Below are 112,598 nucleotides of genomic sequence, written 5' to 3' on the forward strand. Positions count from 1 at the left end.
CGCGCAGCAGCACGAAGGGCTTGCCATCGCCGGTCATCTGCACATCCCCCGGCAGGATCACTTCGGACAGGATATTGAGCTGGCCGTCAGCGGCAAAGCCTTCGCCGTCCGAGACCATTTCCACCCCCATCCGGTTGGCACGGCTGCCGCGCTGGAAAGCCGTGGCCGCAAACCGGACACGGACCGCCTCGGGAAACAGGCTGCTTTGGAAACTTTCGACAATACGCAATTCACCGCCCTGAAAACGGTTCTCGGCGGCCAGCACCAGACCTGTTTCATTATTCCGGTCTGAACCGGCAGGCAGCAGGTCTCCGGCTTCGGCCGCCCGCCCCAGCCCCGCCATCAGATGCACAGCGCGGGAGCCAAGCAGCGGCTCCGTGGCAATGCCGCCGCCTAGATGCAGGTATCCATAGACGCCGCGGCGGGCGGCACCGATTGACAGGCGCTGGCCCGCCTCCATCCGGTGCGACGCATTCCAGGCCAGCGGTTCACCCTCCAGCACTGCCGCCATCGGCGCGCCGGTCAGGGCAATGCGCAGGGGGCCGGTTGCTTCGAACTCGCCGCCCATGCCCCCCATTTCCAAGGCTGCCAATCCGGAATCCTGGTGCAGCAGCGCAGCCCCTTCGGCCAATGCCAGCCGGTCCGCAGCACCGCCTTGGGACACCCCCTGCCCCAGCAAACCGGGCCGCCCCATATCCTGGACAGAAGCCGCCGGTCCGATCCGCAGTATCTTGAGACCGCTCATGCTGCGATCTCCGAGACGATGGCGCCGCCAAGCAGCGGGTCATCCTTGCAGTGTTTCAGGAAGTCCGGTTTGGAGACCGGCTCAAACTGCATCTCATCACCCGGGCGCAGAACAAAAGGCTGCGCTGCCCCCGGCTGGAACAGGGTCAGCCCGGTTTGGCCGACATGGCGCCAGCCGGTCGGCGCCGGATTGGAAAACAAGACGAACTGGCTGATCGCCTGCACCAGTGCGCCGCGCGGCACCATCGGTGTCAGCTCCGTCTGCCGCGGCAGGTTCCATTCCGGCCCCAAAGACCCAAGGTAGGGCTGGCCGGGAGCAAAGCCGATGGTCAGCACCCGCACCTGTACGGCACCCAGGCTATCGATGGCCTGTGTCTCGCTCATACCCGCGGCATCGGCTGCTTCTCCCAGCTGGGGCGCCAGATCAGTGCCATAAACTGTCGGCACCCGCCAGAACCGGCGCCCGGGCGGCAGCGGCGCCTGCAGCCAGTTTTGGGCCGTCAGAAGGGTCTGCAAAGCCGCCTCCAGCGCCTCATGCCGCAGATCAGCAGGGTCGAAACGAACAAAGACCGAAGCCAAAGAGGCCATGGTCTCTACAACTCCTTTCAGCGGCAGCGCTTCCACCGCACTGCCAAAAGCCAGCGCGGCGCGGTTCGAGGCTTCGCTAAGGCTGCTGTCAAAGCTTACCAGCATGCCGTTCTGCCCGGCCCGCCGGACCAGCGGATAGGCTGGCGCCTCCTGGCTGTTCATGTTTTCACCCCGTCATTTTTGCGCGCAAGCGTTGCGGTGCAGACGGAGAGTGTCAACATGTCAATTCATAGACAACCTTGCCGCTGCCACAGGCAAGAACCGCAAGCCGGCTTCAGAAATCATCCCACCCTTGCGCCGCAGGCAGCGTCTCTGCATCAAAACCGCCGGCGCCGTTTGCCGCCGGGGATGCTGCCGGGGATGTTGCCGCCGGGCGCTGAAAAGCCACCACATCCGCAACCGGGGCGGGGGCCGGGTTGCCTGCGGACCTGAACTTGGACACTTCACGGGTCAGCTGGCTGGCGTCTGCGGACAGCAACTGGCTGGCGGCCGAGGTTTCCTCAACCATCGCCGCATTCTGCTGGGTCACCTGATCCAGCTGTGAAACACCAAGGTTGATCTCGCTCAGCGACGTTGCCTGTTCCTTGGCGCCAGTGGCAATCCCGCTGATGTGGGTGGAAATATGACCCACACTGTCAATGATCTGCTTAAGCTCAATTCCGGTTCTGCCAACCAGGTCCACACCGCTGGCCACCTGCTGTTTGCTTTGACCGATAAGCTGCTTGATCTCGCCGGCCGCACCAGCGGACCGTTGCGCCAGCGCCCGCACTTCTGAGGCAACAACCGCAAAGCCGCGGCCTGCCTCCCCCGCCCGGGCGGCCTCGACCCCGGCATTCAGCGCCAGCAAGTTGGTCTGAAAGGCAATATCGTCGATCATCCCGATGATTTTGGCGATTTCCTCAGAGGAGCTCTCAATCTGAGACATCGCCGCCACAGCGTCCGAGACAACCTGACCGCTGCGTTCCGCGGCAGTCTGGGCTTCGCTGACGATGCCCTCCACCTTCTCTGCGCCCTCCGCCGAGGAATGCACCGTGCCGGTCAGCTCCTCGATGGCCGCTGCGGTTTCCTCCAGCGTTGCAGCCTGGCTCTCGGTACGCTGAGACAGGTCGCTGGCGGATTTGGATATCTCATCCGCTGTGCGTCCGACAGCTTCGGATACTTGCGTCACCGCGCCCATCGCTGTGCCAAGCTGCTCCGCCGAGCGGTTGAACGCCTCGCCCAGCGCGGCAATGTCCGCCTGATCGGACAGTTTGACCCGGAAGCCCAGATCCCCCTGGCTCATCGCGTCCAGCCCCTTGGCGATTTCCTGCAGCCCAAGACGGCGCACCGTTACATCAGTGGCCACTTTGACCACCCTTTCCACTGTGCCATCCGCGTTTTCAACCGGAGCATAGGTCGCCTGGATCCAAATGGTGGCGCCGTCCTTGGTCACCCGCGGGAACTGATCCGTGAACACACGGCCAGCGGCCAGGTCTTTCCAGAATGATTTATATTCCGCACCCGCGGCTATTTCAGGCGCCACAAACATCGAATGATGCCGGCCCGCGATTTCTTCCAGCCGGTATCCCAATGCAGCAAGAAAATTGCCGTTTGCGGTCAGAATTGTGCCGTCCGGTTTAAATTGAATTGTCGCCTGGGTGCGATCGACCATACCGGCAATAATCCTGGCACCGCTGTCCTGCTCTGCGGGCCTGGACGCTTTGAATTTGAAAAACAATGAATTTCTCCGCGCGTTCCTGATTCTCGATGGCTCGCGCCGAAAGTACAGTGAAACCAACAGAAAATTCTTAACGTCCCTGGATACATGCGCTTAGGTGTTCAGCCCCGGCATCTGGCGGATCGGATCCTTTTTGAACCTGTTTGGATCTGAAGTGTAAATCTTGCAGACGCACCTATATGGCGTGCGTGCTGAGTGTTTTGAGACGGCAGCATATCCAGGGCTCGGAGCAATTCTGCGAACCCACTTGCATTCCGCACCTTGAGCGTTTGATTGAGGACATCGTTTGAACCGAAGGACCGATTGCTGTGACGCGCCTTTCATGGCGCGTCGCTCAGCAACACGGGTGGCTATGGACCTCTCCCGCTTTAATACCGCCCCAAGTGCTCGTTTATCCAATCCGGTCTCTTTCAGTTCTTCGGTTAGACCTACGCCAGTCTTCAACGTCCTGTTCTCTCATAGCGGCCTCCAATTTTGGCGAGTGGCTGATGCATGATCCTAGATGCACCGCAACGGGCCGACGGAACCACCGCCGGCCCGACAAGTCACGCGGCCAGCGATTGCGTAACCTTGATCAGCTTTTCCTCGTCGATGTCGTACATGTAACCGTAGATATTGGCGTGTTTGGGGGTTCCGACGGAGCCTCGCATCAGCTGGACGTCATGTTCGACCGAGTCTGTGTAGTCACTGATACAGATGCTCTCCGCGTGGTACAGCGCAATGCCTTTGCGCATGTCTGTGACGCCGCAGGCAAGATACACCCGGACACCGGTTCCTGGGCCGATCATGCCGCCTCCACTGCGTGGATCAGCCTGGTCAGCACCCCCGCGTCCAGATCACTGGGAAGCCGGAGGCACCGCCCGTTGGCCAGGCGCAGCTCGACTGGAACGAAAAGGCTGGCAACGGGTTCCTCGGTAATCCCCTCGTTTTTGCGGGGGCATGGTCGTAGAATTTACGCGGCCATCTTCAGTTTCTGTGCAGGTGTCATCCCGCCGTTGCCCATGTTGGGGCGTTCATGGTTGTAGGACCAGAGCCACTCGGTGGCAATCTGCTGGACCTCCTCGATACTTTCGAAAATGTCCAAGTCCAGCCATTCGTGCCTGATCGTCCGGTTGTCGCGCTCGACATAGGCGTTCTGCTAAGGCTTTCCGGGCTGGATATATGCCAAGGCAATGCCCCGGTTCCCGGCCCAGCGCCGCTCGCCGTTGCCCTCGGACCAATGGCGGACAATAGCTTGCTCTCACTGATGAGACTGGCGTCCATGCCGCCATACATCGCCCGCCACTTTTACAGCGTGGCGCCGGTTCGGCGGGGAATTGATCCACTGGATCAATTCCGTTTCCGCCTCACTCCCGTGCTCACGGCACAGCTCGGCGGCAGGCACACCGCCCTCCATTTGGCGCAGCACACCCAAGATCCGGGCTTCTGTGAATCATGTCTTCTTCATCGGAAGCTCCTCGTTCACCCTGCCGAGAAAATTCTACTTCCGCCCCCCCTTAAGATCGGGGGGGGATTTCCCAGGCACCGGAACTGGCGCTTGCCGAAATTTCAGAAATGGCATGGTTGAGCCGGGCGCAGCGGGTGTGTCCGCTGCGGGCCGGGTCAGAAGAATGCTGGAATGCTTGGCTTAGGACTTCGGTAACGGGGACGTCCCAGTCAAGCGGTTTAGGTAGGCAAATTGATCCGCCAAAGCGGTCTCACCGGCCTATTGTAGCCCGTCCTGCTTTCTGCCGCGGCTTTCGGTTGAGGTCTTTCGGGTACCAGCTCCGGATCGGTATGAGCTGGTGCTTTCTTAGATCCGAAAAACTGGCGGAAGCCGCCCTGGGTGCACGTCGCCAGGTGCCATCCAAGAGTGATCGGGCGCAACAGAGCGTGCCCTGCACGGCTCCTTACCTGGAGCAGGCGCATTCAATCAACTCGTGCGATCCTCTTCCCTTGAGCTCGACCATGCCTTTTGACTTGCCATCGAAAGCATCTTGCAAGTTTCGCCATACGGCCTCGCTCACAAGTACCGTTCCCGGATCGGCATGATCGACAATGCGGGCGGCGATGTTCACCGTATCTCCCCAGATATCGAAGGCGTAATTCTTCTGGCCGATAACTCCGCCGACCAGCGGCCCCATATGAATGCCGATTCGGATCTCCCAGCCAGAGGGGTGTTCCGCGACGGCGTCAATCATCTCCAGGCCCGTTCGAACGCTGGCCTTTGCAGGACTTTCGACATGGTGCAATAGCCCGGCAGTTGCCATGAAGGCATCCCCGATTGTCTTAATCTTTTCCAGCCCGTTCCGGGTCGCGATGTCCTCGAAGGCGCAGACCAGATCCTGAAGATGGGATACCACGGTTTCCGCCGAGTTGTTGTTGCAATAGGTCGTGAAACCCACGATGTCGCAGAACAGAACCGCCACGTCTTCGAACTGGCGCGGTCTAACGGAGTTTGTGGATTTCAGTTCGTGCACCGCGGCGGCTGGCAGGGTCGCATGCAGCAGATCGTCGGCGCGCTTTTTTTCAACCTCGATTTGCTTCATATAGCCCGCCTCCTGATCCCTGAGGCGTTTCTTTTCAAGGCTGGCATGAATGCGCGCACGCAGGATCGCGGTGTTGAACGGTTTCGGGAGATAGTCTTCGGCACCTGCTTCGATACAACGCACGACGCTTTCAATTTGATCGACTGCGGAAATCATTATGACTGGTATCGAGCGCAGGCGCATGTCGGATTTCATACGCTCCAGCGTTTCGTACCCGTTGAGAACCGGCATCATGATGTCGAGCAGCACGAGGTCGTAAGGTTGCCTGCCGAGCAGATCGAGCGCCTCCTGGCCGTTCTCTGCCACATCGACATTCTCATGGCCCTCGCGTTTCAACCGCCGCAGGAGCGTATAGCGGTTGTCTTCGTTGTCATCGACAACGAGAAGGGCTGGCCCGTCCGAGGTCAAGAGGCCTGCCTCGCCTGCAGCAGGGAGTCGATCTTGCCGAGCAGGCGCGGCATATCGACGGGCTTGGTGTCGAAATCGTCACACCCGGCATCATGTGCTTTTGCGCGATCCTCGGCCATAGCATGCGCGGTCAGCGCGATGATCGGGATTTCCGACGTGGCAGAATTCGATTTGATCCGGCGGATCGCTTCCCAGCCATCAAGTACAGGCAAGCCCAAGTCCATGATGATCAGACCCGGCTTTTCCGATTGTGACATGTCCACGCCCTGTTTGCCATCGGGTGCCACGACAACTTCGTATCCTTTCCGGGCCAGCCGTTTGGTCAGCATGTAGACATTGTCTTCGTTGTCTTCGACATAAAGGATTTTCACCATTCCCACTTCAACTCCTTACCTGCGGTCAATGCTCCTCACCCGGCCCCGGTTGCCGGCCATGCTCTGCAAGAGCTTCGATCCGGCTGCAAAGCGCCTTCATATCGACCGGCTTCGAAAAGAAATCCGAACATCCGGCCTCGATTGCGCGCCTGCAATCCTCGGGCATCGCATAGGACGACACAGCGATCACCGGAATATTGCGGGTCGCTGCAGATGCCTTCAGCCGGCGGGTGGCTTCCCAACCATCGACAATGGGAAGATCGAGATCCATCAGAATGACCGACGGGTTGCTCGTGCCCGCCACCGCCAGACCGGCCGCGCCGTCGCGGGCGATCAGGATCTCGAAACCTCGTTTGCCCAGCCGGCGTGTGAACAGGAAAATGTTGTCTTCGTTGTCTTCAATGTAAAGCACCCGGATCATCCCACGGCCTCCTGCGAAGGTTGGGGGGTGTTCTCTGCAATGATCTCGCGGATCGTGGCCAGGAGCTCGCTCCGCCCAGTATCTGTCTTCTGCACGATCTGCGTGACGCCGCCATTTAGCCGCCGATGATCTTCCGGCGTTAAGTTCGCCGCCGTAAGAACGACGATCGTGACCCTGCCGTATTCGTGGCGCTGGCGAAGCGCTTCAAGAAACTGGAAGCCATCCATCTCCGGCATCAGCAGGTCAAGCATTATCAGGTCGGGCTGACATCCATCCAGACGCTCGATCCCGACATTGCCGTTCTCCGCCTCTGTGACGTCCCAACCACTCTTGGAGAAGATGCCTCGCAACACATCGCGCACATCGGGATCATCCTCGACCACCAGGACCTCTGGCGTCCGGTCCTGCGGATGGTATTTTGAAAGCAATGCCTTCATCTTCTCCCGGTCAATCGGCTTCGTCATGTATTCCGATGCGCCCAGAGCAAAACCGCGATCGGGCTCCTCGGTCATGGTTGCCATGATGACGGGAATTGCGGCGGTCTCCGTGTCTGACTTGATTTCCTTGAGAAACTCCCAGCCATCCAACTCCGGCATCACGACATCGAGTGTGATTGCAGAAGGCTTCATTCTGCGCGCAAGCTCTAGTCCTTCCCTGCCATCGACGGCGGTCACGACATCGTAGCCCTGTTTCGCCAACATGACGCGCATCAGTTCACGGGATGCCCTGTCATCATCGACCACCAGGATTCGGGGGTTATCACGCCGAGCCGAATTGATCGGGAGCGCCGGCGGGCGTTCTGGTAGGGGCGAAGCGTCGTCTTCACCAGAACTGGCAATCACAATGCGCGGCAGGCGAAAGGTGAACGTCGCACCCTCGCCAAGCGCGCTTTGCACTTCGATGTCGCCGCCCATCATCCGCGCCAGACGCCTGCTGATTGCCAGGCCCAGGCCCGTGCCGCCGAAGCGGCGTGTGGTCGAGCTGTCGGCTTGGCTGAATTCTTCAAACAACCGGTCAATCTGTTCTGCACTCAGCCCGATGCCCGTATCTGTAATCGCAATCGAAACCGCCGATCCGAGATCGTCCGGCACTTCCCGGGCCACCAGCACGACCTGCCCCTTTTCAGTAAACTTGCAGGCATTGCTCAGCAGATTGAGAATGATCTGACGCATCCGTGTCTGGTCGGCCGAGATCGCCCCGAGATCATCCGGGCAATCAACGGTCAGCTCATTGCCGTTCTTTTCTGCCATCGGACGCACAGTTGTTGTGGCATCGTGGATCAGGCTCGGCAAGTCGAAGCTCTCGATATGCATCTCGAACTTGCCAGCCTCAATCTTCGATAGGTCTAAAATTTCGTTTATCAGGTTCAGCAGGTGCTTTCCGGCGCGCGAGATACGTTCCAGCGGCTCAATGAAATCTTCCTGTCCGAATTCCTCGGCATCCTCCATAAGCATTTCGGTAATGCCGATCACCGCATTGAGCGGAGTCCGCAACTCGTGGCTCATATTGGCAAGGAACTGGCTTTTCGCGCGGTTCGCTTCTTCGGCTTCCTGTTCGCGTTCTTTGAGTTCGGTTATGTCGGTGTAGACGGCAACGGTGCTGTCGTCGTCGGTTTTCCGCTCGCTGACGCGAATCCAGCGGCCGTCCGCACGCTCCTGGAGATGCGTGTCACCCGGGTTCCTGTGCTGCGCGATGCGCTCCGCGATCCAGTCCTCCGGTGCGTCGAGCGCATCCTTGATAAGACCTTTTTCAGCTGCGCTATGGATGATTTCATCGAACGAGGCACCAGCGACCACGATGTCTTCGATTCCGTGATAGAGGAGCTCACGATACCGGCGGTTGCAAACGATCAGGCGATCATCAGGGCCGTACAAAGAAAACCCGTCGGAGATGCTTTCGATGGCGTGAGAAAGCTGCATTTGGGCTCGTTTTGCTGCAAGGGTCGCTTCGGCCAGTTCGCGGGTCCGCTCCTCGACACGCTGTTCCAATTCGTCGCGAGCCTTGCGGAGCGCCGCCTCGTCCGCCTGCTGGCGTTTCTGCATTTCGTTGAATGCCGCGACGACGACGCCGATCTCGTCACGGCTGATCCAGTCCACCGGAACGCGCTCCCCCCCGCCGCGCGCACTGTTGATCGAACTCAAGAGCCGTTCGAGCGGGATACCGATCGTGCGCCGGTTCGCAATCAGGGTGCTGAAAATGATGGCTCCGAGAAGAAGCGCTCCCAAGATTCCGGCTGTCGTCAGCCTTTGCCGGGCAGCGGCGAGAATCTGGGCGTCGGTCAGCGCGATGGCCAGGCGCCCAATGACCTCTCTACTATCGTCATACACATAGACGATTTCCTTTTCCGCAAAGAACTGCTCCTGTTCGAGACCTTCTACCTTTCCGGTCCAAGCAACCAATATGTCCTGATCATCATAGACCGCTGCACCCGAGATATCCGGATCAATGGCAAGGGCTTTAAGGATAAGCTTGATTTGCTCGTCGGCAACGTTCCACATCGATTCCGCAACCACGGCACTTTGGATCGCGACCAGTTTTTCAAGCTTGTCATTGAGCCGGTCTTCGGCTTCGCGCTGCGCATTGAATTCAAAAAGCCCAAAAACAAAAATGGTCGAAATAAGAACCAGCGGTGTCACTACCGCCAGGAATTTTGCTCGAAGCGACCTAAAATAAAATTTCCTCGGCTTTTGATCCATCAAAGACACTCTGTACGCAGCAAGCTAGGTTTGCTTTGGTCCGTCAACACGCACCCTCGAGAACCATCTCGACATAACGGGGATTTACGTGCCGGGCGAAATCGTCGACTACATTGCGAATTTTGCCTTGTTCCCGCAGGAATTCGGCGGTGAAGCTTAGCGCCTGGGCGACCCTTCCCTCGGTGCCGCCACCAAGCCAGCGCGCTGAAGCTTGTTCCCTGAGCGTCGGAAAATCGTAGAGGTCCAGAACCACGGGCACGTTTTCAGGATCACCTCCAGCCAAGCTGACGATCGCGGCGACCTGATCCGATCCCGAAGTCCAGGCCGAAGGATTGGCATTGTAATCTGCATCCGCAGCCGCAACGGTCTTGATCAAATTACACATGAAGTTTGGGTTCTGGGCAGCGAATGTCCTTTCGACGACCATAGCATCGAACGTGGCCTTCCCCCAGCTCGACAGAACGCCAGAGGTAATCAGCACTTTCCCGGACTTCTTGATTTCGCTCAATGCCGGATCCCAGACAAAGGCGGCGTCGATCTCGCCAAGTTGCCACGCCTCCGTAATCTCCTGCGGCTGCATGTTACGAATGACGACATCCTTCTGCGCAATGCCGAATTGCTCGAGAGCAAAGAGAAAGTGGAAATGTGTGGTCGAGGCGAAGGGCACACCGATAGTTTTGCCCGCCAGATCCCGCGGCGCGATTATGCCGGCTCCGTCCCGAACAACCAGCGCCTCGGCCGCGGCTATATCTTCCAGAATCCAGACCACCTCTATGTCCAAGCCCCGGCTTATACCGGCGGCGATCGGACTCGACCCGGATTGCGCGATCTGAACCTTGCCCAAGATCATCGAATTGATGACCTTTGCGCCGGATTCGAACTTGCGCCAAGTCACGGGCTGGCCAACAGCCTGCTCGATTTCGCCGCTCACGATCGCCGTCTTCCAAGGATTGTACATCAGCTGGTAGCCGATCGTGACATCGTCCAGCGCACTCGCCCCGCGCCCGCTGAACAGGACGGAGCAAAAAAGGGCCAATATCACCCACCGGACGGCTTTCATGTCACGCCCGCAAAGTCACTGTCCCGGTGCGGAGCGTCCGTCGTCATTGCGAAAACGCTGTCGCGAAGTAATTCTCTGCGATCTCGTCAGCATTGACCTGGGCAAGTCCCGCATTGAATTTTTCAAGCATCGCACGGCCGTCCCCATCGTCGCGGAAACACAAATACAGCGTCTTGTCTTCCAGTGGGGTGGCGTTGAATTGCAGGTCTTTCCGGTTTGAATTCAGGCTTGGCTCCGTCGCTTTCAGGTATTCCAGCACGAACTTGTCTATGACAGCGGCATCAATGCGCTTGCGCACCAGTTTTTTCAGGTTCGTGAGATCATCGTTTGACGGGACAGCCAGAATCCAGCCTGTTCCCACTTTCTGGTCGAATTCGTCGGTATTCGCGTAGCCGAGGACCGTTCCGATCTTCAGCTGCTGTTCGCCGATAGAATCTAGGGTGTCCCACGAAATCGGCGCACCCGCATGTTCGGCAAATCCCAAAGGGCCATTGCCAATCGGATCGGACGCGATGAAACCTTTCTGGTGGCGGCAATGATACCCAGGAAAGTAAGCAATGACCCCATCCTTGCCGTCCTTTGCCATGTCGATCGCGCGTTTCCATGGGCGATAGGCGACGTCTGTATTGAACCCTGCCTTTTCAAAAGCCACGCGCACAACTTCTGTCGTCGCTCCGCCGCTGGGCAGATCGCTGCCTGTGTAAGGCGGCCAATCCAGTGTCGAGATGCGGGCGATCTGATCCTGTGCCAGAACTGGCGGCGCGCATGAGAGGGCGAAGAGCACCGCCACCGCGCGAATTATCCGAGGCATTGCAATCAACATAAAAAATCCCCCCCAAATCATTGCGGCAATTGCAGACCCAATGACGCACCCATTACCTTACGTCATTACAGCCCATATCGCTGCTTGATAGCAAGGTATTTTGGTGTCGTCTTGAACTCGGTCAGGGCTTCCGAAAACCGATTTGAAAGTGCCTCGTGCCCTGGTTTCCGACTGAAAAAAAGATACCCGGGTGTTTCGGCGAGGCTTGGTAAGAGCGGCCGAACCTGGTCTTCGATGCCCAAGCGTCTGGCATCGGCAAGAAATGGTAGGGTCGTATCCAGAACCGTTTCGACCCGCCCAAGCGTCAGGAGTTTGATCATGCTTTCTCGTCCTGTGGCTTCGACGCGCGTCATGCCGGCCCTTTCAAGGCCATCGTCGATGCCTCCGTAGCTATAACCTTTGACAAGCGCGAAGGTTTTTCCGGTGAGCGCCTCGGGGTCGGAAATAGTCAGGCCGGAATCCATGCGCACGAAAAGCGTTGCATCATAATTCAGCAACGGCTCGTCCGGATAATAGCTGAAGTCCTCACGCTCGTCGGTTTTTGTGCCGCAAAGGCCGGCGTCTACTCGCTGGGTCTTGACGAATTTGAGCACGCGGGTCCACGGCATCCGGACGAATTCCACTTCCGCACCCATGTGCCTGATCGCGCCGGCGGCGATTTCGACGCACGGCCCTTTGGGTTGCCCATCGATCCAGACGTAGTAGGGTGTGTAGTCCTTGTCCTCCACTGCCACGAAAATCGTCTCGGCAAAGGCAAGTACAGGAAAAGCTATTCCTACGGCCACGATTGTCGCGGCAATTCTAAGCCTGCGCATCCTTTCCTCCACTCCGTTTCGGTAGTCCGGCTGCCAGGTTGCGCCGTCGGCAATTGGCGCCTATCCGGCGACAGCACCACTCCCCAAACCCGCATCGAACCCGTCTGAGCAAGAGTCCGCCGTCATCCCCACGCGGCCGAACGCTACCCGTGCGAAAGGCGTCCTCCGGATCGCTGTGCGGAATGCTACAACCGAATGGCACGCAGGTCGAGTAGTGCAGAATTGGTACGCGACCTTGGGATCATGGAGCGGCGGAACACTCGGGGCAATCGCCCATGCCGGCGCTTGATTTTTCATCACCCTCTGATCTGCCTGGAAAACATGCTGCAGGCGTACCGGTTCGCGGAGGAATACCGCAACGCGTTCAACGATGCCGCAGCGGGCGCATGCCATGACCGCCAGAAAGCCGAACACTCCCTCAAGAAGGTGTAAAGCCGGATCGCCAACATCCTGACCGCAATCGAGGACGGCAAGTACACGGCATCAATGAAGGACAAGATGTCTGATCTGGAGGGAGAGAAGGCCCGCCTGGAGGCGGTCATCGCGGACAATCCCGAGCCCCCAGCCCATGGACGAAGCCGCTCCGCGGCATTGGCGCGGGTGGCTGATGTTCAGCGATGATCTGACAGTGGTGCATTTGGGGAACGGCATTTCTGCCTGACGATTGAGCCCTTCTCAATCATCAGACAGGAGGCTCCCATGACAGAGGAGAGATCAACCCCGCTTCGAGAGCGGATGATCGAGGACATGCGCATCCGCGGGATGGGCGACAAGGCGCAGAAAGCGCATATCCGGGCGGTCAAGGATTTCGCCATTTTCCTCGGGCACCCGCCGGATACCGCCTCACCGGAGGAACTCCGCGCCTATCAACTGCACATGACGGATACAGGGGTCACGCCGGCGACTTTCAACGCCAGGATCGTGGCGCTCAGATTCTTCTTCGGCATGACCTGCGGGCGCGAGGAGATGAAGCGCTACATGCAGTTCCGCACCCAGCCCAGGAGGTTGCCTGTAGTCTTCAGCGTTGAAGAGGTATCGGACATCCTGATGGCGGCGCCGGGGCCCGGGCTCAAATACCGTGCCGCGCTCAGCATTTCCTACGGCGCGGGGCTGCGGGCCGCCGAGGTCTGTAACCTCAAGATCGGCGATATCGACAGCAACCGGATGCTGATCCATGTCGAACAGGGCAAAGGGCGGAAGGACCGGAAGGTGATGCTGTCACCCGGGCTTCTGAGCTTGCTGCGCGACTACTGGCGCGAGGCGCGGCCGGAGGGCTGGCTGTTCCCCGGCAAGCCGAAGATCAACCCGCTGTCGCCACGGCAGCTGAACCGCGCCTTCACGTCAGCGAAGAACATGGCCGGCATCAAAAAGGCCGCCACTCTGCATACCCTGCGGCACAGCTTTGCGACGCATCTGCTGGAGGCCAACACCGATGTCCGGGTCATCCAGGTGCTGCTCGGCCATGCCAAGCTGAGCACGACGGCCCAATACACCCATGTCGCCACCAAGACGATCCGTGACACGGTCAGCCCCTACGAGATGCTGGAGCAGTTGCAGGATCAGACAATCAAGCGAAGCCTGAAGTGACGGGGCACTGGGGTGTCCCGCCCGGGGCTGGAGATTGCTGATATATTCCGTGCCCATGGTGCCGCGTGGCGGCGGGCCAATGCAGGGCATGTCAGCCTGACCCAGCTCAAGGTGATGTCGGCAATCGAAGCCTGCCGGACCGAAGCGCTCGGCGGGCATGTGGCCGGGTGCGCCAAATGCGGCCATCGCCACATCGCCTACAATTCCTGCAAGAACCGGCACTGCCCGAAGTGCCAAGGGCCAGCGGCGCGCGACTGGATGGAAGCCCGCGCCGAGGACCTGCTGCCCGTGGAGTATTTCCACGTGGTCTTCACCCTGCCCGCAGAGATCGCCCGGATCGCCTCCTGGAACAAGCGGGCGGTCTACGGTCTGCTGTTCCGGGCGTCGGCACAAACGGTCATGACCATCGCAGCGGACTCCAAGCGCCTTGGTGCTCGGGTGGGCATGACCAGCGTGCTGCATACCTGGGGATCGGCGCTGACCCATCACCCCCACATCCATATGATCGTTCCCGGTGGCGGCCTGTCTCTGGACGGCGCGAGATGGATTGCCTGCAAGCCCGGGTTCTTCCTGCATGTGCGGGTCCTGTCGCGCTTGTTCCGGCGGCTGTTTCTGGAGGGGCTGATGGCGCTTCACCGCGCCGGGGAGCTGGCCTTCTTCGGCGACCTGGAACCGCTGGCGCAGGCCGATGCCTTCGCAGAGTGGCTGGCTCCTTTGCGCAAGTCCGAATGGGTGGTCTATGCCAAACCGCCCTTCGGAGGCCCGGAAGCCGTTCTCGCCTATCTCAGCCGGTACACCCACCGGGTGGCCATCTCGAACGCACGCCTCGTCAGCGCCGACGCAGGCACCGTGGCATTCCGTTGGAAGGACTACAGGATCAAGCGCGGCGACAGGCAGAAAGTCATGCGTTTGGCCACGCCCGAGTTCATCCGCCGCTTCCTGATCCACGTCCTGCCCGCTGGTTTCCACCGCATCCGGCACTACGGCTTGCTCGCCTCAGCGCAGCGCAAGGCCAACATCGCCCGGTGCCGTGCCCTGCTCGGGACAAGGTGCCCGGCTCAAGAACCGCCAGAAGCCGCCGAGGTTCTCCCGCTCACCCTGCGTGAGCCATGCCCGTGCTGTGGCGGAACAATGCATATCATCGAGATCTTCCGGCGCGGGCAAAAACCCCGGTCGCGCGCGCCACCGCGGAAGGAGGCGGCATGACGAAACGCCCGTCATTCCGGTATTGTGAACACCGGGCATCCGCAGCCGCCCGGCTGTCTCCATTTACGCCTGTACTCTCCTGCAAGCTCAGAACCACGCCGAAACGCCGCTTTCGTCGCAGCAATTGTCCGGAGGCCCCCGTTAAGAGCATCCCAACCGGCATCGGAATGCCTCCGGCTTGGCCGCTGGCTCCAACCGCAGACCCCGCCGTCTGCGCTCTTTCCCCATAGACAGCCCCAAGAGTCCCGCGGCTTCCACCTTGGGAGGTTTTCCAACGCGGGCCGATGTCGCGCCAAGCCGCACCCTCACACCGCGGCCCGCATCAGAAAACCTTCACCATAGCGGTCGCAGACAACTGGTGCCACACCGACGATGCTGCTGGTGCGAAATTTCATGGTCAATTTCCCGGAAGCGGACGCTCGGCAGGGCCGAGCTGCTTCACGGGATGCTGCGGGTTGCACCGGGGGCAGCGGAGCGCAGGAAGCCGCCGCTGCAAAGTTGCGAACCGACTTCGCCTTTCGGAACCTGACCGGCCCATGGACGAAGCCGCTCCGCGGCATTGGCGCGGGTGGCTGATGTTCAGCGATGATCTGACAGTGGTGCATTTGGGGAACGGCATTTCTGCCTGACGATTGAGCCCTTCTCAATCATCAGACAGGAGGCTCCCATGACAGAGGAGAGATCAACCCCGCTTCGAGAGCGGATGATCGAGGACATGCGCATCCGCGGGATGGGCGACAAGGCGCAGAAAGCGCATATCCGGGCGGTCAAGGATTTCGCCATTTTCCTCGGGCACCCGCCGGATACCGCCTCACCGGAGGAACTCCGCGCCTATCAACTGCACATGACGGATACAGGGGTCACGCCGGCGACTTTCAACGCCAGGATCGTGGCGCTCAGATTCTTCTTCGGCATGACCTGCGGGCGCGAGGAGATGAAGCGCTACATGCAGTTCCGCACCCAGCCCAGGAGGTTGCCTGTAGTCTTCAGCGTTGAAGAGGTATCGGACATCCTGATGGCGGCGCCGGGGCCCGGGCTCAAATACCGTGCCGCGCTCAGCATTTCCTACGGCGCGGGGCTGCGGGCCGCCGAGGTCTGTAACCTCAAGATCGGCGATATCGACAGCAACCGGATGCTGATCCATGTCGAACAGGGCAAAGGGCGGAAGGACCGGAAGGTGATGCTGTCACCCGGGCTTCTGAGCTTGCTGCGCGACTACTGGCGCGAGGCGCGGCCGGAGGGCTGGCTGTTCCCCGGCAAGCCGAAGATCAACCCGCTGTCGCCACGGCAGCTGAACCGCGCCTTCACGTCAGCGAAGAACATGGCCGGCATCAAAAAGGCCGCCACTCTGCATACCCTGCGGCACAGCTTTGCGACGCATCTGCTGGAGGCCAACACCGATGTCCGGGTCATCCAGGTGCTGCTCGGCCATGCCAAGCTGAGCACGACGGCCCAATACACCCATGTCGCCACCAAGACGATCCGTGACACGGTCAGCCCCTACGAGATGCTGGAGCAGTTGCAGGATCAGACAATCAAGCGAAGCCTGAAGTGACGGGGCACTGGGGTGTCCCGCCCGGGGCTGGAGATTGCTGATATATTCCGTGCCCATGGTGCCGCGTGGCGGCGGGCCAATGCAGGGCATGTCAGCCTGACCCAGCTCAAGGTGATGTCGGCAATCGAAGCCTGCCGGACCGAAGCGCTCGGCGGGCATGTGGCCGGGTGCGCCAAATGCGGCCATCGCCACATCGCCTACAATTCCTGCAAGAACCGGCACTGCCCGAAGTGCCAAGGGCCAGCGGCGCGCGACTGGATGGAAGCCCGCGCCGAGGACCTGCTGCCCGTGGAGTATTTCCACGTGGTCTTCACCCTGCCCGCAGAGATCGCCCGGATCGCCTCCTGGAACAAGCGGGCGGTCTACGGTCTGCTGTTCCGGGCGTCGGCACAAACGGTCATGACCATCGCAGCGGACTCCAAGCGCCTTGGTGCTCGGGTGGGCATGACCAGCGTGCTGCATACCTGGGGATCGGCGCTGACCCATCACCCCCACATCCATATGATCGTTCCCGGTGGCGGCCTGTCTCTGGACGGCGCGAGATGGATTGCCTGCAAGCCCGGGTTCTTCCTGCATGTGCGGGTCCTGTCGCGCTTGTTCCGGCGGCTGTTTCTGGAGGGGCTGATGGCGCTTCACCGCGCCGGGGAGCTGGCCTTCTTCGGCGACCTGGAACCGCTGGCGCAGGCCGATGCCTTCGCAGAGTGGCTGGCTCCTTTGCGCAAGTCCGAATGGGTGGTCTATGCCAAACCGCCCTTCGGAGGCCCGGAAGCCGTTCTCGCCTATCTCAGCCGGTACACCCACCGGGTGGCCATCTCGAACGCACGCCTCGTCAGCGCCGACGCAGGCACCGTGGCATTCCGTTGGAAGGACTACAGGATCAAGCGCGGCGACAGGCAGAAAGTCATGCGTTTGGCCACGCCCGAGTTCATCCGCCGCTTCCTGATCCACGTCCTGCCCGCTGGTTTCCACCGCATCCGGCACTACGGCTTGCTCGCCTCAGCGCAGCGCAAGGCCAACATCGCCCGGTGCCGTGCCCTGCTCGGGACAAGGTGCCCGGCTCAAGAACCGCCAGAAGCCGCCGAGGTTCTCCCGCTCACCCTGCGTGAGCCATGCCCGTGCTGTGGCGGAACAATGCATATCATCGAGATCTTCCGGCGCGGGCAAAAACCCCGGTCGCGCGCGCCACCGCGGAAGGAGGCGGCATGACGAAACGCCCGTCATTCCGGTATTGTGAACACCGGGCATCCGCAGCCGCCCGGCTGTCTCCATTTACGCCTGTACTCTCCTGCAAGCTCAGAACCACGCCGAAACGCCGCTTTCGTCGCAGCAATTGTCCGGAGGCCCCCGTTAAGAGCATCCCAACCGGCATCGGAATGCCTCCGGCTTGGCCGCTGGCTCCAACCGCAGACCCCGCCGTCTGCGCTCTTTCCCCATAGACAGCCCCAAGAGTCCCGCGGCTTCCACCTTGGGAGGTTTTCCAACGCGGGCCGATGTCGCGCCAAGCCGCACCCTCACACCGCGGCCCGCATCAGAAAACCTTCACCTTTCCGGACCTTCGCCCTAGCTTCACGTTGCTGCAGGCGCAGCCCGCTTTCCGGTCGTTCGCCGCGCGAGCAAAATCTGGAGATGATCAAACTCACGGTCGCGGGACAAAGCGTGATTTCGCTGCGATCTGCTTCAACGGCGGCTTTCGTTCAGGCTATCAAAGCGCGGCGAAATACGCACCAGACTCATGCCCACGCCCACAGCATGGGCTTATTAGGTTTCTGAGCCTGGTACATTAAGCATGACTTATGCACCATTCAGCGCTAACCCTAGACGGCGCTTAACCTCTTCTTTCGCGACAGCGAGAACAATGTCGAGCGTCCAGCTGCCAACTTCTCCGACACGCTTCTTTGTATGATCCCAGACAGATTGCTCTTTTATGGCATCAAGAAAGTCATGGCCCGCAATTGTCATCCCATGCACTGCGTAGTCACCGGCCAATGTGGGTTTTCCTGCAAGTTTGATATAGCCAGCATCAACTAACATATTGATATGATGAAAATTCTGAGCTTCAGTCCCAGAAAAGTCTCTTGGTGAGATGCTTTGCAACATGCTTATCCGGGCGGGCTCGTACTCCTCCACCGCAAGTAAAATTTCTCGCAATAGATCAAGATTGCGCTTCATGTTCGGATACCTTGGCTGGTTCAATCTTTGGTGGTTCAGGATACGGGCTTTGACCCCCAGTAAAATGTGTAATGGGCATAGCTCTCTGGCCCGACAATAATTGACCAAGCATTTCAGCATTCCTACGCTGCATATTTTGGTCGCTATCCCACCCCTGCGGCACGTAGCTCAAGCGTTCCAAGTCGCGTTTATCGAACGTAAATCCGACAGACGATCCAATCTCGGATAACAAATTCATGAATAAGTCGGAGCGCTGATCGAAAAACTTATCTTGCTCAGCAACAACGGGCATTGGGGCGCTGAGATGTTGAATATATGATTGAAATGCTCCTCGAACATCGGCGTCCTTGTAGAACTCGATTTCTACCAGATTGAGAGCGGCAACGTGAACAGGATCAAGGCGGACGCCACGGGTCTGCATGAGGTTTCGGAATACGTCCAACCTTCGCCGCCGCTTTTCGGCGGATCGGTCCAACATCCGCGTGATAATGACGGCAATAATAGGACCAAGCGCGATTGCCGCGAGCGTTGCCAGTGCATACCAAGTTTCAGTTTGCATCGTTGTCTCCAAACGAGACGTTTTTCACGAACTTAGCGTTCAATGGGCCAATTGGCGTATCGATACGATAAGTTTCGTTCGGATCAATTGCTTCGGGAAGAGACAAGGGGACAACGATATTGTCAGAACCCTGTTGAAACGAAGCTCCGGTAATTGAAACCGAATCCGCAGGCATCCGGTACCAAACCTCACCGATTAAATGCGCGTCTTTTACCTCGTAGTTTCCGGCAAAAGTCAGTCCTGCAATGTCAGCTCCGGCGATTTTTCCATCTCGGAATACAAACATGGCCATGCCTTGCCCGGCTGCCCCGGTCAGGTATGCGGTATAAATTCCTTCAGCTATGCTCATCCTAATAACTCATGCTCGCCCATTTTGTGACGGCTACTGCTCTGGGCACAATATATGCTAGGTGTTTCCCGATTGTAAGACTTTAGGCGCATAAGCCCTTGTATGTTGATCTGGTGTGCCGCGACGCCAAAGCCGACTTTGGTGCATCATACAGCATTCGTGACACAGGGCTCAAAGCGATGGATCGCTGCTCCTTGCCGGATAGCCACCCTTCTTCCTCAGCCATGCCGCCCAAACGGCAAACGCCATTGCCAATCCCGATGCAGCCAGCATCAACATAAGCAGTGTTTGGCCTCCGTTCGTCTGTGGTACCAGGTTGCCCGTCACCGTCGTCAAAACAGCACCACCAGAAACGATGAGAGCGCCGCTCAGTCCGGCAGCACTTCCAGCGAGATCGGGTCGAACCGACATGGCACCGGCATTGCTTCCGGGCATTGTAATGCCATTCCCTAAACCGACGAAGATGGTGCTCGCAAAGAAAAGCTCCGCTGACGTGATACCCGATGCGAGCAGCAACAAACCTCCCGCAAGACCAGTGCAAGCCACAACCCGGCCCGCAATCATAATGGTTGTCGGTTCGAAGTGTTGCCCAACGCGACCGGCCAGGAAACCGCCGATCATAAAGCCAACAGTAATGGTCCCGATGTAGAGTCCAAGTTCGGCGGTCGTGACATTGAAAGTGGACTGCGCAACAAGGGGTGCGCCCGTCAGAAAAATGTAGAATGCGCCGACGGAAAGCGTGCTGCAAAGTGCGTAGGCCCAGAAAAGGGGCTCACGAATGAGCGCCGTCGTGCCAGGCGCCGGAGTGCTGGTATCTGTTGCCCTCTGCGGCCTTGTCTCTCCGAGGTCGAACCAGCAAAGCAGCAGCAATCCGAAGCCCGCTGCAGCGTAGAATCCAAAGACCGACCGCCACCCAAAGAAGGTGTCCAGCACCCCTCCCAGCATGGGACCGACCATTGGGGCGATTGCCATAGCCATTCCGATATAGCCGATCAGGCTCACAGCTTCCCGCTCAGTTCTCGTGTCCCGAACGATCGCGAGCGAAAGCGCATACCCGCCGATGATGCTGCCTTGGAGCATCCGGCAGAACAGAAATGCCTCGATGTTCGGCGCAAAGGTGCAACCCGCAGAGGCGAATGCGAAAACAAGCAAAGCCACCAGAAGCACCCTCCGCCTGCCGATCCGGTCTGATAAGGGACCGATGATGAGCTGGATTATCGCTGTTATGGCCAGATACCCGGAAACTGCCCAGCTCACAGTGCTGTAGTCAGTTTCAAGATCGACAGCGATGTTGGCCAGCGAGGGCAGGAACATGTTGAGCGACATGGGCGAAAACCCCGTCAACAGGATTAATGTTATCAAATGCGGAGGTGTTCTCGTGCGGTTCATCTTGGCGATCTGATCTTTAGAAACAAAAAAGCCCCCGAGAATGTCGGGGGCGCATGGAAACGGATATGGAAAACCTTATCGGACCATGCACCTTTTGCTTACAACGACGACGAAATTGAAGGTCATGGTCTTACTCCCTTGAAAGCGAGCGTAGTCAGCTTGATCAGCGGTGGCAACATGTAAAGCCGTCGTTCGTACAAGCCGCAGCAACCGGTAAACTGGGCTCAGAGCCGACTTGCGACGATGCGGCAGCAGGCTTGCAGCGAAACCTCACCAGACCCCCCCCGACAGATGGCACAAGCCAGCCCAAAGCAGTCATCTGTTTAGAGCGCTAAATATTTTGGTTAAGTCCCTGCATGGGACAACGCGACAAAAAAACTAGATCACGATATTTCAGTCGAACTACTTGACAGGGATGTCGAATCTCTTGGCGAATTCGTGTCTATCTAACTTGAGTAAACCGTCGAGGTAGTCTTGTGAAACCGGTGAAGAAACTGGATTACGCCTGGCTCGCGCTTTAGTCTGTTCATTTTCTGGATTCGGCGCGTCAACTTCGGTTACACAGAGTTTTTGAAAAATCTTCTTCAAGCCGCTTCTCCTTCGAGAATCTTTTCCTTGCCATGTTTCGGAAAGTTCACTCCAAGCGCCAAATGTTCTTTGATCTCCGTCCTGAAAGTAATCAAGAAGCAACTGCTCCACGAGTGCGTCCATTTTGTCTCCGGTTGAAGCAACGCGGCGTATAGCAGCTTGGTCGATTGCCCTACAAAGGTTGGTCGCCATAGCCAAAAGTGAGGTGACTTCTTTCGATACGGGAGGTTTTCTATGTTCGAAGTTCTCAAGCGCCAACTTGATGTCAAGATGTGAGTAATTTTCGTGAATCTTTTGGCTACTCTCTAGAAGGAGATCTGTCGTTTTTTTGTTCAGCTTTGCTCTTCGCACATTGGAATGAGCAACTACATTGCGCCAAGAAGCTAGTAGATCCACCCCAGCGACCTGAATTTCTTCATCCAAACACAACTCTCTACAGATCGCATTTGCTCGATCTGCGAAAGAATACTCTACGCCACCTGGCCCAGTAACGGTTTTTGCCGCGACCTTAACGCAGTCATCGCTGAAGTTGAGCCATTTTAAGCAGACAATTTCTCGAAGGAATGCATCTACAACATCAGCGCCAAGAATCAATGCAGAGGTGCACGCGAAGATTTTGGCTTGGTTTGCCACTTCTGCTCTTTTGGCTTCAGTAGGCTTCTTCCAAGTAACACCTATTGCTCCGGAGTCGCCTTGACCATTCGCCACACAATCAAGACCCACGAATATAGTATTAAGTCTATAAGTTGATCTACCGATATGCCGCTGTAAGTTACGGAAAGGCTTTGTTCGAGATAAGTAGAGTTTCATTCTTGGTGTCCGGCCAGGATTCGAACCCAGCATCTCGCGATGGAAGGGCGGGCTCAGTGACCCGAAGAAAGGCGCGCGTCTTAACCTGTTTAAACGACGTACAATTCGCATTTAGCATTTGTAGATGATGTAGCACAAGTAGAACGTGTAGGCTTGAGGTCGCACGAAAACGGACCAAGAAAGTTATCACTCTATAGTAGCCTCGCAACGGAAGGTCCGCAGGTTCAAGTCGGCGATCGGGTCGTAGTTGAGGTGGGTGGCCAAACACTGATAGCCAAAAAACGGTGAATGCAGCAAAGTTGCCTTGTAATCGAAGGGTTTGCAAAGCCCGCTTCCTGCGCTTTGCTGACCCTGTTCCAGCTGGCGGTATCAGAATAAGTGCTTGCGCCCTGCCGAAGGTCCGCTTTCGCTGGAAGGCTTGAAAAAGCTCGCACATGCAGCGATCGGCGCCAAGCATGTCAACTTAACGGCAAGTTTGGACTGACTGTCGTCTTGGAGCAGGCTGAAGTGAAGCTCTACTTTTTTACTGCTGCAGAAAGCGGCAGCGGCCCCCATCGCCGGGCATGAAGTTACCCAGACCCCGAATATGCAGGCACAGCAAAACGAAAGAGCCTGTGCTCTGTTTCCGCAATGCATTCGGCCTCGGCCACAATGCTCCAACCCAGATATAGAAAAGGCGCCCGCCGGGCGCCCTATATGTAGATCCTGGTGAGAACTCGTGCCGAAACGGTGGGAACTCGAGGAAGATTTACATCTTCAGTGTGTCCAGGGACCGCGGCGGTTGGTGGCGAAGTTGTCGCCATAGCCGCCCGGGCGGATGTTGGGCTTGCGCTCCTTGGGCTCGACCACCTGCGCTTCGATGCCGTGGTCCTTGGCATACTCCAGTGCCGCCTCCTTGCTCTCGAACCGCAATTTGACCTGGCTCTGGGTGTCGCCGGAGGAGGTCCAGCCCATCAGCGGATCCACTTCACGGGCCGAGGCGGGCGCGTATTCCAGCACCCATTTCCGCGTCTTGGCCATGCCCGAGGTCATGGCATTGCGTGCCGGCCGGTAAATCCGCGCTTGCATGGGCTGTCTCCCGCTTTTTGAGTCTTCGTCCAGCGCTTTTATGCGCCGGATACGGCTCTGCGGCAAGGTGCCAATTCCACAGCATTAAAGCGGCTTTGCTGCCGTGCCACAGGCCGCCCGCGCCAGCCCGCCCAGATGGGAGTGCCGCGCGCAAAGGAATTCCATCAGCCGGGCCGGATACCCCTCCGGCGGCGCCTCCCGCACCGATGCCCGCGCCATGACCGCAGCCCTCCACACTGCCATAGGCGCGGCCTCCGGCATCAGCCCGAAATCCCCAATGGCCTCAAATGTCTCAAAATACCGGAAGATGGTGCCCCAGACGCCATCCACCAGACGGAATGTTTCTCCGGCAAAGAAAGGCCCCTCCACCTCCGGCGCAATCCGCTCAAGCCGGGTGCGCAGATCTCCGGCAGCCGCGGCAAATGCCGCCTCATCCGCGGCACTGTACAGTTTGCCGATGGCCGCCAGCGTCTCGGAGCCGAATGCGATCCAGGCCCGGTGCCGCGCCCGCTCCAGCGGATCAGCGGGATGCAGGCTGCCGGGCGTGGTCTCATCCAGGTATTCGGCAATCACCTGGCTTTCAAACAACACCCGCCCGCCGGTTTCCAGCACCGGAACCCGGCCCAGCGGCGACAGCGATCGGAACCATTCGGGCTTGTCCGCCAGATCGATATAGGTGCGCCGGTGCGGGATAGCTTTTTCACTCAGCACAATCACCGCGCGTTGCACATAGGGGCACAGGTTGTGGCTGATCAGATGCAAGTCAGTCATGGGACCTCCATTTAAATGCAATTGCATGTATGCCAGATGGACGGCCCGCCCTTGCATGTCAATGCATATGCATTTAAATTTCCCGCATGGAAACACCTGACCCGTTCGGCATCTGGCTGCCGCTGGCCCGCGCCCATAAATCCATCCTCGCCACAGTGGAGGCTGCACTGAAACAGGCGGGCCTGCCGGGCCTCGACTGGTACGATCTGCTGTGGGAGCTTGAGTGCGCCGGCGCCGCCGGTCTGCGCCCCTTTGAGCTGCAGGAAAAACTGCTGCTGCCGCAATACGGCGTCTCGCGCCTGGCGGAGCGGCTGGCCAAGGCAGGCCTGCTGCAGCGCCAGACCTGCGACGGCGACGGGCGCGGCCAGACACTAGTGATCACGCCGGACGGCGCCGCCATGCGCGCCCGCATCTGGGCGGTTTACGCCGATGCCATGCAGCAGGCCGTCCTCCCCCATTTCAGCCCGGGCGAAGCACGGCGGCTGGCGGAACTGCTCGGCAAATTCCATCGTCCTGTGCGCAGCTGACAAAAACAGGCGGCATTCCGGCGAAACCCCGCCCTGCCCCCTTGCACAAGAACAAAAACAGACCAAAATCAGCGCCAGCCGCCAACGGAGTCGCCTGATGCCCTATGCCCATTCCGACAAGACCATGCCGATGATGACCCAGCGGGCACCGCAGCAGCGGCCCAAGCTGGAAGGCGGCAAGCGGTTTGTGATGCATACCCCGTTTCAGCCCGCCGGCGACCAGCCCACTGCGATCCGCGAACTGTCCGAGGGCGTTCTGGAGGGCGAGCGCAACCAGGTGCTGCTGGGCGCCACCGGCACCGGCAAGACCTTCACCATGGCCAAGGTGATCGAGGAGACCCAGCGTCCAGCCATCATCCTTGCCCCGAACAAAACCCTCGCCGCGCAATTGTATGGCGAATTCAAAGGCTTCTTCCCGGAAAACTCGGTCGAATACTTCGTCTCCTTCTACGACTACTACCAGCCCGAGGCCTATGTTCCGCGCTCGGACACGTACATCGAGAAGGAAAGCCAGATTAACGAGCAGATCGACCGGATGCGCCACTCCGCCACCCGCGCCCTGCTTGAACGCGACGACGTGATTATCATCGCGTCGGTATCCTGCATCTACGGCATCGGCTCGGTTGAAACCTACTCGGCGATGACCCAGGACCTCAAAGCCGGTGAAATCTACGACCAGCGCCAGATCATGGCGGATCTGGTCGCCCAGCAGTACAAGCGCAACGATCAGGCGTTTCAGCGCGGCTCCTTCCGGGTCCGCGGCGACACGCTGGAAATCTTCCCCGCCCACCTGGAAGACCGCGCGTGGAAGTTGTCGTTCTTTGGCGAGGAACTGGAGCAGATCACCGAATTCGACCCGCTGACCGGCGAAAAGACCGGCAGCTTCGAGCAGATCCGCGTCTATGCGAACTCCCACTATGTGACGCCGAAACCGACGCTGAACCAGGCCGTGATCTCGATCAAGAACGAGTTGAAGATGCGGCTGGAAAACCTGCTCGGCGAGGGCAAGCTGCTGGAGGCCCAGCGGCTGGAACAGCGCTGCAACTTCGATATCGAAATGCTGGAGGCGACCGGCCACTGCAACGGCATCGAGAACTATTCCCGCTATCTGACGGGCCGTGCACCGGGTGAGCCGCCCCCCACCCTGTTTGAATTCATCCCCGACAATGCCATTGTTTTTGCCGACGAAAGCCACGTCTCGGTGCCGCAGATCGGCGGCATGTACAAGGGCGACCACCGGCGCAAGATGACATTGGCCGAACACGGCTTCCGCCTGCCGTCGTGCATGGACAACCGCCCGCTGAAGTTTGAGGAATGGGACGCCATGCGCCCGCAGTCGGTGTTTGTCTCCGCCACGCCGTCCAAATGGGAGCTGGAACAATCCAGCGGCGTCTTTGCCGAACAGGTGATCCGCCCCACCGGCCTTTTGGACCCGCAGGTCGAAATCCGCCCCGTCGATATGCAAGTGGATGATCTGCTGGACGAGGTGCGCCGCGTCACCGCCGATGGGTTCCGCACGCTTGTGACCACGCTGACCAAACGCATGGCCGAGGATCTGACCGAATACCTGCACGAACAGGGCATCAAGGTCCGCTATATGCATTCCGACATCGACACGCTGGAACGCATTGAAATCCTGCGTGATTTGCGCCTTGGTGCCTTTGACGTGCTGATCGGCATCAACCTGCTGCGCGAGGGTCTGGACATCCCCGAATGCGGGCTGGTCGCCATTCTGGACGCCGACAAGGAGGGCTTCCTGCGTTCCGAAACCTCCCTCATCCAGACCATCGGCCGCGCCGCCCGCAACGCCGAGGGCCGCGTCATCATGTACGCCGACCGCATCACCGGATCGATGGAGCGCGCTCTGGGCGAAACCGACCGCCGCCGCGACAAGCAGATCGCCTATAACACCGAGCATGGCATCACCCCTGAAACGGTCAGGAAAAACGTCGAGGACGTTCTGGCCGGGCTTTATGCCGGCGACACCGACATGAACCGCGTCACCGCGCAGATCGACAAGCCGATGCACGGCGCCAATCTGGAGGCGCATCTGAACGGGCTGCGCGACCAGATGCGCAAGGCCGCCGAGAACCTCGAATTCGAAGAAGCCGCCCGCCTGCGCGACGAGGTCAAACGGCTGGAGGCGGTGGATCTGGCGATCTCCGACGACCCGCTGGCGCGGCAATCGGCGGTCGAGGCGGCGTCAGAGGCCGCGGTAAAATCGCAGGGGCGGTCAACCGCGGGCAAGGCTGGGACAAGGGCGTATAGGGGTAAGTCTCAGAAGAAATTTTCGTGACAACTAAGTTAATCGACCAAGGAGATTTCAACTCAATGAAAAACGATTATTCCCGAAGCATTGCAATGCTTTGTCCAACTTGCGGGTCCGACGAATTCTCTTTTGACAATGACCTAACCGAAACTGAGCGTACGTATGAATGCACGTCCTGCGGGATGGAGTTTACGCACGAAGATATCATGGATCAAAATCAAGACACGATTTCGCGTGCCGTCGAGGGCATGAAGAAAGAAATAGTTGCGGACATTCGAAAGGACTTTAAGAAAATTTTCAAATAGGTAAACCCATGGAAGTTTCCGAATTTGTTGCAGGTTTAGCTTTCTTTATATCGCTACTTGCATACATTGAAACGAAAAGAGCCAACAGGTCTCAAAGTCGGCTTACTGACAGAGAGGTCGAACTCGTTCGTATTCAAATACAAACTGCACAAAATGAAGCAAAAAGGGAAAAAACCGCAGCAGTGTCTGCGCGTCTGAACAAAGTTGATAAATCCTCCTGGAAGCTGCGCGTCTTCAATACTGGCCCTGCCCCTGCCTTAAACATCCGACTTGTACTGGATGAGCAAAACAGCATCATTCAGGAAAATTCAGCCAGCCGGAAATTTCCGATGTCCAAATTGGAGAAGGGGCAGAGTGTTGAATTAGCCGCATTTGTTCACATGCAATCTAACCCAAAAGAGTGGCTTAGAATTCGCTGGGATGATCCTTCCGGCAAGGATCGTGAGAACCGCATTGAAATAACTATCTAGTTGCAGTGTGCCATTTATACAAAAAACCAGCATCCCGTCCAGAGGAAGGGCGTTCGCGCCCGCCGTCACGCCAAAGGCGTGCCACGCACGCCGCCGCGCGCGCCCTTGCCCGACCTGCCCTTTAGGCGCAGGCTGGCAGACACCACAAACCCGCGTGCGCCCCGGCTTACCACGTGCTTTAGCCACAACGAAAAAGGGCGGCCAATTGGCCGCCCCGTTCGTGTAAATCACCGCACAAACTTCTTGTGCTTCAGGCGCTTGGGCTCCAGCGCGTCGGCTCCCAGACGGCGCTTCTTGTCTTCCTCGTAGTCCTCGAAATTGCCTTCGAACCACTCCACATGCGCGTCGCCTTCAAAGGCCAGCATATGGGTGCAGATCCGGTCGAGGAAGAAACGGTCGTGTGAGATCACCACAGCGCAGCCGGCGAAATCGACCAATGCGTCTTCCAGTGCCCGCAGGGTTTCCACGTCCAGGTCGTTGGTCGGCTCGTCAAGCAGCAGCACGTTGCCGCCCTCTTTCAGCAGCCGCGCCATATGGACCCGGTTGCGTTCACCGCCCGACAGCAGGTTCAGCGGTTTCTGCTGATCGCCGCCTTTGAAATTGAACGAGGAGCAATAGGCGCGGGAATTGACCTGCGCATCGCCCAGTTCGATGATTTCAGAGCCGCCGGAAATCGCTTCCCAGACGGTTTCATTGTCTTTCAGGTCATCGCGCGACTGATCGACATAAGACAGCTTCACGGTGTCGCCATAGGTGACGGTGCCCGCGTCGGGCTGCTCCTGGCCGGTCAGCATGCGGAACAGGGTGGATTTACCGGCGCCGTTAGGGCCGATCACGCCGACAATGCCGCCGGGGGGCAGATCAAAGGACAGCCCCTCAACCAGCTGCTTGTCACCATAGTGTTTGGAGATGCCTTCAACCTCGATCACCTTGGATCCCAGACGCGGGCCGTTGGGGATGACGATCTGGGCGCGGGTCAGTTTCTCGCGCTCGGATTGGCTGGCCAGATCATTATAGGCGTTGATCCGGGCCTTGGATTTGGCCTGCCGCGCCTTGGCACCTTGACGCATCCATTCCAACTCGCGTTCCAGCGTCTTCTGCTTGGATTTGTCTTCGCGCGCTTCCTGCTCCAGACGCTTGGCCTTTTGCTCCAGCCAGGCAGAGTAGTTGCCTTCGTAGGGGATGCCCTTGCCGCGATCCAGTTCAAGGATCCAGCTGGTGATATCGTCCAGGAAATAGCGGTCGTGAGTGACGCAGAGGATGGTGCCCTTGTAGTCAATCAGGTGCTGCTGCAGCCAGGCGATGGTTTCGGCATCAAGGTGGTTGGTCGGTTCGTCAAGCAGCAGCATTTCCGGCGCTTCCAGCAGCAGCTTGCACAGGGCTACACGGCGGCGTTCACCGCCCGAAAGGTTGGCAATCTCGGCATCATCCGGCGGGCAGCGCAGCGCCTCCATCGAGATGTCGATCTGGCTGTCCAGATCCCAGAGGTTTTCCGCATCAATGCTGTCTTGCAGCGCGGTCATCTCTTCCATCAGCTCGTCGGTGTAGTTCTCGGCCATTTCGACCGCGATCTGGTTGAAACGGTCGACCTTGTCCTTCTTGGCCTTGACGCCCAGCATGACGTTTTCACGCACAGTCAGGCTCTCGTCCAGCTTCGGCTCCTGCGGCAGATAGCCGACTTTGGCGCCCTCAGCCGCCCAGGCCTCGCCGGTGAAATCGGTATCAAGACCGGCCATGATTTTCATCAGGGTGGATTTACCGGCGCCATTGACGCCGACCACACCGATTTTCACGCCGGGCAGGAAGGACAGGTGAATGTTTTCAAAGCATTTCTTGCCACCGGGGTAGGTCTTGGAGACACCCTGCATGTGGTAGACGTACTGATAGGCGGCCATGTGACTGCTCCATGATGGGGGAATTCTAGCTGGCTGGTGTGATAACGGATGGGCGGCGGCGGGGCAATGCGGGATGCAGGCGGTGCGTACTCCGCCTGCTGAACCGGAGGCGGCGGCTGCCCTCTTGCCCGACTCACCCCTCCTGCCCCACACTGGCGGGCACCGGAAACTTCGGGGCGCCCCGGCTTGCCGCTGGCTGCGCCCAGACCTGATGATGCCGCCCTTTCCAGGATCGCAAACCCACCGGCGGCATCCCAGACCTGCGCCACAGCGGCCGGGGGGCCTTTCCTAACACAGGAGGACCCTTTGATGATCGCCTCACGCCTGAAACATCATCTGGAGGCACAAGGCCTGCCATTCGGCACGGTCCGCCATCCCTATACCGCCACGTCCGCCGAATGCGCCGAAAGCGCCCATGTGCCGGGGGACCATCTGGCAAAATCGGTGCTTATCCACATGGAGGAAGGCCCGGTTCTTGCCGTGGTGCCTTCCAATCAGACGGTTGATCTGCACGCGCTGCAATCGATGATGGACCGCCGCCTTGGCCTGGCGCCGGAATATGAGCTGAACCAGGTCTTTGACGATTGCGACCCTGGCGCTGCCCCCTGCGTGGGCCAGGCCTATCATGTGCCGACGATCATTGACGACAGCCTCAGCGGCCTGGACAAAGTCTGGTTCGAGGCCGGCGACCACAAGACATTGGTGGAAATGAAGGGGGATGATTTCGACACTCTGATGAAGGATGCCAAACACGGATCTTTCTGCATCGTGCATTAGCGCCTTCGACAATGGCTTGCCGCCCCCGCGTCACCGGGGCGGCGCCTGATGCGGGTCAGAAATCGAACAGATCTTCCAGGAAGTTCTTCTTTTTCTTCTTGTAAGGCTTCTTGCCGTAGCGCGGATCATAATCGCCGCCCCGCTCGTCATAGCGCTGCTGCTGCGGTGAGGCCTGCACTGGCTGTGCCGATCGCTCGATGATCTTGTCCAATTCGCCCCGGTCCAGCCACACGCCGCGGCATTTCGGGCAATAATCAATTTCCACCCCGGCGCGGTCGCTCATGACCAGCTGGGTTCCGTCAATCGGGCACTGCATCTGCGTCTCCTTGCACAACTCCAGCGACTCAGGTGGGCAGCGCCGCAGCCCGGCACAAGACAACAGTGCCGTAAATTCGCGATATTTGCAGAATTCCGCCCATTCACACGGGGCTGACCCGTGGTAAGCTGGCCAAAAATCACAGCAAAAACCGCGGAGGCACACTTGAGCAGCAAAACCATTCAGGCCGGAGTCCTGACCCTGATCCTCGCCAGTACACCCGCCTTTGGCGGCGAAGGCGGCGGCGGCGGCAGCCGGGACAGCGGCGCAAGCAGCGGCGGCGGCGGCCAGCGCAGCGGGCTGAGCTCGCGGGCGACAAAAACCGTTGTCACGACGCTGACGCGCGGTTTTGACCGCTGCGGGACATTGCCCAAGGTCTACAAATACGACTGCTACCGCCACACCTATAAACTGGCGGTTCAGCAGCTGGGCGGCAACCATGCCTATGCCGAAGCAACCAAAGCGCTGGTCCTGGTGCAGGACACGCTGACCCAGGCGGTCAACAGCAATCTGGACCCGGCGCAAAAGCCCAAGCGCAAGGGGTTGAATCTGTACCGTGCGGTAAAACCGGCTGCCGTGCCGCAGATCAAGCGGCAGACCGAACGGGCGATGCAGCAAGCCGAAACCATCCTGCTGCGCTCGCCTGCGGACAAGCAGGTGCATTACGCCCGCATCGCCGAAGCGGTGAATTCCAACAAGGTTCTGCTGCGCTCAGCAATGCTGCCGGGGGCGGCGATCCGGCTGGCCTGGAGGCTGCTTAAGGCGGCAGTGCCGGCCTGACCGGGGCAGTGTCAGCGCACCACATGCACCGCGCAAGCGGCGTGGCGCACCACATGGCCGGAGGTCGACCCCCACAACAGATCCTGCATTGACGGGCGGTGCGATGCAAGAATGATCAGGTCCGGCTGGTTCTGCTCTGCCCAGTCCAGAATGGTGCGGCCGGAATGGCCCTCAACCAGTTCTCCGCGGGCATTGGGCAGGGTCTTGGCCAGCCCGTCCAGTTCTGCCTGCAGCGCAGTACGAGTGCCGTCCATGAAATCTGCCGGAATGTAGGAAATCGCATAGGCCGGAACCTGTTCGATCACATGCAGCAGCGTCACGTTGGCCCCCGGGGCGGACAGCAGCCGCGCCACTTTCAGCGGCCCGGTCACATCCCGCTCCGGGTCAAATGAAATCGGCACCAGGACATTGTGATACATAGCAAACCTCCATCGGTTGATGTTCCCGTCAATGATAGCCCTGCCGGTGGCATCCCGCCATGACCGGGGTCAAGGCAGGCGCCGTTTTGGGTGGAACTGGAAGACGCTAGGTGCCGAACACCTCGGCCACGTCATACATCACCGGCTCAAAACTGCGGCACAGTTCATTGATCTTGCGGTTGCGCTCGCGCATTTCGGGACTGCGAAGCATTGCCATGAAATCCTCGCGGCGGCGCCATTGCGAGTAATTGGCGATACGGGTCTGTGCGTCGTTCACATGCAGACCGGCCGCAACAAAGCCCGGCTGTTTCGAGATGAAGTCCGCATAGGCGTCCTGCAGCGCCTCCAAAAGGTCCTGACAGGTCCCAGGCGTCATCTCAAATGTGGTGATAACGGTTTGGATATCAGCGGTTTTTGCTATTTTCGGCATTGGCCCCTCCGTTGAATTCCCCCAGCCTACGCCCGTTCGCGCATGAAGCGCACCACCTTTTTTGAGACGGCAATCATTTCGTGTAAAGTAAAGATTTAATACAACCTTAACCATAAGTCGAAACTCTTACCGCAGTGTTCTGAGGGTTTTGGGATGAAACCTGTCTGTGCCGTTTGTCTTGCAATGACGCTGGCCCAACCGGTGGCTGGCGGTGCATGGCTGGAGAAGCCAGGCAGGGGATTTGCGTCTGCCAGCGCCACCTACCGGAAAACCGGGAATGAAGGCGCCCAAGAGCTGAGCTATTATGGCGCATTTGGCGTTACCTCCAAGCTCACCCTTGGTATTGACCTGAACCAAAGCTCGGCTGGCTCAGGCCACGCGCTGATGTTTGCCCGATTGCCGCTGCGCGCCGGCCCCCGCTTCCGGCTAGCGGTTGAGACAGGGGTCGGCGGCAATCATTACCGGGGTCTTTGGCAAATGATGCAAAAGACAACCCTGTCTTACGGGCGCAGTTTCGAGACCGGCCAAAGCACCGGCTGGCTGGCGGTCGATGCCGCATACGAGCTGCGCAACAGCGGATTTGATGCGGCCTGGAAACTGGACACCACCATCGGTCTGAACCGGCCCGGAAAAGCCGCACCAATGCTGCAGGTCCAGACATCCAAGCCGGGCGGCGGCCGGTTTTCCTATGCGCTGACCCCAGCCCTGCGCTACCCGCTGGATGGCAGCCGCGAGCTGATCCTGGGACTGGAATACCGCAACACAGGCCGGCGCAGCCTTGGTCTGGAGCTGGGGGTGTGGCAAAAGTTCTGAAGCCTTTCACGGAAGCCAGAGAAACAAATGCCCGACCCGGTCCGCCCCGCAGATGACGATGCCCGCGCCATGGGCCAAAGCCTGATGGCAAGCGCCCGCTTTGCCGCCCTTGGCGTGCTGCTGAACGATGGCAGCCCGCTGGTCACACGGGTGGCTTTCGGAGTGGATCCGCAAGGGGGTCCTGTCAGCCTGATCTCCGGCCTGGCGCTGCACACGGCTGCGCTGCGACAGCGGCCGGCCTGCTCGCTGCTGGTGGGCGAGCCGGGGGACAAAGGCGATCCGCTTGCCCATCCGCGGCTGAGCCTGATGTGCCAAGCGTGTTTTGTCAGCCACCAGGACCCGCAGCATGAGGTACTGGCCGCGCATTACCTGCGCCGCCAGCCCAAGGCCAAACTGTATCTGCAACTGGCTGATTTCACCTTTGTGCGGCTTGCCGTGACGGGGGCGCATCTGAATGGCGGCTTTGGCAAGGCCTTCCGCCTTGCCAAAGCCGATCTGCAGCCGCCTGGCAGCACTGGCTAGCTGTCCATCCGCATGATCACCTGAACCTCGCCCTTGACCGCTTCGCCCCAGCGCAGCCGGATCTCGTCGTTGTCCGGCCCTTGCTCCGCTTCGGTATACGGCACAATGTAGCGGGTGCTGTTGCCGCCGCTCTTAAGCGCGCCCAGCGGCACCACGCTGTCGACATAGCGGGCAAATCCCTGGAACGGCAGCAGCCCTTCGGCCCGCACCGGCCAGGAGGTTGAGGCCGAGGATTGATCATGCCGCACCCGCAGCGGATTGGCGGTTTGGGCGGTAACATTGTGATACATGTTGCCGCTGAAATCGACGTTTTTAGACCGGCTGAAATCCAGATCCGAAAAACTGGTATCCACGCGCTCCGCCCGGTCAATGCTGCCCTGAAGCGAGCGGAATTTATTGCCGGTGACAGACAGCCCGTTCAGAAAATGGCCGCTGCCGTAGGGTTTGACGACGATGTAGCTGAACCACGGCGCGACATCGCCGGACAGGAACACATTGGCACTCACTGACAAGGCGCTGAACGAAAACCCGCCGGTGAAATCAGGTGTTGCGTCCCGCTCGTTGGTCCATTCGATAAAGCAATTGTCGATGTAGTTGTCCGACACGGTTGAGGTGCAGTTGTTGGAGGCCAGCACCAGACCTGCTGTGCGCACGCCGTTGGCGATGCTGTCGCCCTGAAAGAAGTGATTTCCGGTTACCGTATTGTTGCCGCCCGCCAGCAGCGCGAAATGGCGGAACCTTGTGGCCCGGTTGCTGCGCAGCTTGGCGTCGTTGGAATTAACGTTAAGGCCGATGCTGACCCGGTCTGGAACGTCCAGCGGGTCCTCAGCTGACAGGAACTGGCAATTGTCGACCAGAATACCCTGGCAGCCGGTTCCGGCCGACGTAATGCCTCGGTCTTTAGGGCGTGAAAAGAAACAGCTGTCGAACGAATTCACCGACCCGGCCGGCGCCAGCCGCACTGCGCTGCAGCGGGAATTGCACTGGAATTCGATGCCTTCCATGCCAAACTTGCTGAGCGAACTGAAGCCGCTGAAATCCACCAGGTATTTGAAGTCGCGGAAGGTGAACGTCTGGGTGCCTTCGGCATCATAAAGCGCTGCGCTGAGGGTTAGCTCTCCGGCGCCGGTGTTTTTGGATTTCACATAGATCTCGCGGCCCACTCCGGCGCCTTCGACCAGCGAGCCAACCGCGATATTCGCGATGTTCGCAACATTGGTCAGCTTCTTGGAGTCCGAGGCACTGTAGGTTGCCAGCGAGGTCACCGTACCGGTGTCCCAGGCCGCATTGCTGGCGGCCTCCAATTGGCCGTTGCGGATCACCCGGCGGGTCGCATAAGAGCTTTTGTTCGGGACTGCCGCTTGCATGTCGATCGGCCCGGTGACGGTGATCTTGCGGCCCTTCAGATCCAGGGATTCGTGATCTGCGTTGTTGATCAGCGCCTGAAACGCCTTTTTGAACCCCAGCTCCTCATTGCCGAATGCCGCCGCATATGCGGGGAAATCGAAATTCTTTGTCAGCAACAGCATCTGACTGTCCGGCATGGAAACGGTGCCTTCGAACACGGCCTGGTGGTTCAGCGAAACGGTGCTGCTCAGGCGGAAATCCCCTGCGGGCACCAGGATGCGCCGCCCGTCTGCTGCCGCGTCCGCCGCTTCAAAGGCCGCCGTGCAATCAAAGCTGCCATTGCCCACCGCGCCATAATCGGTGACGTCCACCAAGCTTAGCATATCCCGCACAAAGGCGCTGGTGATGTCGGTGATCTCGATGTCGTCGATCCGCACCACGCCGCCGTTGGCGCCAGTCAGGTCGAGGCCGAAATGGCCGTAGGCCGCACTGCGCCCCCAGGGCATGTCCACGCCGCCGCGGCTGCCGCTGCCGACAATGCCGGTGACCTCCGCCACCTGGCCATAGGCGATCAACGAGACCTGCGGCGCAGCCTCAGTCACGCCGCCGATATGGCTGCCGCCGCTGGCACCGGCCCAGCCTGCAACGCGGACCGCAGGCAGCGCGCCGCTCACTGCTTTGACACGGATCTTGATCTGCAGATAGCAGCCCGGTTGCAGCGGCGTCTGCCCCATGAAGCGCAGCTTCTGGGTGTTCTCAGTCTTCTGCATCTCCAGGCAGCCGCCGAAATCAGCGTCCGCCGCCACAAAGACTGCATTGGCGGCGCCGTCATAGGTGTCTGATCCGGGGGTGCCGTCGCCGCTGGACCAGACGTCCAGACCACCCGCAAATGCGGGCGGCATCAGCTGCAAACCTTCGGTGATTGCCTTGTTCATGAGAATTCCTTTTCCTGCTGAGCATGTCGCGTTCAGGGAAAAGGATTTACAGATGCCGCGTTAAATTCCGCCCAGCGGTGCGTGCGCAGGCCTGGGCTCAGGCGCCTTCAGCGTGCCCGTTCAATAACTGTACCGCGTTGATTTTCCAACCACTTTCAAGATTAACCATTTGGTAATCCAAAAGGTGCACGCGGCCCTTTGTGTCAGTGATCATCACCCGCTGCCAATGGCTGCCTGCCACCTCGCGTAAGTCCAGATAGCGCACTTCGGCAGGCCGCCAGACCATCGGGTAGCCCTGGCGCACCATCTCGGCAAAGTGGTCCGGAGAGCCGAAAATGCGCCGGATCAACGGCGAAGCGTAGGAGAAAGCGGTTTCGGTATCATTGTTCAGGAAGGCAGAAATCTGAGAGCCGATCACAGCTGTGACCGGCTCCCTTTGAGCTATTGCCGGGAAGGCCAGAAGAAAAACACTTACCCCCGCAAACAGAACACTGCGCATCTGTCCCTCCCGGTCCGTTTGACTCCAGTTAGGGCAATGTGACGTGACGTCAAAAAGTTTTTTGATGGAGCTGACGCACAGGGCGGAACAAGGCCGCAGGCCGCCGCGCATGGCTGAAAAAGAATAGGGCGCGGAAACCCGCGCCCTTGCTGATCGCTACTGCGCGAAAGCTTACGCCAGCTCGCCCGCCAGCGCCTGCTTGATCAGCGCGATGGTGTCCGCGACGCCGTAAAGCGCGATAAAGCCGCCGAAACGGGGGCCTTGGGAGGCACCCAGCAGCACCTCGTAGATCGCCGAGAACCAAGCGCGCAGCGGCTCGAAGCCGTGGATCTTGCCGATAGCAAAGACCACGGACTGCAGGAATTCTTCGTCCGTGAAATCGGCTTCGGGCAGCGGGTCGTCATTGCCGGCCAGCTCGTTCTTTTTGGCAATCGCCGCCAGCGCCGCCTCGGGCGATTTCAGCGCGTCTGCCAGATCCTGCAGCGCTGCGCGCTCCTGTTCAGTGGGCAGGCGGAACACTTTGGACGGTTTCACAAAGTCGTTGAAATAGGCCACGGCAAAACCCGCCGCCTGATCCATCGCCGGGTTGCTTTCCGGGGTCGCGTCAGGCGCGTATTTGTTGATGAAGCCCCACATGGTGGCCTTGTCCTCGGCGCTGGAGGCCGAAGCGAGGTTCAGCAGCATCGAGAACGGCACCACCATATCCGACTGCGGCACGTCACCGCCGTGGATATGCCAGACCGGGTTGTTCAGCTGGCCCTTCAGGTCCTGGGTGTGATAGGCGCGCAGCTGCTGGTGGTATTCGTCCACCGCCTTGGGGATCACGTCGAAGTGCATCCGCTTGGCGGTTTTCGGCTTCAGATACATGAAGTACGCTAGGCTTTCAGTCGAGGCATAGGTCAGCCACTCATCAATCGAAATGCCGTTGCCGGACGTCTTGGAAATCTTCTGGCCGTTGGCATCCAGGAACAATTCATATGTGAAATGCTCCGGTGCGCGGTGGCCCAGCACCCGGCAGATGCCATCATAGATCGGCGTATTGGTGGAATGGTCCTTGCCGTACATCTCAAAATCGACTTCCAGCGCGGCCCAGCGGGCGCCGAAATCGGGCTTCCACTGCAGCTTCACGTTGCCGCCGGTCACTGGCAGGGTCCATTCCTTGCCGTCTTCGTCGTCAAAGGTGACGGTGTAGGTCTCGGCGCAGACCTTTTTCATCGGCACGTACAGGACGCGGCCGGTTTCCGGGTGGATCGGGAGGAAGATCGAGTAGGTCTGGCGGCGCTCCTCGCGCAGGGACTTCAGCATGATCGCCATCACGTCATCGTATTTATCGACAGCACGTTTCAGCACCTCGTCGAACTGGCCGGATTTGTAGAATTCCTGCGCCGAATAAAACTCATACTCGAACCCGAAGGTATCGAGGAAGCGGCGCAGCATGGCGTTGTTGTGGTGGCCGAAACTCTCGTGGGTGCCGAAGGGATCCGGCACCGAGGTCAGCGGCTTTTGCAGATGCTCTTGCAGACTGTCAGCATTGGGCACATTGCCCGGCACCTTGCGCATCCCGTCCAGATCATCAGAGAAGCAGATCAGCTTGGCCGGGATATCCGAGATCAGTTCAAACGCGGTCTTGATCATGGTGGTGCGGGCGACCTCGCCGAAGGTGCCGATATGCGGCAGGCCCGAGGGGCCATAGCCGGTCTCGAACAGAACATAGCCCTTTTCCGGCGCGCCCTTGGCGTAACGTTTGAGAACCCGGCGGGCCTCTTCAAACGGCCAGGCTTTGCTCTTGAGAGCTTCTTCGCGCACATCAGACATTTGTGTTCTCCATCGGCGGCGTCGTTTCCGGTTTTCCAGGGGCCGCAAGATCAGTGCGGATGCCCCATGCATCCAGCCCTTTCCTCTATTGTGCTGATGCAGCATGAGTCAATAATCACTGGCCCGCCGAGACTGTCTTTTACCGCAGCGGAGAGGATAAAACACCGCGCAGCCACAGCCTGTTGTTGAACCTCGCCGCCGGCATACCTATCGTGGCCGGATCAATATTGCGCAAAGAAGGATTCCGTCCATGAGTGAGCAAACCCCGCACCCGATGTCCCCGCAGGACTGTCTGGTGGCGCTGATGGTGGCGGTTTCTGCCTCGGACGAGAACATCCGCACCGCCGAGCTGGTAAAGATCCAGTCCGCGGTCAACATGCTGCCGGTGTTCGCCGACTACGACATTGACCGGGTGACACGGGTTTCGCAGACGGTTCTGGACCTGTTTGAACAGGAAGACGGTCTGGCGGCGCTGTTCGGCCTCATTCGCGGCGATCTGCCGGAGCGGCTGTTTGAAACCGCTTATGCGCTGTCCTGCGATGTAGCGGCTGCGGACGGGATCCTGGGCGAGACCGAACTCGAGTTCCTGGCGGAGGTCCGCTATGAGCTGAACATCGACCGGCTGCATGCCGCGGCCATCGAACGCGGCGCACGGGCGCGGCACATGGTCTGAACGGTGGAAGGGGGCGCTGCCCCCGGCCTTGCGGCCTCCCCCGGGATATTTTCAGCAAGAAGAAGATCCCGGGGGAGGCCAGCCTGGCAGAAATTTCTGCCACTTTGCGGTTTTCCGGACTTTCCGCCTGGCTGCGCAGGGTCCTGCGGTATCAGCCCGTCCGTCTGGCCGCCGCGATCAAAGTGCCCAAGCTTTGCTTTTGCTGCCCTTGGGCACCGAAGTTTGCTGGATCAAGCCACGTCCGATAGGCGGATTCAAGCATGGGCCATTCGCCATCCAGCACTGAATACCATGCGGTATCGCGGTTGCGGCCCTTATAGACAATGGCCTGGCGGAACAGACCATCATAGGTGAAACCGAAACGCTCTGCCGCGCGGCAGGACGGCGCATTCAGGGCGTCGCATTTCCATTCATAGCGGCGGTATCCCAGATCGTTGAACACCCGTGCCATCATCAGACACATCGCCTCGGTCGCCGCCCGCGTCCGCTGCAGCGCCGGGGCAAAAGTGATGCCGCCAACCTCGATCACGCCATGGGCAGGCTGAATGCGCATATAGCTGGCAATACCTTCGGCCTTGCCGCTGTCCCCGTTGATGACCGCGAAATAGGGCTGCGCATCCACCCCGCTGGCCGCTTGCACCCAGGCATGCAGGCATTCCGGCGTCTCAAAGGGGCCATAGGGCACATAGGTCCAGATCGCATCGGTCTGATCCAGCCGGAAGGCCGCGAACAGATCGGCGGCGTGGCGGTCCGCATTCAGCGGCTCAACCCGGCAGTATTGCCCCGCCATGCCGGTGTGGCCGGGGTGGCGGGCGCCGCGCCAGTCCGGCAGCGGCGCGCCGATGGGCTGGCCATGTTCGTTGAAGTGTCTGATCATGGCGGCATCCTTTTCTAAGCAGTTCCGCGGCGGCTTGCACCACCGCCCTGCGCAGGTTTGGCATGCCCCCGGACCGGAAAAAACGTCCAGATATTGGCAATATGCCCAGACCAATCCCGCCTGTCCCGGGCCCGGGTCAGCTGCCGTAGACCGCGCCCCATCGTTCGATCAGTTGCTGTTGCAGCTTCTTGGCGCGGCGGTTCCAGCCGCGCGCGCCATTGGGGCGTTCGCGCTGTGCGCGGGGGATGCGGGCACGCGTTTTCTGATCAGCGGTGAAAATGGCAAAGGCCAGTTCCGTCCCGTCCGCAGCGGTCATGAAACCACCCAGTCCCGAGACAAAGTTCAATGTCCCGGTTTTGGCCGCGACCTTGATCGGGTGTCCCTTGACTATACCGCCCTTGGCATCACGCATCCGGAAAGGTTTCAGAAGCGGTTTGAGCCGGCCTGCCCTGTAGGCTGCAACCAATGCACCGGTCAAATCCTCCGGTGTCATCCGCGACGCCTCGCCAAGGCCGGAATGATCCACCAGCCTGGTGCCGGACATGCCGTATTTTCCGGATGCCCAGAGGTTCATTTCGCCGGCGGAGGCCTTGAGCGAAGCAGGCCGGCTGCCGCGTGCGGCGGTGGCGGACATGCCGATCATCTCGGCCATCAGGTTGTTGGAGTATTTCAGCATCGCCTTGAGCATTACATCCAGCGGCGGGCTGCGATGCCGGGCCAGCAGTTGCGACTGAGGCAAGGATTTGGCGGGTTTTGCCTTGTCCAGCTTGATCCCGTTTGCCCGCGCCAAGGTGCGGAACACATCGCCGGCATAGGCCGCAGGGTTGCGGACCGGCAGCCAGCGCGATCCGCCCTTGCCCAGCGCCTTGCCGGCGACAGTCCAGTGATCGACGCCCCCTTTTTCGGCATAGGTATAGACCGGCCCCGAGCGCGAGGCGATTTTCATCTGCGCATTGACCACTTCGGGACGGTATTTCTCGGTCCTTGCATCCATGGTGATCGCCCAGCCTCCGCCGGACGCGCGTTTCCATTCGAAATGCACCCGGTTGAAGTTCAGCGCGATGCCGGACACGGCGGGGGAATAGCCGACATGGTCGGGCTGGCCCGGGTCGATGGTTTTGACCGCGGGAAGCGCGCCGTCCCAAACCAGGAACCTGCCCCGCACTTCGCGCACGCCGGCGTTTTTCAACGCCTTGGCCAGCAGCGCCAGATGATCGGTATTGAGCATAGGGTCGCCGCCGCCGGCCAGGATCAGATCACCCTTGACGATGCCGCCCGCGACACCGCCGGTCGCCAGTATGCGGGTCTCGAACCGGTGGTCCGCGCCCAGCACATCCAGTGCATACAGCGCGGTAAGCGCCTTGGCGACGCTGGCAGGCGGCAGGGCTTCGGCCTGGCCCGAGGATTCCAGCAGCTTGCCGGTTTTCACATCGGCCACCGCACAGACCGCCTGGCCCGGCAGATTGGCCCGCGCCAATAGCGCCTTGAGCCCGTCCGCTCCGGCCGCGAGAGAGCTGACACGGCGCGCCACGGGCCGCAGCGACACCGCCGGCGCATTGGCCAGCGCTGAGGAGCCCGCCAAAGCGGCAAGCCCGGAAAGGAGGAATGTCCGGCGTGAAGTCATGTTATTCATTTTTAGTGTCAGGACCTGCTCTTCTTCAATCCCGTTTCCACGGCAATCCGCCGCAGCATCCGGGGTTTTTCCCGGTGGGAAGTCCTGCTACCGCTGGCAGCATGTTGCAAGCAGTCATCCTTATGTTCGTGGCCATGTCAATGATCCCTGCGGGCGATCTGTGCGGGAAGCTGCTGACGGGCGGCGGGCTGGCCACACCGGCGTTTGTCGCCTGGTCGCGGTTTGCCATCGGCACCGCGCTGATCCTGCCGTTTGTGCCGCGCCGGGCCTATGCGCTGCTGGGCGATTGGCGGCTGTGGCTGCGGGCCGGACTGCTGACCGGCGGCATCTTTTCAATCCAGCTGGCGCTGGCGACCGAGCCGCTGGCCAATGTCTTTGCCGCCTTCTTTGTTGGTCCGGTGATCAGCTATGTGCTGTCGGTCCTGCTTTTGCGGGAACAGGCGACATTGCTGCGCAGCCTGCTGATGGGGCTGGGGTTCATCGGCGTGCTGATGGTGGTGCGGCCTGGCCTGGGAGGCTCCATCAACCTGCTGTGGGCGGTGCTGGCGGGATGTTTCTATGGCGGCTTCCTGACCAGTTCGCGCTGGCTGGCGCATTTGGGGTCGCCGTTGGAGCTGAGCCTGACCCAGCTGCTGCTTTCCGCCATCCTGTTGCTGCCCTTGGGCCTCGGCAGCCTGCCGGAGTTTTCGCCCTCGACCGCCGCACTGACGGTGGGCAGCGCGGCGTTTTCAATGACCGGCAATCTCTTGCTGCTGTTTGCCTATGGCCGGGTGCAGGCGGTGAAACTGGCGCCAATGGTCTATTTCCAGCTGGTTGCCGCTGTCAGCCTCGGCTGGGCGGTGTTCAGCCAGCTGCCCGATGCCTGGACCTGGGCCGGGCTGGCTGTGGTGCTGTCCGCCGGTCTGGCCTCAGCTGTGCTCCGCCGCTGACCATTCGCCGCGGGCCCGGATTTCGGTTGAGCTGACATCCACCATCGGAACGTTGACAAAACACCAGGCCGGAGCCGCGGCCCGCGCCAGCAAATGGCTCTGGCAGCCTTTCAGCATGGATTGGCGGGCAAAGCGCGCTGCGGGGGAAAACCGCGCCGAGATCCGGTCGTTCGGCCGTGCCAGCACACCCACCGGCACAGTGTCCAGGATCTGCTGCCAGTCTTTCCAGCGATGGAAATGGGTCAGATTGTCGGCCCCCATCAGCCAAACAAAGCGCACGCCCGGATGGCGGCGGCGCAGGTGGCGCAGGGTCTGGGCGGTGTAGCGGGTGCCGAGATCCGCCTCGATGCCGCTGATGTGGATGCGCGGGTGCTGGATCAGGCCTTGCGACGCTGCAATCCGCCGCTGCAGAGCGGCCGGCTGGCGCGCTTTCAATGGGTTGCCCGGGGACACCAGCCAGAACAGGTGATCCAGTCCGAACCGCCGCAGTGCCGCATGGGAAATCGCCGCATGGCCGCGGTGCGGCGGATCAAAGGACCCTCCCAAAAGCCCGACGCTTTGGCCCGGGCGGATATGCGGCAGCTTGCAAACCATAACAGCCTTGATGCACATAATTTCCCGGGGAGATCAATCGGGTGAGGCACCACGGCCCTGATGATGCGGCGGCGCTTTACAGCCCGCGATCCCGCAACTGCCGCGGATCAAATGCTCTCTCGAACCGGTGGCCTTCGCAGTCTCACTCATTGCATCGTTGCTGGCTGCGGCGCGGGATATCCAGATTGCCGGACGCCGAGGGTGGCAAACCAAAGCGGCAAAAGTTCAAGCGCGGCCCGATCGGCAGGAGCAGAGAGCAGCTTAACTTGCGCTCGAAACTGTCCCAGCATCGGGGAACAGCCCATGTCGTCCTAGCCATCGGCCTGACTGCAACTGTTACTTATTGGTCATGTGTCCTGAGCCTAAGGAACGCCCAGCAAACAGCCTGTTCGCAAACAGCAACTTAGAGTTGCAGGCCTATTGCTGAAATCTCTAAAAGGTGTAATCTAGTCAAAAAAACCGGCCCGTATGCAGCGCAGCAGGGAATACCAGCGATCAGTAGGCAGGCTTTGGACCGCTTGCGCAGCAGCAGAAAGCTCCAAGGATGACATTTTCCAGACATATGGACGCCTCCCAGCCACTCCGGGGCAATCGCATCCGGTACCTGACCCACGGCACCGCAGCCCTGCTCGTTGGCGCCGGTTTTATTTTCGACCTGCTGACGCCGCTTGGGATCGCGGGCGGCCTTATCTACGTGACCGTTGTCCTGTGCGCTCTTTGGGATGACAACCTGAACACAGCTTACAAGTATGCCGCAGCTACCACTGTGCTGACGATTCTTGGCTATCTGCTGTTCCCGCGGATCGGGGTCAATGAATGGATCGTCCTGACCAACCGGGCGCTAACTGTATTGGCGCTTTGGGCCCTTGCCTTCATCGTTCGCCAACAGAAAGCTGCCCAGATTTCGCTGGAGCGTAAAAAGACTGAGCTTGCTGCCATTCAGGACAACACTGTCGAAGGGATGATAACCATCAGCACCGAAGGGACCATCCTGAGCTATAATCACGCCTGCAGGAAAATCTTCGGCTATGCCGCCGAAGACGCGATTGGCCGGAATATCAAATTTCTGATGCCGGAACACTACCGCTCTGAACATGATGGCTATCTCAGCAACTACCTTCGGACCCGGCAGAAGAAAATCATTGGCACGATCCGGGAGGTTCAGGGACAACGCAAAGACGGCAGTATCTTCCCGCTCGATTTGTCTGTCAGCGAAGTCCGGGTCGGCGGCCACCATCTGTTCAGCGGTATCGTCCGCGACATTTCCGAACAAAAGCGCGCCGAGGCGGAGCGGGAACAGTTCATCAGTGATCTGTCCCGTTCGAACCAGGATCTGGACGATTTTGCCTATGTGGCATCCCATGATCTGCGGGCGCCTTTGCGGGTTATCGGAAACGCCTCCAGCTGGCTGGAGGAGGATCTCGCCGACACCTTGGACGATGAGAGCCGGGAAAACCTGCAACTTATCCGGTCCCGGGTTTCAAGGATGGAACAACTGCTGGACGACTTGCACGAATATTCCCGGGCCGGGCGCAGGACGGACGCCAGATACCAACAGTTGATGCCGGGTTCCGATCTGATGGAAGAAGTGCTTATGCTGATTGATCAGCCTGTGGGGGTCACCATCAATACCGCCCCCGGATTCGCCGCCATCCAGCTTCCGAACATGCCGTTGAAGCAGATTTTGGCCAACCTGATCTCCAACGCGATCAAACACAACGAAACCAGCACAGGCGTGGTTGACGTGCTGCTGGAAGACGACGGCGGCATGTATGCCATTACGGTCGCCGATGACGGTCCCGGTATTGATCCGCAGTTTCACGAGCAGATTTTCAAGATGTTTCAGACCCTGAAGTCGCGCGACGTGGTCGAAGGCAGCGGTATCGGCCTGGCGATCGTCAAGAAACACGTGGAAAATGCGGGCGGCAAAATCTCTTTGCAGTCTTCGCCGGGCGAAGGCTGCGCATTCCGGTTCACCTGGCCCAAGACGGCCCGCCCTAGTCAAGGATAAGAAAAGTATGAAGAGATTTAATAGCGGCGGGCAAACCTCCCATAAGGATTTGAACATCCTTCTGGTAGATGACGACCACGGGGACGCCAAGGCGGTTCAGCGGGCATTCAAGAAAGTCAAAATCGCAAATGAGATCACCCGCGCGATCGACGGGCTTGAGGCGCTGGATTACCTCCGCGGGACGGGTGGCAAGGACAAGGTCCAGCAGCCCTATGTGCTGCTGGTTGATATCAAGATGCCGCGGATGAGCGGCATCGAGCTGGTCCAGGAATTGCGCGCAGATCCTGAACTCAGCAGGTCAGTGGTATTCTTCCTGACGACCTCAAGCCACGAACAGGACATCGAAGCTGCCTATGATTTGAATGCAGCAGGCTATATCGTGAAAGAAACAGCAGGGCGTGATTTTCTGCAACTTGTCGATATGGTTGACCGCTATTGGCGGATTGTCGAATTCCCTATCCCCGGCACCTGACCCGCAGCACTGTTGCGGCACTGCGTCTGAAAATCACCGGCAGCCATGCAAAACACGCCGCACTTCCGGGCCGGTTTCAACGCCATGGCAAGGTGCCGTCATATCTTGACACGGAGGGGTAAAGGGTAGCTGTCTTGTGTCTGAGACAGATTGCAGAAATTCCATTCACATCCCCGAGAGCAGGAGGTGCCGCAGATTATGCCCCGCTTTGAGATCAGCCCGGAAAACCCGGCCGGGCCGGAAGCGTCAGCCCTGATCCGGCGGCATCTTTCGCAAATGGCGGCACAATCGCCGGAAGAAAGCTGCCACGCGCTGGATACAAGCGGCCTTGAAGGCCCTGAGGTACAGTTCTTTCTGCTGCGCCAGGGCGGCAAACCGGTTGCCATGGGGGCGCTGAAACAGCTGGACGGCGGCGCACGCGAACTGAAGTCCATGCACACGGTGTCCGAGGCCCGCGGCAGCGGAGCAGGACGCGCAATGCTGGAATTCCTGCTGCAGCTTTCCCGCAAGGAAGAGGCCACAGGCCTCTTTCTGGAGACTGGCTCCACCGATGATTTTCTGCCTTCGCGCAGACTGTATGAATCTCTTGGTTTTAAGCAATGCGCGCCCTTTGGGGATTACGCAGCGGACCCTTGGTCAGTATTCATGCACCTGGACTTGCGCGCAGCGGCTTGACCCTTGGCACCCGCCTGTCATAACTGGCGCCAAGCGGTCCCTTAGCTCAACTGGATAGAGCAGCTGACTTCTAATCAGCAGGTTGAGGGTTCGAGTCCTTCAGGGATCGCCAATTCCTTTAGTTGCTGCCAATTAGGCATAACCTTGCACACTTTGGGGGTTTTGATGCACACCCTGTGTCAAGTGGAAAGTGCCAAGTGAAGTTGAGAGTAGTAAAGGCTCAGATAGAAAACGCTTTCGCTCCTCGACCGGTCCCGGGGGACCAGCAGGCAAATGTCAGCTCATGAGCGTGTTCAGGACGGGTGCAACCTCCTTTAGGAGGTAGATCGGTCCGATGGTCACACCATTCAGCCGGAAAGCTTCAATCCCGTGAGCTGCAAAAGCCGCCAGAATCGTGTTCCGGTGCAGCCCGGTCTCCTTCACTAACACCGTCGGCGTGGTGAACTTGTCATGGAAAGCAGCGACATCCGCCACTGGGAGAGTTTTGTCACCGGGTGCAGAACCTCCATCGCAGGTGTATGGCCACCTCCAAGCAACGCTTGGAACGCCCCCTTCTCCCGCACTCCGATTGAGCGGGCAAAGGCAGCTGCGTTCATCTCCCCTTCCATGGCCGCCATTTTCCGCTCGCGGGGGCGAAGTAAACCCGACTGATCAACTTCGGCAACGTTGACGACGAGTCCGTGATACCCAAACACCTCAGCGCGCTTGCCGACCCTCAATCTGCCGTCCCTGATTGCAGCGATAACCTGGCCGACAGAAAGGCCCACTCGCTTGTGAACATGCTGGATCGTTTCCCATCCTGGTGTACCAGCTTCTAACAAAATAGCTTTTCGCTCCAAATCCTCGAGCAGGTGCAGCCCATCAGACACCCGCCAGGGAGACTTGATCGTTGCAACTTTCGTCCTGGGCGCCAGAACGCCGTCAGCTTCTAGAGATTTGAGTTCGACTAGCGTCGCGCCCATAGCTTTGCGCATCGCAATCGGCCCGACCAAAGTCGGGATCTCCTCCAGAAGGGGTCTGTATTTCTTTGCGTCGAAGGTCTTGCGAGCATCAGCGCGCGTGTCCTCAGGAGGGAACGCTCCAGCCTCAGTCAGGAAGCCGTTGAGGACCGACTTGCCGATTCCAGTTTCCCTGCTTGCCGAGGCAAGAGAATGGAGAAGCCGTTCGGGCACGGTATGACCGAGAACCTCATCTCCTGCTTCGACCGGCCAGATCCTCAACAAATGCCGCCGTACAATATGGCGAAACCCATCGAAGCTATCATCGCTGCAATAGAGGCGACCTAGAGCCTCGAGCAGCATAGGCAATGCCTGTTTTGACCCAAAGTACCCCCCATCCCCCGCCTGCAAAATGCGATCGAGAGCACACGTGATTGCCTCAGGCCCTCTCGATGCGGCATCAAAGCCCTTGGCCTTCGCAGCACGGTCGTCAGTTTCAAGTTCCTGAGCAGGAAGGAGTTCCTTGCCAAGCAACGCACAGCAGGTCATGGCGGCAAACAAAGGCTGAGTTGCCAGCCATGAATTGTCCTCACCTTGCGATAGGCGCCGATCAAGCCAGGCGTCATAGGCGGACGGCTCAATCAGATCGCTGTCAAAATTGCCCGCCAGAAGGTTTGGCAGGATCTCAGCCAATCTGGCACCGGCATCATCACGATTTACAGGCCGCGAGCATTCCCATAGTGGCATCAGAGGATGGCGGTGCCGCAAGCACACATCAACGCCGCTGCACAGCCAGTCTCCCGCCATGGCCATGTGCCTCAGCGGAAAGGCTTGTTTTTCTGCCGCCTAACGCAGGCAAAGAGGGCAGCCGCGGATGACAGGGTTGCGTTTGGCGCGGGAGACAAAAACTTCTCCGCGATTTTTCATGCGTACGCCTCCGACTGGCTCACCTGTCCATGACAGCATGGTGGCCAGCTGATCGGACGCCAAGCCGGATCGGGTGGCAAAATGTCAATCGCCTCCCGCTCCTGGTTCAAGATCCGCTTAAAACTAAAGCCAAGATCAAGGGCAAATCCGGTGGCGTCGGTACCATTGATCGCAGCCATGCGCGAAAAGAAGGAGGGAAGAGTCTCCCGCTCCGAAGGCTCGACCGCCAAGGGTAACGTTTCTATCAACGGGGTACTCCGTCTCATTCTTCCATAACTTTAGGGCAAGATCGCTTATGCAAGCGCGAGTGTCCAACCCGTGAGGCTCCAGGATAGATTCAGGACGGTGTCGATCCCGCTTTTGGTTGCGAGTGAGCTATTAGGTAAGTTCGAGACCATGGCCCCGGCTGTGTTAAAAATTGATAAACTTGCAACCGCAGGTTTGGTGCAGGCATTTACAAGCGGCGAAACCGCCCCTCTCGTGACATTGCTGCGCAATGCACTGCCGGGCAGTGATCGAGAGCATGTTCGGCAGGCTCAAGAACTGGAGACGCATCGCAACCCGCTACGGCAGATGTCCGAAGGTCTTCCTATCAGCAATCGGTATTGCCGCCCTCGTCATCTACTGGCTTTGAAACTCAATGAGTCCAGAGCCTAGGGGTAAACCGGGGGACTTCAGGCAGCTTCGGTCCCTGGCACCTGCATATCGGCATCTTTGATGCTGCTGCGCCATGATTTCAGTGAATGACAGGTCAGGTCGCCTGATCGACGTGTCTGTCGGCAGAGTTTCTGGGTCCAAAGGCACCCTAAACTGAGAGAGGCTTTGGCTCGTCTGGTTGGTTTGGTTATGCGGCGCGTTGCCTGTGGTGCAGGGTGCATGTCGGCGGCAACGCCAAGGACGTCTGCAAGGAACTGAAAGCCAAAGCCTTTACCGTCGGCAACAACATCTATGTGATGAAGCCTGCATTCGCCAAGGATACCGACCTGCTGGCGCATGAGCTGACCCATGTGCTGCAGAAGGGCAAGGGCAAGATGCCCAAGGCCAAGGACGGCGTGGCGCTGACCTCAAAGTAGGCCTGTACCATCCTTTCGCGCGGTGCTGCTCAGCCTATTGACACATTTTAAACCTTTTTTAAGCAAAATTGCCCGCAAGATAGTCTTGAGAGACACTGGGGCGGTCAGGCTAGATTGCTCCCGGAGAAGGAGTTGCCATGGTTTGGGCTGGACTGTTCGCAGGTATGATCACCGGAATGTGCGCCACGGCGTTTGGTTTTTTTGTGGCCGCGCTGCCGCTGTGGCTGAGCCTGCTGCTGTATCCGGCTGCCGGGCTGGGCGCGACCGTGCTGGTGATCGCGGGGCTTTCCCTGCGCTGCTGGCTGCAGTCGCAGCCGGTCTTCGGGCAAGCCTACGGCAACCGCGCCTAGCCGCGCAGCCAGCTGACGATCTGGCCTTGCCGCATCGCGCCGGCCTGGCGCTTTTTCTCCTTGCCGCGTTCAAAGGCGACCAGGGCTGGGATGCTGCGGATGCGGTAGCGCGCACCGGTGGACGGGTGGTCCTGGGTGTTCAGCTTGACCAGCCGCGCCTTGCTGCCCAGCGCCTTGGCGGCCTTGGCAAATTCCGGCGCCATCATCCGGCAGGGCCCGCACCAGGGCGCCCAGAAATCCACCAGCAGCGGCAAATCGTCATTCTGCGCCGCCTTCTGCAATGTGGCCGGATCCACATCCACCGGCTTGCCCGGCAGCAGCGCCGCGCCGCAACTGCCGCAATTGGGGCGTTTGCCCAGCTTGTCCTCCGGCACCCGGTTCAGCTGGGCACAGGCCAGGCAGGTCAGGGTCTTGGCGCCCATGATGGTTCCTCCGCTTCAATCCTGCCCTGATACAGACATCGGCTGCCAGGCCGCAAGAGACGCCGCCGGAGCTTCACAAACCTGTAATCAGCACTGGAAGCCGCAGGCCGCCGCTTCAATATCAAAGGCATGCAACGGATACTCCGCCTCCTGCCGCCGCTTGCGGCCGTTCTGGCAGCCGCCGAACTGGCGCATTTCATGAATCTGACCGCAGGCCTGGGGGCGCATCCCTGGTGGGCGGGCAAGGTGATCTGGCTGGGCGCCCTGCCCGGTCTTGCCCTGGCCCTTGCCGTCCGCCAGCTGCATCTTCCACGCTGGCTGGCAGCCGCGGGTTTTGCGGTCTTCGGTGCCGCGGCCTTTGCCATCGCGGCAGCAGGCAAGGCGCAATTCGCCGCGTCTTATGCCGAAGATCTGCTGGCCGGGAAATTCTGGTACTTTGGCTGGATTGCCGTCTGCACCCTGGCTGCTGCTACGCTTGCAACACTTGCCGGCCCGTCTGCGAAAACCCGTTGACCCAGCGCTTTCCGCGCCGGAAGATGATTAGACGACACAACAGACATCCGGAGATTTAGCCATGATTTCACGCCGGAAAATTCTGAGCACCGGTACTGCGGCCGCCGCAGCAACCTTGCTTCCGCTGCCTGCGCTGGCCCGCAAAAAGGACCCCGCTCCCTTTGATCCCACCCCGCAGGAGGTCCGGATCCGCAAGGATTTTGCCCCGGGGCAGATCCTGGTGCTGCCGCGCTCCTACTACCTGTACTTTGTCACCGACAAGCGCAAGGCGATGCGCTACGGCGTTGGCGTCGGCAAGGCTGGTCTTGAGTTCACCGGCACAGCGGTGATTGAACGCAAAAAGGTCTGGCCCACCTGGCGCCCGACCGACGAGATGATCGAACGCGATCCGCGGGCCTATGCCAAGTTTGTCGACAATGAATACATTCAGCCCGGCGGGCCGGAAAATCCGCTGGGTGCGCGGGCCCTTTATCTGTTTCAAAACGGCATCGACACTTACTTCCGCATCCATGGCACCAACCAGCCGCAGACCATCGGGCACTCGGTTTCCAACGGCTGCATCCGGATGATGAACGAGCACGTTACGGATCTGTATCAGCGGGTTCCGCTCGGCACGGTTGTGACAGTGCTTTAGGCACGGTTCTGCCGGAGACTCCGCGTCACTTTGGATTTTTTCTTGCGCCAGGGGTGATTCCTACTCAATTCTGTCACCGCAACGTCACGCGAGTATCATCACTGTTGCCTTACCGGCGCGGTCATGACCTTTGCAGGCCGTTGCCGTTCTGCCGCATGAAGCGGGCAGAGAATTGAGACGACTTAGGAGAATACGACGATGGCGACTGGCACCGTCAAATGGTTCAACACCACCAAAGGCTACGGCTTTATTGCACCCGATGATGGCGGCAAGGACATTTTTGTCCACATTTCCGCAGTTGAGCGATCAGGGCTGACCGGCCTGGCCGACAATCAGAAAGTGACTTACGAACTGCAGGCTGGCCGCGACGGCCGCGAGTCCGCGGTTGATATCGCACTGGCCTCCTGATCCGAACTTCTGATCACGCCTGAGAGCTTTCAAACAGCCCTGCCCGCCGGGGCTGTTTTCAATGTTGAATCGCCGTGACCAGCTGCAGGGCTGCCGGTCCGATCGCAGCAACGTTCAGCGCAACGCCCCGGGCATTCGGGTGGATGCCGTCGTCCTGCAAATAGGCCTGCGCCGCTGCCGGGTCGCCGCCCACCGCTGCTGCAATGCCCGCAAAGGCATCCGGGTGCAGCACAGCATCGAATTCGGCAGCCAAGTCCGGGTATATCGCATCAAAGGCGGTCTTGTAGTCCGGCCCGTAATTGCCCGGCGCCTTCATGCCGATCAGCAAGGTTTCAATACCCAAGGTTTCGGCTTCCTGCAGGATGAGGGCCAGATTGGCTCGCGCCGCCGCTGGCGCCAGGCCGCGCAGCAGGTCGTTGCCGCCCAAAAGCACGATCAGCCCGTCGGGATTATCCGACAGCGTCCACTCCGCCCGCTCTGCCCCGCCGGCGGTGGTGTCACCGGACAAACCGGCATTCTGCAGCACCACTTCGGCGCCGTTTTCATTCAGCCAATGCTCCAGCTGCGGCACCAGACCCTGGTCCTGCGGCAGCCCGTAACCCTGCACCAGACTGTCGCCCAATGCCGTGATCCGCAGCGGCTCAGCCCAAGCGGCGTTTGAAAAAAGCAGCAAACTCAACAGCGCCAGTATCTTGTGCATCGCCGCAAACACTCCATATCCGATAGGTGGATCCAACAGGCAGGCCCGATGACCAACGATAACAGCCCCGTTCTGCATCTCTTAGATGCGTCTTTGACCCTGAATAGCAATACCGGTCCGGTAGAGATTTTGCACGGCATATCGCTCGATGTGCGGCGGGGGGAGACGTTGGGGCTGGTGGGGCCGTCCGGGTCCGGCAAGTCCTCGCTTTTGATGCTGATGGGCGGGCTGGAGCAGGCCACCGGCGGCACGATCACCGCACTTGGCCAGGATCTGACGGCAATGGACGAGGACGCGCTGGCACGTTTCCGCCGCAACAACATGGGGGTGGTGTTCCAGAGCTTTCACCTGATCCCGACCATGACCGCACTGGAAAATGTCGCCACGCCGCTGGAGCTGGCAGGCCACAAGGATGCCTTTGACCGTGCCCAGGCGGAACTGGAAGCGGTTGGCCTTGGCCATCGCGCCGGCCATTTCCCGGCGCAAATGTCGGGCGGTGAGCAGCAGCGCGTGGCCTTGGCGCGCGCCCTGGCGCCGCGGCCTGCGATCCTGTTGGCGGATGAACCCACCGGCAATCTGGATGAGGCCAACGGCGAGGCGGTAATGGAGCTGCTGTTCGGTCTGCGCGACCGCTACGGCGCAACACTGGTGATGGTCACCCATGCGCCGGAACTGGCGGCACGCTGCGACCGGGTCGTCCGCTTGCGCGACGGGCGGGTGGAAGACGCCGCCGCGCGCGAGGCCGCGGAATGAATGCTGCCGCCTTCCGCCTCGCCTGGCGCTTTGCCCTGCGCGAGCTGCGCGGAGGTTTGAAGGGGTTCCGCATTTTTCTGGCCTGTTTGGCGCTGGGGGTCGGGGTAATTGCCGCCATCGGCTCGATCCGGGCGTCGATCGAAACCGGACTGTCGCGTGAAGGTGCGACCATTCTGGGCGGCGACGCCGAGCTGAACTTCACCTACCGCTTTGCCAATGACGACGAACGAGCCTGGGTGGAGAGAAACGCGGTGCGCTTTTCCGAAATTGCCGAGTTCCGCTCGATGGCGACGGTGAGCGAGGAACGCGGGCTGACCCAAGTGAAGGCGGTGGACGGGCTGTACCCGTTGAAGGGGGAAATGCAGCTTTCGCCACCGATCCCCTTGGAGACCGCTTTGGCAGGCGCAAAGGGCCTGCCGGGCGGCGTTATGGACCGGGTACTGGCGGACCGGCTGGGATTGCAGCCGGGCGATACGTTCCGGCTGGGTACGCAAGATTTCAGGCTGATGGCGCTGATCGCGCTGGAACCGGATGCCGCGGCCTCGGGCTTTGAACTGGGCCCGCGCACTATGGTACGGACAGCGGATCTGGCGGACTCCGGACTATTGGAGCCGGGCACGCTGTTTGACACCAAATACCGGATGCAGCTGCCTGCGGGCAGCGACCTGACCGCGCTGCAGGCCGAGGCAGAGGGCCTGTTTGAAACCACCGGCATGCGCTGGCGCGATGCCAGGAACGGCGCGCCGGGGATATCCTCATTTGTGGAACGTCTCGGCGGGTTTCTGGTGCTGGTGGGCCTGTCAGGATTGGCGGTAGGCGGTGTTGGCGTTTCCGCCGCCGTGCGCGCCTATCTGGCGACCAAAACCGCCACCATCGCCACCCTGCGCACGCTGGGGGCGGAGCGGCAGACGATTTTCCTGACCTACTTTCTGCAGATCGGCGCGCTGACGCTGATCGGGGTCGGTATTGGCCTGGTTTTGGGCGGGTTGGGGCCCATGCTGCTGGGACCGCTGATTGCGGCGCAATTGCCGTTCCCGGCGGTGTTCTCGATCTATCCGTCCGCACTGGCAGAGGCCGCAATATACGGCGTGCTGACCGCCTTCATCTTTGCCCTATGGCCGCTGGCCCGGGCCGAGCGCATCCGCGCCGCGTCCCTGTTCCGGGACGCTTTTGCCAGCCACACAAGGCTGCCCGCGCCGCGATATCTGCTGGCGACTGCGCTGGCCTTGGGGGCGCTGGTGGGGCTGGCCGCTTGGTTCAGCGGCTCGGCGCAGCTGACGCTGTGGACAGCGGGCGGGCTGATGGGCGCGCTGATTGTGCTGCTGGTTGCGGCGCTTGGCATCGGCTTTCTGGCGCGGCGCGGCTCAGGTGCCGCGCGCGGGCGCCCTGCCCTTCGATGGGCGTTGTCGTCCATCGGAAGCGCCCGTGACGGCGCGGTGCCTGCGGTGCTGGCACTGGGTCTTGGCCTGACAGTGCTGGCTGCCATCGGCCAGATCGACGGCAACATGCGCCGCGCAATTGCGGGCAACCTGCCGGATGTGGCGCCCAGTTATTTCTTTGTCGATATCCAGCGCAGCCAGATGCCCGGGTTTCTGGAGCGGGTCGAGAATGACCCAGCTGTGACCCGGGTAGAGAACGCGCCGATGCTGCGCGGGGTTCTGACCCGGATCAACGGCCAGGCGGCCACGGAAGTTGCCGGTGATCACTGGGTGGTGCGCGGCGACCGCGGCATCACCTATGCCGCGGCCCGGCCAGAGGCGACAGAGGTGACTGCCGGCAAATGGTGGCCGGAGGATTATACCGGCGACCCGCAGATCAGCTTTGCCGCCGAGGAGGCAGAGGAGCTGGGGCTGTCCTTGGGCGACACGCTGACGCTGAACATCCTGGGCCGCGACATCACCGGCACCATCACCAGCTTCCGCAATGTGGATTTCTCCACCGCCGGCATGGGGTTTGTGATGGTGCTGAACGAGGCCGCACTGGCCGGCGCGCCGCATAGTTTCATCGCAACCGTCTATGCCGAAGAGCAGGCCGAGGCCGCAATCCTGCGCGATCTGGCTCGTGAGATGCCGAACATCACCGCGATCCGGATGCGCGATGCGATCGACCGGGTGTCGGACATTCTGCGCCAGCTGGCCGCCGCCACCGCCTATGGCGCGGCAGCAACGCTGCTGACCGGGTTTCTGGTGCTGCTGGGCACGGCGGCAGCTGGAGAGCCTGCGCGCCGGTATGAGGCGGCACTGCTGAAAACCCTGGGCGCGCCGCGCAAACAGATCCTGCTGAGCTTTGCCCTGCGATCCGCCTTGCTGGGCGCCGCCGCCGGGCTGGTGGCGCTGGCGGCGGGCATTGCCGGAGCCTGGGCGATCAATGCCTATGTGTTCGAGACCAGCTATGCGGTGATCTGGCCGAATGCGTTGATGGTGATTTCAGGCGGGGTGCTGACCACGCTGCTGGCCGGACTGGCCTTTGCCCTGCGCCCGCTGGCTGCCAAGCCCGCCCGCATCCTGCGCGCGAGAGAATAAATGGCGCTGCGGCGGCCTTAGCGGGCGCCGCAGGAAACCGGCTGCAGGATCCGCAACAGGTCGTGATTGTCGCACACCAATGCCTCCAGCGTGATGTCATCAAGCGAAGTATAAAACGCCTGTGCCGCATCTGACAGCGCCACCTTGAGACGGCAGGCATCGGTCAGCGGGCAGGTATTGTCCGCGTCGGCAAAGCACTCCACCATCGGCAGGCTGCCTTCGACATCGCGAAACACGTCGCCGATCCGGATATCCAATGCGGGCTTACCCAGGTTCATACCGCCATTGCGCCCCCGCTGGGTCGCTAGATAGCCAAGCTGGCTCAGCTGGTTGATCACCTGCGCCAGATGGTTTTCCGAGATATTGCAGCATTCGGCAATCTCGGCCTTGGTCACCAGACGGTCTTTGTGCGCGGCGCAATACATCAGCAGCCGCACGGCAATGTTGGTCCTTTTGGTAATGCGCATGGGTCGCTCCCGCAGCTATGGTGCATCGCTTATTGCACAGGCCGCCAAAAAGCGGTTTGACATACATCAATAACCGGAAACACGAACGATAGGCAGAGCGGATGACAGGCCCTTATTTCTTTGGCTACGGCAGCCTGGTGAACACGGCAACGCATAACTATGGCGGCGCCCGGCCTGCCCGGCTGCGGGGGTGGCGCCGCGCCTGGGTGCATACTGGCCTGCGCGAGGTGGCGTTCCTGTCGGCGGTCCCTTGCGCGGACAGCGTGATTGACGGGCTGATCGCCGAGGTGCCCGGGGCCGACTGGGCTGCGCTGGATGAACGGGAATTTGCCTATGAACGGCTGCCCGCATCAGACAGGGTTCAGCATAGCCTGGGCGGGGCGCCGGAGATTTCCGTCTATGCCGTGGCAGCGGAACAGCAAAACGGCGCCACGGATAAGCATCCCATCCTGCTCAGCTATCTGGATGTGGTGCTGCAGGGCTATTTGCAGGTCTTTGGCGAGGCAGGATTGCACGGCTTTGCTGCCACCACCGATGGCTGGGACGCCCCGGTTCTGAACGACCGCGCCGCGCCGCGCTATCCGCGGCACCAACCGGTTTCAGCAGCCGAGCGCAAATTGTTTGATGAACTGATCGACAGTACAGGTGCCCGCCGGATAGACTCAGGATCATGATAGAAAAAGCGCTGCTGCACCTCGGCCGGATTGCACGGCAGCTCTGGTTCAGGGTTGTGCTGATTTCCCTGTTTTCCTTGCTGGCCCTGCTGCTCGCACCACTGGCAAAACCGCTGCTTCCGAACAGCCTGAGCGCAGATTTCGGGCGCGAGGCGGTGCTGCCGGTGCTGACGATCCTGGCGTCGGGCATGCTGGCGGTCACCACCTTTTCGCTCAACGTCATGGTCAGCGCCTACCGCACCGCGGCGTCAATGGCGACGCCGCGGGTCTACCGGCTGCTGCTGGAAGACACCGTCACCCACCGGGTTCTGGCAACCTTTGTGGGCGGGTTCATCTATTCGCTGAGCGCGGTGATCCTGTTCCGGGCCCGCTATTATACGCCTGAAGGCGCGCTGGTGGTGTTCGGTCTGACGATCATCGTGGTGATCCTGATCGTCGGCGCCATCCTGCGTTGGATCGACCATCTGTCGAGCCTGGGCAGCATGGATCATACCCTGCGGCTGATCGAAAACCGCACCCGCGCCAGCCTGCGCGCGCGGATGGAAAAACCCTGTCTGGGCGGGCTGTGCGCACGTAAAGAGGCCAAACCCGGCGACGCCGTTGATATCCCCGCCGCCAAGAGCGGTTTTGTCCGCTTTGCCGGGCTGACCCGGTTGAACGATCTGGCTAAGGAAGCCGGCACGCAGATCACCCTGGCACGCGCACCCGGCGAGTACATTCTGCGCGGCCAGCCGGTGGCCTGGGCTACCGCCGGGGACAATGACTTCTGCAAGGCGGCTTCAGCTGCGATCGACATCGGGGATGTACGCAGCTTTGATCAGGACCCGTCATTCGGCCTGTCGCTGCTGGCCGAGACCGCGCAAAAGGCACTGTCGCCCGGTGTCAATGATCCCGGCACCGCGGTTGAAGTCATGGGCCGGCTGGAACGGTTGCTGTGGGAGAACACACCGGCGGATGAGACCAGTGACGCCCGCGAGGCTGCCTACCCCAATGTCTGCATCCCGCCGGTCACCGCACAGCATCTGCTGGCCTGCGCCTTTCCCCCGATTGCCCGCTGCGGCAGTGATGCCCCGTCAGTCATGCGCTGGATGGGAAAATCCCTGGACGCGCTTGGCGAGCATCCGAACCCGGATATGGCCAAAGCCGCCAGGGAAATGTGCCGGGAACTGAAGGATGGCAGCTGGGGCTGAGCGGCCTGTGATTGGCAAAAGGGTGTGCACCCGCCTGTTCCGGCGCATGAAATATGCGCTGTGCACAGTTGGGCATGGCACCGCTCCCCATGGGGAGCGGTGCAGCGCCGCGCCTCCGCGCGGCGCCGGGCCCAACCGGCGGCACGGCATCTTTGATGCCGGTCCGGCGGGCGGGAGCCCCCGATAGCAAATAGGCGGCACCTTGAAGCGCCGCCTATTTTTTAGTTCCGGCGAACCTCAATCAGCCGCGGGCGCGGACCGTTTCCATCAGCGCCAGAAGCGCCGACATGTCCGGGCCGCGCTCCATGCCGGTGACCGCCTTGCGCAGCGGCATGAACAGACCTTTGCCCTTGCGGCCTGTTGCCTCTTTCACTGCGGTGGTCCAGGTCTTCCAGCTTTCACTGTCATACGGGCCTTCCGGCAGCAGCTCCATGGCTTCGGCGATGAACTCCTTGTCCTCGTCGGCTATTAACGGCTCGGCACCATCGCGGCACAGCTCCCACCAGCCTGCCAGATCCTTCAGCGTGGTGATGTTTTCCTTGGCCACATCCCAGAAGGCCGCCTGTTTCGCTGCAGGCACGCCCAGTGCGTCTACATGGCTTTGCACCGCCTCCAGCGGCAGCGACTGCAGGTGGCGGGCGGTCAGCGGATAGAGATCCTCGACATCGAATTTGGTGGGGGCTGCCCCAAAGCGGTTGATGTCGAAGCCATCGATCAGCTCGGCCAATTCCGAACGCAGCTCCACCGGGTCGGAAGAGCCCAAACGCGCCATCAAGGACAGCAGCGCCATCGGCTGCACGCCCGCTTCGCGCAGGTCGCGCAGGGCAAGCGTACCGAGACGCTTGGACAGCGCCTCGCCCTGCGGGCCGGTCAGCAGCGAATGGTGAGCAAAGGACGGTACGGTGCCGCCCAGCGCTTCGATGATCTGGATCTGGGTGGCAGTGTTGGTCACATGGTCCGAGCCGCGCACCACATTGGTCACGCCCATTTCGGTGTCGTCCACAACCGAGGCCAGCGTGTAGAGGAACTGACCGTCGCCGCGGATCAGCACCGGGTCCGAGACCGAAGCCGCGTCAATGGAGATATCGCCGAGGATGCCGTCGGTCCATTCAATGCGCTGGTGATCCAGCTTGAAGCGCCAGACGCCATCGCCACGCTCGGCGCGCAGGGCCGCTTTTTTGTCCTCTGACAATGCCAGCGCAGCGCGGTCATAAACCGGCGGTTTGCCCATGTTCAGCTGTTTCTTGCGCTTCAGGTCCAGCTCGACCGGAGTCTCGAACGCCTCGTAGAAACGGCCGATCTCGCGCAGTTTGTCCGCAGCTGCGACATAGCGGTCGAGACGCTCGGACTGGCGCTCCACCTTGTCCCAGGTCAGGCCCAGCCATTCCAGGTCCTGCTTGATGGCATCGACGTATTCTTCCTTGGACCGCTCAGGGTCGGTGTCGTCGATGCGCAGGATGAAAGTGCCGCCAGCCTTGCGGGCGATCAGGTAGTTCATCAGCGCGGTGCGCAGGTTGCCGACGTGGATATAGCCGGTCGGCGACGGGGCAAAACGGGTGGTGGTCATCACGGTTCTCCTGTTGCCGATGCCTTGTCACATGGGCGGCGGATTGTCCAGTTTCAGCAGGGTTAACGCGCCTCGCGGCGCGTGCCTCCGGCGGGGATATTTGGGGCAAGAGGAAAGCGCGGGTCAGCTTGGCTGCACCGGCCAGATTGCGTTGAGGTCTTTCAGGCCGGTGCGGATCAGTTCAGCCAGGACTTCCAGATCGATATCGGCCAGCTTGTTCACATAAAGGCAGCTTCTGCCCAGCTTGTGTTTGCCCAGGCGTGCAAGGATGGCGCCGTAGTCCTGATAGCCCGGCATGATGTAGATCGAATGGCGCGCCTTGCGGGGAGAGAAACCGGTGGCAAGAAAGTCTCCTTCGCGTCCTGTGGCATAGCGGTAGTGGTAGCGCCCGTAACCGATGATGGAAGGGCCCCACATCTGCGGCGTGAAACCGGTGGATTGGCGGAACAGGGCATCCAGCTCTTGCGCTTCCACCGCCTTGCGCTCTGGTTCAACCGTGGCAAGGAAATCTGCAACGCTGGCTCCGGTCGGGACGGTTTTGTTCTGGCTCATGGCGGGGGCCTCCTGCCTGCATCTTAACCCGCATCACGGGATTGTTTACAGCCCTCTGCCGACGCGGCGCTAGGATGCGGGCAGTCCAATGTAACTTGGAGGTTCCCTAATGACTGTTTCCCTGTCCCGCCGTGCGGCCCTGGCCGGTGCCGCCGCCCTGCCCCTTGCCACTGCTGCAACACCGCTTCTGGCCGGCGCCCACGGTGGCCGCGCCGAAGCACCCATTGCCCATACATTCAAGCTGGGCGAGATGCCGGTCACCACGCTGCTGGATGCCTCATCCTTGCGTGACGGACCGAAACCGCTGTTTGGCGCGGCGGCCAGCGATGCGGAGTTTGCCGAGGTTTCGGCTGAGAACTTCGTCTCAGCCGAAACACTGCAATTCTACTTCACGCCTTCGCTGGTGGATACCGGGGCAGAGCTGGTGCTGTTTGATACCGGGCTTGGCGCAGGCGGTATTGCCAAGGCGCTGGCCGCAGCCGGAGTCACCCCGGACCAGATCAATGTGGTTGTGATCACCCATATGCACCCGGACCACATTGGCGGGCTGATGACAGACGGTGCGCCCACCTTTGCCAATGCCCGCTATATCATGGGATCTGCCGAGTATAATTTCTGGTCCCAGATGGAGGCGGGCAACCGGGTTGGTGATCTGGTGGCCAGCAATGTGACGCCGCTGGCAGAGAAAACCACATTCATTGACGATGGCGCCAGCGTGGCGCCGGGGATCACTGCGATGGCAAGCTTTGGCCACACGCCGGGGCATATGGGTTTCATGCTGGAAAGCGGCGGCCGGCAGCTGTTGCTGACGGCGGATCTGGCCAATCATTATGTCTACAGTTTTGCCCGGCCCGACTGGGCGTTCAGCTTTGATGCCGATGCCGAGGCGGCCAGTGCGTCGCGCCGGCGGGTGCTGGGGATGCTGGCTGCCGACAAGGTGCCGATGATCGGATATCACATGCCCTTCCCCGCCGCCGGTTTTGTCGAGACCCGCGGCGAGGGCTTTCGCTATGTGCCGGTCAGTTATCAGCTGATGGGCTGAGCGGCCCGGTTCAATAGCCGGTTTGCGGCCCGTATCTGCTGCCGTCCGTAAACCGCGACAGGCGGAAGACGTGCGGATCCACCACGGGGGCGTCGCCGGTCACCAGATCAGCGGCCAGTTTGCCTGCCGCCGGTCCAATGCCGAAACCATGGCCGGAGAAGCCGGTGGCAATGAACAGCCCCGGCAGACCGTCGGCCTGAGAGATCACCGGGATCGCATCCGGAGTGACATCGATCAGCCCGCCCCAGCTTTGCACCACATCGGCGCCTTGCAGCACTGGGAATGCCTTTTGCGCCGTTGACCAGCCGCTTTTCAGCGCCTTTTGCGACGGCGCAGGGTCCAGCACCCGGCACAGTTCAAACGGGGTGGTCTGGTTCGGCTGCCAGTGGCGGGCCTGCGCCGCCTCTTCGCGCCAGCGGTCTGACAGGCGGAACTGCAGCGCACGCCATTCCTGGCGGTAGCTGGGCAGGAATTTCCAACCCAGCCGGAAACTGTCGGGCACGATATCGACAATGTTTTCATGAGCATCGGCCACGGTGTAGCCGCCGTCCGCGCGCTTGCGCAGGCCAAGGTTGGCGGCACGGATGGCTGTTTCCGGCCCGCCCTGCACCGGCGAAGTGCGCAGGACCGAGTTCAGAACCTTAAGCTGCGGCAGGTTGATACCGGCATTGCCCAGGAACAGCCGCGACCAGGCACCGCCTGCCACCACCACGGTGGAACAGGCAACGCGTCCGCGTTCGGTCATCACGCCGCTGATGCGGCCTGCAGCGGTTTCAACGCTGCGCACCGCGCATTCGGTCATAATCTTGGCACCTGCCGCCTGCGCTGCGGTGGCGATGGCATGGGTGGCCAATTGCGGCTCCGCCCGCCCGTCCATCGGCGTCAGCAGCCCGCTGCGGGTCTTGGTCTGATGGCCCGGCATCAGCTGCTCGATCTGGTCACTGCGGATCATACGGGCGTTCTGCCCCCAGCTGTCAAGATTGCTCAGCCAGCGCTCCAGCTGTGCCTCGCGCTTGCCGGTTTCCGCAGTGTAGAGGATGCCGGACCGGGTAAAGCCGGTTTCCTTGCCGGTGCGTTCGGCCAGCCCTTCCCAGAGCCTGAGCGCCTCGGCCATCAGCGGAATTTCCCGCGGGTCGCGGCAGGACATCCGCACCCACCCCCAGTTGCGCGAACTTTGCTCGCCGGCTATCTGGCCCTTTTCACAAAGCAGCACGGAATGTCCGCGTTCGGCCAGTTCCAACGCCGTGGTTGCACCAATGATTCCGCCGCCGATCACTACAGCGTCAACGGCCTTGGGCAAGGCCAAGTCGGATTGGAAATGAGGCAGCTTCGGTCCAGGCATGCAGGCATCTATGCCCGTTGCAAAATCCCCGGTCCAGTAATCAGGCGACGCGCCCTGCGGCGCTTTCTGGCATTGTGATTTTTAGGCCGCATATCAAGAAATTGCTGCGATCACCGCCAGCGGAGCCCGCAGCCTGAATGCGTAAAACAAATTTGCGCATTCAGCAGGTTACCGCGACCCTCAGGACGGGTCGCGCCAGCGGTTGACGATCGGATAGCGCCGGTCCAGCCAGAACGCGCTTGGGGTCAGGCGGGCGCCGGGCGCGGACTGGAAGCGTTTGTATTCGCTGATGTAAACCAGATGCTCGACCCGTTTAGCGACATCCCGGTCGAAACCGGCGGCAACACAATCTGCGATTGAACCATCCTGATCGACCAGAATATCCAGGATCGCGTCCAGCTCCGGGTAGTCCGGCAGGCTGTCGCTGTCCTTCTGATCCTCGCGCAGCTCGGCACTGGGCGGCTTGTCGATCACATTGGGGCGGATCACTTCGCCTTCCGGCCCCTTCATCCAGGGACGGTGATTGGCGTTGCGCCAGCGGCAGGTCTCAAACACCCGTGTCTTGTACATGTCCTTGATCGGATTATAGCCGCCGTTCATGTCGCCGTAGATGGTGGCATAGCCCACCGCGACTTCGGATTTATTGCCGGTGGTCAGCAGCATCTCGCCAAACTTGTTGGACATCGCCATCAGCAGCAGTCCGCGCAGGCGGGACTGGATGTTTTCTTCGGTCAGGCCCGGCTCCAGGCCTGCGAAAAGCGGCGCCAAAGTGTTGGTGATGGCGGCACGGCCCTCAGAGATCGGCACGTAGTCGTAGTGCACGCCCAGCGCCTTTGCGACAGCTTCGGCATCCTCCAGCGATTCCCGGCTGGTGTATTCCGAAGGCAGCATCACGCAGCGAACATTCTCAGCACCCAGTGCATCCACCGCAATTGCCGCGACAATCGCCGAGTCGACACCGCCGGACAGCCCCAGCAGCACCTTCTTGAAGCCGGTCTTGCCCATGTAGTCGCGCAAAGACTCGACCATCACCCGGTAATCCTGTTCCCAGGCGTCCGGCAGATGCGCCTTATCGCCCTCCACCGCGCGCCAGCCGTCTTCGGTGCGCTCCAGATCAAGATGGGCATAAGCCTCGTCAAACACCGGCATCTGCAGCGCCAGGGCGCCGCCCGGGTTCAGCACAAATGAGCCGCCGTCAAACACCTGATCGTCCTGGCCGCCGACCATGTTGAGGTAGATCACCGGCAGGTGGGTTTCGACCGCGCGCGCCACCATGTGGTTAAAGCGCACCTCCATCTTGTCGCGGAAATAGGGCGAGCCGTTGGGGATCAGCAGAAACTCGGCACCGGTTTCGGCCAGGGTTTCCGCGACATCCTCGTGCCAGCCATCCTCGCAGATGGGGGAGCCGATACGGGTGTTGCCGACCGCATAGGGGCCGCCCAAGGGGCCGGCATCAAAAATCCGCACCTCGTCGAACACGGTTTCATTGGGCAGGTGATGCTTGAGGCTGCGCGACGCGATCTTGCCGCCCTTGAGGATCAGGTAAGCGTTGTACAGCCGCCCGCCCTCGATCCAGGGGCCGCCAATTGCCAGCGCCGGACCATCGGCACAGTCTGCCGCCAGCTTTTCAACCTCGGCAATGGCCGCGGTGTGAAAGGCCGGTTTCATCACCAGATCCTGGGTGTTGTAGCCGGTGATGAACATTTCCGGCAGCGCCACCAGATCGGCGCCGGCGGTGCGGCCCTCCTCCCAGGCGGCTTTGGCCTTGGCGGCATTGCCTTTCAGGTCGCCCACCGTGGGGTTCAGCTGCGCCAGTGTCACGCGGAAACGGTCTGCCATGCTGCTTTGGCCCTTTGTAAATGTCCTCCCCCAGCCATTTACCAGATTGACCGCCAAGGAAAAGACCGCAGGGTAAAAGACATTGCGGCCCCGCCTGCGGTAGCTTAGTTTCCGGGCGAGCAACCCAATATGGCAGCAGCACCGTAATTCCTGGGCAGGCAGAGGTTTCAATGACCCGTTTCGGCACCGCATTCACGCTTTCCGCACTTCTGGCACTGGCCGCACCGGCGCTGGCCCAGGAGAGTGACGTCATAACCACCCAGGACGAAATCGGCGGTGTCTACCAAGGCACCTTTAGGGGCGGGCTGCAGCATGGCACCGGCACTTACAAGCTGCCAAGCGGCTATGAATACACCGGTGAATGGGTCGATGGTGAAGTGCGCGGCCAAGGCGTGGCACGCTTTCCGGACGGCTCGGTCTATGAGGGCGGGTTTGCGCAAGGCAAGCCGCACGGGCTGGGCAAACTGACCCGCGCCGACGGCAGCACCTATGAGGGCGGCTGGCAGGATGGGCAAATCCATGGCGACGGCACCTCGGTCTATGCCAGCGGCGTGCGGTATCACGGCAGCTTTGCCGATGGTAAGCGGCACGGCAAGGGCGCAATGTCCTCTCCCGACGGCTATTCCTATGACGGCGATTGGGTTGCGGGCCGCCAGCAAGGCCAGGCCAGGATCACCTACGGCGAGGGCACTGTTTACGCGGGCGCTGTGGCTGACGGCCAGTTGCAGGGCCAAGGCAAGCTGGAGACCTCGGACGGGCTGGTCTACGAGGGCGAATGGGCCGCAAGCCAAATGCATGGCACCGGCCGCCTGATGCAGCCCAACGGCGATATCTACGAAGGCGAGCTGCAAAACGGCCGCCGCCATGGCACCGGCAAGCAGACCTATGCCAACGGCGACGTCTACGCCGGTGACTTTCTGGACGATCAGCGCCACGGCATGGGCACTTTCACCGAAAAAGACGGCTACACCTATACCGGCGAATGGGTGAAGGGACAGATCGAAGGCAAAGGCAAAGCGGTCTATCCGGACGGATCGGTTTATGAGGGGGACTTCCGGGACGACCTGGCTGAGGGTCAGGGCAAGATCACCTATCCCGACGGCTCCACCTACCAAGGCGCTTGGATGGCTGGCGTGATCGAGGGCAAAGGCACCGCGACCTACCCCAACGGCATCACCTATACCGGGGACTTCCAGAATGCCAAGAACCACGGCCAGGGTGTCATGACCTATGCCGACGGTTACCGGTACGAGGGCGGCTGGCAGAACGGGCAGCGCCATGGCGACGCCAAGGTGACCTATGCCGACGGCTCGGTCTATACCGGTGCGTTTGCGGACAGCCAGCGGCACGGCCAGGGCAAGATCGAAATGCCCGACGGCTTCATCTACGAGGGCAGCTGGCAAGAGGGTAAGATCTTTGGCGACGGTGTCGCGACCTATGCCAATGGCGACGTCTATGAGGGCAGTTTTGTCAACGGCAAGCGGCAGGGGCCGGGCACGATGAAATACGCCAGCGGCCAGCAGGCGGACGGCACCTGGGAAAACGGCGCGCTGATGAGCCGCGAGGCCGGGGACGCCGCGCAGACCGAGTAAGCCAGGCGGGATTTCCAGATCGGAATTCAGGCGCGCCGGAGTGGCGCGCCTTTGCCATTTCAGCCGATACGGATGCGGCTCAGGTGATCGGGCATTGCCACGCCTTCCAGATTGGCAGGGTCCGGCTGCGGCGGCTTCAGCTCCAGTGCCATCGGCACCACCCCGGCCCAGATCGGCAGCGCGTAATCCTCCTCGTCGTCCTTGGGCGGGCCAGAGCGGATCTTGGCGGCGCCTTCCTTGATCGGCATGCGCAGCAGGGCTGTTGCTTTCAGCTCCTGCCCGGTCATCGGGCGCAGCGCGTCCCAGCGGCCGGGAAAGATGTGGTCCACCATCGTTTTCAGGCTGGCCGCCTTAGCGTCTTCATCCGCCACCTTCTCAGCCACCCCGAACAGCATGGCAGAGCGGAAATTGACCGAATGGTGAAAGGCCGAACGCGCCAGCACGTAGCCATCCATGCAGGTAACAGTCAGGCAGACCTCGGCCCCTTCCATCGCGCGGATTGCCCGGCTGGCGGCAGAGCCGTGCCAATAGACGTGATCGCCCTCGCGCCATTGCAGCGTCGGCAGTACCGACGTGCTGCCATTGATTTGATAGCCGATATGGCCAAGCGGCATGGCATCCAGCACCTGATACACGGCTTCGCGGTCGTATAACCCGCGTTCATGCGCGCGGCGCAGGCGGCTGCGTTCGGATTTCAAGGCGGTTTCCACTTCGGACTGGCACATCGGCTGATCTCTTGTTCCTGATTGTCTTTTCACGACAGCTATGCGCAAATTGGCCTATGATTAAGCTCCAGTTTCTTGCAAAACGAGCAGTCCACTATGATTGATCTGTCCGGTATGCTCTCCGGTACAAAGGCTGAACCGCTGTATCAGCAGATCGTCACGGCACTGCGCGGGCGGATTAGTGAAGGCAGCCTGGCGATCGGCACCCGGCTGCCGTCATCGCGGGCGCTGGCGCAGGATCTGGGGGTGGCACGCTCCACTGTGGTGACGGCCTATGATCAATTGGTGGCCGAAGGTTTCGCCGAACCCCGGCGCGGCGCGGGGATCTTTGTTTGCGATGTCGCCCCGATCCGCCCGCCGGCGGCCCCCTCCCGGTCCCTTCCCGCAATGACAGCGCCAGCTCCGGGGATGCTGCTGCCCGGCGCGCCGGATCCGGCGGTGTTTCCGGCGCGGCCCTGGGCGCGCTGTGTTTCACGTGTGGCAAGGATGGATCCGCTAAGCCTCAGCCACCAGGAAGATGCCTTTGGCGATCCTGAGCTGCGCCGCGAGATCGCCGCCTATGCAGCCCGCTGGCGGGGGATCGAGTGCAGCGCCGAACAGGTTCTGGTCACCAGCGGCGCCCGCGAAGCGCTGGAACTGACGATGGACTTCCTGGTTGGCGGCGAGGACATCGCACTGGAGGCACCCGGTTTCACCCCGACGCAGCGGTTTGCCCTGTCGCGCGGCTGGGAGGTGCGCTGGCTGCGGGCCGGGGAACGCGGCGCGGCAGTGCCGCCGCAGATGGCCAAGGTCACGCTGTTGACCCCGTCGCATCAGTTCCCGCTCGGCGGCACCCTCCCCGTCCCGCAGCGGCAGGCCTTTCTGCAAGCGGCCAAGGACCGGGACGGCTGGATCATCGAAGATGATTTCGACAGTGAGTTCCGCTATTCCGGGCAGCCGGTTCCCGCCATGGCCGCGCTCGACCGTGAGGGGCGCTGCATCTATGCGGGCACATTTTCCAAAACATTCTCCCACGCACTGCGTCTGGGATATGCGATTCTGCCGCCCGCGCTGGTGCCAGAGTTCCGCGCCCAGTTTATCCACCCCAGTGCAGGCGCCGCGATCACCGCGCAGCGGCCCCTGGCTGAGTTCATGGCCTCAGGGCAGTACGACCGCCACATCCGCCGCGCCCGCAGGCTTTATGCCGAACGTTACTCTGCGGCGGCGGAGGCTCTGTCAGCATGGCCAGAGGATTTGGGCTCCTTCCAGCGCCACAATGCCGGGATGCAGATCGCCTTTCATCTGGCCGGCAAGCGATGCGACACGCAGATCTGCCGCGATGCTGCCGAAGCGGGATTCGCCGTCCGGCCTTTGTCCCCGCATGATCCAGCCAAACGGTCACAGGGGCTGCTGATCGGATTTTGCCAAAGCTGCGCCGATGTGCTGCCCGGCCAAATCGGAACGCTGCGCCGGATCGTAGAGCAAAGCTGAAATTCTCTGCCTATGGGCTTTTCATTTACCATTGCCTCTGTATAAATCCCTGCATGACCATTTGCGCAGATATCCCCTTTGCCGACGCCGCGTCCCGCGGTGCCGCTCTGCGCGCCCTACTGATCCTAGCCCGCCTCTGAGCGTGCCCTTCCGGCGCGCCCGCTCAGAGGATTGCCGCACGCGCGCCACGATAGGCTTATGATGCCCCAAAGGGCTTAGGACAGAGACAAGAGATACCGACATGACCAACAATTCCCCGACTGCCGGCGCAAATTCCGGCGACAAATCCCGTGTTGTCATTTTCGACACAACCCTGCGCGACGGCGAGCAAAGCCCCGGCGCCACCATGACCCATGACGAGAAGCTGGAGATTGCCGGGCTTCTGGACGATATGGGCGTCGACATCATCGAGGCCGGCTTTCCGATTGCCTCCGAGGGCGACTTCCGCGCGGTTTCCGAGATTGCGGAACGCTCGAAGAACTCGGTGATCTGCGGTCTGGCCCGCGCCAGCTTCAAAGACATCGACCGCTGCGCCGAGGCCGTGCGCAAGGCCGCGCAGCCGCGCATCCATACCTTTATCGGCACCTCAGCCCTGCACCGCGCCATCCCGAACCTGACCATGGACGAGATGGCCGATAAGATCCACGAAACGGTCACCCATGCCCGCAACCTGGTGGACAACGTGCAGTGGTCGCCGATGGATGCGACCCGGACCGAGTGGGATTACCTGTGCCGGGTGATCGAAATCGCGATCAAGGCGGGTGCGACCACCATCAACATCCCCGACACTGTAGGCTATACCGCGCCTGCGGAAAGCGCCGATCTGATCAAGCGCCTGATCGAGACCGTGCCGGGTGCGGATGAGGTGGTCTTTGCCACCCATTGCCACAACGACCTTGGCATGGCGACTGCCAATGCGCTGGCCGCAGTTGCGGGCGGTGCGCGCCAGATCGAATGCACCATCAACGGCCTTGGCGAACGGGCCGGCAACACCGCCCTGGAAGAGGTGGTGATGGCCCTGAAAACGCGCAATGACATCATGCCTTGGCACACCGGCATCGACACCACCAAGATCATGCATATCTCGCGCCGGGTCTCGACAGTGTCCGGCTTTGTGGTGCAGCCGAACAAGGCGATTGTCGGCAAGAACGCCTTTGCGCATGAGTCCGGCATCCACCAGGACGGGATGCTGAAGAACCGCGAAAACTTTGAAATTATGCGGCCCGAGGATGTGGGCCTCTCCGGCACCTCGCTGCCGCTTGGCAAACACTCGGGCCGCGCCGCGCTGCGTGATAAGCTGGAGCACCTTGGCTATGAAGTTGGTGACAACCAGCTGAAGGATGTCTTCGTCCGCTTCAAGGAACTGGCCGACCGCAAAAAGGAAGTGTTTGATGACGACCTCATAGCGCTGATGCGCACTGGTGTGGACGCCGAGAATGACTACCTGAAAGTGGTCTCGATGAAGGTCGTCTGCGGCACCGGCGGCCCGGCGGAAGCCACCCTTGAGATGGAGATCGACGGCAAGGACGTCACCGAGACGGCTGAGGGCGACGGCCCGGTTGATGCGACCTTCAAGGCGATCCGCATGATCCACCCGAACTCTGCCCGTCTGCAGCTGTATCAGGTGCATGCGGTGACCGAAGGCACCGATGCGCAGGCAACTGTGTCAGTGCGGCTGGAGGAAGACGGTATCATCGCCACCGGCGAAAGCGCCAATACAGATACGGTGGTGGCGTCTGCCAAGGCCTATGTGAACGCGCTGAACCGCCTGATCGTGCGCCGCGGCCGGGTTGGCGAAGGCGCTGACGCCCGCGAGATTTCCTACAAAGATCTGGCTTGATCCAAGGCTGGACAGACAGGACAAACAGAGGGCGCCCGCTGCGGCGCCCTTTCTTGTTCAATGCGAAATCTCTGGCAGAACGGGGCAGCCGGTACGCGGTTACTTGCGGGAAACGCCCTTGAACAGCGCCAACAGCCGGGCGGTTTCGTCTTCGATCCCAAAGGGGGCGTTGACCACAAACATGCCGCTGCCGATCATCCGGTGCCCGTCCCGGACCGGTGGGAAAGCCACTTCATGCCGCAATGCGCCAGGCAGAGCCTGTGCCTCCAGCGCATTGAGCATCTGCTTGTGCGGGCCATCCTTGAGGACCGGATACCACAAGGCGATGATCCCCACATTCCACTTTTTGTGCAGCTGGCCGATGATGCCGGGGATGCGGGCGTAATCGGTTTTGATCTCGTAACTCGGGTCGATCAGCATGAGGCCGCGGCGGGGTGTTGGCGGCGCCAGTGACATGGCCAGCTCAAACCCGTCCTGCTGATGCACCTTGGCTTTCCAGGGTCTCAGCGCGGCGCGCAGGGCGGCATGTTCCTGCGGGTGCAGTTCTGCAAAATGCATCGCGTCGCCCGGGCGCAGCAAAGAGGCCGCAACCAGCGGCGACCCGGGATAGGCAGTCCCGCCATGCCGATTGCGGGTTTCCGTCAGAGCATGGTGCAGCGGGTGATCCGCTGCCAGGCCCTGGTCCGCCAGAATACGGGTGATGCCCTGCTCCGCCTCGCCGGTCTTGACCGCCTCAGCCGCGTCCAGCTGATAGAGGCCCCGGCCCGCATGTGTCTCAATATAGCTGAGCGGTTTGTCCTTGCGGGTGAGGTAGGCCAGCATCCAGGCAAGCAATGCGTGCTTTTGGACATCGGCCAGGTTCCCGGCATGGTATATGTGCTGATAAGAGAGCATAGGCCCCCTCTAGCGGCAATTACCGCAGGGCGGAAGGGGCAGCGGACGCAGGATAAACGGAATCTCAACCCCGATGGGGCAGACTGCAGTCAGTCGAGATACCGCAGAATGCAGGTCCCTATGCCCCTCAGAACGAGCGCCGTTGCCCTCTTCCTTACAATTCTGGCTATGATGCTGTGCGCCGCGGCGGCAGTAAGCGCGCAGGGGTATTCGCTGGTTGGCAACCAGTTTTTCCTGCACAAAGCCTCTGCCCCGCAGCCCGGCGCAGCGCCGGGTCCGGCGCCTCAGGCGCTGGCCAGCATTTTACCCGACACTCTGCCTGGTGCAGATCCCGGGCGCGGCGCGGTCTCGCTTGATCCCGGTGCCGCCAGCCTGTTCCGCGGCCGCAGCGGCGGCAGCCTGTTCGCCCCGCTCCTCAGCGCGCCGCCAAGCGTAAGCCGCCTGCTGTCGCTGATCGCCAGTGCCGAGGCAGGCAAGGCAAATTATGATGCCGTGCAGCACGGCGCCAAACGCAAGCCGCCGAAGAAACCCACGCAGATGACTGTTGCCGAGATCAACGCCTGGATCAAAGCAACGCCGGGACAGCCCCATGCCATCGGGCGCTACCAGCTGATCCCCGCAACATTCCGGCGGCTGGTCAAGCATCAGGGCGTGAAACCGCAGGCCCGCTTCTCGCCCGAGCTGCAGGATCAGCTGGCGCATCAGCTGATCGAAGAAGCCGGCTACAGCGCTTTCCTGCAGGCAGAGATGCCGCGCAAGACCTTCATGCTGAACCTGGCCAAGATCTGGGCCGGGCTGCCGACCTCCAGCGGCAAATCCTATTATGAGGGTTATGCCGGCAACAGCGCCAGCCTGACCTGGTCGCATTTTGACGCTGAAATGAAGCGGATCTTCTCCAGCTGAGCTGATCCCGCTGCTGCCGGTTCAGGCGGGGTTCTGCGCCCGTTCTGGCCTGACCGCTTGGACGGGGCCTGTTATGACGCCGTGGACTTGGCGGAAAGGCGCTGTTTCACCATAATACGCCCTTTCGCGGCATCGCACTGGCGCTTATAAGGTTGGTGCTGGCGGCTCCTCCGGGAGTCGCCTAAGGTACAATGGCAGCACTCACAGGATCCCTTCTATATGGCGCTTTTCGGAAACTTGGGCGGCCTGTTCTCCTCGGACATGGCCATCGACCTCGGCACTGCGAACACGCTGGTTTACGTCAAGGGCCGCGGTGTCATTCTTTCCGAACCGTCGGTAGTGGCCTATCACGTCAAGGATGGCGTCAAGAAGGTGCTGGCGGTGGGCGAAGACGCTAAGCTGATGCTGGGCCGCACCCCCGGCTCGATCGAGGCGATCCGGCCGATGCGCGAAGGCGTGATTGCCGATTTCGACACCGCCGAAGAAATGATCAAGCATTTCATCCGCAAGGTGCATAAGCGGTCGACTTTCTCCAAGCCGAAAATCATCGTCTGCGTGCCGCATGGTGCCACCCCGGTTGAAAAACGCGCGATCCGCCAATCGGTGCTGTCCGCAGGCGCGCGCCGCGCCGGGCTGATTGCCGAACCGATTGCCGCAGCCATCGGTGCAGGCATGCCGATCACCGATCCGACCGGCAACATGGTTGTCGATATCGGCGGCGGCACCACCGAGGTGGCGGTTCTGTCATTGGGTGATATCGTCTATGCACGTTCCGTCCGCGTCGGCGGCGACCGTATGGACGAGGCGATCATCAGCTACCTGCGCCGCCAGCAGAACCTGCTGGTCGGTGAAGCCACTGCGGAACGCATCAAGACTTCCATCGGTACCGCCCGGATGCCCGACGACGGCCGCGGCCAGTCGATGCAGATCCGCGGCCGCGACCTGCTGAACGGCGTGCCGAAGGAAATCGAGATTTCCCAGGCCCAAGTGGCCGAGGCGCTGGCCGAACCGGTGCAGCAGATCTGCGAGGCGGTGATGACCGCGCTGGAAACCACCCCGCCGGATCTGGCCGCCGACATCGTCGACCGCGGCGTGATGCTGACAGGCGGCGGCGCGCTGCTGGGTGATCTGGATCTGGCATTGCGCGAACAGACCGGCCTGGCCGTATCCATCGCCGACGAAAGCCTCAACTGCGTGGCGCTGGGGACCGGCAAGGCGCTGGAATACGAAAAGCAGCTGGCCCACGCCATCGACTACGACAGCTAAACGCCCCTGACCGCCTGTATGGCGCCAGCTGACAACGGGCTGGAGGGGCGGCTGGAAGGAGAGACGTGGCAAAGGACAAGTCACAGCGCGACGATTATGCAACCCCGCTGCGGCGTCTGCTGACAGCGGTTTTGTGCCTGTGCCTGGCTGCTGTGTTCATCGTCTGGCGGATCGACAGCCCGCGCGTGGAACGATTTCGCGCCCAGGTGGCTGACCGGGTAGTGCCCAGCATGGACTGGGCCATGGTGCCGGTCACCGCCGCCGTCAATCTGGTGCGCGACTTCCAAAGCTATCAGCGGTTGGCCGAGCAAAACCGGGAGCTGCGCAGCGAGTTGCGGCAAATGCGGGCCTGGAAAGAGGCGGCGCTGCAGCTGGAACAGGAAAACGCCCGCCTGCTGGACTTCAACAACGTGCGGCTGGACCCGCAGCTGACCTATATCACCGGGGTGGTGATGGCCGACAGCGGCTCACCCTTCCGGCAATCGGTGCTGCTGAATGTGGGCAGCCGCGACGGGGTGCATGACGGCTGGGCGGCGATGGACGGGATCGGGCTGGTGGGCCGGATTTCCGGCACCGGGCGCGACACGGCGCGGGTGATCCTGCTGACCGATGCCGCCAGCGCTGTTCCGGCCACCATTCAACCGTCCGGCCAGACCTCTCTGGTCACCGGTGACAACAGCGCCGCGCCAGTGCTGAGTTTTCTGGAAAATCCCGACCTTGTGCGGCCCGGCGACCGGGTGATCTCCTCCGGTGACGGATCTGTCTTTCCAGCGGGCCTGCTGATCGGCCAGGTGGCCAAGGACCGCTCGGGCCGGATGCGGGTGCGGCTGTCCGCCGATTACAGCCGGCTGGAGTTTCTGCGGGTGCTGCGCCACCACGGCACCGAGGTGATCCAGGATCCCGGCGGGTTGGTCGGAGCAGCCCCGGGTGACCCGGTTCCGCAGCCGCGTCCCGAAGGGCTGGGTGGCGGCAGCGCCGAAGGCACGGTTGAGGCCGGCAATGGCTAACACCTCGCCCGCCCGGATCTGGGCTATGCGCGCAGCCTTTCCCGCTCTGGCGCTGCTGATCATGTTTTTTCACCTGCTGCCGTTGAACACCGAGCCGAGGTTCTGGGCGCCGCCGGATTTCCTGCTGCTGCTGGCAATCACCTGGTCGCTGCGGCGGCCCGATTTTGTGCCTGCGCTGTCGATTGCGCTGGTCATGCTGCTGGCCGATCTGCTGTTTCATCGCCCGCCTGGATTGCTGGCGCTGCTGACGGTGCTGGCCTGCGAATTTCTAAAGGCGCGTGCGGCCCCGCACCGGGAAAGCACCTTCGTCAGCGAATGGCTGGCAGCCGGCGTGACCCTGATCGGGATGGCCGTTTTGAACCGGCTGGTTCTTGTGGTGTTTGGCGTGGCGCAAGCGCCGCTTAGCCTGACCGTGATCCAGATTGTGATGACCATCGCCGCCTATCCGCTGGCAGTTTGGGTCAGCCAGGCTATTCTGGGTGTGCGCAAATTGTCCCCTTCCGAAGCCGAAACCCTGATGAGCCGCCGATGAAACGCAATTCCAAGGATCTGGACGTCTCTCATGGCAAGATGACCCGGCGGGCACTGCTGCTGGGCGGGCTGCAGGTGGCCTTTGCCGGCGGGCTGGCAGCAAGGATGCGTTTTCTGCAGGTGGATCAAGCGGATGAATTCCGCCTGCTGGCCGAGGAAAACCGGATCAACATCCGCCTGCTGCCGCCTGCCCGCGGGCAGATCTTCGACCGCAACGGATTGATCATCGCGCAGAACTCCCCCTCCTACCGGATTACCGTGGTGCCCGAGGATGCCGGCGATGTGGAGGCGGTGATTGATAAGCTGTCGAGCCTGCTGCCGCTGGACCCGGAAGACCTGGAGCGCGCCCGCACCGAGATGCGACGGTCGCCACCATTCCTGCCGATCACCCTGGCCGACCGGATCGGCTGGGAGGATATCTCCAAGGTGGCGGTGAACGCCCCCGCCCTGCCGGGTGTAACCCCCGAGGTCGGCCTGACGCGGATTTATCCGCAGCTTGGTGATTTCGCGCATGTAGTGGGCTATGTCGGGCCAGTGTCCGACTATGACCTGAGCAAGATGGAAGACCCCGAGCCGGTGCTGCTGATCCCGCGCTTCCAGATCGGCAAGGTTGGATTTGAGGCCAAGCGCGAGGATGTGCTGCGCGGCAAGGCCGGTGCCAAGCGGGTCGAAGTGAACGCCACCGGCCGGGTGATGCGTGAACTGGACCGGCGCGAGGGCATATCCGGTGCAGACATGCAGCTGACTACTGACGCGGAGCTGCAAAACTACGTGCAGGCCCGGCTGGGCCGGGAAAGCGCCGCAGCGGTGGTGATTGACTGCGAAGACGGCGATATCCGTGCAATCTGCTCTTCCCCCAGTTTCGACCCCAATCTGTTTGTGCGGGGCATCTCGGTCGCTGACTACCGGATGCTGACCGAGGACAACTACCGCCCGCTCTCCAACAAGACAGTGCAGGGCACCTACCCGCCGGGTTCCACCTTCAAGATGATCACCGCGCTGGCGGCGTTGGAACAGGGCGTGATCGGGCCGGACGAAACCGTCTGGTGCCCGGGCCATCTGAAAGTTGCCGGCCGCCGCTTTCATTGCTGGAAACGGGCAGGCCACGGGCATGTGGATCTCAACACTTCGCTGAAACGGTCCTGCGATGTTTATTACTACGACGTGGCGATCAAGACCGGGATCGACAATATCTCGGCGATGGCCAACAAATTCGGGCTGGGCATCAGGCACGATTTGCCGATGTCGGCTGTGGCCCAGGGGATTACGCCGACCAAGGAATGGAAAGCGCGTTCCTATGGCAAGGACTGGCTGATCGGCGACACCGCCAACTCCTCAATCGGTCAGGGTTTCACGCTTGCCTCGCCGTTACAGCTGGCGGTAATGACGGCGCGGATCGCCACCGGTCGCAGCGTGACGCCGCGGCTGCTGAAATCGCTCGACGGGGTGGAACTGCCCAGTGGCGCGGGCGAGCCCTTGGATGTCAGCGAAAACAGCCTGCGCATGGTGCGGCGCGGCATGTATTCGGTCAGCAATGACCGCCGGGGCACCGGCTACCGCTCCCGAATCATCGCTGACAACATACGGATGGCCGGCAAAAGCGGCACCAGCCAGGTGCGCAACATCACCGCCGCCGAACGGGCCGCAGGGGTGATCCGCAACGAGGACCTGCCCTGGGACCGGCGCGACCATGCGCTGTACGTCTGTTTTGCTCCCTATGACAAGCCGAAATACGCGGTGGCCGTGGTGGTTGAACATGGCGGCGGCGGCTCCAGAGCTGCGGCGCCGATTGCCCGCGACGTGCTGCTGCAGGCGCTTTACGATGGAACCCCGCCGCTGGAGGCCTACCCCAAGGGAGACCGGAGCCGGATCAAGGCGCAGCAGGAACGGCTGGAGCGCGAGCGCGTCAAGCGCCCCCTGGGCAGCAGGAGCAGCAAGGCATGAGCTATCTGGAGTATCACGCCAAATCGACACCCTCCGGCCTGCGCAAAATACTGTATCTTAACTGGGGGCTGACCCTGCTGCTGATCACAGTGTCCAGCGTCGGCTTTCTGATGCTCTATTCGGTGGCCGGCGGCTCGTTCAGCCCCTGGGTCGAACCGCAGGTCAAACGCTTTGCCCTGGGCCTGGGCGTCATGTTTGTGGTGGCAATGATCCCGATCTGGTTCTGGCGCAATGTGTCGGTGCTGGCCTATCTGGGATCTTTGGCGCTGCTGGTCGCGGTGGAGCTGTTCGGCACCGTCGGCATGGGCGCACAGCGCTGGATCGACATCGGTTTCATGCGGCTGCAACCCTCCGAGGTGACCAAGATCGCGCTGGTCATGCTGCTGGCCGCCTATTACGACTGGTTGCCGCCCGAGAAGACCTCGCGTCCCTTGTGGGTGCTGCTGCCAGTGTTCCTGATCCTGCTGCCAACGGCACTGGTGCTGAAACAGCCGGACCTTGGCACCTCGATCCTGCTGATGGCCGCCGGCGGCGGGGTGATGTTCCTGGCCGGTGTTCACTGGGCTTATTTCGTTGCGGTGATCGCAGCCGGCGTGGGGCTGGTCAGCGCGGTATTTCAAAGCCGCGGCACCGAATGGCAGTTGTTGAAGGACTACCAGTTCCGCCGCATCGACACTTTTATGGACCCCTCGCAGGATCCGTTAGGCGCGGGCTATCACATCACCCAGTCGCAGATTGCGCTGGGATCCGGCGGCTGGTCCGGACGGGGCTTCATGCAGGGCACGCAATCGCGGCTGAACTTCCTGCCGGAGAAACACACCGACTTCATCTTTACCACCCTGGCGGAAGAGTTCGGCTTCATCGGCGGCGTTACCCTGCTGTTCATTTACATGCTGATCATCCTGTTCTGCATTGCTTCGGCGATTGCCGCCAAAGACCGGTTTTCTTCGCTGGTGATCCTGGGCATTGCCATCACCTTTTTCCTGTTCTTTGCCGTCAACATGTCGATGGTGATGGGGCTGGCACCAGTGGTCGGCGTGCCGCTGCCGATGGTCTCATACGGCGGTTCGGCAATGCTTGTGCTGCTCGGGGCCTTCGGCATTGTGCAAAGCGCCCATATCCACCGCCCGCGCCAATCCTCGCGCTGAAGATCAGGGAGTTTCCATGACCGCCAATGTCCTGTTTGCCGGCCGCGCCGATGCCTGGCCCGTTTACCAGCCGCTGCTGAACGCGGAATTCGCCCGTTTGGGTCTGGATGCCGAACTGCGTAATGATTTCGCTCCGGAAGAGGTGGATTACATCGTCTTTGCGCCCAGCGGACCCATCAGCGACTTCACCCGCTTTGATCGCTTAAAGGCCGTGCTGAGCCTTTGGGCGGGCGTGGAAAAGGTCGTGCCCGCCGTGCCTGCCTCCGTGCCGCTCACGCGGATGGTGGATAGCGGGCTGGAGCAGGGCATGACCGAATGGGTGGTTGGCCACACTCTGCGCTATCACCTTGGAATGGACGCGCATATCCTTGGGCAAAACGGACAATGGGAACCAAAGGCGCCGCCGCTGGCCAAGGACCGCCATGTGACCGTACTGGGTCTGGGCGCCCTTGGAACTGCTTCGGCCAAAGCGCTGTCAGCCCTGGGATTTCAGGTGTCAGGCTGGAGCCGGTCGCAAAAAGAAATCGAAAGCGTCACCTGCCACGCCGGGCCTAAGGGTATGAAGGATGCGCTGGCGCAAGCGGAAATTGTGATCCTGCTGCTGCCCGACACACCCGCCACCGAAAACACGCTGAATGCGGAGACGCTTGGCTGGCTGCCCAAAGGGGCAAAGATCATTAACCCGGGCCGCGGACCGCTGATAGATGATGACGCCCTCCTGGCAGCACTCGGCAGCGGCCGGATCGGGCATGCAACTCTGGATGTGTTCCGCGTTGAGCCGCTGCCGCCGGAGCATCCCTTTTGGGCGCACCCAAATGTGACAGTTACTCCGCATATTGCCTCGGAAACCCGCGAAAGCACGGCTGCCGAAGTGATCGCCGGGAACATCCGCCGCGCCGAGGCTGGAGAGCCGCTGCTGCATTTGGTGGACCGCAGCCTCGGTTATTAGGACGGGGCTTTGCCCCCTGCGCCTGTCGGCGCATTCCCCCAGAGTATTTTCGGCCAGAAAGAAGCCCGGGGTCTATCGCTTCTTTCTGGTCCTAAATACCCATTTCAGGGGCATCGCCCTGCGCAATGCCGGCTATTGTGCGGTCAAGCCGCGGCCTTGCAGCAGCGCTTCCACACCGGGCAACCGCCCGCGGAACGCCGTGTAAAGCTCAGCCGGGTCAACCGAACCGCCAGTGGATAGAATATGCGCCTCCAATGCCTTGGCGCGTTCGGCATCAAAGGCACCGCCTGCTTCCTCAAAGGCTGCAAAGGCGTCGGCATCCATCACCTCAGACCACATGTAGCTGTAATAGCCCGAGGAATAGCCGTCTCCGGCAAAGACATGGGCGAAATGCGGGGTGGCGTGACGCATGATGATCGCCCGCGGCATCCCGAGTTCTGCGAGCACTTCAGCTTGCTTTGCCATAGGGTCGGAAGGCGCAGGACCGTCGTGAAAGGCCAGATCCACCAGGGCGGAGGCGACATATTCCACCGTCTGGAACCCCATGTCGAAGTTGGCGGCACCCAGCACCTTCTCCAGCATGTCCTGCGGCATCGGTTCGCCGGTTTCCGCGTGGGTGGCAAATTCCTGCAGCACCTCCGGCACTTCCAGCCAGTGTTCATACAGCTGGCTCGGCAGTTCGACAAAATCACGCGCGACCGAGGTGCCCGAGATGCTTTCATAGGTCACATCCGACAGCATTTGATGCAGCGCGTGGCCGAATTCGTGAAACAGGGTGCGGGCGTCGTCCCAGGACAGCAGCGCCGGGTCGCCCTTGGCGAAGTTGCAGACGTTGATCACCACCGGCGCCTGTACCTGCGGGAATTTCGCCTGCTGGCGCATTGCCGAACACCAGGCGCCCGAGCGTTTGGAGCCGCGGGCAAAATAGTCGCCGATGAAGACCGCCACATGGGCACCGTTCCGGGTCACCGTCCAAGCGCGGCAATCCGGGTGGTAGAGCGGCACGTCCAGCGGTGCGAACTCCAACCCGAACAGGCGGTTTGCGCAGGCAAAGCCGGCCTCGATCATCCGGTCAAGCTGCAGGTAAGGTTTCAGCGCCGCTTCATCCAGATCGTGCTCGGCCTTGCGGCGCTTCCCGGCATAGTAGCGCCAGTCCCAGGGTTCCAGGTCACCGTTGATGCCGTCCGCCTGCATCATCGCCGTCAGGACCTTGGCGTCTTCATCGGCGCGGGACTTGGCCGGGCCCCAGACATCCATCAGCAAGCCGCGTACCGCGTCCGGCGTCTTGGCCATTTCGGTTTCCAGTTTGTAGGCAGCGAAATTCTTATACCCCAATAGCCGGGCACGCTCCTCGCGCAGCTGCAGAGTTTCCGCTGCAATGGCGCGGTTGTCGGTTTCGCCGCCGCCCGCACCGCGGGCTGCCCAGGCGTTAAAGGCTGTCTCGCGCAGATCCCGGCGCGGGGAGAACTGCAGGAACGGCGTGATCAAGGACCGCGACAGGGTCACCACCGGGCCGTCCTTGCCCATTTCCTGCCCCGCCGCACGGGCCGCGCTGATCACGAAGTCCGGCAGGCCTTCCAGATCCTCTTCGGTCAGCTCCATGAACCAGCTGCGCTCATCAGCCAGCAAATTCTGAGTGAACTCAGTGCCAAGTGTCGCCAACCGCCCCTTGATCTGCTGCATCCGCGTATCCGCCTCGCCTTCCAGCGCCGCGCCGCCACGGACAAAGCCGCGGTGGGTCAGCATCAGGACGCGCTGCTGCTCCTGCGTCAGATCCAGCACATCGCGCTGATCCCAGACCGCCTTGACCCGTGCATACAGCGCCTTGTTGGCGGTGATCGCCGAGAAATGCGCGGCAAGTTTGGGCGAGAACACCCGCTGCAGTTCCTCGCGCTTGGGGTTGCTGTCGGCGCCTGCCACAGTAAAAAACACACCCAGCACCTGCTCCAACTCACGGCAAGGAGTTTCCAGCGCCTCGATCACATTGGCAAACCCAGGCGCCTCGCTGCTGTTTGCGATGGTGTCGATCTGTGCGGTGTGCGCCGCAAGTGCTTGCTCCAGCGCAGGCGCAAAATCGTCGTCAGAGATGCTGTGGAACGGGGCAATTTCAAACGGCGTGTCCCAGCGGGACAGAAGCGGATTGGACATATACGGGTCTCCTTTGCCGGGAACGCTAACGGGAAAGCCGTGGAGCTGCAATTAGGCTTGCAAATGACTGGGCGCACCAGTCCGGAATTTGCGGACGTCAGTTGGTTCCGACGGCCAAGGGCAACTCTGCAAAGGCATTCAATCCACTGCGATCCACGCCGGTGAAGCGCCGGATCCGGCGACAAGTGCTTTGGCACTACCGCTGCATATGTCCCCGGTGTTTGTCGCCGGTAATGCCGCCGGGTTATCAGTTCAGGACCTTGGAGGCGGTCGCTGGTGGCCCGGAGGGAGATGGCGGGCTGATGGAAAGCTCAGCCCGTCCCGACCCGGCGCAAGAGGCAGAATACCGCACCTATGCCGGCAACGGCTTTTTCACCTGCCCGCCGGACTGGAGGACGCCGAAGACCTGATCGCCGATCGGAACCGGTGGCTCTGACCTTGTGGCACGGGTGGGTCAGCCGCTCGCGCCATCACCTTTGGTCAGCGCTGCTGGCACGATGCGGATCGGAACATCCGCGATATTGGCCGCCCGGGCGATCCGCCACTCGAAACGGCCCATTCTGCCATCGGTATCAATCAATACCACCACCGGCTCCTTACCGGTGATCTCTGCCGCAAATAACGCCTGCTGGATGCTGTCCAGGCTGCTGCGCTTATCGAGGCCGAACTCGATGACCCGGTTATTGTTTTCGCAATCTGTGCGGATCGATGCCGCGCCGCCTGGATAGGTGAACTTATGCACTGTCTCCGGCTGGCCGCCGAACAGGGCGCCGCAGAGCAGCGAAATGAAATAGGCTTCGTTCACAGGGAGGTCTCGTCAGGAGTGCCCGGCGCTGCCGCAGACCGGGCAATCTTGCCGCCTGGCCATGCGGATCTTGCGGGTTTCGCCATAGAGCCCGTCATAGATCAGCATCTCACCTTGCAGAACCGCACCGGCACCGGTGATCTGCTTAACCGCCTCGACTGCCATCATTGACCCGACAACACCGGGCAGCGGGCCGATCACCCCGGCCTCCGAGCAGCTGGGGGCAAGACCGGGCGCCGGTGCCTCGGGGAAAATGCACTGGTAGCAGGGTCCGCCTTTGGCCGGGTGAAAAACGCTCAGCTGGCCTTCCCATTGCGACAGCGCACCAGAGATCAGCGGCTTGCCCAGCGCCACGGCAGTGCGGTTGGCGAGATAACGGGTTTCGAAATTGTCGGTGCCGTCAAGGATCAGATCATACTCTGCAAACAGCTCCTCCGCGGCCTCCCCGGTCAGGCGCCGGTTATAAGGGCGCACGTCGACATAAGGGTTCTGCGCCTGCATCGCGGCCTGGGCTGAAAACACCTTGGGCTTGCCGATGTCTGCGTCGCGATGGATCACCTGTCGCTGCAGGTTGGCATTGTCGACCACGTCATCGTCGATCACCCCGATTGTGCCCGCGCCGGCGGCAGCCAGATACTGCAGCGCAGGCGCGCCCAGCCCGCCGGCACCGATCACCAGTACCTTGGCCTGCTTCAGCTTCTTTTGTCCCGCCCCGCCCAGTTCCCGCAGGACAATATGGCGGGCATAGCGGTCAAGCTCGCTTTTGGTAAAGGTGCTGGCAGGCTGACTCATGTTCGTTTCCTGAGGCTGGGCGCGGGTCTTCAGGGCGGCCACGATACGCGCATAGATACCAGCCACAATGGCAAAACCGCCCAAGAGCAGCCAAGGCGCTGCCGAGCCCCCGGTGCCCTCCCGCAAACCGTGCCCGTCCGGCAGGGTCAGCTGCACCGCCAGTACAGCCGCAAACAGCACTGCCAGCAAACCTAAACGCAGATTGCGCGGCAGGCCAAGGAACCGCCCGCCCCACCAGATCAGCGCTGCCAGGATCAGAATGCGCAGCATCAGCCGCGCCCGGTCGAACCAAAGCCGCCATCGCCGCGGGTGGTGCCGGAGAGTGCTTCCGCACGCTCAAACCGGGCTTGAAGCACCGGCGCCACAACCATCTGCGCGATGCGTTCGCCATGGCGGATTTCAAAGGATTCCTGTCCTGCATTCAAGAGAATCACCCCTAGCGGCCCGCGGTAGTCACTGTCGATTGTGCCGGGCGTGTTGGGCAGAGTGATCCCGTGTTTCAGAGCCAGGCCCGAGCGCGGGCGGATCTGGACCTCGTAGCCTGCGGGAATTTCGATGCGCAGCCCGGTTTGCACCAGTGCCCGCGCCCCCGGTTCAAGCGTCAGCGTGCCCCCGCCCGGCAGGTTAGCGCGCAGATCCGCTCCCGCAGCGCCAGTTGTCTCATATGCCGGCAGCGGCACATCCCGGTCTGCGCCTTCGTCGTGGATCACACGGATTGTTACCATCCCCGTCCCCTGCTTCATCTTTGTTCAAATACTCAAATTCACCCGGCCAGCGCCGCAGCGATCCGCGCAGCCAGTTTGCGGGCGACGTCATCCTTGCCCATGCGCGGCCACTCCTCGGCGCCGTCATCAGAGATCAGGACCACTGCGTTTTCGCTGCCGCCCATGATGCCGGTTGCGGGAGAGACATCATTTGCAACGATCCAGTCGCACCCCTTGCGCTTGCGCTTGGCGGTGGCGTTTTCCACCACGTCGTTGGTCTCGGCGGCAAATCCAACCACCAGCTTGGGACGGCCCTTTGCCATCCGTGCAACTGTTTTCAGAATGTCGGGGTTTTCTGCGAATTCCAGCACCGGCAGCCCGTCCTTAGACTTCTTCAACTTGCGGTCCGAGGCGCTGGCCACCCGCCAGTCCGCCACCGCCGCGGCAAAGACCCCGGCATCAACAGGCAGTGCCGCTTGCACAGCCGCCTCCATTTCGCGCGCAGTTTCCACCGGCACAATCTGCACGCCCTCAGGCGGGCGCACCGCTGCCGGGCCCGTGATAAACACCACTTCGGCGCCAGAATCGCGCAGAGCACGGGCCACCGCTGCCCCTTGCGCCCCGGAGGAGCGGTTGGCGATGTAACGCACCGGATCAATCGGCTCATGCGTCGGGCCAGAGGTCACCAGGATGCGTCTGCCCTTCAAAGGTCCATCCGCAAGCCGGGCGGTGATGGCAGCCAGAATCTCATCCGGTTCCGCCATCCGGCCCGGCCCGAATTCGCCGCAGGCCATGCTGCCGTCATTGGGGCCAACGAAGGAGACGCCGTCCGCTTTCAGGGTTTCGAGATTGCGCTGTGTTGCCGGATGCTCCCACATCCGCACATTCATGGCAGGCGCCAGCAGCACCGGGGTGTCAGTGGCCAGCAGCAGGGTCGAGGCAAGATCATTGGCGTGGCCCTGCGCCATCTTGGCCATCAGATCCGCCGTGGCCGGCGCCGCCACCAGGAGGTCGGCGCTGCGCGACAGCTGGATGTGGCCCATCTCGGCCTCGGACGTCAGATCGAACAGCTCCTGATGCACGGGGGTTCCGGCGAGTGCCGAGACCGACAGGGGCGTTACAAATTCCGCGCCGGACCTGGTCAGAACCGGGGTCACCCGCGCGCCTTTGTCCTGCAAGCGGCGGATCAGCTCCAGCGACTTATAGGCCGCGATGCCGCCGCTGATTATCAGGAGAATATGTCTGCCAGCCAGCATTTGTCCGCCCTTGTCCCGTTTCCCGCGACCTTACTGCGCTGCGGCGAAAGTGTGAAACGGTTTTCCCAGCGGAAGGCGGCCTAAGCCAATGCAAAGGCTCCCGCCCCCGCGCGGCACGGGCCCGCGGCCCCCGCCCCTGGCGGTGTTGGGCCGGGCGCCGTGCTACGCACGGCGCGGTACCGTTTCCAATCAGACCGGCCCTGTGCTGTACAGAGACTTTCAGCCGCCAATTTGGAAGGCCAGGCAGGGATCCGGGCGGCTGACAGCAGCAGCGTTCAGCACCAGATCGAACACCCCATTGATCCCGCCCTCCTCGGACTGGCCCAGGCTGCGGATCTGCACCCCCGGACGGGCCTTGGTCAAGTAGACAGCCAGCCCGCGGTCGGTGCGGGCATGGCCATTGCCGGTGATCACAGCCACTGGGCCGCCGGTTTCCGCAAGTGCCCTATCCGCGGCCTCTGCCAGGGCGGCGTCCCGCAGGCGTTGAAAGTCCACCAGGACAGGCAGCATCTCAACCGGCATCGCATTACAGTGATTCGCCTGCTGATCCGCCTCGCGCGCGGCCTGCTCTGCCTCCGGCAACGGCTGATTAAGACCAAAGCGGGCCGCGTCTTCAGCCCCGAAATAGGCAGCCACGCCGATTTCCAATGCCTCTGCAGCCTTTGCCCGCGGCACCTGTGCGCCATACTGGCGGGCATTGGCAGCCGCTGCGAACACCGGCGCGTAAAGGCTGAAGTCCGGCCAGCCGGAATTCAGCCAATCCAGTTGCCGGGCCGTCAGCTGTGCATTCGCCAGCGTTTCAGGATTCAGTGCCGCTGCCTGCTCTGGAGTGATCATCTCCCAGACCACCGCCTTGGGCTGCAGCTTTGCCAGCAGAATTGCCTGCTGCTGGTGATGCACTGGATTATCATGCACCTCGCCGAGAATCACAACATCGGCGCCGCTTAGCAGCCTGGCTGCCGCAGGCAAGTCATCCGCCCGGGCGCCGGACAGGCTAAGCGCCGCCAGACAGGCGGCGCTTAGCATTACTTTCAGAAAATTAATCTGCTTTCTCATGAAAGCAGTCTGTGCACCTCGCGCGACTGGCCTTCAAGGCATTTACGCATTTTCTGGAACGCCCCGGCCTCCAGCTGGCGGACCCGTTCCTTGGACAGCCCCAGTTCGGTGCCCAGGCTTTCCAGAGTGCGCGGGCGTTCGCGCAGCTTGCGTTCCGTGATGATAAAGCGTTCACGGTCATTCAGCGCCTGCAGCGCCCCCACCAGCCATTTGCGCAGCTGGCGGCGGTCGTGCCGTTCTTGAACCAGCTCATCCGCCTGTGACGTGTCATCTTCCAGAGCGTCGATCCATTCGCGGCCCTCTTCATCGGTGGACTGCACCGCGTTGAGCGAAAAATCGGCACCGGACAGGCGCCCCTCCATCATCTCAACATCGCGCAGCGGCACCCCGATTTCAGTGGCAATCTTCTGATGCAGCTGATGCCGGTCCAGCCGCGCGCCGGACGCACGCGCCTCGCGCTCTAGCTGTGCCTGCACCCGGCGCATGTTGAAAAACAGCGATTTCTGCGACGAGGTGGAGCCAGTGCGCACCATCGACCAGTTGCGCATGACGTAGTCCTGGATCGACGCCTTGATCCACCAGACCGCATAGGTCGAGAAGCGCACCCCCCGGTCAGGGTCGAATTTATCGGCGGCCTTCATAAGGCCCAGCCCGGCCTCCTGTATCAGATCGTTCATCGGCGCCCCGTACCGCTTGAATTTGGACGCCATGGAAATCGCCAGACGCATATAGGCGTTGATGAGCCGGTGCAGCGACTTCACATCGCGGTCATCGCGCCACGCGTAGGCCAGACGCCGTTCGGTTTCGGCGTCCAGAAGTTCTGCCTTCATTGCCTGCCGCGGCAATGGGTTTTCGATTGTGGAATCTAGTGCCATTTTATTTCCCCCCGGAAACTAATTAACAAACTACCGACGCCTGGGGACGCGCATGGAACAAAGTTGAGCCCGGGTCTTCTGCAGGCCGGCAGTATCAGTGCACTGGATACGACTCTTGGCACATCCACGGGCCAAAAATGGAAAAGCAAAATGGTTTTTTGGCCCCTGTGCAGACTTTCCCGGCCTTAATAAGTGGAACCCCGGGATACTGCGGTCTCTTGTCTTAACCGGGCCCTGCGTTTACCCACAGGAACGGCTTCGTTCTTACAGGTTAGCAAAAAATGCCTGCAAATGTAACTTTTATTCTGGGCGGGGCGGCCTCTGGAAAGTCGGCCTTTGCCGAACAGCTCTGCATAAACACTGAAAAAGACAGGGTTTACTGGGCAACTGCACAAATTTTTGACAGTGAAATGCGCGAAAAAGTGTCTCGCCACCTCAAACAAAGAGGGCAAGGCTGGACCACTGTTGAGGAACCAGAAACAGCCAGCCGGGTTCTGGATGCGCTGACTGCCGGGCAAATCTGCCTGATGGACTGTGCAACCATGTGGCTGACCAACCATCTGCTGGCCGGACATGATTTGGCGTTTGCACAAGAGGACCTGCTGGCCGCAATCGGCCGCTGCCGCGCGGACCTGGTGATCGTCTCCAACGAAACCGGTCTTGGCATCGTGCCTGAGAACAAGCTGGCCCGCCGCTTCCGCGAAGCGCAGGGACGGCTCAATATCGCACTGGCAGCGCGTGCAGAGACTGTTGTGCAAGTGACCGCCGGGCTGCCGCTGGTGCTGAAGGGGGCGTTATGACAAGCCGGCTGTTCCTGGTGCGGCACGGGCCGACACACGCAAAATGCATGGTGGGCTGGTCAGATCTGCCCGCTGACCTGTCTGACACCGCCGCGCTGAAACGCCTGTCCGATTACCTGCCGGCGAACGCGCTGATCGTGTCGTCCGACCTGTTGCGCGCAGTGGAGACCGCCAGCGCGATCCAAGGCAGCCGTCAGCGCCTGCCCCATATCGAAGCGCTGCGCGAGATCCATTTCGGCGCCTGGGAGCTGAGAACCTGGGCCGAGGTGGACGCCGAGGACCCGGACCGGATCCGGGACTATTGGGAGGCGCCGGGTGATGTAACACCGCCGGGCGGCGAGAGCTGGAATCAGGTCTGCAACCGGGTGGACGCAGCTGTTGACGGGCTGATCACCGCGAATCAGGGCTGCAACTTGATCGTCGTGGGGCATTTCGGCCAAATCCTGACCCAGATACAGCGGGCGGCATTACTGACATCAGAAGAGGCTTTCAGCCACCGGATCGACAACCTGTCGGTAAGTGAAATCGTTCTGGGACCTGAGGGCTGGCAGACAGGTGCAATCAATCACCGCCCGTGATGAACCCTATCATAAACATTCCATTTCTAAATTGAATGCAGCGCGCTAGCCTTTGCGCATGGCTTATGAAATCTATATCGGCGACCGCATGTTCTCCAGCTGGTCATTGCGCGGCTGGCTCATGCTCGAAAAATTTTCCCTTCCCCATACGGTGCATCTGGTGGGGCTGTACTCAGGAACCATGGCGCAAGAGATGGCGCATCTAGCCCCGGCACGGCTGGTGCCCGCGCTGCGCACGCCTGAGGGCACGGTTGTTGGCGAAAGCCTGGCGATAGCCGAGACGCTGGCCGAACAGAACCCGGACGCCGGGCTTTGGCCCGCGGACCCGGCACAGCGTGCCGCTGCGCGCTGGCTGGCGGCAGAAATGGTTGCGGGCTTTAACGCGCTGCGCAGTGAATGCCCGATGCAGCTGGCACATATCTACGAAGGGTTTGAGACTTCTGGCGCGGTTAAGGCGGATCTGGACCGGATCGAAACGCTGTTTGCCCATGCGCGCCAAGTGTCCGGCCAGTCAGCGGGCTGTCTGTTCGCAGAGTATTCGCTGGCGGATGCGTTCTATACCCCGGTTGCCGCACGCATCATCGGTTACGGACTGCCGGTTTCTGCCGCCACGCGCGCCTATTGCAAGCTGCTGCTGTCCGACCCGGCAGTACTGCGCTGGCAAGAGCAGGCGCATGAGGTCAGCTATGACCCGGAGCCTTATGCGCGGGATCTGCCCCGGCGGCCCTGGTCACTGGACTGAACCGGCGGCCAGCGCGAATTCTGCGTGAATTCGCCGGGCGGCACCGCTGGCGTTAATACTTCGGAAACCACGATCACCAAGCATTTCTCCCTGAACCAGAAGGGGCGGGGAGAAATGACGGCACGGTCGTACACAGTTGCCTTTCAAGGGGTTGAGGCCCGGTTGGTCGAGGTGCAATGCGCAGTTGCCCCCGGCCTGCCAGCGTTCTCAGTGGTCGGATTGCCGGACAAAGCCGTCTCCGAGGCCCGCGAGCGGGTGCGGGCGGCCTTTGCTTCGATGTCGATCGCCCTGCCCTCCCGCCGGATCACCATAAACCTGTCACCCGCAGATCTGCCTAAGGAAGGCAGTCATTTCGACCTGCCGATTGCGCTGGCCCTGCTGGCGGCAATCGGCATCATCCCAGCGGAAAAGGCCGAGGAAACCATAGCCCTGGGCGAGTTGTCGCTGGACGGCCAGCTGATGCCTGTCGCGGGCGCCCTGCCCGCAGCCGTCACCGCGGCAGAAGAAGGGCGCATGCTGCTCTGCCCGGAACTGTCCGGTCCCGAAGCCGCCTGGGTCGATGCTGCACAGGTGATCGGTGCGGCTACACTGACCGAGGTGATCCAGCATTTCACCGGCCAGCGGCGTATCGAGCCGTCCATGCCCGGAGAAGCCCTCAGCGGGCTTGGCGGCAAGGACCTGCGCGACGTCAAAGGCCAGGAACAGGCCAAACGCGCGCTGGAGATTGCTGCCGCCGGACGCCACCACATGCTGATGATCGGCCCGCCCGGATCCGGCAAATCGATGCTGGCGGCACGGCTGCCCTCGATCCTGCCGCCGCTTTCACCGCCTGAGGCACTGGAAACCTCGATGATCCATTCCTTGTGCGGGCTGATTGATGCGGGCGGCATCAGCCGCGCCCGCCCTTTCCGCGAACCGCATCACACTGCCTCCATGGCGGCAATTGCCGGTGGCGGGCGGCGGGCGCAGCCAGGGGAAATCAGCCTGGCGCACAATGGCGTGCTGTTTCTGGATGAACTGCCGGAATTCGGCCGCCCGGTGCTGGAAACCCTGCGCCAGCCGCTTGAATCCGGAGAGGTGATGGTTGCGCGCGCCAATGCCCATGTGAAGTACCCCAGCCGTTTTATGCTGATCGCTGCGGCCAACCCCTGCAAATGCGGATATCTGGCTGATGCCAACCGCGCCTGTTCGCGGGCACCATTGTGCGGTGCGGATTATCTGGGGCGCATTTCCGGGCCCCTGCTGGACCGGTTCGACCTGCATCTGGACGTGCCGCCGGTGGATGTGTCCGACCTGGAGTTACCGCCCTGCGCCGAAGGCTCGGCACAGGTGGCGCAAAGGGTCGCGGTTGCCCGGGAAACGCAGACAGAACGGTTCCGCGGCCATCCCGGCCTGCGCCAGAACGCGGATGCCGAAGGCGCTGTGCTGGAAGATATTGCAGCGCCGGATGCCGAAAGCCGTGATCTTTTGCTGCGGGCCGCCGAACGTTTTGGCCTCAGCGCCCGCGGCTACCACCGGATTCTGCGCGTTGCCCGCACCATTGCCGATCTGGCCTGCGAAGACCGGGTGCAACGCCGGCATTTCGCCGAAGCGCTGAGCTTCAGGCTGCCCTCAGCCCGCTGAGCCGCCGTCGAAGGCGGATGTGGCGAAGGCCGCAGCTTCGTCCAGTGCTGCCTGCCCCTCGGGCAGCTGACCCGCCATAAATTGCCAGACATGCGGCACATCGCGCCACAGGCTGAGCCGCACAGCGCCGCCTGCCTGCTCCAGACGCTGCACCATACGCTGCGCATCTGACAGCAACACCTCGGTATCCCCGGCTTGAATCAGCACCGGCGGCGGGTTTGGGAAGTCAGCGAACAACGGAGAGGCGCGGGCATCCGCAGGGTCTGCACCCGCGAGATACTGATCAACGGCTTCCTTCATCCGCCCTGCCGGGATGATCACATCCCTGGAGCGATTGACCTCAATACTTGCCCCGCTCAGCGTCAGATCGCACCAGGGGGAAAAGGCCACAAGGCCGGCGGGGCGTTCCCCTTCCCCCAGCAGCGCGGCGAGCAAAGCCAACGCCAGCCCGCCGCCGGCACTGTCGCCTGCCAGCAGGATATCGGCAGCGGCATAGCCCGACCGGCGCAGATGCTGCCAGGCTGCCAGGGCATCTTCAAACGCAGCCGGAAAAGGCGCATCCTGCAGCAGCCGGTAATCGGGCACCGCAATTTCCAGCCCCGTGGCCAGGGACAGGCGGGACAGCATCCCCTGATAGGCACGGGCGCTGCCTGCCAGATAGGCGCCGCCATGCAGGAACAGAATGATCTGCTTGCGGCGCGTCCGGCCAACTGAAATCAGGTTCAGCGGCACCGGCGCGGGCCGCGGCAGCAGCCGGGTAAAGGGCAGCGCCGGATACAGACGCGGCGCCATGATCTCAAACACCTGCCGCGCCAGCTCCGGGCTGCTGGTATGCTGCAGCACCGGCTTCATGCCATAGCGCATCCACGCGTTCAGGGCCCGGCGCTGCCAGCTCATCAGCTGATCTTGGCTTCGATCGCCTGCCAGATCTTTTCGGCGATGTTCACACCGTCAAAGCGCTCCAGCTCCTGAATTCCGGTCGGCGACGTCACGTTGATTTCGGTCAGGTAGTCGCCGATCACATCGATGCCGACAAAGACCTGCCCCTTTTCGCGCAGCAGCGGGCCGATGGCGGCGCAAATCTCCAGATCGCGCTCGCTCAGCCCGATCTTCTCGGGGCGTCCGCCCACATGCATGTTCGAGCGAGTTTCCCCTGCCGCTGGCACCCGGTTGATGGCGCCGACAGGTTCGCCGTCCACCAGAATCACCCGCTTGTCGCCGTTGCTGACGTCGGGCAGGAACTTCTGCACGATCAGCGGCTCGCGGCTGAAGCCGGTGAACAGCTCATGCAGCGAAGTCAGGTTGCGGTCATTGGCATCCAGCCGGAACACGCCGGCACCGCCGTTGCCATAGAGCGGTTTCAGGATCACATCGCCATGCTTTTCCTTGAACGCCTTGATGGTCTGCAGATCGCGGGCAATGGCGGTCGGCGGCGTCAGCTCCGGGAAATTCAGCACCAGCAGCTTCTCCGGGTAATTGCGCACCCAGAACGGATCATTCACCACCAGCGCCTGGCCCTTCAGCATGTCCAGCAAATGGGTCGAGGTGATGTAATGCATGTCAAACGGCGGGTCCTGGCGCAGCCAGATCACATCAAACTCCGCCAGATCCGCCTCGCGCTCCGGGCCAAGCACCGCCGGAGCATCTGCCACCCGCTGCACGGTCATGTCATGGCCACGAGCGGTGATGCGGCCCTCCTGATAGGCCAGCTGATCGGGGGCGTAGTAGAACAGATCGTGCCCGCGCGCCTGTGCCTCTTCGGCCAGGCGGAAGCTGCTGTCCGCGTTGATGTCCACGCCCATGACCGGGTCCATCTGAAAGGCGATTTTCATGGCAGTATCCCTTGTAAACTGGCCAGATACATGGCCCACCGCGCCCCGGGGTTCAATGGGGCGGCAGCGGATCAGTCCAGGCCGATGGCGTTTTCGATGATCTCAACCGCGCCGGTGCCGTCCACCAGTGCGGCGTCGAACCGGGCAGGTGTCAGCTGTCCTTGCGGCTCGTTTTCCAGATATTGCCCGGCGCTGGCATAGATGCGCTCCACTTGCCGCGGCGTAATCCGCAGGGCCGCAGCGGCACTGGTAGAGCTGTGCTTCACTTCCACAAACACCAGTTCCTCGGGGCCGCGCAGGATCAGGTCGATCTCACCGCCCGGCCCGCGCCAGCGGCGTTCCGCAACGGTGTAGCCGCGGTTTTCATAATGGCGCGCAACAATCTCTTCCGCCGCCTCTCCCGCCAGATGGGCGCGGGCACCACGATACTGCCGGGTGCGGGACACGGCCTAATTTTCCTTCGCCAGTTGCAACGCCAGCTGATAGATCTTGCGGCGCGGCAGCCCGTGCATTTCGGCAACAATGCCGGCGGCATCCTTGACCGAATTATCCTTTAAAGCTGCCTGCAGGTCGTTTTCCAGATCGCCCTCGCTCACCTCCGCTTCCTGCGCGCGGTCCACCAGCAGCACGATCTCGCCCTTGACCGGGCGTTCCTCCAGCCCTGCAGCCAGATCAGCCAGCGGCGCGCGGCGCACTTCTTCGAATTTCTTGGTCAGCTCCCGGCACATTGCAGCAGGACGGTTGCCCAGCACCGCCGCCATATCCGCCACCGAGGCCGCAACACGTTTCGGGGATTCATAGAAGATCAGCGTGCCGGGGATCTCCCGCAGCTCTTCCAGCCGTTTACGCCGGGCACCCGACGCATTGGGCAGAAAGCCGGCAAAGAAGAACGCATCCGTGGGCAGCCCGGCCAGCGTCAGCGCCGTGGCCGCCGCCGAGGCGCCTGGCGCGCAGGTGACGGTATGGCCTGCCTCTGCCGCCGCCCGGCTGAGGTCAAAGCCAGGATCGGCAATCAGCGGCATTCCGGCCTCGGAGGCATAGGCAACCGATTTGCCCTCCGCCACCGCCTCCAGCAGTTTGGCACGCGCAGCGGCACCGCTGTGGTCGTGGTAAGCAATGATCCGCCGTCCGCCCAGGGGCACACCGTGAATCTCCATCAGCTTGCGCAGTGAGCGTGTATCCTCAGCCGCAAGCACATCCGCCGAGGCCAGCACATCCAGCGCACGCAGGGTAATGTCGCGGGCCGTGCCAATGGGCGTGGCAACAAAGTAAAGCCCTGGGGCCAATATGACATTCTGGTGATTCAACGCTGGACCCGCCTTTTTGGTCGTTTATGATCCGCCCTTAAACCCACACGGCGCAGCGCGCCGGGAGAACGGAGTTTCAAGTCCATTATGTTTGCTGTTTTCAAACGCGCCCGCAAGGCGGCACTGACAGCTGCCGCGGCAGTTTCCGCCATTGCCCTGACTGCCTGTGACCCGGTTTCTCTTGGCAGCGGCCCGACAATCAACACCTCCAAGCCGGTGCCGGTGGCGCTGCTGGTGCCGCGCGGCTCAGCGCAGCAGGGCGACAGCGTGCTGGCGCAAAGCCTGGAAAACGCGGCCCGCATGGCGATTGCCGACCTGCAAGGCGTGCAGATCGATCTGCGGGTCTATGACACGGCAGGCAGCCCCGAAGTGGCCTCGGGTGCGGCGCAGCAGGCGCTGAAGGACGGCGCCCGTATCATTCTAGGCCCGGTATACGCCGAAGCCGCCAATGCGGCGGGCATCGCGGCACGGCAGCGCGGCGTCAACGTGCTGGCCTTCTCGAACAACCCTGCGATTGCCGGCGGCAATGTCTTTATCCTGGGGCCGACGTTTGACAATACTGCCCGCAGGCTGACCGGTTTTGCATCCCGCAACGGCAAACGGAACATTCTGATTGTCGGCGGCAACGATGCTGCCGGGGTTGCCGGGCGCACCGCCATTCAGCGCGCCGCAAGCCAGACCGGTGCCAATATCGCTGGCAGTGTCGGTTATGAACTGTCCCAGCAGGGCGTAATCAACGCCATTCCTGCCATCCGCAATGAATCGCGCCAAGCGGATGCGGTGTTCCTGACCTCGACCACAGCCGGCGCGCTGCCGCTGCTGGCGCAACTGCTGCCCGAAGCCGGTGTGGACCCGGCAGAAAAGCAGTATATCGGCCTGACCCGCTGGGATATTCCGGCCCAGACCCTGGCCCTGCCCGGCGTGCAGGGCGGCTGGTTTGCGATGCCCGACCAGGGCAAGGTGCAGCAATTCAGCGCCCGCTACCAGGCAAGCTATGGCGGATCGCCGCATTCGATCGGCAGCCTGGCCTATGACGGGATTGCCGCAATCGGCGCGCTGGTGGCTGCTGGAAAATCCGACGCTCTGACCGGCGCGGCGCTGACCCAAGGGGCCGGTTTCCAGGGGGCCGGCGGCATCTTCCGGCTGTTGCCTGACGGCACCAACGACCGCGGCCTGGCGGTTGCCACCATCCAAGAACAGAAGGTCGTGATCATTGACCCTGCCCCAAGCAGCTTCACCGGTGCCGGGTTCTGAACCCGCTGCCGGCCCCGCGCAGCCCGCCGCCAACGGCTTTCCCGAACCTCAAGGTCCGCTGATCTGCGATCCTGCGGACATCTTTGATGCCGCAGCGGTCCGGGCCCGGATCATCGCCTTGGCAGAAGACGACACTCCTGCGGCCCTGCGCGCGGAATCGGTGAAGATTCTGAAGGAAGCAAACAAGGCCGGACGCGCAGCGATCGCCGAAGCCTTCGCCGCAGCCCCCTTTGCGGCGCGGGACTTGACCCGCTCTTACACCTTCCTGACCGACGGTCTGGTGACCACGGCGCTGTATGTCGCGGGCGAATTGCTTCATCCGCTGGCCAACCCGACCCGCGGCGAACGCATCGCGGTTATCGCGGTTGGCGGCTATGGCCGGGGCGAAATGGCCCCTGCCTCGGATGTCGATCTGCTGTTTTTGACACCCTACAAGATCACCGCCTGGGCCGAGAGCGTGATTGAATCCATGCTCTATATCCTGTGGGACTTGCGGCTGAAGGTCGGCCATTCAAGCCGTACCATCAAGGACTGCATCCGGCTGGGCGGCGAGGATTACACCATCCGCACCGCAATGCTGGAGCAGCGTTTCCTGGCCGGCCACGCGCCGCTGGCAAAGGAGCTGGAAAAGCGGCTGAAGGCCGAGCTGTTTTCCCAGGACGCGCCGGACTTCATCGAGGCGAAACTGGCCGAGCGCGACGCCCGCCATCTGAAGCAGGGCCAGCGGTACATGGTTGAGCCTAACGTGAAAGAGGGCAAAGGGGGCTTGCGCGACCTGCAATCGCTGTTCTGGATTGCAAAGTATTTGTACCAGGTGCAGGACGCCGAAGATCTGGTGCCGCTGGGCTTGTTCCGCCCGGCAGAGCTGGAGCGGTTTGCCAAGGCCGCCACGTTCCTCTGGGCGGTGCGCGCGCATCTGCACCTTGCCACCGGCCGCGCCACTGAGCAGCTGACATTTGACCTGCAGGTCGAAGTTGCCAGCCGCATGGGGTACCAGGACAAGGCCGGACGCCGCGGCGTGGAAATCTTCATGCAGGAGTATTTCCGCCATGCCACACGGGTCGGCGACCTGACCCGGATTTTCCTGACCAAACTGGAAGCCAGTCAGCAAAAAGGCGCGCCGCTGCTGGAACGCATCTTCCGCCGCCGCCCGCGAATCAAGCCCGGCTACAAGGTGGTGCACAACCGGCTGGATGTGCTGGACCCGGAAGCCTTTCTGGCAGACCGGGTGAACCTGCTGCGGATTTTCGAAGAAGCCCTGCGCACCGGCATGCTGATCCATCCAGACGCCATGCGGCTGGTCACCGCCAATCTGCGGCTGATTGATGACGGCATGCGCAACGACAAAGAAGCCCGGCGCATCTTTCTGGACCTTTTGCTGAAACACGGCAATTCCGAACGCGCGCTGCGGCGGATGAACGAACTTGGCGTGCTGTCGGCCTTCCTGCCCGAGTTTGAGCCGATCGTGGCGATGATGCAGTTCAACATGTATCACTCCTATACGGTGGACGAGCATACCATTCAGGTGATCTCCAACTTTGCCGCCATCGAACGCGGCGAGCTGGAGGATGAGCTGCCGCTGTCCTCCTCGATCCTCCGCAAGGGGCTGAACCGCAAGGTGCTGATGGTCGCCATGCTGCTGCATGACATCGGCAAGGGGCGCGAACAGGATCATTCGATCCTTGGTGCGCAGATCGCCCGCAAGGTGGCGCCGCGGCTGGGGCTGAAACCCTCCGAATGCGAGACCGTGGAATGGCTGGTGCGCTATCACCTGCTGATGTCCGACATGGCGCAGAAACGCGACATTGCCGACCCGCGCACGGTGCGTGACTTCGCCAAGGCGGTGCAAACGGTCAAACGGCTGGACCTGCTGCTGCTGCTGACTGTTTGCGATATCCGCGGCGTTGGTCCGAACACCTGGAACAACTGGAAAGCCGCCCTGCTGCGGGCGCTTTACGGCCAGACCCGTGCAGCGCTTGAAGGCGGCATGGAGGCGCTGAACCGCGAACACCGCGGTGCGTCGGCCAAAAAAGCCCTGCGCGAGGCGTTGCAGGATTGGTCCAAAGCCGACCTCAAAACCGAAACCGCCCGGCACTATCCGCCCTATTGGCACGGGCTGCACATTACCGCACATGTGGATTTCGCCGAGATGCTGCGCGACTATATCGCCAAGGGCGACGCGGGCGAGGTGATGATACGGCTCTATCCGGACGTCGACCGTGACGCGACCCGCGCTTGTTTCGTGATGGAAGACCACCCCGGCATCTTTGCCCGCATTGCCGGCGCGCTGGCGCTGGTCGGGGCCAATGTGGTGGATGCGCGCTCCTATACGACCAAGGACGGCTATGTGACCGACGCCTTCTGGATCCAGGACAGCGAAGGCCACCCTTTCGACCCGATCCGCCTGCACCGGCTTAAGCAGATGATTGAAAAGACCCTGAAGGGCGAGGTGATCACCCGCGACGCGCTGAAATCCCGTGACAAGATCAAGAAACGGGAGCGCGCCTTCAAGGTCCCGACCCATATCACCTTTGATAACGACGGTTCGGAAATCTACACCATCATCGAGGTCGACACCCGCGACCGGCCCGGTCTGCTCTATGATCTGGCCCGGGCGCTGGCGGCCGCCAATGTCTATATTGCTAACGCAGTCATCGCGACCTATGGCGAGCAGGTGGTGGACGCCTTTTATGTCAAAGACATGTTCGGCCTGAAATACTATGCAGAATCCAAACAGCGGACTCTGGAGAAGAAACTGCGCGAGGCCATCACTGCAGGCGCAAAACGGGCGGATGTATGAAACCGATCAAACTGCTTTCGGGCTTCCTGACCGTTGGGTTCTGGACGCTGGCCAGCCGCGTGCTGGGGTTCGCCCGCGAGATCCTGATTGCCGCCTTCATTGGCCCCGGTCCGGTGCTGGATGCCTTTATCGTGGCCTTCCGCCTGCCCAACATGTTCCGCCGCTTCTTTGCCGAAGGCGCTTTTAACGCCGCCTTTGTGCCGGCCTTTTCCAAGCGGTATGAGGCCGGAGAGGACGCCAGAACTTATGCCCAGCAGGCCTTCAACCTGCTTGCTGCTGCGGTGCTGGCGCTGGTTGGGCTCGGCATGGTGTTCATGCCGGGGCTGGTCTGGCTGACGGCCGGCGGTTTTGTCGGCGATGCGCGGTTTGATATGGCGGTGGGATACGGTTATGTCGTCTTTCCCTACATCCTGTTCATGTCGCTGGCCGCATTGTTTTCCGGGGTTCTGAACGCCACCGGCCGCTTTGCCGCCGCCGCCGCCGCACCGGTGCTCCTCAACATTTTTGCCTGTGCAGCGATGACAGCCGGCGCTCTCATGGGCGGCGATGTTGTCCTGTGGCTGGTCTGGACCATCCCGGTGGCAGGCGTCGCGCAGCTGGCGCTTGTCTGGGTCGCCGCCGCCCGTGCTGGTATAACCTTGCGGCCCGGTCTGCCCCGTTGGAACACCGAAATGCGCAGCCTGATGCGTGTTGCAGTGCCCGCCGCACTGGCCATGGGAGTCACCCAGATCAATCTGGTGGTCGGGCAATATGTGGCCTCGGACATCGAAAAGGCGGCCAGCTGGCTGTTCATCGCCGACCGGCTGTATCAACTGCCCCTGGGCGTTGTCGGCATCGCCGTCGGCATCGTGCTGCTGCCTGCCCTGTCGCGCCGCCTGCGGGCCGGGGACAGCGCCGGGTCTCAGGACGCCCTGTCCCGCGCCGGGGAATTCTCGCTGCTGCTGGCCGTGCCCTCTGCCGTCGCCTTCATCACCGTGCCGCTGCCGCTGGTCTCGGTTCTCTATGAACGCGGCGCAACCGGACCTGAGGATGTGGCCGCCATCGCCATCGCCGTCGCCATCTATGGCGCAGGCCTGCCGGCCTTCATGCTTCAAAAGGTCCTGCAGCCGCTCTACTTCGCGCGTGAGAACACCAAAACCCCCTTTCGCTACGCGCTGGTTGCGATGGCTGTCAACGCCGCGCTGGCCTTTGGCCTGAAGCCGGTACTGGGCTGGATCGCCCCTGCCATCGCCGCCTCCGCTGCCGGCTGGGTGATGGTGGCACTACTGGCACTCGGCGCCCGCGGCATGGGGGAAGAGGCCCGGTTCGACGCCCGCTTCCGCACCCGCGCCTGGCGAATCCTGGCAGCCTCTGCTGCGATGGGGGCAGTGCTCTATGCTGTTGCTTCGGCGGCGGGCTGGCTGTTCACGCTGGATTACTGGCGCTACCTGTCCCTGCTAGGCCTGGTGGTGCTGGGCGGCGTGGTCTACTTCGCCGCAGGCCAAGCGATTGGCGCCTTCCGTCTGTCGGAGTTCCGCACCGCCCTCAGCCGCCGGAAACAGGCCTGACCCCCGCGCGCCTTCAGGCCGGCCCCGGATCAACGGCGGCGTAGCCGCCGCGCCGCACGCGCGGTTCACACTTGAGGCAGGGCTGGCCACTCCTGCAATTGAAATGGCGCCATCAGGGCAAACCTGCCCCTGATGCACTTCTCAACAGACCTTCCGCCGCGCGCCAGCGCGGCCCGGCCCAACGGCTGGAAATGCCCTGTCAGGGGCTTTGACAGCAGACGGGAGCCCCCGGCGTCAATCGTGCCGGATGCGGTTCCTAATCCTGGCCCAGCCGCCCGGCGCCAGGAAGAACGACAGACCGAAGCCGGTGGCAAAGCCTGCCAGATCCGCAACCCAGTCCTTCTGACCGCCAAACAACAGCCCGAACAGCAGCTGCGCCCCCATCAGAAAGGCAATCAGCGAGAACGCCCGGCTTTGCTGCGCCCCGACCAAAGCCAGCGAGCGCCACAACAGGAAGGTAAAGGCCCCGATCAGCCCGTAAACCGCCGGAAAGCCGCCGATCAAAGGCTGGCCGCCGCTGACCAGCAGCGCATAGCCCAGTGCGCCGCCGGCACCGGACAGCACAAAGATGATCACCATCGCCAGATCGCCCATCACCTCGCCCACCATCTTGCCCATCGCCAGCACAAAGACGCAGACAAACAGCGCATGGGTAAAGGCGCCATGCACAAAGATGTAAGAGACAAAACGCTTCAGATGCTCCGGCAGCCAGCGGCCGCTTTCCTGCATCCACCAGAAGATCTCGCTGGAAAACGCATAGGATTGGACTGCCTCCAGCCGCCAGCCGATGGCCTCAGGCCCGCCAAGGATTCCGCGGGCGCCAAGCGAGAACACCGCTTCGATGCCGATGATGATCAGCACTATCGCAACGACGGCTGCAGGCAGCGGGTTGACGGGTGCGGTGTTATGCGGGCTGCTCATTGAGTCTCCTTGCAGTGCAGAACCCTCCGCACCTGTTGACCTATCCAAGCCCCATGGGTAAGCCACCGGGGTTGCTATTTCCAGACGGGAGTTACGCCTAGATGAGCGAAACCACATTCACCCCGCGCGTCTTTTCGGGGATTCAGCCCTCCGGCAACCTGCACCTGGGCAATTACCTTGGTGCCCTGAAGCGGTTCGTCGACTGGCAGGCCAAGGATGTGGAGTCCATCTATTGCATGGTGGACCTGCATGCGATCACCGTCTGGCAGGATCCCAAGGACCTGATGAAATCCACCCGCGAGCTGTGCGCAGGCTTCATCGCCGCCGGCCTGGACCCGGAGAAATCCATCCTGATCAATCAGTCCCAGGTGCCCGAGCATGCGCAGCTGGCGTGGATATTCAACTGCGTTGCCCGCATGGGCTGGATGCAGCGGATGACCCAGTTCAAGGACAAGGCCGGCAAGAACGCACAGAATGCCTCGCTGGGCCTGTTTGCCTATCCGGCGCTGATGGCCGCGGATATTCTGACCTATCACGCCACCCATGTGCCGGTGGGCGAGGATCAGAAACAGCATCTGGAACTGACCCGCGACATCGCCGCCAAGTTCAACCATGACTATGGCGTCGATTTCTTCCCGATGACCGAACCGGTGATCGAGGGCGCCGCCACCCGCGTGATGAGCTTTCGCGACGGCTCCAAGAAGATGTCCAAGTCGGACCCGTCGGATGCCAGCCGCATCAACATGACCGATGATGCCGACACCATCGCCAAGAAGATCCGCAAGGCCAAGACCGATCCCGAAGGGCTGCCGTCCGAGGCCAAAGGCCTGGAAGAGCGCCCCGAGGCGCGCAATCTGGTCAACATCTATGCGGCGCTGAACGAACAAAGCGTCGATCAGGTGCTGGCCGATGTCGGCGGCAAGCAGTTCTCGGAGTTCAAGCCGATGCTGGCGGATCTGGCGGTGTCGAAGCTGGCGCCGATCTCGACCGAGATGGCGCGGCTGATGGGGGAACAGGACGAGATCGACCGTATCCTGACCCGCGGATCCGAGCGCGCGCGCGAAATCACCGCGCCGATCCTGCGCAAAACCTATGAGATTGTCGGCATGGTGCCGCCGGTCCAGATCTGACAAAACCGGTTACGCCACAGGCCCTCCGCAAGGCTAGTGGCGTAACCTTTGCTGCCCCTGCGAGCGCCTATTCCATGTCCGGGGACGGCCGGCGGCGGGAGATCAGCCCGTACTTCAGCGCAAAAGACCGCAGTGAAAATCTTCGGCCAAAGGATTTCAGCCGCGGGCGGCCCGCTTGGCGGTCGAATTCGTGGTTGTCGATCACCCGCTCGGCGCAGCCGCAGCCCTCGCCCAGTCCGACCTTCTTGTAGTAGAACTTTTCGAAACTCTCAGGGTTTGCCATGCCGCCCTCCTATTGGGGAGGAAGCTTAGCGCGAAGCGGCGCAAACGCAAAAGAAACTGTGCCGCCTGTTTGGTTCAGGCATTTGTTCAAGCCCGCAAAGGTGTCAAAGCCCTTTGACGCCATTCAAAACCAGATCTGCCGCCAGCCGCGCATAGTCGTCGCGCGCCTTGGAACCGGCGCCGGAATTCCACATGTAGTACCAGTTCAGCATGCCGAAAACCGACATGGTGGCGCCGCGCAGCTTGGCAGAATCGCCCGCAAACACCCCGGGTGCCACCGCCGCCAGCGCGTCGCTGACAAACTGCACCATTTCACGCTGATAGGCGCGCAGCAGCTTCTGCTGATCCTCGGGCAGCGCCCCCATGGCGCTGATCTGCACCTGATGCTCATGGTCGGCGCCCTGATAGGCCAGCATGATTTCCGACACGATACGGCGCAGCCGGTCCTCGGGGCCAAGCCCCTCCAGCTCCGCCCCGCAGACCCGGTCGCGCAACTCGCAAAGATAGGTATCAAGAAGGCCGAACAGCACGGCATCCTTGCTGTCATAGTAGTGATAAATATTCGCCTTGGAGATCCCGCATTCGCGCGCCAGCTGGGTCATCGACGCCCGGTCATAGCCTGCCTCCGCAAACACTTTGGCTGCGGATTTCAGGATCTGCACGCGTTTCTGATCATGGTCTTTTGCGATGGTGCGGGCCAAAACTCACTCCCCTGTTCAGGACTTGCCGCGGTTGTCGACGACGCGCTTGGCCTTGCCCTGGCTGCGCTCGACCGATCCCGGGTCGCCTACAATGATCTCGGTGGAAACACCAACCATATCCTTGATCCGCTTGGTCAGCATCCGCGCCGCCGCAGTCCTGCTCAGCTCATCCGTGGCATCAGGATTGGCCTCCACATAGACCCGCATCGCGTCCATCCGGCCGGATTTATACAGCTCGATCTGGTAATGCGGCGCCAGCCCGCCGGTGGCCATCAGCTGCTCTTCCACCTGGCTGGGAAAGACATTGACGCCGCGCAGGATGATCATGTCGTCGCTGCGCCCGGTAATCTTCTCCATCCGCCGCATCGTGCGCGCAGTGCCCGGCAGCAGCCGCGTCAGGTCGCGGGTGCGGTAGCGCACCATCGGCAGGCCTTCCTTGGTCAGCGTGGTGAACACCAGCTCCCCCATCTCGCCGTCCGGCAGCACCTCGCCGGTGGCCGGGTCGATGATTTCCGGCAGGAAGTGATCCTCCCAGATCACCGGGCCGTCCTTGGTCTCGACGCATTCATTGGCCACCCCCGGCCCCATGATTTCGCTGAGCCCGTAGATATCGACCGCATGCATGTCAAAAGCCTGTTCAACCTCCTTGCGCATCGCATCGGTCCAGGGTTCGGCGCCGAAAACGCCGACTTTCAGCGAGCACTCGCGCGGGTCCATGCCGACCTTGTGGTACTGCTCCAGAATGTTAAGCATGTAGGAGGGCGTCACCATGATCCCGTCGGGTTTGAAATCGGTGATCAGGCCAACCTGTTTTTCGGTCTGCCCGCCGGACATCGGAACGACAGTGGCGCCCAGGCGTTCGATCCCGTAATGCGCACCCAGGCCGCCGGTGAACAGCCCGTAGCCATAGGCGTTGTGCACCATGTCGCCCTTGCGCAGGCCAGCCGCCCGCAGGGACCGCGCCACCAGATCCGCCCAGTTGCTTATGTCATTCGCCGTATAGCCCACAACGGTCGGTTTGCCGGTGGTCCCGGAGGACGCATGCAGGCGCATAATCTGTTCGCGCGGCACCGCAAACAGGCCAAACGGGTAATTGTCGCGCAGGTCGTTTTTGTAGGTGAACGGAAACTTGGCCAGATCCGACAACTGCTGCAAGTCGTCCGGATGCACGCCCGCCTCGTCGAACCGTTGCTTGTACATCGGCACGTTGTCATAGGCATGCCGCAGCGACCATTTCAGCCGGTCCAGCTGCAGCGCGCGGATTTCGTCGATCGAGGCGATCTCGATCGGATCCAGATCAGCCTTGTTGGGGGTCAGGTCTTTCATGGCATCCTCCACGCCTTATTCGTCAAACAACTGGCCTTTGACCGCCCGGGAGAAGCCCCGGAATTCGGCAATCTGCCGGCCGTCCTGATTGGTCACCGCCACATCATAAATGCCGCTGCGCCCGGTCAAGGAAATCTCGCGGGCCGTGGCAATCAACCGATCACCCAGCCGTCCCGGCGCCGTGAAGCTGATCACGTTGTGCTGCGCCACGGTCGCCTGATTGCGGCTGTTGCAGGCAAAGGCAAAAGCACTGTCGGCCAGCATAAACGTGACGCCGCCGTGGCAGATGCCATGGCCGTTGCAATGGTGCTGGGCGATGGTCAGCTCCAGCGTCGCCTCGCCCTCGTCCGCATGGGTGATCTCCATCCCCGCCCATTTGGACGCGTGGTCCTCGGCCCACATGGCGGCTGCGGATTTTTCGGCGCGTTCCTTGGGGGTCATAGTCATTTCCCCTTGAACGCGGGGGGACGCTTTTCCAGGAAGCTGGCAACGCCTTCGGCATAATCCGCGCTTTCGCCGCAGGTTTTCATCGCATCCGCCTCGATCTCCAGCTGGTCAGACAGCGTGTTGATCGCTGCCGCCTGGATGCACTGCTTGGTCAGGCCCAGCCCCAGCGTCGGGCCGTTTGCGAATTTCTCCGCCATGCCGCGCGCCTCGGCCATCAGTTCGTCATCCGGCAATGCTTTCCAGATCAGCCCCCAGTCCTCGGCCTTCTTGGCAGGCAGCGGCTCAGCCGTCAGCGCCAGCCCCTTGGCACGGGCCTCGCCCAGCAAGCGCGGCAGATGCCAGCTGCCGCCGGTATCGGGAATCAGGCCAACCTTGGAGAAGGATTGGATGAATTTGGCGCTTTCGCCAGCCAGAACCATATCGCAGGCCAGCGCCAGATTGGCCCCCGCCCCGGCCGCCACACCGTTGACCGCGCAGATCACCGGGAAGTTCAACTCGCGGATCAGCCGCACCAGCGGCGCGTAGAAGGTGCGCACAGTCTGGCTCAGATCCGGCGGCCCATCCATCTTGCGCGGGTCGCGGTCGCCCAGATCCTGCCCGGCACAAAAGCCGCGTCCGGCGCCGGTCAGCAGCACCGCGCGGGCGCCGCCGTCGCGCGCGCCTTCCAGCGCTGCGCGCAAGGCGTTGTGCATATCCTCGTTGAAACTGTTCAGCCGGTCCGGGCGGTTCAGGGTGATCTCCACCCAGGTCCCGTGATCCTCCACCAGAATTGTATCGCTCATCGTTCCCTCACCCTGTCAGCGGTGTATTTGACAAACACCTTGCATAAACCGACCGGACGGTCAATATATCTCAGCAACGGATTCCAGCCAGCCGGCCCCTGCCGGCCTGACGAAAAGGACAGCATGATGAGCCTTCTTGAGATTTCCAGCTTTGCAGCGGGTCAATGGGTCGCACCGGGCGCAGGTGCGCGCAACATCGCCAGCGCCATCACCGGCGAGGTCATGGCCACAGCCGGCAACGATGCACTCAATGTGCAGGCGATGCTTGATTATGCCCGCAGCGTGGGCGGTGCAAACCTGCGCCAGCTGACCTTCCATGACCGCGCCCGGATGCTAAAGGCGCTGGCGGGCCATCTGAACCAGCACAAGCAGGCGCTGTATGACCTCAGCTTTGACACCGGCGCCACGCAAAGCGATCACATGATCGATATCGACGGCGGCATCGGCACCATGTTTGTCTTTGCCTCCAAAGGCCGCCGCGAGATGCCGGACGGCCACGTCTACCTGGATGGCGAAGTAGAGCAGCTCAGCCGCAACGGGACATTTCTGGGCCAGCACATCTGCACCCCGTTGCGCGGCGTTGCAGTGCATATCAACGCCTTCAACTTCCCCGTCTGGGGCATGCTGGAAAAGCTCGCCCCCACCCTGCTGGCTGGCGTCCCCGCCATCGTGAAGCCCGCCACCAACAGCTGCTATGTCACGGAACTGGCGGTGAAACTGATGCTCGACAGCGGCATTCTGCCCGAAGGCGCGCTGCAGCTGGTTTCCGGCGGCTTGGGCGACATGCTGGACCATCTGACGATGCAGGACGTGGTCAGCTTCACCGGCTCCGCCAATACCGCGCTGAAACTGCGCGCCAACCCGGTGATCCTGGAAAACTCAATCCGTTTCGTGGCCGAACAGGACAGCCTCAACGCCTCGATCCTTGGCCCCGACGCGGCCGCCGGCACACCGGAGTTCGATCTGTTCGTCAAGGAGGTCAGCCGCGAGATGACCACCAAGGCGGGCCAGAAATGCACCGCCATCCGCCGCATCATCGCACCGCAATCGCAGGTCGATGCGGTGATCGAGGCACTGTCTGCCCGGCTCGCCAAGACCACAATCGGCGACCCGCGCCTGGAAACCACCCGCATGGGCGCGCTGGTCTCCAACAGCCAGAAACGCGACGTGCTGGAAAAGGCCGCAATCATCGGCCAGGAGGCGGAACGCGTCTTTGGCGACCCGGAAAACTTCTCCGTTGACGGTGTCGACGCCGAAAAAGGCGCCTTTGTGCCGCCGATGCTGTTCCACTGCGCCGACCCGGACAAAGCCCAGCGCGTGCACGACACCGAGGCCTTCGGCCCCGTCTCCACCATCATGGACTACCGCGATCTGGACCACGCCATCGACCTTGCCAACCGCGGCCAGGGCTCGCTGGTGGCCTCGGTCATTACCCATGACCCCAGCGTCGCGCGCGAGGTTGCCTTGGGTGCGGGCGCCTATCACGGCCGGCTCTATTTCAACAACCGTGATTCGATGAAGGAGTCGACCGGCCACGGCTCCCCCCTGCCCCACATGGTGCATGGCGGCCCGGGACGCGCCGGCGGCGGCGAGGAACTGGGCGGCGTGCGCGGCGTCAAACACTACATGCAGCGCACCGCTATCCAGGGCTCCCCGGATATCCTGTCGGCAATCGGTGAGAAATGGATTCCCGGCGGCAGTGAGATCGAAGGCCCCGCGCATCCCTTCACCCGCAAATTCGGCGAGCTGTCCATCGGCGAGACCCTGCACACCGCGCCGCGCATCGTGACGCTGGAGGATATTGAAACCTTCGCCCATTTCACCGGCGACACCTTCTATGCCCACATGGACGACGAAGCCGCCAAGCGGAACCCGTTCTTCCCGGGCCGGGTGGCACATGGCTATTTGCTGTTGTCCTTCGCCGCCGGCATGTTCGTGCAACCTGACGAAGGCCCGGTTCTGGCCAATACCGGCCTGGATAACCTGCGTTTCATGAAGCCCATCTCCGCGGGCGAAAGCATCAAGGTCCGCCTGACCGTCAAAAAGAAGACCCCGCGCAATGAGGACTATGGCGAGGTCCGCTGGCACGTCACCCTCACCAATCAGGACGGCGAGATTGCAGCAGAGTATGAGCTGCTGACAATGAACGCCTTCTGAACCTGCGCAAAAGTGGTAGGCAGCGGTAACGCCGCCGTGCGCCCGGGCTGGTCTAACCTGTCCGGGCGAACTATGTTCATCTCTATGAACGAACAGCAAAACCCCTGGTTTGACGCTACTGTCCAGCAGCTGAACGACCCGCAGAACCAGCGGGTCTGGTCAGTAATCGTTTCGCTGTTCGGCGATCTGGCACAGGAAAAGGGCGCCCGGATCAGCGGCAGCGCCCTGACCCGCATCATCACCCCGATGGGGATCAAGCCCGAAGCCATCCGTGTGGCGCTGCACCGGCTGCGCAAGGACGGCTGGATCGAAAGCGCCCGCGCAGGCCGTGCATCTATCCACTATCTGACCGAATACGGCCGCAACCAATCCGCCGCCGTGACGCCCCGGATTTACGGCCGCAGTGCCGCAGCGCCTGGCGACTGGCATGTGCTTATCGCCGAGGACGGCACCGGCCAAACCACCCTGGACGAGGTTCTGCTGCTGCCCAACTACGTGGCCGTGAACCGCACCACGGCCCTGGGACATGGGCCGATACCGCACAATCTGGATGACATGATGGCCGCAAAGGTCAGCAGTATCGCTGTTCCAGGCTGGCTGAAGGCACGGCTGTTTCCGCTGCCACTGTGTGAAGCCTGTAAGGAATTGCAGCAGGATTTGAAACAAATCACCCCGCCACCATCCCGGCTGTCTCCGGCTCAAACCGGCACTCTGCGCACCTTGATTGTGCACCGCTGGCGCCGCGTGGTTCTGCGCCATCCGGATCTGCCACCCAGTTTTCATCCTGCGGACTGGACAGGTGAGACTTGCCGCGCACTGGTGTTTGGCCTCCTGGACCAGCTGCCCTTGCCTGAACTAGCTGCCCTGGACACCCCAAGTGATTAATCCCGCCGAGGCATAGCTTGCCAACTCCGGCCACGGCTGACCTTGCAGGCCAGAGACGCCATTCCCACACCTCACACAAGCACTTGTTTTTAAACAACTTAATCATCCATCCGGAAAAACCTCAACGGAATCCGCAATTCTTCCGCTTTTCTTCTTGACCCGACCGGCCGCATTCCGTAAATCGCCTCCACACAGCGAGCGGCGGAGTAGCTCAGTTGGTTAGAGCAGCGGAATCATAATCCGCGTGTCGGGGGTTCAAGTCCCTCCTCCGCTACCACCCTTCCCCAAGCATGAAGATCAAGCTCATCCATGCTTAGGAATGGGCCCCGCTTGCGCATTTTCCCTCTAGCTTTTGGCCTCACCGCACCCGGGTTTCTCCTTGCGCCGCAGATGGCTGCTTTGGACAAGCCGTCCCCTCGGCTGTGCGTGCAAACCTGCTGCCCGCCAGCCCGCATGACAGCGTTTCTGCGCATTTTTCAACAACCGGACCAGCAATCTGACGAAAGCAGAAATGTGCCTGTACCTCAGGTCCTGTGCGGCTCGCGGCGCTTATCCTTCATTGATTTGATACCCACGAGAAAATTATACGGCACGGCCCTTGAACTATGAGACCGATCGGTACACTTAGATCACATCATTGACAGATCGGTAAATAAACATGACTGAAGCCCCCCGTCCCCCGCTACCGCCCTTTACCCGCGAGACCGCAATTGCCAAGGTTCGCGCTGCTGAAGATGCCTGGAACAGCCGCTCGCCTGATACTGTGGCGCCGGCCTATACGCTGGACACAGCCTGGCGGAACCGGGCTGACTTCCCCAAGGGCCGCGAAGAAATCCATGCCTTCTTGAGCCGGAAATGGGACCGCGAGCAGGACTACCGGCTGATCAAGGAGCTGTGGGCCTACACCGGAAACCGTATCGCTGTGCGCTATGCCTATGAATGGCGCGATGCCGCCGGCCAGTGGTACCGTTCCTACGGCAATGAAAACTGGGAGTTTGCCGGGGATGGCCGCATGGCGCACCGCTTTGCCTCAATCAACGACTTGAAAATCAACGAAGAAGACCGCCTGTTCCACTGGGCGCAAGGCCCGCGTCCGGCGGATCACCCCGGTCTCAGCGATCTTGGCCTCTGATCAGAAGAGGGACACTGGACTATGCCTTGCCGGGCCAATCACCGGGTCCGGCAAGGCCCAAGCCCAAGGGCTAAAACGGCCGTTCCTGATGCGGTGATTTGCCGAAATACCGGCGGTAAACTTTGGCAAAATGGGTCTGGCTGTTGAACCCCGACGCCAGTGCCACATCGATGATCCGCATGTTGGTCTGCAACAGCAGGCTGCGCGCATAGTCCAGCCGCAGCCTTGTGTAATAGACCTTGGGTGTGGTCTGCAGGTACTTGGAGAACAGCCGCTCCAGCTGGCGGACCGACAGGCCGACCAGATCGGAAATGCCGCCCGGTGTCAGTGGCTCCTCCAGGTTGCTGCGCATCAGGCTGAGCGCGGCCGCAAGTTTTTCATGCCGAACGCCAGTCCGGCCGTATTCGGAAACCGTCTGATCCTGATTGCCCCTGCGCGCCGAGGAACAGACCATCAGATCCGCCGCACCCGTCGCCAAGGCCGCCCCGTGATGATCCGCGATCAGGTTCAGCATCATGTCGATGGTAGCGGTCCCGCCGGCACAGGTGATCAGCTTGCCCTCCATGGTAAACAGCGAATTCTTCACCTCCACGTCCGGATGCGCCTCGGCAAGAACCGCCCGCAGCGCCCAGTGGGCCGAGACCTGGCGCCCTGCCAGCAGTCCGGAGCGCGCCAGCGCCAGCACACCGCCGCCCAGCGCACCCAGAGCTGCGCCCATGCGTTGCGCTTTGCGCAACCAGCCCAGCACCTTAAGCGATATCCCCGGCTCCTGCCCCTGACCGCCGCAAACAAAGATCATATCGCCGCGCACCAGATCCGGCAGGCCGCCGTCTACTGCCACGCCAAGCCCGTTAGGGGCGGTGACGGACAGGCCGTCTTCGCTGACCACGCGCCAGTCATAGCGCGCAGTTCCATCATGCTGGTTTGCTGCCTCCAGCGCCGCCACCGCACTGGACAGGTCCAGCGGCGAGAAGGTGGGCAGCAGCAGGAAGATGCAGCGGCAGGCCGGAGCGGCCCCGGCCGCTTCGGGGAGCGTCCGCATGGGTTTGGTCATGGTCTCCGCTCCCCTGTTCCAGTCAGGCCCGCATATTGGCGCCGTTGGCGTCATAGATCGGCGCGCCCAGCACCTCGGCGTCATACATCTCGCCCAGGATCTCGACCTGCAGCCTGGTGCCCGCCGCCGCATGTTCCGCCGCGACATAGCCCATCGCCATCGACGCCTTTGCGTGATGCGCATAACCGCCGGAGGAGATATAGCCGACCGCCTCGCCGTCCTTCAGGATTGCCTCGTCATTGGAGACATCAATGCCGTCCACGTCGATGGTCATGGTGACCAGCTTGCGGCTTGGGCCGACCTCGCGGGCCGCCACCGCGGCCTCCTTGCCCACGAAATCCTTCTTCCAGTTGATAAAGACATCCATGCCGCTTTCCGCCGCGTCGAAATCAGGGCGGAAGTCCAGCGTCCAGACGCCCCAGCCCTTTTCCAGCCGCATCGACATCAGCGCCCGCGCGCCGTACCAGCGGTAACCCAGATCCGCGCCCGCCTCCTCGATCGCCTCCGCCAGGCGCAGCAGGTATTGCGGCTTGCAGTAGATCTCATAGCCCAGCTCGCCCGAAAAACTGATCCGGTTCAGGATCACCGGCACCCCGCCCGCAAATGTCTGGCGCAGGTCGCGGAACTTGAACGCCTCGCCCGAGACATCCTCGCGGGTGATCCGCTGCAGCAGCTGCCGCGATTTCGGACCCGACAGCGCAATGCCGTGCCAGTCGTCCGAGACGTTCTGATAGGTCACATCGGCAGGCAGATCCTTTTCGAACCAGCGGCGGTGCGCCTCCTGCATGGCGCCGGAGCCGAACAGCATGAAGTGCTCCTCGCCCAGGCAGGCCACGGTCAGATCGCCGTACAGCTTACCCTTGGGCGTCAGCATCGGGGTCAGGGCCAGGCGGCCCGGTTTGGGCACATACCCCGCCAGCACATGGTCCAGATAGGCCCGCGCGCCTGCGCCCTTGAACTCATGCTTGGCAAAGTTGGCAACCTCGATGCCGCCCACCGCCTCGCGCACCGCCTTGACCTCGCGCGCCACATACTCATGGCTGCGGTTGCGCTCGAATGTCGGCTCCTCATGCGCGTCTTCCAGCCCGTCAGCAAACCACAGCGCGTTCTCCAGGCCAAAGCCCTGGCCCATACGGGCACCCTTGGCGACCAAGCGGTCGTACAGAGCCGTGGTTTTCTGCATCCGCCCCTTTGGCAGGGTCTCGTTCGGGAAGGTCATCACAAAACGGCGCTCATAGTTCTCGGTCGACTTCACGGTACCCCAGTCGGGGGTCGCAAAGTCGCCAAAGCGCGCCACATCCATCGCCCAGACGTCGATGGACGGCTCGCCGTCGATCATCCACTCCGCCATAGTCAATCCAACGCCGCCGCCTTGGCAGAAGCCAGCCATGACACCCACGGCGCACCAGTAGTTCTTCATGCCCGGCACCGGGCCGATCATCGGGTTGCCGTCGGGGCCGAAGGTGAACGGCCCGTTGATCATGTCCTTGATGCCCGCCTCGCCAATTGCCGGGATCCGTTCAAACGACATCTCCAGCCGGTCGGCAATCCGGTCCAGATCCGGCTGCAGCAGCTCGTGGCCAAAATCCCAGGGCGTGCCGCCCACTTTCCAGGGCGTGCCTTTGGGTTCATAGGTGCCCAGCAGCATCCCCTGGCGCTCCTGCCGGAAATAGATGTTCGCCTCGTAATCAATCCCGGCCGGCAGGCGGGTCGGGTGATTGGCCACCGCGTCGATCTTGTCGGTGATCAGATAATGATGCTCCATCGGCTGCACCGGCAGATTGATGCCCTGCATGTGGCCGACCTCCCGCGCCCACAGCCCGCCGCAGTTCACGATATGCTCCGCATTGATCACCCCGCGCGGGGTCACCACATCCCAGCTGCCATCGGGGCGCTGGGTGGTCGCAGTCGCCGGCGTATGGGTGAAATACTGCGCGCCGTGCACCTTGGCCGCCTTGGCAAAGGCATAGGTCGCGCCCGACGGGTCCAGATCGCCGTCCTGATCGTCCCACAGTGCCGCGTGGTAGTGTTTCGGATCAATCAACGGGTGGCGTTCGGCCACTTCCTTGGGGCTGATGAATTCCTGGTTCAGACCCATATACCGCGCTTTCGAACGCTCCCGCTTCAGGTAGTCGTACCAGGTCTTGTTCGATGCCAGATAGAACCCGCCGGTGATGTGCAGGCCAACGGAATGGCCTGACTGTTCCTCAATCTCTTTATACAGATCAATGGTATAAGACTGCAGACGCGAGATATTCGGATCTGACGAAATCGTATGGATCTGACCCGCCGCATGCCAGGACGAACCAGAGGTCAGCTCGTCCCGTTCCAGCAGCACCACGTCCTTCCAGCCGAATTTGGCCAGGTGGAACAGGATCGAGCAGCCAACAACACCGCCGCCGATGATCACCGCCTTGGCGTGGCTCGGCAGCTTCTTGTCGCCGCTGCTTTCTTCCTTGTGAATGTTGAGCGTCGATTGGGCAAAATTGTCTGACATGGGTTGTGTCCTCAGGTCTGGGGCAAGCGGCAGCTGGGCCGTGAGAGATCTTAGTTGGCGGGCCGGAGCAGCGGGTTAGTACCAGGCATCCGGAATTTCTTCCTTGCGGCGGGCGACATAGGCGGCCAGTTCTTCCTTCACCGCCTCATCCATCGGCGGCGCGACATACTCGTTCAGCATCTGGTTCCAGCGCTCATAGGCGCGCTGGCGCATGTCCTTGCAGCCGCCCTCCTCCCAGCTTTCGACATTCTCGCTGTCGCTCAGCTTCGGCTCATAAAACGCGGTCTGGTAATTACGCATGGTGTGACCCGATCCCAGGAAATGCCCGCCAGGCTCCACCTCAGCGTAAGCATCGCGCGCCATAGCCTCGTCGCTGGTGTCCAAGCCTTGGCTCAGCACCTTCTGATAGGATCCCAGCCGGTCGGCATCCATGATCAGCTTCTCGAAACCGGTACACAGACCGCCTTCCATCCAACCGGCAGAATGCAGGACAAAATTCGCACCCGCCAGCATGGTCGAATGCATCGAATCCGCACTTTCATAAGCCGCCTGCGCGTCCTCGATCTTGGACGCCGTCAGCGACCCGCCGCAGCGCAGCGGCAGGCCCGCACGCCGCGCCAGCTGGCCAATGGCATAGTTAGAGACAACTGGTTCCGGCATCCCAAATGTCGGCGCGCCGGACTTCAGCGACATCGACGACAGGAAGTTGCCCAACACAAACGGCGCACCCGGGCGCACCAGCTGGGTGAAGGCGCAGACCATCATCGCCTCGGCC

General features: G+C 61.5%; 106 protein-coding genes, 2 tRNA genes and 2 pseudogenes (2 of these 110 running past the window's edge). 51 read left to right on the plus strand and 59 right to left on the minus strand.

Translation table 11 applies throughout. The annotated features are described in order from the left end of the window. The 12 genes and pseudogenes from K3555_RS16825 to K3555_RS16880 form a co-directional block, all read right to left on the minus strand. Positions 1-745, minus strand: partial view of a biotin-dependent carboxyltransferase family protein gene (locus K3555_RS16825; protein WP_260006347.1) — the 5' portion only. It extends 287 nt beyond the left edge of the window; the window shows 745 of its 1,032 coding nt (coding positions 1-745); its start codon is at positions 743-745; its stop codon lies off the left edge, out of view. Continuing rightward, the gene (locus tag K3555_RS16830; protein WP_260006348.1) at positions 742-1,494 is read right to left on the minus strand and encodes an allophanate hydrolase subunit 1; all 753 of its coding nucleotides are present in this window, start codon (positions 1,492-1,494) and stop codon (positions 742-744) included. The genes K3555_RS16825 and K3555_RS16830 overlap by 4 nt, the downstream gene beginning before the upstream one ends. 112 nt (positions 1,495-1,606) lie before the next feature. Continuing rightward, positions 1,607-3,049 (minus strand): methyl-accepting chemotaxis protein, encoded by a 1,443-nt coding sequence (locus tag K3555_RS16835; RefSeq protein WP_260006349.1) that lies wholly within the window; start codon positions 3,047-3,049, stop codon positions 1,607-1,609. 545 nt (positions 3,050-3,594) lie between these two features. Beyond that, positions 3,595-3,837 carry a hypothetical protein gene (locus K3555_RS16840; RefSeq protein WP_260006350.1) on the minus strand — a complete coding sequence of 81 codons (243 nt, stop codon included), beginning with the start codon at positions 3,835-3,837 and terminating at the stop codon, positions 3,595-3,597. Between the two features lie 164 nt (positions 3,838-4,001). Beyond that, a pseudogene (locus K3555_RS16845) lies at positions 4,002-4,241 on the minus strand (transposase); the annotation flags it as partial. 697 nt (positions 4,242-4,938) lie between these two features. After that, positions 4,939-5,985 (minus strand): adenylate/guanylate cyclase domain-containing protein, encoded by a 1,047-nt coding sequence (locus K3555_RS16850; protein WP_259987419.1) that lies wholly within the window; start codon positions 5,983-5,985, stop codon positions 4,939-4,941. Then, on the minus strand, positions 5,982-6,359 hold the full coding sequence (locus K3555_RS16855) for a response regulator (protein ID WP_259987421.1): 378 nt from the start codon (positions 6,357-6,359) through the stop codon (positions 5,982-5,984). The genes K3555_RS16850 and K3555_RS16855 overlap by 4 nt, the downstream gene beginning before the upstream one ends. 25 nt (positions 6,360-6,384) lie before the next feature. Beyond that, a complete protein-coding gene (locus K3555_RS16860) occupies positions 6,385-6,780 on the minus strand; it encodes a response regulator (RefSeq protein ID WP_259987423.1) in 396 nt (131 codons plus the stop codon). Next, positions 6,777-9,476 (minus strand): response regulator, encoded by a 2,700-nt coding sequence (locus tag K3555_RS16865; RefSeq protein ID WP_260006351.1) that lies wholly within the window; start codon positions 9,474-9,476, stop codon positions 6,777-6,779. Before K3555_RS16865 ends, K3555_RS16860 begins: the two co-directional genes overlap by 4 nt. Before the next feature lie 43 nt (positions 9,477-9,519). Then, positions 9,520-10,536: a taurine ABC transporter substrate-binding protein gene (gene tauA, locus K3555_RS16870; RefSeq protein ID WP_260006352.1), complete on the minus strand. Its 1,017-nt coding sequence runs from the start codon at positions 10,534-10,536 to the stop codon at positions 9,520-9,522. 43 nt (positions 10,537-10,579) lie between these two features. Beyond that, entirely contained in the window at positions 10,580-11,359 is a 780-nt protein-coding gene (locus K3555_RS16875) for an ABC transporter substrate-binding protein (RefSeq protein WP_259997215.1), read from the minus strand. 65 nt (positions 11,360-11,424) lie between these two features. Further along, complete coding sequence (locus K3555_RS16880) at positions 11,425-12,174, minus strand: ABC transporter substrate-binding protein (protein WP_260006353.1); 750 nt, start codon at positions 12,172-12,174, stop codon at positions 11,425-11,427. A 699-nt stretch (positions 12,175-12,873) separates the two neighbouring features. On the opposite strand from K3555_RS16880, the gene K3555_RS16885 reads away from it, so the two are divergent. The 4 genes from K3555_RS16885 to K3555_RS16900 all read left to right on the plus strand — a co-directional run bounded on the left by K3555_RS16885 (position 12,874) and on the right by K3555_RS16900 (position 17,728). Then, positions 12,874-13,761: a site-specific integrase gene (locus K3555_RS16885; RefSeq protein WP_260005203.1), complete on the plus strand. Its 888-nt coding sequence runs from the start codon at positions 12,874-12,876 to the stop codon at positions 13,759-13,761. Positions 13,762-13,773: 12 nt separating this feature from the next. After that, positions 13,774-14,967, plus strand: a complete 1,194-nt coding sequence (locus K3555_RS16890) for an IS91 family transposase (RefSeq protein WP_260005205.1) — start codon at positions 13,774-13,776, stop codon at positions 14,965-14,967. A gap of 667 nt (positions 14,968-15,634) precedes the next feature. After that, a complete protein-coding gene (locus K3555_RS16895; protein WP_260005203.1) occupies positions 15,635-16,522 on the plus strand; it encodes a site-specific integrase in 888 nt (295 codons plus the stop codon). A 12-nt stretch (positions 16,523-16,534) separates the two neighbouring features. Further along, a complete protein-coding gene (locus K3555_RS16900; protein WP_260005205.1) occupies positions 16,535-17,728 on the plus strand; it encodes an IS91 family transposase in 1,194 nt (397 codons plus the stop codon). Positions 17,729-18,313: 585 nt separating this feature from the next. Here the strand turns inward: K3555_RS16900 and K3555_RS16905 are convergent. The 7 genes from K3555_RS16905 to K3555_RS16935 form a co-directional block, all read right to left on the minus strand. Continuing rightward, entirely contained in the window at positions 18,314-18,691 is a 378-nt protein-coding gene (locus K3555_RS16905; protein ID WP_260006354.1) for a DUF2513 domain-containing protein, read from the minus strand. Then, positions 18,675-19,250: a DUF6680 family protein gene (locus K3555_RS16910; RefSeq protein ID WP_260006355.1), complete on the minus strand. Its 576-nt coding sequence runs from the start codon at positions 19,248-19,250 to the stop codon at positions 18,675-18,677. The genes K3555_RS16905 and K3555_RS16910 overlap by 17 nt, the downstream gene beginning before the upstream one ends. Further along, positions 19,240-19,599: a hypothetical protein gene (locus tag K3555_RS16915; RefSeq protein WP_260006356.1), complete on the minus strand. Its 360-nt coding sequence runs from the start codon at positions 19,597-19,599 to the stop codon at positions 19,240-19,242. The genes K3555_RS16910 and K3555_RS16915 overlap by 11 nt, the downstream gene beginning before the upstream one ends. A gap of 171 nt (positions 19,600-19,770) precedes the next feature. After that, a complete protein-coding gene (locus K3555_RS16920) occupies positions 19,771-20,988 on the minus strand; it encodes a multidrug effflux MFS transporter (RefSeq protein WP_260006357.1) in 1,218 nt (405 codons plus the stop codon). A 402-nt stretch (positions 20,989-21,390) separates the two neighbouring features. Beyond that, the gene (locus K3555_RS16925; RefSeq protein ID WP_260006358.1) at positions 21,391-22,386 is read right to left on the minus strand and encodes a hypothetical protein; all 996 of its coding nucleotides are present in this window, start codon (positions 22,384-22,386) and stop codon (positions 21,391-21,393) included. 756 nt (positions 22,387-23,142) lie between these two features. After that, positions 23,143-23,454 carry an ETC complex I subunit gene (locus tag K3555_RS16930; protein WP_259987466.1) on the minus strand — a complete coding sequence of 104 codons (312 nt, stop codon included), beginning with the start codon at positions 23,452-23,454 and terminating at the stop codon, positions 23,143-23,145. Positions 23,455-23,538: 84 nt separating this feature from the next. Beyond that, positions 23,539-24,225, minus strand: a complete 687-nt coding sequence (locus tag K3555_RS16935; protein ID WP_260006359.1) for a glutathione S-transferase family protein — start codon at positions 24,223-24,225, stop codon at positions 23,539-23,541. Positions 24,226-24,311: 86 nt separating this feature from the next. Here K3555_RS16935 and K3555_RS16940 point away from each other — a divergent pair, with 86 nt between their 5' ends. The 4 genes from K3555_RS16940 (at position 24,312) to K3555_RS16955 (ending at position 27,796) form a co-directional block, all read left to right on the plus strand. Then, on the plus strand, positions 24,312-24,752 hold the full coding sequence (locus tag K3555_RS16940) for a MarR family winged helix-turn-helix transcriptional regulator (protein WP_260006360.1): 441 nt from the start codon (positions 24,312-24,314) through the stop codon (positions 24,750-24,752). Between the two features lie 97 nt (positions 24,753-24,849). Beyond that, on the plus strand, positions 24,850-27,048 hold the full coding sequence (uvrB, locus tag K3555_RS16945; protein ID WP_260006361.1) for an excinuclease ABC subunit UvrB: 2,199 nt from the start codon (positions 24,850-24,852) through the stop codon (positions 27,046-27,048). 35 nt (positions 27,049-27,083) lie between these two features. Further along, the gene (locus K3555_RS16950) at positions 27,084-27,326 is read left to right on the plus strand and encodes a hypothetical protein (RefSeq protein ID WP_260006362.1); all 243 of its coding nucleotides are present in this window, start codon (positions 27,084-27,086) and stop codon (positions 27,324-27,326) included. A gap of 8 nt (positions 27,327-27,334) precedes the next feature. Further along, positions 27,335-27,796, plus strand: coding sequence for a hypothetical protein (locus K3555_RS16955; RefSeq protein WP_260006363.1), 462 nt, complete (start codon positions 27,335-27,337; stop codon positions 27,794-27,796). Between the two features lie 227 nt (positions 27,797-28,023). Here K3555_RS16955 and ettA read toward each other — a convergent pair whose 3' ends face one another. After that, positions 28,024-29,691: an energy-dependent translational throttle protein EttA gene (gene ettA / locus K3555_RS16960; protein ID WP_260006364.1), complete on the minus strand. Its 1,668-nt coding sequence runs from the start codon at positions 29,689-29,691 to the stop codon at positions 28,024-28,026. A 309-nt stretch (positions 29,692-30,000) separates the two neighbouring features. On the opposite strand from ettA, the gene K3555_RS16965 reads away from it, so the two are divergent. Then, the gene (locus K3555_RS16965; RefSeq protein ID WP_259987475.1) at positions 30,001-30,468 is read left to right on the plus strand and encodes an aminoacyl-tRNA deacylase; all 468 of its coding nucleotides are present in this window, start codon (positions 30,001-30,003) and stop codon (positions 30,466-30,468) included. Between the two features lie 55 nt (positions 30,469-30,523). Here the strand turns inward: K3555_RS16965 and K3555_RS16970 are convergent, their stop codons facing one another. After that, positions 30,524-30,784, minus strand: coding sequence for a zf-TFIIB domain-containing protein (locus tag K3555_RS16970; RefSeq protein ID WP_260006365.1), 261 nt, complete (start codon positions 30,782-30,784; stop codon positions 30,524-30,526). Positions 30,785-30,949: 165 nt separating this feature from the next. Between K3555_RS16970 and K3555_RS16975 the strand changes: the two genes are divergently transcribed. After that, a complete protein-coding gene (locus K3555_RS16975; RefSeq protein ID WP_260006366.1) occupies positions 30,950-31,564 on the plus strand; it encodes a hypothetical protein in 615 nt (204 codons plus the stop codon). Positions 31,565-31,575: 11 nt separating this feature from the next. On the opposite strand, the gene K3555_RS16980 is transcribed toward K3555_RS16975, so the two are convergent. Both K3555_RS16980 and K3555_RS16985 read right to left on the minus strand, forming a co-directional pair. Continuing rightward, entirely contained in the window at positions 31,576-31,983 is a 408-nt protein-coding gene (locus K3555_RS16980; protein WP_260006367.1) for a universal stress protein, read from the minus strand. A 106-nt stretch (positions 31,984-32,089) separates the two neighbouring features. Then, complete coding sequence (locus tag K3555_RS16985) at positions 32,090-32,413, minus strand: antibiotic biosynthesis monooxygenase (RefSeq protein WP_129369562.1); 324 nt, start codon at positions 32,411-32,413, stop codon at positions 32,090-32,092. Positions 32,414-32,596: 183 nt separating this feature from the next. Between K3555_RS16985 and K3555_RS16990 the strand changes: the two genes are divergently transcribed. Both K3555_RS16990 and K3555_RS16995 read left to right on the plus strand, forming a co-directional pair. Then, entirely contained in the window at positions 32,597-33,226 is a 630-nt protein-coding gene (locus K3555_RS16990; RefSeq protein WP_260006368.1) for a hypothetical protein, read from the plus strand. Between the two features lie 27 nt (positions 33,227-33,253). Next, positions 33,254-33,748, plus strand: a complete 495-nt coding sequence (locus K3555_RS16995; protein WP_260006369.1) for a HugZ family protein — start codon at positions 33,254-33,256, stop codon at positions 33,746-33,748. On the opposite strand, the gene K3555_RS17000 is transcribed toward K3555_RS16995, so the two are convergent. From K3555_RS17000 to K3555_RS17010, 3 genes are all read right to left on the minus strand, one after another. Then, the gene (locus K3555_RS17000; RefSeq protein WP_260006370.1) at positions 33,745-36,030 is read right to left on the minus strand and encodes a glycosyl hydrolase family 28-related protein; all 2,286 of its coding nucleotides are present in this window, start codon (positions 36,028-36,030) and stop codon (positions 33,745-33,747) included. The two genes, K3555_RS16995 and K3555_RS17000, sit on opposite strands and share 4 nt — an antisense overlap. A gap of 97 nt (positions 36,031-36,127) precedes the next feature. Continuing rightward, positions 36,128-36,640 carry a DUF4864 domain-containing protein gene (locus K3555_RS17005; protein ID WP_409201663.1) on the minus strand — a complete coding sequence of 171 codons (513 nt, stop codon included), beginning with the start codon at positions 36,638-36,640 and terminating at the stop codon, positions 36,128-36,130. 60 nt (positions 36,641-36,700) lie between these two features. After that, a complete protein-coding gene (locus K3555_RS17010) occupies positions 36,701-38,344 on the minus strand; it encodes a lysine--tRNA ligase (RefSeq protein ID WP_260006371.1) in 1,644 nt (547 codons plus the stop codon). Positions 38,345-38,594: 250 nt separating this feature from the next. Here K3555_RS17010 and K3555_RS17015 point away from each other — a divergent pair, with 250 nt between their 5' ends. Then, positions 38,595-39,017 carry a tellurite resistance TerB family protein gene (locus tag K3555_RS17015; protein ID WP_027257720.1) on the plus strand — a complete coding sequence of 141 codons (423 nt, stop codon included), beginning with the start codon at positions 38,595-38,597 and terminating at the stop codon, positions 39,015-39,017. A 151-nt stretch (positions 39,018-39,168) separates the two neighbouring features. On the opposite strand, the gene K3555_RS17020 is transcribed toward K3555_RS17015, so the two are convergent. Next, positions 39,169-39,894, minus strand: a complete 726-nt coding sequence (locus K3555_RS17020; RefSeq protein WP_260006372.1) for a GNAT family N-acetyltransferase — start codon at positions 39,892-39,894, stop codon at positions 39,169-39,171. A 136-nt stretch (positions 39,895-40,030) separates the two neighbouring features. Beyond that, positions 40,031-41,518 (minus strand): D-alanyl-D-alanine carboxypeptidase/D-alanyl-D-alanine-endopeptidase, encoded by a 1,488-nt coding sequence (gene dacB, locus K3555_RS17025; RefSeq protein WP_260006373.1) that lies wholly within the window; start codon positions 41,516-41,518, stop codon positions 40,031-40,033. 131 nt (positions 41,519-41,649) lie between these two features. Here dacB and K3555_RS17030 point away from each other — a divergent pair, with 131 nt between their 5' ends. Beyond that, entirely contained in the window at positions 41,650-42,456 is an 807-nt protein-coding gene (locus K3555_RS17030) for a DMT family transporter (RefSeq protein WP_259987499.1), read from the plus strand. Here K3555_RS17030 and K3555_RS17035 read toward each other — a convergent pair. Continuing rightward, on the minus strand, positions 42,436-43,068 hold the full coding sequence (locus K3555_RS17035; protein ID WP_260006374.1) for a nicotinate-nucleotide adenylyltransferase: 633 nt from the start codon (positions 43,066-43,068) through the stop codon (positions 42,436-42,438). The genes K3555_RS17030 and K3555_RS17035 overlap by 21 nt on opposite strands. A gap of 526 nt (positions 43,069-43,594) precedes the next feature. Here K3555_RS17035 and K3555_RS17045 point away from each other — a divergent pair. From K3555_RS17045 to K3555_RS17060, 4 genes are all read left to right on the plus strand, one after another. Next, the gene (locus tag K3555_RS17045; protein WP_260006375.1) at positions 43,595-45,061 is read left to right on the plus strand and encodes a PAS domain S-box protein; all 1,467 of its coding nucleotides are present in this window, start codon (positions 43,595-43,597) and stop codon (positions 45,059-45,061) included. Between the two features lie 7 nt (positions 45,062-45,068). Continuing rightward, on the plus strand, positions 45,069-45,533 hold the full coding sequence (locus K3555_RS17050) for a response regulator (protein ID WP_260006376.1): 465 nt from the start codon (positions 45,069-45,071) through the stop codon (positions 45,531-45,533). 198 nt (positions 45,534-45,731) lie between these two features. Then, the gene (locus tag K3555_RS17055; RefSeq protein ID WP_260006377.1) at positions 45,732-46,208 is read left to right on the plus strand and encodes a GNAT family N-acetyltransferase; all 477 of its coding nucleotides are present in this window, start codon (positions 45,732-45,734) and stop codon (positions 46,206-46,208) included. A 35-nt stretch (positions 46,209-46,243) separates the two neighbouring features. Continuing rightward, positions 46,244-46,320: transfer RNA gene (locus tag K3555_RS17060), tRNA-Arg, on the plus strand. Between the two features lie 310 nt (positions 46,321-46,630). Here the strand turns inward: K3555_RS17060 and K3555_RS17065 are convergent. Beyond that, positions 46,631-47,839, minus strand: coding sequence for a hypothetical protein (locus K3555_RS17065; protein ID WP_260006378.1), 1,209 nt, complete (start codon positions 47,837-47,839; stop codon positions 46,631-46,633). Between the two features lie 748 nt (positions 47,840-48,587). On the opposite strand from K3555_RS17065, the pseudogene K3555_RS17070 reads away from it, so the two are divergent. From K3555_RS17070 to K3555_RS17080, 3 genes and pseudogenes are all read left to right on the plus strand, one after another. Continuing rightward, positions 48,588-48,707: pseudogene (locus K3555_RS17070) on the plus strand (IS5/IS1182 family transposase); the annotation flags it as partial. A 238-nt stretch (positions 48,708-48,945) separates the two neighbouring features. Next, complete coding sequence (locus K3555_RS17075) at positions 48,946-49,146, plus strand: DUF4157 domain-containing protein (protein WP_260006379.1); 201 nt, start codon at positions 48,946-48,948, stop codon at positions 49,144-49,146. 137 nt (positions 49,147-49,283) lie between these two features. Continuing rightward, complete coding sequence (locus tag K3555_RS17080) at positions 49,284-49,496, plus strand: hypothetical protein (RefSeq protein ID WP_259987512.1); 213 nt, start codon at positions 49,284-49,286, stop codon at positions 49,494-49,496. On the opposite strand, the gene trxC is transcribed toward K3555_RS17080, so the two are convergent. Further along, the gene (trxC, locus tag K3555_RS17085; RefSeq protein WP_260006380.1) at positions 49,493-49,918 is read right to left on the minus strand and encodes a thioredoxin TrxC; all 426 of its coding nucleotides are present in this window, start codon (positions 49,916-49,918) and stop codon (positions 49,493-49,495) included. The two genes, K3555_RS17080 and trxC, sit on opposite strands and share 4 nt — an antisense overlap. A 198-nt stretch (positions 49,919-50,116) precedes the next feature. Here trxC and K3555_RS17090 point away from each other — a divergent pair, with 198 nt between their 5' ends. The 3 genes from K3555_RS17090 to K3555_RS17100 all read left to right on the plus strand — a co-directional run bounded on the left by K3555_RS17090 (position 50,117) and on the right by K3555_RS17100 (position 51,473). Beyond that, entirely contained in the window at positions 50,117-50,431 is a 315-nt protein-coding gene (locus K3555_RS17090; protein WP_260006381.1) for a hypothetical protein, read from the plus strand. A 61-nt stretch (positions 50,432-50,492) separates the two neighbouring features. Further along, complete coding sequence (locus K3555_RS17095; RefSeq protein ID WP_129369548.1) at positions 50,493-51,065, plus strand: L,D-transpeptidase; 573 nt, start codon at positions 50,493-50,495, stop codon at positions 51,063-51,065. A 198-nt stretch (positions 51,066-51,263) separates the two neighbouring features. Then, positions 51,264-51,473 (plus strand): cold-shock protein, encoded by a 210-nt coding sequence (locus K3555_RS17100; protein ID WP_024088679.1) that lies wholly within the window; start codon positions 51,264-51,266, stop codon positions 51,471-51,473. Positions 51,474-51,531: 58 nt separating this feature from the next. On the opposite strand, the gene K3555_RS17105 is transcribed toward K3555_RS17100, so the two are convergent. Then, positions 51,532-52,173 (minus strand): arylesterase, encoded by a 642-nt coding sequence (locus K3555_RS17105; RefSeq protein WP_260006382.1) that lies wholly within the window; start codon positions 52,171-52,173, stop codon positions 51,532-51,534. Positions 52,174-52,221: 48 nt separating this feature from the next. Here K3555_RS17105 and K3555_RS17110 point away from each other — a divergent pair, with 48 nt between their 5' ends. Then, positions 52,222-52,926, plus strand: a complete 705-nt coding sequence (locus K3555_RS17110; RefSeq protein WP_260006383.1) for an ABC transporter ATP-binding protein — start codon at positions 52,222-52,224, stop codon at positions 52,924-52,926. Continuing rightward, a complete protein-coding gene (locus K3555_RS17115) occupies positions 52,923-55,448 on the plus strand; it encodes an ABC transporter permease (protein WP_260006384.1) in 2,526 nt (841 codons plus the stop codon). The genes K3555_RS17110 and K3555_RS17115 overlap by 4 nt, the downstream gene beginning before the upstream one ends. 17 nt (positions 55,449-55,465) lie before the next feature. Here K3555_RS17115 and K3555_RS17120 read toward each other — a convergent pair whose 3' ends face one another. Continuing rightward, positions 55,466-55,915 (minus strand): Rrf2 family transcriptional regulator, encoded by a 450-nt coding sequence (locus K3555_RS17120; protein ID WP_260006385.1) that lies wholly within the window; start codon positions 55,913-55,915, stop codon positions 55,466-55,468. Positions 55,916-56,016: 101 nt separating this feature from the next. Between K3555_RS17120 and K3555_RS17125 the strand changes: the two genes are divergently transcribed. Then, positions 56,017-56,589, plus strand: a complete 573-nt coding sequence (locus K3555_RS17125) for a gamma-glutamylcyclotransferase family protein (protein WP_260006386.1) — start codon at positions 56,017-56,019, stop codon at positions 56,587-56,589. Next, on the plus strand, positions 56,586-57,779 hold the full coding sequence (locus tag K3555_RS17130; protein ID WP_260006387.1) for a DUF2254 domain-containing protein: 1,194 nt from the start codon (positions 56,586-56,588) through the stop codon (positions 57,777-57,779). The genes K3555_RS17125 and K3555_RS17130 overlap by 4 nt, the downstream gene beginning before the upstream one ends. Before the next feature lie 241 nt (positions 57,780-58,020). Here the strand turns inward: K3555_RS17130 and gltX are convergent, their stop codons facing one another. Next, positions 58,021-59,346, minus strand: coding sequence for a glutamate--tRNA ligase (gltX, locus tag K3555_RS17135; RefSeq protein WP_260006388.1), 1,326 nt, complete (start codon positions 59,344-59,346; stop codon positions 58,021-58,023). A 123-nt stretch (positions 59,347-59,469) separates the two neighbouring features. After that, positions 59,470-59,898, minus strand: a complete 429-nt coding sequence (locus K3555_RS17140) for a DUF1801 domain-containing protein (protein ID WP_260006389.1) — start codon at positions 59,896-59,898, stop codon at positions 59,470-59,472. Between the two features lie 109 nt (positions 59,899-60,007). On the opposite strand from K3555_RS17140, the gene K3555_RS17145 reads away from it, so the two are divergent. Further along, entirely contained in the window at positions 60,008-60,940 is a 933-nt protein-coding gene (locus K3555_RS17145) for an MBL fold metallo-hydrolase (RefSeq protein WP_260006390.1), read from the plus strand. Between the two features lie 10 nt (positions 60,941-60,950). Here K3555_RS17145 and K3555_RS17150 read toward each other — a convergent pair whose 3' ends face one another. Together K3555_RS17150 and K3555_RS17155 are read right to left on the minus strand one after the other, a co-directional pair. Then, positions 60,951-62,282, minus strand: a complete 1,332-nt coding sequence (locus tag K3555_RS17150; RefSeq protein WP_260006391.1) for an FAD-binding oxidoreductase — start codon at positions 62,280-62,282, stop codon at positions 60,951-60,953. 180 nt (positions 62,283-62,462) lie between these two features. Further along, positions 62,463-64,121, minus strand: coding sequence for an NAD+ synthase (locus K3555_RS17155; protein WP_260006392.1), 1,659 nt, complete (start codon positions 64,119-64,121; stop codon positions 62,463-62,465). A 170-nt stretch (positions 64,122-64,291) separates the two neighbouring features. On the opposite strand from K3555_RS17155, the gene K3555_RS17160 reads away from it, so the two are divergent. Beyond that, complete coding sequence (locus K3555_RS17160; protein WP_260006393.1) at positions 64,292-65,713, plus strand: MORN repeat-containing protein; 1,422 nt, start codon at positions 64,292-64,294, stop codon at positions 65,711-65,713. Positions 65,714-65,772: 59 nt separating this feature from the next. Here the strand turns inward: K3555_RS17160 and K3555_RS17165 are convergent, their stop codons facing one another. Then, positions 65,773-66,438, minus strand: coding sequence for a pyridoxamine 5'-phosphate oxidase family protein (locus K3555_RS17165; RefSeq protein ID WP_260006394.1), 666 nt, complete (start codon positions 66,436-66,438; stop codon positions 65,773-65,775). Between the two features lie 96 nt (positions 66,439-66,534). Here K3555_RS17165 and K3555_RS17170 point away from each other — a divergent pair, with 96 nt between their 5' ends. Continuing rightward, on the plus strand, positions 66,535-67,908 hold the full coding sequence (locus K3555_RS17170; RefSeq protein ID WP_260006395.1) for a PLP-dependent aminotransferase family protein: 1,374 nt from the start codon (positions 66,535-66,537) through the stop codon (positions 67,906-67,908). 241 nt (positions 67,909-68,149) lie between these two features. After that, positions 68,150-69,748: a 2-isopropylmalate synthase gene (locus K3555_RS17175; protein ID WP_260006396.1), complete on the plus strand. Its 1,599-nt coding sequence runs from the start codon at positions 68,150-68,152 to the stop codon at positions 69,746-69,748. A gap of 99 nt (positions 69,749-69,847) precedes the next feature. On the opposite strand, the gene K3555_RS17180 is transcribed toward K3555_RS17175, so the two are convergent. After that, positions 69,848-70,642, minus strand: coding sequence for a 23S rRNA (adenine(2030)-N(6))-methyltransferase RlmJ (locus tag K3555_RS17180; protein ID WP_260006397.1), 795 nt, complete (start codon positions 70,640-70,642; stop codon positions 69,848-69,850). Between the two features lie 120 nt (positions 70,643-70,762). Here K3555_RS17180 and K3555_RS17185 point away from each other — a divergent pair, with 120 nt between their 5' ends. The 7 genes from K3555_RS17185 (at position 70,763) to K3555_RS17215 (ending at position 78,390) form a co-directional block, all read left to right on the plus strand. Beyond that, a complete protein-coding gene (locus K3555_RS17185) occupies positions 70,763-71,545 on the plus strand; it encodes a hypothetical protein (RefSeq protein ID WP_259997042.1) in 783 nt (260 codons plus the stop codon). 219 nt (positions 71,546-71,764) lie between these two features. Next, positions 71,765-72,811 carry a rod shape-determining protein gene (locus K3555_RS17190; protein ID WP_027257685.1) on the plus strand — a complete coding sequence of 349 codons (1,047 nt, stop codon included), beginning with the start codon at positions 71,765-71,767 and terminating at the stop codon, positions 72,809-72,811. Positions 72,812-72,876: 65 nt separating this feature from the next. Then, entirely contained in the window at positions 72,877-73,818 is a 942-nt protein-coding gene (mreC, locus tag K3555_RS17195; protein WP_260006398.1) for a rod shape-determining protein MreC, read from the plus strand. Further along, complete coding sequence (locus K3555_RS17200; protein WP_237454976.1) at positions 73,811-74,350, plus strand: rod shape-determining protein MreD; 540 nt, start codon at positions 73,811-73,813, stop codon at positions 74,348-74,350. The genes mreC and K3555_RS17200 overlap by 8 nt, the downstream gene beginning before the upstream one ends. Next, on the plus strand, positions 74,347-76,293 hold the full coding sequence (gene mrdA, locus K3555_RS17205; RefSeq protein WP_259987568.1) for a penicillin-binding protein 2: 1,947 nt from the start codon (positions 74,347-74,349) through the stop codon (positions 76,291-76,293). Before K3555_RS17200 ends, mrdA begins: the two co-directional genes overlap by 4 nt. Then, positions 76,290-77,441, plus strand: coding sequence for a rod shape-determining protein RodA (gene rodA / locus K3555_RS17210; RefSeq protein ID WP_260006399.1), 1,152 nt, complete (start codon positions 76,290-76,292; stop codon positions 77,439-77,441). Before mrdA ends, rodA begins: the two co-directional genes overlap by 4 nt. Positions 77,442-77,457: 16 nt before the next feature. Continuing rightward, positions 77,458-78,390 carry a glyoxylate/hydroxypyruvate reductase A gene (locus K3555_RS17215; protein WP_260006400.1) on the plus strand — a complete coding sequence of 311 codons (933 nt, stop codon included), beginning with the start codon at positions 77,458-77,460 and terminating at the stop codon, positions 78,388-78,390. 132 nt (positions 78,391-78,522) lie between these two features. Here K3555_RS17215 and K3555_RS17220 read toward each other — a convergent pair whose 3' ends face one another. From K3555_RS17220 to K3555_RS17250, 7 genes are all read right to left on the minus strand, one after another. Then, positions 78,523-80,538, minus strand: coding sequence for a M3 family metallopeptidase (locus tag K3555_RS17220; protein WP_260006401.1), 2,016 nt, complete (start codon positions 80,536-80,538; stop codon positions 78,523-78,525). Between the two features lie 454 nt (positions 80,539-80,992). Next, positions 80,993-81,343: a hypothetical protein gene (locus K3555_RS17225; RefSeq protein ID WP_260006402.1), complete on the minus strand. Its 351-nt coding sequence runs from the start codon at positions 81,341-81,343 to the stop codon at positions 80,993-80,995. A gap of 12 nt (positions 81,344-81,355) precedes the next feature. Then, positions 81,356-82,405 carry a HesA/MoeB/ThiF family protein gene (locus tag K3555_RS17230; protein WP_260006403.1) on the minus strand — a complete coding sequence of 350 codons (1,050 nt, stop codon included), beginning with the start codon at positions 82,403-82,405 and terminating at the stop codon, positions 81,356-81,358. After that, a complete protein-coding gene (dut, locus tag K3555_RS17235) occupies positions 82,405-82,860 on the minus strand; it encodes a dUTP diphosphatase (RefSeq protein WP_260006404.1) in 456 nt (151 codons plus the stop codon). The genes K3555_RS17230 and dut overlap by 1 nt, the downstream gene beginning before the upstream one ends. Before the next feature lie 38 nt (positions 82,861-82,898). Further along, positions 82,899-84,095 (minus strand): bifunctional phosphopantothenoylcysteine decarboxylase/phosphopantothenate--cysteine ligase CoaBC, encoded by a 1,197-nt coding sequence (gene coaBC / locus K3555_RS17240; RefSeq protein ID WP_260006405.1) that lies wholly within the window; start codon positions 84,093-84,095, stop codon positions 82,899-82,901. Between the two features lie 219 nt (positions 84,096-84,314). After that, positions 84,315-85,151 (minus strand): ChaN family lipoprotein, encoded by an 837-nt coding sequence (locus K3555_RS17245; RefSeq protein ID WP_260006406.1) that lies wholly within the window; start codon positions 85,149-85,151, stop codon positions 84,315-84,317. Continuing rightward, positions 85,148-86,026, minus strand: a complete 879-nt coding sequence (locus K3555_RS17250; protein ID WP_129369519.1) for an RNA polymerase factor sigma-32 — start codon at positions 86,024-86,026, stop codon at positions 85,148-85,150. The genes K3555_RS17245 and K3555_RS17250 overlap by 4 nt, the downstream gene beginning before the upstream one ends. Positions 86,027-86,307: 281 nt before the next feature. On the opposite strand from K3555_RS17250, the gene cobU reads away from it, so the two are divergent. From cobU to K3555_RS17270, 4 genes are all read left to right on the plus strand, one after another. After that, positions 86,308-86,826, plus strand: a complete 519-nt coding sequence (cobU, locus tag K3555_RS17255; RefSeq protein WP_259997015.1) for a bifunctional adenosylcobinamide kinase/adenosylcobinamide-phosphate guanylyltransferase — start codon at positions 86,308-86,310, stop codon at positions 86,824-86,826. Beyond that, positions 86,823-87,404, plus strand: a complete 582-nt coding sequence (locus K3555_RS17260) for a histidine phosphatase family protein (RefSeq protein WP_260006407.1) — start codon at positions 86,823-86,825, stop codon at positions 87,402-87,404. Before cobU ends, K3555_RS17260 begins: the two co-directional genes overlap by 4 nt. A 58-nt stretch (positions 87,405-87,462) precedes the next feature. Further along, a complete protein-coding gene (locus tag K3555_RS17265; protein ID WP_260006408.1) occupies positions 87,463-88,146 on the plus strand; it encodes a glutathione S-transferase in 684 nt (227 codons plus the stop codon). A 114-nt stretch (positions 88,147-88,260) separates the two neighbouring features. After that, the gene (locus tag K3555_RS17270) at positions 88,261-89,769 is read left to right on the plus strand and encodes a YifB family Mg chelatase-like AAA ATPase (protein WP_260006409.1); all 1,509 of its coding nucleotides are present in this window, start codon (positions 88,261-88,263) and stop codon (positions 89,767-89,769) included. Here the strand turns inward: K3555_RS17270 and K3555_RS17275 are convergent. The 4 genes from K3555_RS17275 to rsmI form a co-directional block, all read right to left on the minus strand. Beyond that, on the minus strand, positions 89,758-90,666 hold the full coding sequence (locus K3555_RS17275; RefSeq protein WP_259996995.1) for an alpha/beta hydrolase: 909 nt from the start codon (positions 90,664-90,666) through the stop codon (positions 89,758-89,760). The genes K3555_RS17270 and K3555_RS17275 overlap by 12 nt on opposite strands. Further along, the gene (gene gshB, locus K3555_RS17280) at positions 90,666-91,601 is read right to left on the minus strand and encodes a glutathione synthase (RefSeq protein ID WP_260006410.1); all 936 of its coding nucleotides are present in this window, start codon (positions 91,599-91,601) and stop codon (positions 90,666-90,668) included. The genes K3555_RS17275 and gshB overlap by 1 nt, the downstream gene beginning before the upstream one ends. Before the next feature lie 71 nt (positions 91,602-91,672). Continuing rightward, positions 91,673-92,047 (minus strand): YraN family protein, encoded by a 375-nt coding sequence (locus K3555_RS17285; RefSeq protein WP_260006411.1) that lies wholly within the window; start codon positions 92,045-92,047, stop codon positions 91,673-91,675. A gap of 3 nt (positions 92,048-92,050) precedes the next feature. Next, a complete protein-coding gene (rsmI, locus tag K3555_RS17290; RefSeq protein ID WP_260006412.1) occupies positions 92,051-92,908 on the minus strand; it encodes a 16S rRNA (cytidine(1402)-2'-O)-methyltransferase in 858 nt (285 codons plus the stop codon). A gap of 87 nt (positions 92,909-92,995) precedes the next feature. Between rsmI and K3555_RS17295 the strand changes: the two genes are divergently transcribed. Genes K3555_RS17295 through murJ form a run of 3 tightly spaced genes read left to right on the plus strand, consistent with a single transcriptional unit; the run spans position 92,996 to position 98,509 of the window. Beyond that, positions 92,996-94,162, plus strand: a complete 1,167-nt coding sequence (locus K3555_RS17295; protein ID WP_260006413.1) for a penicillin-binding protein activator — start codon at positions 92,996-92,998, stop codon at positions 94,160-94,162. Further along, the gene (locus K3555_RS17300; protein WP_260006414.1) at positions 94,122-96,962 is read left to right on the plus strand and encodes a [protein-PII] uridylyltransferase; all 2,841 of its coding nucleotides are present in this window, start codon (positions 94,122-94,124) and stop codon (positions 96,960-96,962) included. The genes K3555_RS17295 and K3555_RS17300 overlap by 41 nt, the downstream gene beginning before the upstream one ends. Next, positions 96,959-98,509, plus strand: coding sequence for a murein biosynthesis integral membrane protein MurJ (murJ, locus tag K3555_RS17305; RefSeq protein ID WP_260006415.1), 1,551 nt, complete (start codon positions 96,959-96,961; stop codon positions 98,507-98,509). The genes K3555_RS17300 and murJ overlap by 4 nt, the downstream gene beginning before the upstream one ends. A gap of 234 nt (positions 98,510-98,743) precedes the next feature. On the opposite strand, the gene K3555_RS17310 is transcribed toward murJ, so the two are convergent. Then, positions 98,744-99,430 (minus strand): rhomboid family intramembrane serine protease, encoded by a 687-nt coding sequence (locus K3555_RS17310; RefSeq protein WP_259996962.1) that lies wholly within the window; start codon positions 99,428-99,430, stop codon positions 98,744-98,746. 101 nt (positions 99,431-99,531) lie between these two features. Between K3555_RS17310 and trpS the strand changes: the two genes are divergently transcribed. Next, positions 99,532-100,560, plus strand: coding sequence for a tryptophan--tRNA ligase (gene trpS, locus K3555_RS17315; protein WP_260006416.1), 1,029 nt, complete (start codon positions 99,532-99,534; stop codon positions 100,558-100,560). 67 nt (positions 100,561-100,627) lie between these two features. Here the strand turns inward: trpS and K3555_RS17320 are convergent, their stop codons facing one another. From K3555_RS17320 to paaG, 5 genes are all read right to left on the minus strand, one after another. Next, the gene (locus K3555_RS17320) at positions 100,628-100,843 is read right to left on the minus strand and encodes a hypothetical protein (protein ID WP_259987649.1); all 216 of its coding nucleotides are present in this window, start codon (positions 100,841-100,843) and stop codon (positions 100,628-100,630) included. Positions 100,844-100,946: 103 nt separating this feature from the next. Next, positions 100,947-101,543 carry a TetR/AcrR family transcriptional regulator gene (locus tag K3555_RS17325; RefSeq protein ID WP_260006417.1) on the minus strand — a complete coding sequence of 199 codons (597 nt, stop codon included), beginning with the start codon at positions 101,541-101,543 and terminating at the stop codon, positions 100,947-100,949. Between the two features lie 15 nt (positions 101,544-101,558). Further along, the gene (gene paaK / locus K3555_RS17330; protein ID WP_260006418.1) at positions 101,559-102,869 is read right to left on the minus strand and encodes a phenylacetate--CoA ligase PaaK; all 1,311 of its coding nucleotides are present in this window, start codon (positions 102,867-102,869) and stop codon (positions 101,559-101,561) included. Between the two features lie 15 nt (positions 102,870-102,884). Beyond that, on the minus strand, positions 102,885-103,310 hold the full coding sequence (paaI, locus tag K3555_RS17335) for a hydroxyphenylacetyl-CoA thioesterase PaaI (protein ID WP_260006419.1): 426 nt from the start codon (positions 103,308-103,310) through the stop codon (positions 102,885-102,887). Positions 103,311-103,312: 2 nt separating this feature from the next. Further along, positions 103,313-104,098 (minus strand): 2-(1,2-epoxy-1,2-dihydrophenyl)acetyl-CoA isomerase PaaG, encoded by a 786-nt coding sequence (paaG, locus tag K3555_RS17340; protein WP_260006420.1) that lies wholly within the window; start codon positions 104,096-104,098, stop codon positions 103,313-103,315. A 126-nt stretch (positions 104,099-104,224) separates the two neighbouring features. Here paaG and paaZ point away from each other — a divergent pair, with 126 nt between their 5' ends. The 4 genes from paaZ (at position 104,225) to K3555_RS17360 (ending at position 108,272) form a co-directional block, all read left to right on the plus strand. Further along, positions 104,225-106,255: a phenylacetic acid degradation bifunctional protein PaaZ gene (gene paaZ / locus K3555_RS17345; RefSeq protein WP_260006421.1), complete on the plus strand. Its 2,031-nt coding sequence runs from the start codon at positions 104,225-104,227 to the stop codon at positions 106,253-106,255. 84 nt (positions 106,256-106,339) lie between these two features. Then, positions 106,340-107,140, plus strand: a complete 801-nt coding sequence (locus K3555_RS17350; RefSeq protein WP_259987657.1) for a PaaX family transcriptional regulator C-terminal domain-containing protein — start codon at positions 106,340-106,342, stop codon at positions 107,138-107,140. Between the two features lie 200 nt (positions 107,141-107,340). Continuing rightward, a tRNA-Met gene (locus K3555_RS17355) sits at positions 107,341-107,417 on the plus strand. Positions 107,418-107,798: 381 nt separating this feature from the next. Continuing rightward, entirely contained in the window at positions 107,799-108,272 is a 474-nt protein-coding gene (locus K3555_RS17360; RefSeq protein WP_259987659.1) for a nuclear transport factor 2 family protein, read from the plus strand. Positions 108,273-108,342: 70 nt separating this feature from the next. Here K3555_RS17360 and K3555_RS17365 read toward each other — a convergent pair whose 3' ends face one another. From K3555_RS17365 to K3555_RS17375, 3 genes are all read right to left on the minus strand, one after another. Beyond that, positions 108,343-109,326, minus strand: coding sequence for a GlxA family transcriptional regulator (locus tag K3555_RS17365; protein WP_259987660.1), 984 nt, complete (start codon positions 109,324-109,326; stop codon positions 108,343-108,345). A gap of 22 nt (positions 109,327-109,348) precedes the next feature. Beyond that, positions 109,349-111,823 carry an FAD-dependent oxidoreductase gene (locus K3555_RS17370; protein WP_260006422.1) on the minus strand — a complete coding sequence of 825 codons (2,475 nt, stop codon included), beginning with the start codon at positions 111,821-111,823 and terminating at the stop codon, positions 109,349-109,351. Positions 111,824-111,898: 75 nt separating this feature from the next. Next, positions 111,899-112,598: the end of a trimethylamine methyltransferase family protein gene (locus K3555_RS17375; RefSeq protein WP_260006423.1), read on the minus strand. 821 nt of this gene lie beyond the right edge of the window; 700 of the gene's 1,521 nt are visible here — the last part of the coding sequence; its start codon lies beyond the right edge, outside the window — the gene reads right to left on this strand; the stop codon is at positions 111,899-111,901.

The organism is Leisingera sp. M527, from assembly GCF_025141525.1.
Lineage (GTDB): Bacteria > Pseudomonadota > Alphaproteobacteria > Rhodobacterales > Rhodobacteraceae > Leisingera.

What these genes read in the sequence shown, in the direction of transcription:
- K3555_RS17320 (WP_259987649.1), bottom strand. Translation starts at nt 100,843, where the DNA reads ATGGCAAACCCTGAGAGTTTCGAAAAGTTCTACTACAAGAAGGTCGGA.
- K3555_RS16995 (WP_260006369.1), top strand. Translation starts at nt 33,254, where the DNA reads ATGCCCGACCCGGTCCGCCCCGCAGATGACGATGCCCGCGCCATGGGC.
- K3555_RS16855 (WP_259987421.1), bottom strand. Translation starts at nt 6,359, where the DNA reads ATGGTGAAAATCCTTTATGTCGAAGACAACGAAGACAATGTCTACATG.
- K3555_RS17100 (WP_024088679.1), top strand. Translation starts at nt 51,264, where the DNA reads ATGGCGACTGGCACCGTCAAATGGTTCAACACCACCAAAGGCTACGGC.
- K3555_RS17035 (WP_260006374.1), bottom strand. Translation starts at nt 43,068, where the DNA reads ATGTGCATCAAGGCTGTTATGGTTTGCAAGCTGCCGCATATCCGCCCG.
- K3555_RS17265 (WP_260006408.1), top strand. Translation starts at nt 87,463, where the DNA reads ATGGCTTATGAAATCTATATCGGCGACCGCATGTTCTCCAGCTGGTCA.
- K3555_RS17250 (WP_129369519.1), bottom strand. Translation starts at nt 86,026, where the DNA reads ATGGCACTAGATTCCACAATCGAAAACCCATTGCCGCGGCAGGCAATG.
- K3555_RS17020 (WP_260006372.1), bottom strand. Translation starts at nt 39,894, where the DNA reads ATGATCAGACACTTCAACGAACATGGCCAGCCCATCGGCGCGCCGCTG.
- K3555_RS17000 (WP_260006370.1), bottom strand. Translation starts at nt 36,030, where the DNA reads ATGAACAAGGCAATCACCGAAGGTTTGCAGCTGATGCCGCCCGCATTT.
- trpS (WP_260006416.1), top strand. Translation starts at nt 99,532, where the DNA reads ATGAGCGAAACCACATTCACCCCGCGCGTCTTTTCGGGGATTCAGCCC.
- K3555_RS16950 (WP_260006362.1), top strand. Translation starts at nt 27,084, where the DNA reads ATGAAAAACGATTATTCCCGAAGCATTGCAATGCTTTGTCCAACTTGC.
- K3555_RS17045 (WP_260006375.1), top strand. Translation starts at nt 43,595, where the DNA reads ATGACATTTTCCAGACATATGGACGCCTCCCAGCCACTCCGGGGCAAT.
- trxC (WP_260006380.1), bottom strand. Translation starts at nt 49,918, where the DNA reads ATGGGCGCCAAGACCCTGACCTGCCTGGCCTGTGCCCAGCTGAACCGG.
- K3555_RS17145 (WP_260006390.1), top strand. Translation starts at nt 60,008, where the DNA reads ATGACTGTTTCCCTGTCCCGCCGTGCGGCCCTGGCCGGTGCCGCCGCC.
- K3555_RS17150 (WP_260006391.1), bottom strand. Translation starts at nt 62,282, where the DNA reads ATGCCTGGACCGAAGCTGCCTCATTTCCAATCCGACTTGGCCTTGCCC.
- K3555_RS17200 (WP_237454976.1), top strand. Translation starts at nt 73,811, where the DNA reads ATGGCTAACACCTCGCCCGCCCGGATCTGGGCTATGCGCGCAGCCTTT.
- K3555_RS17160 (WP_260006393.1), top strand. Translation starts at nt 64,292, where the DNA reads ATGACCCGTTTCGGCACCGCATTCACGCTTTCCGCACTTCTGGCACTG.
- K3555_RS17125 (WP_260006386.1), top strand. Translation starts at nt 56,017, where the DNA reads ATGACAGGCCCTTATTTCTTTGGCTACGGCAGCCTGGTGAACACGGCA.
- rodA (WP_260006399.1), top strand. Translation starts at nt 76,290, where the DNA reads ATGAGCTATCTGGAGTATCACGCCAAATCGACACCCTCCGGCCTGCGC.
- paaK (WP_260006418.1), bottom strand. Translation starts at nt 102,869, where the DNA reads ATGAAAGACCTGACCCCCAACAAGGCTGATCTGGATCCGATCGAGATC.
- K3555_RS17010 (WP_260006371.1), bottom strand. Translation starts at nt 38,344, where the DNA reads ATGTCTGATGTGCGCGAAGAAGCTCTCAAGAGCAAAGCCTGGCCGTTT.
- coaBC (WP_260006405.1), bottom strand. Translation starts at nt 84,095, where the DNA reads ATGCTGGCTGGCAGACATATTCTCCTGATAATCAGCGGCGGCATCGCG.
- K3555_RS16885 (WP_260005203.1), top strand. Translation starts at nt 12,874, where the DNA reads ATGACAGAGGAGAGATCAACCCCGCTTCGAGAGCGGATGATCGAGGAC.
- K3555_RS16990 (WP_260006368.1), top strand. Translation starts at nt 32,597, where the DNA reads ATGACGCTGGCCCAACCGGTGGCTGGCGGTGCATGGCTGGAGAAGCCA.
- K3555_RS17105 (WP_260006382.1), bottom strand. Translation starts at nt 52,173, where the DNA reads ATGCACAAGATACTGGCGCTGTTGAGTTTGCTGCTTTTTTCAAACGCC.
- K3555_RS17270 (WP_260006409.1), top strand. Translation starts at nt 88,261, where the DNA reads ATGACGGCACGGTCGTACACAGTTGCCTTTCAAGGGGTTGAGGCCCGG.
- cobU (WP_259997015.1), top strand. Translation starts at nt 86,308, where the DNA reads ATGCCTGCAAATGTAACTTTTATTCTGGGCGGGGCGGCCTCTGGAAAG.
- gshB (WP_260006410.1), bottom strand. Translation starts at nt 91,601, where the DNA reads ATGAAAATCGCCTTTCAGATGGACCCGGTCATGGGCGTGGACATCAAC.
- K3555_RS17170 (WP_260006395.1), top strand. Translation starts at nt 66,535, where the DNA reads ATGATTGATCTGTCCGGTATGCTCTCCGGTACAAAGGCTGAACCGCTG.
- K3555_RS17180 (WP_260006397.1), bottom strand. Translation starts at nt 70,642, where the DNA reads ATGCTCTCTTATCAGCACATATACCATGCCGGGAACCTGGCCGATGTC.
- K3555_RS16980 (WP_260006367.1), bottom strand. Translation starts at nt 31,983, where the DNA reads ATGTATCACAATGTCCTGGTGCCGATTTCATTTGACCCGGAGCGGGAT.
- K3555_RS17120 (WP_260006385.1), bottom strand. Translation starts at nt 55,915, where the DNA reads ATGCGCATTACCAAAAGGACCAACATTGCCGTGCGGCTGCTGATGTAT.
- K3555_RS17090 (WP_260006381.1), top strand. Translation starts at nt 50,117, where the DNA reads ATGAATCTGACCGCAGGCCTGGGGGCGCATCCCTGGTGGGCGGGCAAG.
- K3555_RS16895 (WP_260005203.1), top strand. Translation starts at nt 15,635, where the DNA reads ATGACAGAGGAGAGATCAACCCCGCTTCGAGAGCGGATGATCGAGGAC.
- K3555_RS16880 (WP_260006353.1), bottom strand. Translation starts at nt 12,174, where the DNA reads ATGCGCAGGCTTAGAATTGCCGCGACAATCGTGGCCGTAGGAATAGCT.
- K3555_RS16875 (WP_259997215.1), bottom strand. Translation starts at nt 11,359, where the DNA reads ATGTTGATTGCAATGCCTCGGATAATTCGCGCGGTGGCGGTGCTCTTC.
- murJ (WP_260006415.1), top strand. Translation starts at nt 96,959, where the DNA reads ATGAAACCGATCAAACTGCTTTCGGGCTTCCTGACCGTTGGGTTCTGG.
- K3555_RS17230 (WP_260006403.1), bottom strand. Translation starts at nt 82,405, where the DNA reads ATGCTGCGCATTCTGATCCTGGCAGCGCTGATCTGGTGGGGCGGGCGG.
- paaI (WP_260006419.1), bottom strand. Translation starts at nt 103,310, where the DNA reads ATGACCCCCAAGGAACGCGCCGAAAAATCCGCAGCCGCCATGTGGGCC.
- K3555_RS17015 (WP_027257720.1), top strand. Translation starts at nt 38,595, where the DNA reads ATGAGTGAGCAAACCCCGCACCCGATGTCCCCGCAGGACTGTCTGGTG.
- K3555_RS17130 (WP_260006387.1), top strand. Translation starts at nt 56,586, where the DNA reads ATGATAGAAAAAGCGCTGCTGCACCTCGGCCGGATTGCACGGCAGCTC.
- gltX (WP_260006388.1), bottom strand. Translation starts at nt 59,346, where the DNA reads ATGACCACCACCCGTTTTGCCCCGTCGCCGACCGGCTATATCCACGTC.
- K3555_RS16865 (WP_260006351.1), bottom strand. Translation starts at nt 9,476, where the DNA reads ATGGATCAAAAGCCGAGGAAATTTTATTTTAGGTCGCTTCGAGCAAAA.
- K3555_RS17360 (WP_259987659.1), top strand. Translation starts at nt 107,799, where the DNA reads ATGACTGAAGCCCCCCGTCCCCCGCTACCGCCCTTTACCCGCGAGACC.
- K3555_RS17080 (WP_259987512.1), top strand. Translation starts at nt 49,284, where the DNA reads ATGGTTTGGGCTGGACTGTTCGCAGGTATGATCACCGGAATGTGCGCC.
- K3555_RS17005 (WP_409201663.1), bottom strand. Translation starts at nt 36,640, where the DNA reads ATGCGCGGCGGCCTGCGGCCTTGTTCCGCCCTGTGCGTCAGCTCCATC.
- K3555_RS16970 (WP_260006365.1), bottom strand. Translation starts at nt 30,784, where the DNA reads ATGCAGTGCCCGATTGACGGAACCCAGCTGGTCATGAGCGACCGCGCC.
- tauA (WP_260006352.1), bottom strand. Translation starts at nt 10,536, where the DNA reads ATGAAAGCCGTCCGGTGGGTGATATTGGCCCTTTTTTGCTCCGTCCTG.
- K3555_RS17245 (WP_260006406.1), bottom strand. Translation starts at nt 85,151, where the DNA reads ATGAGAAAGCAGATTAATTTTCTGAAAGTAATGCTAAGCGCCGCCTGT.
- K3555_RS16985 (WP_129369562.1), bottom strand. Translation starts at nt 32,413, where the DNA reads ATGCCGAAAATAGCAAAAACCGCTGATATCCAAACCGTTATCACCACA.
- K3555_RS17365 (WP_259987660.1), bottom strand. Translation starts at nt 109,326, where the DNA reads ATGACCAAACCCATGCGGACGCTCCCCGAAGCGGCCGGGGCCGCTCCG.
- mrdA (WP_259987568.1), top strand. Translation starts at nt 74,347, where the DNA reads ATGAAACGCAATTCCAAGGATCTGGACGTCTCTCATGGCAAGATGACC.
- K3555_RS17260 (WP_260006407.1), top strand. Translation starts at nt 86,823, where the DNA reads ATGACAAGCCGGCTGTTCCTGGTGCGGCACGGGCCGACACACGCAAAA.
- K3555_RS17350 (WP_259987657.1), top strand. Translation starts at nt 106,340, where the DNA reads ATGAACGAACAGCAAAACCCCTGGTTTGACGCTACTGTCCAGCAGCTG.
- K3555_RS16910 (WP_260006355.1), bottom strand. Translation starts at nt 19,250, where the DNA reads ATGCAAACTGAAACTTGGTATGCACTGGCAACGCTCGCGGCAATCGCG.
- K3555_RS16965 (WP_259987475.1), top strand. Translation starts at nt 30,001, where the DNA reads ATGATCGCCTCACGCCTGAAACATCATCTGGAGGCACAAGGCCTGCCA.
- K3555_RS17140 (WP_260006389.1), bottom strand. Translation starts at nt 59,898, where the DNA reads ATGAGCCAGAACAAAACCGTCCCGACCGGAGCCAGCGTTGCAGATTTC.
- K3555_RS17370 (WP_260006422.1), bottom strand. Translation starts at nt 111,823, where the DNA reads ATGTCAGACAATTTTGCCCAATCGACGCTCAACATTCACAAGGAAGAA.
- K3555_RS17050 (WP_260006376.1), top strand. Translation starts at nt 45,069, where the DNA reads ATGAAGAGATTTAATAGCGGCGGGCAAACCTCCCATAAGGATTTGAAC.
- K3555_RS17190 (WP_027257685.1), top strand. Translation starts at nt 71,765, where the DNA reads ATGGCGCTTTTCGGAAACTTGGGCGGCCTGTTCTCCTCGGACATGGCC.
- K3555_RS17185 (WP_259997042.1), top strand. Translation starts at nt 70,763, where the DNA reads ATGCCCCTCAGAACGAGCGCCGTTGCCCTCTTCCTTACAATTCTGGCT.
- K3555_RS16830 (WP_260006348.1), bottom strand. Translation starts at nt 1,494, where the DNA reads ATGAACAGCCAGGAGGCGCCAGCCTATCCGCTGGTCCGGCGGGCCGGG.
- K3555_RS17095 (WP_129369548.1), top strand. Translation starts at nt 50,493, where the DNA reads ATGATTTCACGCCGGAAAATTCTGAGCACCGGTACTGCGGCCGCCGCA.
- K3555_RS17055 (WP_260006377.1), top strand. Translation starts at nt 45,732, where the DNA reads ATGCCCCGCTTTGAGATCAGCCCGGAAAACCCGGCCGGGCCGGAAGCG.
- K3555_RS16860 (WP_259987423.1), bottom strand. Translation starts at nt 6,780, where the DNA reads ATGATCCGGGTGCTTTACATTGAAGACAACGAAGACAACATTTTCCTG.
- K3555_RS17115 (WP_260006384.1), top strand. Translation starts at nt 52,923, where the DNA reads ATGAATGCTGCCGCCTTCCGCCTCGCCTGGCGCTTTGCCCTGCGCGAG.
- K3555_RS17110 (WP_260006383.1), top strand. Translation starts at nt 52,222, where the DNA reads ATGACCAACGATAACAGCCCCGTTCTGCATCTCTTAGATGCGTCTTTG.
- K3555_RS17175 (WP_260006396.1), top strand. Translation starts at nt 68,150, where the DNA reads ATGACCAACAATTCCCCGACTGCCGGCGCAAATTCCGGCGACAAATCC.
- K3555_RS16920 (WP_260006357.1), bottom strand. Translation starts at nt 20,988, where the DNA reads ATGAACCGCACGAGAACACCTCCGCATTTGATAACATTAATCCTGTTG.
- K3555_RS16925 (WP_260006358.1), bottom strand. Translation starts at nt 22,386, where the DNA reads ATGAAACTCTACTTATCTCGAACAAAGCCTTTCCGTAACTTACAGCGG.
- K3555_RS17220 (WP_260006401.1), bottom strand. Translation starts at nt 80,538, where the DNA reads ATGTCCAATCCGCTTCTGTCCCGCTGGGACACGCCGTTTGAAATTGCC.
- dacB (WP_260006373.1), bottom strand. Translation starts at nt 41,518, where the DNA reads ATGACTTCACGCCGGACATTCCTCCTTTCCGGGCTTGCCGCTTTGGCG.
- K3555_RS16955 (WP_260006363.1), top strand. Translation starts at nt 27,335, where the DNA reads ATGGAAGTTTCCGAATTTGTTGCAGGTTTAGCTTTCTTTATATCGCTA.
- ettA (WP_260006364.1), bottom strand. Translation starts at nt 29,691, where the DNA reads ATGGCCGCCTATCAGTACGTCTACCACATGCAGGGTGTCTCCAAGACC.
- K3555_RS16915 (WP_260006356.1), bottom strand. Translation starts at nt 19,599, where the DNA reads ATGAGCATAGCTGAAGGAATTTATACCGCATACCTGACCGGGGCAGCC.
- paaZ (WP_260006421.1), top strand. Translation starts at nt 104,225, where the DNA reads ATGAGCCTTCTTGAGATTTCCAGCTTTGCAGCGGGTCAATGGGTCGCA.
- K3555_RS17215 (WP_260006400.1), top strand. Translation starts at nt 77,458, where the DNA reads ATGACCGCCAATGTCCTGTTTGCCGGCCGCGCCGATGCCTGGCCCGTT.
- K3555_RS17295 (WP_260006413.1), top strand. Translation starts at nt 92,996, where the DNA reads ATGTTTGCTGTTTTCAAACGCGCCCGCAAGGCGGCACTGACAGCTGCC.
- K3555_RS16935 (WP_260006359.1), bottom strand. Translation starts at nt 24,225, where the DNA reads ATGACTGACTTGCATCTGATCAGCCACAACCTGTGCCCCTATGTGCAA.
- paaG (WP_260006420.1), bottom strand. Translation starts at nt 104,098, where the DNA reads ATGAGCGATACAATTCTGGTGGAGGATCACGGGACCTGGGTGGAGATC.
- K3555_RS16905 (WP_260006354.1), bottom strand. Translation starts at nt 18,691, where the DNA reads ATGAAGCGCAATCTTGATCTATTGCGAGAAATTTTACTTGCGGTGGAG.
- K3555_RS17275 (WP_259996995.1), bottom strand. Translation starts at nt 90,666, where the DNA reads ATGAGCTGGCAGCGCCGGGCCCTGAACGCGTGGATGCGCTATGGCATG.
- K3555_RS17165 (WP_260006394.1), bottom strand. Translation starts at nt 66,438, where the DNA reads ATGTGCCAGTCCGAAGTGGAAACCGCCTTGAAATCCGAACGCAGCCGC.
- K3555_RS17155 (WP_260006392.1), bottom strand. Translation starts at nt 64,121, where the DNA reads ATGGCAGACCGTTTCCGCGTGACACTGGCGCAGCTGAACCCCACGGTG.
- K3555_RS16840 (WP_260006350.1), bottom strand. Translation starts at nt 3,837, where the DNA reads ATGATCGGCCCAGGAACCGGTGTCCGGGTGTATCTTGCCTGCGGCGTC.
- K3555_RS17310 (WP_259996962.1), bottom strand. Translation starts at nt 99,430, where the DNA reads ATGAGCAGCCCGCATAACACCGCACCCGTCAACCCGCTGCCTGCAGCC.
- K3555_RS17030 (WP_259987499.1), top strand. Translation starts at nt 41,650, where the DNA reads ATGTTCGTGGCCATGTCAATGATCCCTGCGGGCGATCTGTGCGGGAAG.
- dut (WP_260006404.1), bottom strand. Translation starts at nt 82,860, where the DNA reads ATGGTAACAATCCGTGTGATCCACGACGAAGGCGCAGACCGGGATGTG.
- K3555_RS16940 (WP_260006360.1), top strand. Translation starts at nt 24,312, where the DNA reads ATGGAAACACCTGACCCGTTCGGCATCTGGCTGCCGCTGGCCCGCGCC.
- uvrB (WP_260006361.1), top strand. Translation starts at nt 24,850, where the DNA reads ATGCCCTATGCCCATTCCGACAAGACCATGCCGATGATGACCCAGCGG.
- K3555_RS16930 (WP_259987466.1), bottom strand. Translation starts at nt 23,454, where the DNA reads ATGCAAGCGCGGATTTACCGGCCGGCACGCAATGCCATGACCTCGGGC.